The sequence below is a fragment of the Dongia sp. agr-C8 genome, assembly GCF_054658695.1.
On the sequence record NZ_BAAGHZ010000001.1, the window covers coordinates 1,406,505 to 1,518,641 of the forward strand.

The 112,137-nt window shown below is 65.5% G+C and carries 105 protein-coding genes, 4 tRNA genes and 1 riboswitch (2 of these 110 running past the window's edge); of the genes, 66 read left to right on the forward strand and 43 right to left on the reverse strand.

The annotated features are described in order from the left end of the window. The 4 genes from ACYQ4T_RS06460 to ACYQ4T_RS06475 all read left to right on the forward strand — a co-directional run. Positions 1-381, forward strand: the 3' end of a protein-coding gene (locus ACYQ4T_RS06460) for a sensor domain-containing diguanylate cyclase (protein ID WP_459851602.1). It extends 1,209 nt beyond the left edge of the window; only the last 381 of its 1,590 coding nucleotides appear in the window; its start codon lies beyond the left edge, outside the window; it ends in the stop codon at positions 379-381. A gap of 223 nt (positions 382-604) precedes the next feature. Next, entirely contained in the window at positions 605-1,987 is a 1,383-nt protein-coding gene (locus ACYQ4T_RS06465; protein WP_459851605.1) for a class II 3-deoxy-7-phosphoheptulonate synthase, read from the forward strand. Continuing rightward, the gene (locus ACYQ4T_RS06470; RefSeq protein ID WP_459851608.1) at positions 1,959-3,131 is read left to right on the forward strand and encodes a nicotinate phosphoribosyltransferase; all 1,173 of its coding nucleotides are present in this window, start codon (positions 1,959-1,961) and stop codon (positions 3,129-3,131) included. Before ACYQ4T_RS06465 ends, ACYQ4T_RS06470 begins: the two co-directional genes overlap by 29 nt. After that, a complete protein-coding gene (locus ACYQ4T_RS06475) occupies positions 3,118-3,438 on the forward strand; it encodes an antibiotic biosynthesis monooxygenase family protein (RefSeq protein ID WP_459851610.1) in 321 nt (106 codons plus the stop codon). The genes ACYQ4T_RS06470 and ACYQ4T_RS06475 overlap by 14 nt, the downstream gene beginning before the upstream one ends. A 4-nt stretch (positions 3,439-3,442) precedes the next feature. Here the strand turns inward: ACYQ4T_RS06475 and ACYQ4T_RS06480 are convergent, their stop codons facing one another. Then, on the reverse strand, positions 3,443-3,757 hold the full coding sequence (locus tag ACYQ4T_RS06480) for a hypothetical protein (RefSeq protein WP_459851612.1): 315 nt from the start codon (positions 3,755-3,757) through the stop codon (positions 3,443-3,445). A gap of 169 nt (positions 3,758-3,926) precedes the next feature. Between ACYQ4T_RS06480 and ACYQ4T_RS06485 the strand changes: the two genes are divergently transcribed. The 3 genes from ACYQ4T_RS06485 (at position 3,927) to cysS (ending at position 8,530) form a co-directional block, all read left to right on the forward strand. Continuing rightward, positions 3,927-5,594, forward strand: a complete 1,668-nt coding sequence (locus tag ACYQ4T_RS06485) for an NAD+ synthase (protein ID WP_459851614.1) — start codon at positions 3,927-3,929, stop codon at positions 5,592-5,594. Between the two features lie 18 nt (positions 5,595-5,612). Further along, the gene (gltX, locus tag ACYQ4T_RS06490; protein WP_459851616.1) at positions 5,613-6,953 is read left to right on the forward strand and encodes a glutamate--tRNA ligase; all 1,341 of its coding nucleotides are present in this window, start codon (positions 5,613-5,615) and stop codon (positions 6,951-6,953) included. A 203-nt stretch (positions 6,954-7,156) separates the two neighbouring features. After that, the gene (cysS, locus tag ACYQ4T_RS06495; protein ID WP_459851619.1) at positions 7,157-8,530 is read left to right on the forward strand and encodes a cysteine--tRNA ligase; all 1,374 of its coding nucleotides are present in this window, start codon (positions 7,157-7,159) and stop codon (positions 8,528-8,530) included. Positions 8,531-8,774: 244 nt separating this feature from the next. Here the strand turns inward: cysS and ACYQ4T_RS06500 are convergent, their stop codons facing one another. Beyond that, positions 8,775-9,491 carry a FadR/GntR family transcriptional regulator gene (locus ACYQ4T_RS06500; protein ID WP_459851621.1) on the reverse strand — a complete coding sequence of 239 codons (717 nt, stop codon included), beginning with the start codon at positions 9,489-9,491 and terminating at the stop codon, positions 8,775-8,777. Positions 9,492-9,665: 174 nt separating this feature from the next. Between ACYQ4T_RS06500 and ACYQ4T_RS06505 the strand changes: the two genes are divergently transcribed. From ACYQ4T_RS06505 to ACYQ4T_RS06530, 6 genes are all read left to right on the forward strand, one after another. Further along, entirely contained in the window at positions 9,666-10,664 is a 999-nt protein-coding gene (locus ACYQ4T_RS06505; RefSeq protein WP_459851624.1) for an ABC transporter substrate-binding protein, read from the forward strand. Between the two features lie 18 nt (positions 10,665-10,682). Further along, complete coding sequence (locus ACYQ4T_RS06510) at positions 10,683-11,504, forward strand: ABC transporter permease (protein WP_459851626.1); 822 nt, start codon at positions 10,683-10,685, stop codon at positions 11,502-11,504. A gap of 2 nt (positions 11,505-11,506) precedes the next feature. Further along, the gene (locus ACYQ4T_RS06515) at positions 11,507-12,319 is read left to right on the forward strand and encodes an ABC transporter ATP-binding protein (RefSeq protein WP_459851629.1); all 813 of its coding nucleotides are present in this window, start codon (positions 11,507-11,509) and stop codon (positions 12,317-12,319) included. A 4-nt stretch (positions 12,320-12,323) separates the two neighbouring features. Next, positions 12,324-13,079, forward strand: coding sequence for an ABC transporter permease (locus tag ACYQ4T_RS06520; RefSeq protein ID WP_459851632.1), 756 nt, complete (start codon positions 12,324-12,326; stop codon positions 13,077-13,079). Then, complete coding sequence (locus tag ACYQ4T_RS06525) at positions 13,076-13,783, forward strand: fumarylacetoacetate hydrolase family protein (protein WP_459851634.1); 708 nt, start codon at positions 13,076-13,078, stop codon at positions 13,781-13,783. Before ACYQ4T_RS06520 ends, ACYQ4T_RS06525 begins: the two co-directional genes overlap by 4 nt. A 62-nt stretch (positions 13,784-13,845) precedes the next feature. Beyond that, complete coding sequence (locus ACYQ4T_RS06530; protein ID WP_459851637.1) at positions 13,846-14,157, forward strand: thiol-disulfide oxidoreductase DCC family protein; 312 nt, start codon at positions 13,846-13,848, stop codon at positions 14,155-14,157. Between the two features lie 3 nt (positions 14,158-14,160). On the opposite strand, the gene ACYQ4T_RS06535 is transcribed toward ACYQ4T_RS06530, so the two are convergent. Both ACYQ4T_RS06535 and ACYQ4T_RS06540 read right to left on the reverse strand, forming a co-directional pair. Next, complete coding sequence (locus ACYQ4T_RS06535) at positions 14,161-15,261, reverse strand: FAD-dependent oxidoreductase (protein ID WP_459851640.1); 1,101 nt, start codon at positions 15,259-15,261, stop codon at positions 14,161-14,163. Between the two features lie 2 nt (positions 15,262-15,263). Beyond that, positions 15,264-15,893: a LysE family translocator gene (locus ACYQ4T_RS06540; RefSeq protein ID WP_459851643.1), complete on the reverse strand. Its 630-nt coding sequence runs from the start codon at positions 15,891-15,893 to the stop codon at positions 15,264-15,266. 83 nt (positions 15,894-15,976) lie between these two features. Between ACYQ4T_RS06540 and cimA the strand changes: the two genes are divergently transcribed. From cimA to ACYQ4T_RS06560, 4 genes are all read left to right on the forward strand, one after another. Continuing rightward, positions 15,977-17,581 carry a citramalate synthase gene (cimA, locus tag ACYQ4T_RS06545; RefSeq protein ID WP_459851646.1) on the forward strand — a complete coding sequence of 535 codons (1,605 nt, stop codon included), beginning with the start codon at positions 15,977-15,979 and terminating at the stop codon, positions 17,579-17,581. Further along, complete coding sequence (locus ACYQ4T_RS06550; protein WP_459851648.1) at positions 17,578-18,327, forward strand: RNA methyltransferase; 750 nt, start codon at positions 17,578-17,580, stop codon at positions 18,325-18,327. The genes cimA and ACYQ4T_RS06550 overlap by 4 nt, the downstream gene beginning before the upstream one ends. A 160-nt stretch (positions 18,328-18,487) precedes the next feature. Continuing rightward, positions 18,488-19,108 carry a 30S ribosomal protein S4 gene (gene rpsD, locus ACYQ4T_RS06555; protein ID WP_459851650.1) on the forward strand — a complete coding sequence of 207 codons (621 nt, stop codon included), beginning with the start codon at positions 18,488-18,490 and terminating at the stop codon, positions 19,106-19,108. Between the two features lie 76 nt (positions 19,109-19,184). Further along, entirely contained in the window at positions 19,185-19,988 is an 804-nt protein-coding gene (locus tag ACYQ4T_RS06560) for an NAD-dependent epimerase/dehydratase family protein (RefSeq protein WP_459851652.1), read from the forward strand. A 3-nt stretch (positions 19,989-19,991) separates the two neighbouring features. On the opposite strand, the gene ACYQ4T_RS06565 is transcribed toward ACYQ4T_RS06560, so the two are convergent. After that, positions 19,992-20,456 (reverse strand): DUF2231 domain-containing protein, encoded by a 465-nt coding sequence (locus ACYQ4T_RS06565; protein WP_459851654.1) that lies wholly within the window; start codon positions 20,454-20,456, stop codon positions 19,992-19,994. 129 nt (positions 20,457-20,585) lie between these two features. Between ACYQ4T_RS06565 and ACYQ4T_RS06570 the strand changes: the two genes are divergently transcribed. Further along, the gene (locus ACYQ4T_RS06570) at positions 20,586-21,566 is read left to right on the forward strand and encodes an NAD-dependent epimerase/dehydratase family protein (RefSeq protein WP_459851656.1); all 981 of its coding nucleotides are present in this window, start codon (positions 20,586-20,588) and stop codon (positions 21,564-21,566) included. A gap of 110 nt (positions 21,567-21,676) precedes the next feature. On the opposite strand, the gene ACYQ4T_RS06575 is transcribed toward ACYQ4T_RS06570, so the two are convergent. Next, a complete protein-coding gene (locus ACYQ4T_RS06575; RefSeq protein ID WP_459851658.1) occupies positions 21,677-22,705 on the reverse strand; it encodes an adenosine deaminase in 1,029 nt (342 codons plus the stop codon). A gap of 946 nt (positions 22,706-23,651) precedes the next feature. Here ACYQ4T_RS06575 and ACYQ4T_RS06580 point away from each other — a divergent pair. After that, positions 23,652-24,038: a hypothetical protein gene (locus ACYQ4T_RS06580; protein WP_459851660.1), complete on the forward strand. Its 387-nt coding sequence runs from the start codon at positions 23,652-23,654 to the stop codon at positions 24,036-24,038. Between the two features lie 4 nt (positions 24,039-24,042). Here ACYQ4T_RS06580 and ACYQ4T_RS06585 read toward each other — a convergent pair whose 3' ends face one another. The 4 genes from ACYQ4T_RS06585 to ACYQ4T_RS06600 all read right to left on the reverse strand — a co-directional run bounded on the left by ACYQ4T_RS06585 (position 24,043) and on the right by ACYQ4T_RS06600 (position 28,337). Further along, positions 24,043-25,716: an acyl-CoA dehydrogenase family protein gene (locus tag ACYQ4T_RS06585; protein WP_459851662.1), complete on the reverse strand. Its 1,674-nt coding sequence runs from the start codon at positions 25,714-25,716 to the stop codon at positions 24,043-24,045. Positions 25,717-25,742: 26 nt separating this feature from the next. Then, positions 25,743-27,023: a crotonyl-CoA carboxylase/reductase gene (gene ccrA / locus ACYQ4T_RS06590; protein WP_459852050.1), complete on the reverse strand. Its 1,281-nt coding sequence runs from the start codon at positions 27,021-27,023 to the stop codon at positions 25,743-25,745. Positions 27,024-27,488: 465 nt separating this feature from the next. After that, the gene (locus ACYQ4T_RS06595; protein ID WP_459851664.1) at positions 27,489-27,701 is read right to left on the reverse strand and encodes a YMGG-like glycine zipper-containing protein; all 213 of its coding nucleotides are present in this window, start codon (positions 27,699-27,701) and stop codon (positions 27,489-27,491) included. Between the two features lie 300 nt (positions 27,702-28,001). Continuing rightward, complete coding sequence (locus ACYQ4T_RS06600; RefSeq protein WP_459851666.1) at positions 28,002-28,337, reverse strand: hypothetical protein; 336 nt, start codon at positions 28,335-28,337, stop codon at positions 28,002-28,004. A 242-nt stretch (positions 28,338-28,579) separates the two neighbouring features. Further along, positions 28,580-28,656, forward strand: a riboswitch (SAM riboswitch). 54 nt (positions 28,657-28,710) lie between these two features. Here ACYQ4T_RS06600 and metZ point away from each other — a divergent pair. Further along, complete coding sequence (gene metZ, locus ACYQ4T_RS06605; RefSeq protein ID WP_459851668.1) at positions 28,711-29,907, forward strand: O-succinylhomoserine sulfhydrylase; 1,197 nt, start codon at positions 28,711-28,713, stop codon at positions 29,905-29,907. A 92-nt stretch (positions 29,908-29,999) separates the two neighbouring features. On the opposite strand, the gene ACYQ4T_RS06610 is transcribed toward metZ, so the two are convergent. Beyond that, the gene (locus ACYQ4T_RS06610) at positions 30,000-30,395 is read right to left on the reverse strand and encodes a nuclear transport factor 2 family protein (RefSeq protein ID WP_459851670.1); all 396 of its coding nucleotides are present in this window, start codon (positions 30,393-30,395) and stop codon (positions 30,000-30,002) included. A 141-nt stretch (positions 30,396-30,536) separates the two neighbouring features. Here ACYQ4T_RS06610 and ACYQ4T_RS06615 point away from each other — a divergent pair, with 141 nt between their 5' ends. The 3 genes from ACYQ4T_RS06615 (at position 30,537) to ACYQ4T_RS06625 (ending at position 35,099) form a co-directional block, all read left to right on the forward strand. Continuing rightward, positions 30,537-32,522, forward strand: coding sequence for a methylmalonyl-CoA mutase family protein (locus ACYQ4T_RS06615; RefSeq protein WP_459851673.1), 1,986 nt, complete (start codon positions 30,537-30,539; stop codon positions 32,520-32,522). Next, a complete protein-coding gene (gene bluB / locus ACYQ4T_RS06620) occupies positions 32,522-33,196 on the forward strand; it encodes a 5,6-dimethylbenzimidazole synthase (RefSeq protein WP_459851676.1) in 675 nt (224 codons plus the stop codon). Before ACYQ4T_RS06615 ends, bluB begins: the two co-directional genes overlap by 1 nt. 172 nt (positions 33,197-33,368) lie before the next feature. After that, complete coding sequence (locus ACYQ4T_RS06625; protein ID WP_459851679.1) at positions 33,369-35,099, forward strand: sensor histidine kinase; 1,731 nt, start codon at positions 33,369-33,371, stop codon at positions 35,097-35,099. 5 nt (positions 35,100-35,104) lie between these two features. Here ACYQ4T_RS06625 and aroC read toward each other — a convergent pair whose 3' ends face one another. The 3 genes from aroC to ACYQ4T_RS06640 form a co-directional block, all read right to left on the reverse strand. Continuing rightward, on the reverse strand, positions 35,105-36,190 hold the full coding sequence (gene aroC / locus ACYQ4T_RS06630; RefSeq protein ID WP_459851682.1) for a chorismate synthase: 1,086 nt from the start codon (positions 36,188-36,190) through the stop codon (positions 35,105-35,107). Between the two features lie 10 nt (positions 36,191-36,200). Beyond that, a complete protein-coding gene (gene fabI, locus ACYQ4T_RS06635) occupies positions 36,201-37,046 on the reverse strand; it encodes an enoyl-ACP reductase FabI (protein ID WP_459851684.1) in 846 nt (281 codons plus the stop codon). Positions 37,047-37,337: 291 nt separating this feature from the next. Further along, entirely contained in the window at positions 37,338-38,294 is a 957-nt protein-coding gene (locus ACYQ4T_RS06640) for a DnaJ C-terminal domain-containing protein (RefSeq protein WP_459851687.1), read from the reverse strand. A gap of 179 nt (positions 38,295-38,473) precedes the next feature. Here ACYQ4T_RS06640 and pdxH point away from each other — a divergent pair, with 179 nt between their 5' ends. The 3 genes from pdxH to ACYQ4T_RS06655 are packed head-to-tail and all read left to right on the forward strand — an operon-like array spanning position 38,474 to position 40,765. Then, positions 38,474-39,109, forward strand: a complete 636-nt coding sequence (gene pdxH, locus ACYQ4T_RS06645; RefSeq protein WP_459851689.1) for a pyridoxamine 5'-phosphate oxidase — start codon at positions 38,474-38,476, stop codon at positions 39,107-39,109. Continuing rightward, entirely contained in the window at positions 39,109-40,011 is a 903-nt protein-coding gene (locus ACYQ4T_RS06650) for a cation diffusion facilitator family transporter (protein WP_459851691.1), read from the forward strand. Before pdxH ends, ACYQ4T_RS06650 begins: the two co-directional genes overlap by 1 nt. Positions 40,012-40,021: 10 nt before the next feature. Further along, a complete protein-coding gene (locus tag ACYQ4T_RS06655; RefSeq protein ID WP_459851693.1) occupies positions 40,022-40,765 on the forward strand; it encodes an SDR family NAD(P)-dependent oxidoreductase in 744 nt (247 codons plus the stop codon). A 77-nt stretch (positions 40,766-40,842) separates the two neighbouring features. On the opposite strand, the gene ACYQ4T_RS06660 is transcribed toward ACYQ4T_RS06655, so the two are convergent. The 4 genes from ACYQ4T_RS06660 to ACYQ4T_RS06675 are packed head-to-tail and all read right to left on the reverse strand — an operon-like array spanning position 40,843 to position 45,247. Then, complete coding sequence (locus ACYQ4T_RS06660) at positions 40,843-41,385, reverse strand: hypothetical protein (protein WP_459851696.1); 543 nt, start codon at positions 41,383-41,385, stop codon at positions 40,843-40,845. Positions 41,386-41,388: 3 nt separating this feature from the next. Next, a complete protein-coding gene (locus ACYQ4T_RS06665) occupies positions 41,389-42,591 on the reverse strand; it encodes an MFS transporter (RefSeq protein WP_459851698.1) in 1,203 nt (400 codons plus the stop codon). A 35-nt stretch (positions 42,592-42,626) separates the two neighbouring features. Then, complete coding sequence (gene hemA, locus ACYQ4T_RS06670) at positions 42,627-43,877, reverse strand: 5-aminolevulinate synthase (protein ID WP_459851700.1); 1,251 nt, start codon at positions 43,875-43,877, stop codon at positions 42,627-42,629. Continuing rightward, complete coding sequence (locus ACYQ4T_RS06675) at positions 43,847-45,247, reverse strand: aspartate aminotransferase family protein (protein ID WP_459851702.1); 1,401 nt, start codon at positions 45,245-45,247, stop codon at positions 43,847-43,849. The genes hemA and ACYQ4T_RS06675 overlap by 31 nt, the downstream gene beginning before the upstream one ends. A 162-nt stretch (positions 45,248-45,409) precedes the next feature. On the opposite strand from ACYQ4T_RS06675, the gene dapB reads away from it, so the two are divergent. Continuing rightward, positions 45,410-46,213 carry a 4-hydroxy-tetrahydrodipicolinate reductase gene (gene dapB / locus ACYQ4T_RS06680; RefSeq protein WP_459851704.1) on the forward strand — a complete coding sequence of 268 codons (804 nt, stop codon included), beginning with the start codon at positions 45,410-45,412 and terminating at the stop codon, positions 46,211-46,213. A gap of 3 nt (positions 46,214-46,216) precedes the next feature. On the opposite strand, the gene ACYQ4T_RS06685 is transcribed toward dapB, so the two are convergent. The 3 genes from ACYQ4T_RS06685 to ACYQ4T_RS06695 all read right to left on the reverse strand — a co-directional run bounded on the left by ACYQ4T_RS06685 (position 46,217) and on the right by ACYQ4T_RS06695 (position 48,933). After that, a complete protein-coding gene (locus tag ACYQ4T_RS06685) occupies positions 46,217-46,837 on the reverse strand; it encodes a hypothetical protein (RefSeq protein WP_459851707.1) in 621 nt (206 codons plus the stop codon). 153 nt (positions 46,838-46,990) lie between these two features. Continuing rightward, complete coding sequence (locus tag ACYQ4T_RS06690) at positions 46,991-48,250, reverse strand: aminotransferase class V-fold PLP-dependent enzyme (protein ID WP_459851709.1); 1,260 nt, start codon at positions 48,248-48,250, stop codon at positions 46,991-46,993. Beyond that, the gene (locus ACYQ4T_RS06695; protein ID WP_459851712.1) at positions 48,247-48,933 is read right to left on the reverse strand and encodes an orotate phosphoribosyltransferase; all 687 of its coding nucleotides are present in this window, start codon (positions 48,931-48,933) and stop codon (positions 48,247-48,249) included. The genes ACYQ4T_RS06690 and ACYQ4T_RS06695 overlap by 4 nt, the downstream gene beginning before the upstream one ends. 253 nt (positions 48,934-49,186) lie before the next feature. Between ACYQ4T_RS06695 and ACYQ4T_RS06700 the strand changes: the two genes are divergently transcribed. The 3 genes from ACYQ4T_RS06700 (at position 49,187) to ACYQ4T_RS06710 (ending at position 52,106) form a co-directional block, all read left to right on the forward strand. Next, the gene (locus ACYQ4T_RS06700) at positions 49,187-50,389 is read left to right on the forward strand and encodes a patatin-like phospholipase family protein (RefSeq protein ID WP_459851714.1); all 1,203 of its coding nucleotides are present in this window, start codon (positions 49,187-49,189) and stop codon (positions 50,387-50,389) included. Positions 50,390-50,506: 117 nt separating this feature from the next. Continuing rightward, positions 50,507-50,887 (forward strand): Mpo1-like protein, encoded by a 381-nt coding sequence (locus tag ACYQ4T_RS06705; RefSeq protein WP_459851716.1) that lies wholly within the window; start codon positions 50,507-50,509, stop codon positions 50,885-50,887. Between the two features lie 88 nt (positions 50,888-50,975). Beyond that, positions 50,976-52,106, forward strand: a complete 1,131-nt coding sequence (locus tag ACYQ4T_RS06710) for a hypothetical protein (protein ID WP_459851719.1) — start codon at positions 50,976-50,978, stop codon at positions 52,104-52,106. Here the strand turns inward: ACYQ4T_RS06710 and ACYQ4T_RS06715 are convergent. Then, complete coding sequence (locus ACYQ4T_RS06715; RefSeq protein ID WP_459851721.1) at positions 52,099-52,506, reverse strand: PaaI family thioesterase; 408 nt, start codon at positions 52,504-52,506, stop codon at positions 52,099-52,101. The genes ACYQ4T_RS06710 and ACYQ4T_RS06715 overlap by 8 nt on opposite strands. A 174-nt stretch (positions 52,507-52,680) precedes the next feature. Between ACYQ4T_RS06715 and ACYQ4T_RS06720 the strand changes: the two genes are divergently transcribed. The 4 genes from ACYQ4T_RS06720 (at position 52,681) to ACYQ4T_RS06735 (ending at position 68,656) form a co-directional block, all read left to right on the forward strand. Then, the gene (locus ACYQ4T_RS06720; RefSeq protein ID WP_459851723.1) at positions 52,681-53,313 is read left to right on the forward strand and encodes a glutathione S-transferase N-terminal domain-containing protein; all 633 of its coding nucleotides are present in this window, start codon (positions 52,681-52,683) and stop codon (positions 53,311-53,313) included. Further along, positions 53,313-54,041 (forward strand): glutathione S-transferase N-terminal domain-containing protein, encoded by a 729-nt coding sequence (locus ACYQ4T_RS06725; protein WP_459851725.1) that lies wholly within the window; start codon positions 53,313-53,315, stop codon positions 54,039-54,041. The genes ACYQ4T_RS06720 and ACYQ4T_RS06725 overlap by 1 nt, the downstream gene beginning before the upstream one ends. Before the next feature lie 349 nt (positions 54,042-54,390). Further along, positions 54,391-54,484 (forward strand) — tRNA-Ser (locus ACYQ4T_RS06730). A gap of 711 nt (positions 54,485-55,195) precedes the next feature. Next, positions 55,196-68,656: a M10 family metallopeptidase C-terminal domain-containing protein gene (locus ACYQ4T_RS06735; protein WP_459851727.1), complete on the forward strand. Its 13,461-nt coding sequence runs from the start codon at positions 55,196-55,198 to the stop codon at positions 68,654-68,656. Between the two features lie 31 nt (positions 68,657-68,687). Here ACYQ4T_RS06735 and ACYQ4T_RS06740 read toward each other — a convergent pair whose 3' ends face one another. Beyond that, positions 68,688-69,743, reverse strand: coding sequence for a TIGR03032 family protein (locus ACYQ4T_RS06740; RefSeq protein WP_459851730.1), 1,056 nt, complete (start codon positions 69,741-69,743; stop codon positions 68,688-68,690). Positions 69,744-69,829: 86 nt separating this feature from the next. Next, positions 69,830-70,192 (reverse strand): Mpo1-like protein, encoded by a 363-nt coding sequence (locus ACYQ4T_RS06745; protein ID WP_459851732.1) that lies wholly within the window; start codon positions 70,190-70,192, stop codon positions 69,830-69,832. Positions 70,193-70,384: 192 nt separating this feature from the next. On the opposite strand from ACYQ4T_RS06745, the gene ACYQ4T_RS06750 reads away from it, so the two are divergent. Next, on the forward strand, positions 70,385-70,708 hold the full coding sequence (locus tag ACYQ4T_RS06750; RefSeq protein ID WP_459851735.1) for a hypothetical protein: 324 nt from the start codon (positions 70,385-70,387) through the stop codon (positions 70,706-70,708). 10 nt (positions 70,709-70,718) lie between these two features. Beyond that, entirely contained in the window at positions 70,719-70,892 is a 174-nt protein-coding gene (locus tag ACYQ4T_RS06755) for a hypothetical protein (protein WP_459851737.1), read from the forward strand. A 12-nt stretch (positions 70,893-70,904) separates the two neighbouring features. Here the strand turns inward: ACYQ4T_RS06755 and ACYQ4T_RS06760 are convergent, their stop codons facing one another. Further along, positions 70,905-71,717 (reverse strand): phosphodiesterase, encoded by an 813-nt coding sequence (locus ACYQ4T_RS06760; RefSeq protein WP_459851740.1) that lies wholly within the window; start codon positions 71,715-71,717, stop codon positions 70,905-70,907. A 112-nt stretch (positions 71,718-71,829) separates the two neighbouring features. Here ACYQ4T_RS06760 and ACYQ4T_RS06765 point away from each other — a divergent pair, with 112 nt between their 5' ends. The 3 genes from ACYQ4T_RS06765 to ACYQ4T_RS06775 are packed head-to-tail and all read left to right on the forward strand — an operon-like array spanning position 71,830 to position 73,996. Beyond that, a complete protein-coding gene (locus ACYQ4T_RS06765; protein ID WP_459851742.1) occupies positions 71,830-72,414 on the forward strand; it encodes a sigma-70 family RNA polymerase sigma factor in 585 nt (194 codons plus the stop codon). A 1-nt stretch (position 72,415) separates the two neighbouring features. Continuing rightward, on the forward strand, positions 72,416-73,051 hold the full coding sequence (locus ACYQ4T_RS06770; protein WP_459851744.1) for an NrsF family protein: 636 nt from the start codon (positions 72,416-72,418) through the stop codon (positions 73,049-73,051). Between the two features lie 33 nt (positions 73,052-73,084). Next, positions 73,085-73,996 carry a sugar kinase gene (locus ACYQ4T_RS06775; protein ID WP_459851746.1) on the forward strand — a complete coding sequence of 304 codons (912 nt, stop codon included), beginning with the start codon at positions 73,085-73,087 and terminating at the stop codon, positions 73,994-73,996. A 4-nt stretch (positions 73,997-74,000) separates the two neighbouring features. On the opposite strand, the gene ACYQ4T_RS06780 is transcribed toward ACYQ4T_RS06775, so the two are convergent. Continuing rightward, on the reverse strand, positions 74,001-74,144 hold the full coding sequence (locus ACYQ4T_RS06780) for a hypothetical protein (RefSeq protein WP_459851748.1): 144 nt from the start codon (positions 74,142-74,144) through the stop codon (positions 74,001-74,003). 234 nt (positions 74,145-74,378) lie between these two features. On the opposite strand from ACYQ4T_RS06780, the gene ACYQ4T_RS06785 reads away from it, so the two are divergent. After that, positions 74,379-74,807 carry a CBS domain-containing protein gene (locus ACYQ4T_RS06785; RefSeq protein WP_459851750.1) on the forward strand — a complete coding sequence of 143 codons (429 nt, stop codon included), beginning with the start codon at positions 74,379-74,381 and terminating at the stop codon, positions 74,805-74,807. Here ACYQ4T_RS06785 and ACYQ4T_RS06790 read toward each other — a convergent pair. Next, positions 74,804-76,318 (reverse strand): PAS domain-containing sensor histidine kinase, encoded by a 1,515-nt coding sequence (locus tag ACYQ4T_RS06790; protein ID WP_459851753.1) that lies wholly within the window; start codon positions 76,316-76,318, stop codon positions 74,804-74,806. The genes ACYQ4T_RS06785 and ACYQ4T_RS06790 overlap by 4 nt on opposite strands. Before the next feature lie 242 nt (positions 76,319-76,560). Here ACYQ4T_RS06790 and ACYQ4T_RS06795 point away from each other — a divergent pair, with 242 nt between their 5' ends. Continuing rightward, positions 76,561-77,472 carry a transglycosylase SLT domain-containing protein gene (locus ACYQ4T_RS06795; protein WP_459851755.1) on the forward strand — a complete coding sequence of 304 codons (912 nt, stop codon included), beginning with the start codon at positions 76,561-76,563 and terminating at the stop codon, positions 77,470-77,472. 61 nt (positions 77,473-77,533) lie between these two features. On the opposite strand, the gene ACYQ4T_RS06800 is transcribed toward ACYQ4T_RS06795, so the two are convergent. From ACYQ4T_RS06800 to ACYQ4T_RS06815, 4 genes are all read right to left on the reverse strand, one after another. Then, positions 77,534-77,797 carry a hypothetical protein gene (locus tag ACYQ4T_RS06800; protein ID WP_459851758.1) on the reverse strand — a complete coding sequence of 88 codons (264 nt, stop codon included), beginning with the start codon at positions 77,795-77,797 and terminating at the stop codon, positions 77,534-77,536. Positions 77,798-77,867: 70 nt separating this feature from the next. Then, complete coding sequence (locus ACYQ4T_RS06805) at positions 77,868-78,299, reverse strand: CoA-binding protein (protein ID WP_459851762.1); 432 nt, start codon at positions 78,297-78,299, stop codon at positions 77,868-77,870. A gap of 1 nt (position 78,300) precedes the next feature. Beyond that, positions 78,301-79,104, reverse strand: a complete 804-nt coding sequence (locus tag ACYQ4T_RS06810; protein WP_459851765.1) for an enoyl-CoA hydratase — start codon at positions 79,102-79,104, stop codon at positions 78,301-78,303. Continuing rightward, complete coding sequence (locus tag ACYQ4T_RS06815; RefSeq protein ID WP_459851768.1) at positions 79,101-79,946, reverse strand: alpha/beta hydrolase; 846 nt, start codon at positions 79,944-79,946, stop codon at positions 79,101-79,103. The genes ACYQ4T_RS06810 and ACYQ4T_RS06815 overlap by 4 nt, the downstream gene beginning before the upstream one ends. Before the next feature lie 228 nt (positions 79,947-80,174). Between ACYQ4T_RS06815 and rplM the strand changes: the two genes are divergently transcribed. The 3 genes from rplM (at position 80,175) to ACYQ4T_RS06830 (ending at position 81,849) form a co-directional block, all read left to right on the forward strand. Continuing rightward, positions 80,175-80,648 (forward strand): 50S ribosomal protein L13, encoded by a 474-nt coding sequence (rplM, locus tag ACYQ4T_RS06820; RefSeq protein WP_459851770.1) that lies wholly within the window; start codon positions 80,175-80,177, stop codon positions 80,646-80,648. A gap of 5 nt (positions 80,649-80,653) precedes the next feature. Continuing rightward, on the forward strand, positions 80,654-81,157 hold the full coding sequence (rpsI, locus tag ACYQ4T_RS06825) for a 30S ribosomal protein S9 (protein WP_459851772.1): 504 nt from the start codon (positions 80,654-80,656) through the stop codon (positions 81,155-81,157). Positions 81,158-81,261: 104 nt separating this feature from the next. Then, positions 81,262-81,849 carry a DUF2585 family protein gene (locus tag ACYQ4T_RS06830; RefSeq protein WP_459851775.1) on the forward strand — a complete coding sequence of 196 codons (588 nt, stop codon included), beginning with the start codon at positions 81,262-81,264 and terminating at the stop codon, positions 81,847-81,849. On the opposite strand, the gene ACYQ4T_RS06835 is transcribed toward ACYQ4T_RS06830, so the two are convergent. After that, positions 81,837-82,745, reverse strand: a complete 909-nt coding sequence (locus ACYQ4T_RS06835; protein WP_459851778.1) for a sulfotransferase — start codon at positions 82,743-82,745, stop codon at positions 81,837-81,839. The two genes, ACYQ4T_RS06830 and ACYQ4T_RS06835, sit on opposite strands and share 13 nt — an antisense overlap. A gap of 210 nt (positions 82,746-82,955) precedes the next feature. Here ACYQ4T_RS06835 and ACYQ4T_RS06840 point away from each other — a divergent pair, with 210 nt between their 5' ends. From ACYQ4T_RS06840 to ACYQ4T_RS06855, 4 genes are read left to right on the forward strand one after another with little or no spacing between them, the layout of a single operon-like run. Further along, positions 82,956-84,275, forward strand: a complete 1,320-nt coding sequence (locus tag ACYQ4T_RS06840) for a flavin monoamine oxidase family protein (RefSeq protein ID WP_459851780.1) — start codon at positions 82,956-82,958, stop codon at positions 84,273-84,275. A 57-nt stretch (positions 84,276-84,332) separates the two neighbouring features. Continuing rightward, complete coding sequence (argC, locus tag ACYQ4T_RS06845; protein WP_459851784.1) at positions 84,333-85,262, forward strand: N-acetyl-gamma-glutamyl-phosphate reductase; 930 nt, start codon at positions 84,333-84,335, stop codon at positions 85,260-85,262. An 11-nt stretch (positions 85,263-85,273) separates the two neighbouring features. Next, entirely contained in the window at positions 85,274-85,804 is a 531-nt protein-coding gene (locus tag ACYQ4T_RS06850; protein WP_459852052.1) for a gamma carbonic anhydrase family protein, read from the forward strand. Between the two features lie 59 nt (positions 85,805-85,863). Further along, the gene (locus ACYQ4T_RS06855; RefSeq protein ID WP_459851786.1) at positions 85,864-86,304 is read left to right on the forward strand and encodes an N-acetyltransferase family protein; all 441 of its coding nucleotides are present in this window, start codon (positions 85,864-85,866) and stop codon (positions 86,302-86,304) included. A 50-nt stretch (positions 86,305-86,354) separates the two neighbouring features. Here the strand turns inward: ACYQ4T_RS06855 and ACYQ4T_RS06860 are convergent, their stop codons facing one another. The 6 genes from ACYQ4T_RS06860 to ACYQ4T_RS06885 all read right to left on the reverse strand — a co-directional run bounded on the left by ACYQ4T_RS06860 (position 86,355) and on the right by ACYQ4T_RS06885 (position 93,185). Then, on the reverse strand, positions 86,355-88,025 hold the full coding sequence (locus tag ACYQ4T_RS06860) for a methyl-accepting chemotaxis protein (RefSeq protein WP_459851789.1): 1,671 nt from the start codon (positions 88,023-88,025) through the stop codon (positions 86,355-86,357). A gap of 187 nt (positions 88,026-88,212) precedes the next feature. Further along, positions 88,213-89,622, reverse strand: a complete 1,410-nt coding sequence (gene glnA / locus ACYQ4T_RS06865; RefSeq protein WP_459851791.1) for a type I glutamate--ammonia ligase — start codon at positions 89,620-89,622, stop codon at positions 88,213-88,215. Positions 89,623-89,770: 148 nt separating this feature from the next. Continuing rightward, complete coding sequence (locus ACYQ4T_RS06870) at positions 89,771-90,109, reverse strand: P-II family nitrogen regulator (RefSeq protein WP_028096232.1); 339 nt, start codon at positions 90,107-90,109, stop codon at positions 89,771-89,773. Between the two features lie 141 nt (positions 90,110-90,250). Beyond that, a complete protein-coding gene (locus ACYQ4T_RS06875; RefSeq protein ID WP_459851794.1) occupies positions 90,251-90,751 on the reverse strand; it encodes an isoprenylcysteine carboxyl methyltransferase family protein in 501 nt (166 codons plus the stop codon). Beyond that, on the reverse strand, positions 90,748-91,833 hold the full coding sequence (locus tag ACYQ4T_RS06880; protein WP_459851796.1) for a type III polyketide synthase: 1,086 nt from the start codon (positions 91,831-91,833) through the stop codon (positions 90,748-90,750). Before ACYQ4T_RS06880 ends, ACYQ4T_RS06875 begins: the two co-directional genes overlap by 4 nt. Before the next feature lie 170 nt (positions 91,834-92,003). After that, positions 92,004-93,185, reverse strand: coding sequence for a pyridoxal phosphate-dependent aminotransferase (locus tag ACYQ4T_RS06885; protein WP_459851799.1), 1,182 nt, complete (start codon positions 93,183-93,185; stop codon positions 92,004-92,006). 246 nt (positions 93,186-93,431) lie between these two features. Between ACYQ4T_RS06885 and ACYQ4T_RS06890 the strand changes: the two genes are divergently transcribed. Both ACYQ4T_RS06890 and ACYQ4T_RS06895 read left to right on the forward strand, forming a co-directional pair. Next, positions 93,432-93,508: transfer RNA gene (locus ACYQ4T_RS06890), tRNA-His, on the forward strand. Between the two features lie 163 nt (positions 93,509-93,671). Continuing rightward, positions 93,672-94,076 carry a hypothetical protein gene (locus ACYQ4T_RS06895; RefSeq protein ID WP_459851802.1) on the forward strand — a complete coding sequence of 135 codons (405 nt, stop codon included), beginning with the start codon at positions 93,672-93,674 and terminating at the stop codon, positions 94,074-94,076. Between the two features lie 356 nt (positions 94,077-94,432). Here the strand turns inward: ACYQ4T_RS06895 and ACYQ4T_RS06900 are convergent, their stop codons facing one another. From ACYQ4T_RS06900 to mce, 3 genes are read right to left on the reverse strand one after another with little or no spacing between them, the layout of a single operon-like run. Next, on the reverse strand, positions 94,433-94,993 hold the full coding sequence (locus ACYQ4T_RS06900) for a DNA-3-methyladenine glycosylase I (RefSeq protein ID WP_459851805.1): 561 nt from the start codon (positions 94,991-94,993) through the stop codon (positions 94,433-94,435). Between the two features lie 21 nt (positions 94,994-95,014). Next, positions 95,015-95,263, reverse strand: a complete 249-nt coding sequence (locus ACYQ4T_RS06905) for a DUF1467 family protein (protein WP_459851808.1) — start codon at positions 95,261-95,263, stop codon at positions 95,015-95,017. 9 nt (positions 95,264-95,272) lie between these two features. Further along, on the reverse strand, positions 95,273-95,677 hold the full coding sequence (gene mce / locus ACYQ4T_RS06910; protein WP_459851811.1) for a methylmalonyl-CoA epimerase: 405 nt from the start codon (positions 95,675-95,677) through the stop codon (positions 95,273-95,275). Between the two features lie 122 nt (positions 95,678-95,799). Between mce and ACYQ4T_RS06915 the strand changes: the two genes are divergently transcribed. The 13 genes from ACYQ4T_RS06915 (at position 95,800) to ACYQ4T_RS06975 (ending at position 109,553) form a co-directional block, all read left to right on the forward strand. Beyond that, on the forward strand, positions 95,800-96,210 hold the full coding sequence (locus tag ACYQ4T_RS06915; protein ID WP_459851813.1) for a nuclear transport factor 2 family protein: 411 nt from the start codon (positions 95,800-95,802) through the stop codon (positions 96,208-96,210). 74 nt (positions 96,211-96,284) lie between these two features. Continuing rightward, on the forward strand, positions 96,285-97,913 hold the full coding sequence (locus ACYQ4T_RS06920; protein WP_459851816.1) for a tetratricopeptide repeat protein: 1,629 nt from the start codon (positions 96,285-96,287) through the stop codon (positions 97,911-97,913). A gap of 61 nt (positions 97,914-97,974) precedes the next feature. Next, a complete protein-coding gene (locus ACYQ4T_RS06925) occupies positions 97,975-98,742 on the forward strand; it encodes an HpcH/HpaI aldolase family protein (RefSeq protein WP_459851819.1) in 768 nt (255 codons plus the stop codon). Positions 98,743-98,757: 15 nt separating this feature from the next. Then, complete coding sequence (locus ACYQ4T_RS06930) at positions 98,758-100,290, forward strand: NAD(P)H-hydrate dehydratase (RefSeq protein ID WP_459851822.1); 1,533 nt, start codon at positions 98,758-98,760, stop codon at positions 100,288-100,290. 16 nt (positions 100,291-100,306) lie between these two features. After that, complete coding sequence (locus tag ACYQ4T_RS06935; protein WP_459851825.1) at positions 100,307-100,720, forward strand: N-acetyltransferase family protein; 414 nt, start codon at positions 100,307-100,309, stop codon at positions 100,718-100,720. Between the two features lie 182 nt (positions 100,721-100,902). After that, positions 100,903-100,987: transfer RNA gene (locus tag ACYQ4T_RS06940), tRNA-Leu, on the forward strand. 55 nt (positions 100,988-101,042) lie between these two features. Next, on the forward strand, positions 101,043-102,386 hold the full coding sequence (gene tig, locus ACYQ4T_RS06945) for a trigger factor (RefSeq protein WP_459851827.1): 1,344 nt from the start codon (positions 101,043-101,045) through the stop codon (positions 102,384-102,386). 112 nt (positions 102,387-102,498) lie between these two features. Then, the gene (gene clpP / locus ACYQ4T_RS06950; RefSeq protein WP_459852055.1) at positions 102,499-103,143 is read left to right on the forward strand and encodes an ATP-dependent Clp endopeptidase proteolytic subunit ClpP; all 645 of its coding nucleotides are present in this window, start codon (positions 102,499-102,501) and stop codon (positions 103,141-103,143) included. Between the two features lie 245 nt (positions 103,144-103,388). Beyond that, positions 103,389-104,654, forward strand: a complete 1,266-nt coding sequence (clpX, locus tag ACYQ4T_RS06955; RefSeq protein ID WP_395023004.1) for an ATP-dependent Clp protease ATP-binding subunit ClpX — start codon at positions 103,389-103,391, stop codon at positions 104,652-104,654. 342 nt (positions 104,655-104,996) lie between these two features. Beyond that, the gene (lon, locus tag ACYQ4T_RS06960) at positions 104,997-107,411 is read left to right on the forward strand and encodes an endopeptidase La (protein WP_459851831.1); all 2,415 of its coding nucleotides are present in this window, start codon (positions 104,997-104,999) and stop codon (positions 107,409-107,411) included. A gap of 175 nt (positions 107,412-107,586) precedes the next feature. Beyond that, the gene (locus ACYQ4T_RS06965; protein ID WP_395023001.1) at positions 107,587-107,859 is read left to right on the forward strand and encodes an HU family DNA-binding protein; all 273 of its coding nucleotides are present in this window, start codon (positions 107,587-107,589) and stop codon (positions 107,857-107,859) included. A 76-nt stretch (positions 107,860-107,935) separates the two neighbouring features. Beyond that, on the forward strand, positions 107,936-108,841 hold the full coding sequence (locus ACYQ4T_RS06970) for a DMT family transporter (protein WP_459851833.1): 906 nt from the start codon (positions 107,936-107,938) through the stop codon (positions 108,839-108,841). Positions 108,842-108,851: 10 nt separating this feature from the next. Continuing rightward, entirely contained in the window at positions 108,852-109,553 is a 702-nt protein-coding gene (locus ACYQ4T_RS06975; RefSeq protein ID WP_459851835.1) for a ribonuclease activity regulator RraA, read from the forward strand. A 98-nt stretch (positions 109,554-109,651) separates the two neighbouring features. Here ACYQ4T_RS06975 and ACYQ4T_RS06980 read toward each other — a convergent pair. Further along, a tRNA-Val gene (locus ACYQ4T_RS06980) sits at positions 109,652-109,727 on the reverse strand. 57 nt (positions 109,728-109,784) lie between these two features. Between ACYQ4T_RS06980 and ACYQ4T_RS06985 the strand changes: the two genes are divergently transcribed. Further along, positions 109,785-110,696, forward strand: coding sequence for a DMT family transporter (locus tag ACYQ4T_RS06985; RefSeq protein WP_459851837.1), 912 nt, complete (start codon positions 109,785-109,787; stop codon positions 110,694-110,696). A gap of 348 nt (positions 110,697-111,044) precedes the next feature. Here ACYQ4T_RS06985 and ACYQ4T_RS06990 read toward each other — a convergent pair whose 3' ends face one another. Then, positions 111,045-111,473, reverse strand: coding sequence for a MarR family winged helix-turn-helix transcriptional regulator (locus ACYQ4T_RS06990; protein ID WP_459851839.1), 429 nt, complete (start codon positions 111,471-111,473; stop codon positions 111,045-111,047). A 121-nt stretch (positions 111,474-111,594) separates the two neighbouring features. Here ACYQ4T_RS06990 and ACYQ4T_RS06995 point away from each other — a divergent pair, with 121 nt between their 5' ends. Beyond that, the gene (locus ACYQ4T_RS06995; protein ID WP_459851841.1) at positions 111,595-112,023 is read left to right on the forward strand and encodes a DoxX family protein; all 429 of its coding nucleotides are present in this window, start codon (positions 111,595-111,597) and stop codon (positions 112,021-112,023) included. A gap of 4 nt (positions 112,024-112,027) precedes the next feature. Further along, on the forward strand, positions 112,028-112,137 hold the start of the coding sequence (locus tag ACYQ4T_RS07000; protein WP_459851843.1) for a glutathione S-transferase family protein. 565 nt of this gene lie beyond the right edge of the window; only the first 110 of its 675 coding nucleotides appear in the window; its start codon is at positions 112,028-112,030; its stop codon lies off the right edge, out of view.

Consider the following 112,137-nt stretch of genomic DNA (forward strand, 5'->3'; position numbering starts at 1 on the left):
ATCAACGACAGCTTCTCGCACATGGTCGGCGACCAGGTGCTGCGCGAGGTCGGCGGCCTGATCCTCTCCGCGATCCGCGGCGACGACCTCGCCGTGCGTTACGGCGGCGAGGAGTTTGCCCTCCTGCTGAAGGGCGCTTCGACCGCGCCCGGCCATGACGTGTGCAGCCGGCTGCGCCAGGCCATCGCCGGCTGGGGCTGGGAGGGCGTCGCTGCGGGCCTCGCCGTCACCGCCAGCATCGGCCTGGCTGCCAGCGTCGAAGCGGCCGGGCCGCAGGCGCTGCTCCAACTCGCCGACCGGCGGCTCTACGCCGCCAAGGCCGGCGGCCGGAACCGGGTGATCTCTTCCGGCAGCCGCGAGCTGGACACCTCCGCCGGATAACGCGCCTCGATCCCGCCGAAGGCGGAAAAATATATTTATATTTCAAATGGTTACATTTGGACCGCCTCCTTCCGTCCGGGGAGCGCCTGCCGTTAACCGCGAAGCACCCAAGCGCCTGCTGCATTTGCGCCTTCGGGGCTAACCGTCGTATATCCACAACCCAATGGTTTCCGTGCCAATGGTTGGTGCCGGACCACAGGTCGAAGCGAGCAGGGGTAGAGAGATGGCGGCGAAATGGGCGCCGGATAGCTGGCGGACGAAGCCGATCAGCCAGATGCCGGAATACCCGGATCAGGCGAAGCTGCATGCGGTCGAGGACAAGCTCCGGGGTTACCCGCCGCTGGTCTTCGCCGGCGAGGCGCGGCGCCTGACGGAAGCCTTGGGCCAGGTTGCGGAGGGCAAGGCCTTCCTGCTGCAGGGCGGCGACTGCGCCGAGAGCTTCGCCGAGTTCTCCGCCAACAACATCCGCGACACTTTCCGCGTCCTGCTGCAGATGGCGGTGGTGCTCACCTTCGGTGCGGCGCTGCCCGTCGTGAAGGTCGGCCGCATGGCCGGCCAGTTCGCCAAGCCGCGCTCGGCCGCGACCGAAGTGATCGACGGCGTCGAGCTGCCGAGCTACCGCGGCGACATCATCAACGGCATCGACTTCACCAAGGAAGCGCGCACGCCGGATCCGGAACGCCTGGTGCAGAGCTACAACCAGTCTGCAGCCACGCTCAACCTGCTGCGCGCCTTCGCGCAGGGCGGTTTCGCGGACCTGCACAAGGTGCATCGCTGGAACCTGGACTTCGTCGCCGACAGCCCGCTCGGCCATCGCTACAAGGAGATGGCGGACCGCTTGAGCGAGACGCTCGATTTCATGGCCGCCTGCGGCATGACCTCGGAAAACGCGCCGCAGATCCGCGAGACCGAGTTCTTCACCAGCCACGAGGCGCTGCTGCTGCATTACGAGCAGGCGCTGACGCGCACCGACAGCCTCACCGGCAAGTGGTACGGCTGCTCGGCGCATATGCTCTGGATCGGCGACCGCACGCGGCAGCTTGACTCCGCCCATGTCGAATACATGCGCGGCATTCAGAATCCGATCGGCCTCAAATGCGGCCCGACCTCGGATCCGGATGAGCTCGTGCGCCTGATCGAGATCCTGAACCCGCAGAACGTGCCCGGCCGTCTCACCCTCATCGCCCGCATGGGCCATGACAAGGTCGAGGCCAAGCTGCCGCCGCTGGTCCGCGCGGTGCAGCGCTCGGGCGCCAAGGTGGTCTGGTCCTGCGACCCGATGCACGGCAACACCATCAAGTCCTCGACCGGCTACAAGACCCGGCCGTTCGACCGCATCCTCACCGAGGTGAAGACCTTCTTCGCGGTGCATCGCGCGGAAGGCTCCTATGGCGGCGGCGTCCATTTCGAGATGACCGGCCAGGACGTCACCGAATGCATCGGCGGCGCCAAGGCGGTCACCGAGGAGGCCCTGGCCGATCGCTACCACACCCATTGCGACCCGCGTCTCAATGCCACCCAGGCCCTCGAGCTGGCCTTCCTGATTGCCGAGCAGTTGAAAGCGGAGCGTGTTGGCCATGGACAGCGGATCGCCGCAGCCTCCTAAAGGACCGGCCGCCGGACCTTCGGAAAATTCTATTGCCGACTGGACGGATCACTACTTCCTGAAGACCAAGGCGACGGTGGCGCGCTTCGGCGATTCCACCGTCACCTATGCCGTCTTCATGCGCCGACCGGTGGTCTCGGCGCCGCGCCTGGCCTTTGACTGGCTGCAGTCGATCGCCAAGGAGCGCAATACCGAGTTCAAGGTCGATCTCATCTACCCGGAAGGGAAGTGGGTCGGTGCCGGCGAGCCGATCATGTACATCACCGGCTCGCTGGTGCATCTCTCGGACCTCGAGACCATCCTGCTGATGAAGCTGGGGCCGGCCTGCGTCGCCGCCTTCAACGCCTTCACCATGTGCGCCGATCTCCCTGCCGTCGCCTTCCTGGCGATGGACGCGCGCCACTGCGCCGGCCTGGAGATGGCGGAGATCATGGCCTATGCCGCCTCGGTCGGCTCGGCGCGGGCGAAGCGCAAGGTCGGCGCCAAGGGCTTCATCGGCAACGCCACCGAGGCGACCGCGCATTACTTCGGCCAGGAACACGCGCTCGGCACCATGCCGCATGCGCTGATCGGCTATGCCGGCTCGACCCTGCGCGCCGCCGAGATGTTCCACGAGACCTTCCCCGACCAGCCGATGACCGTGCTGGTCGACTACTTCGGCCGCGAGGTGACGGACTCCCTCACCGTGGCGCGCCGCTTCCCCACGCTCGCCGCCGAGGGCAAGCTCTCGGTCCGCCTCGACACCCCGGGCAGTCGCTTCGTCGAAGGCCTGGATCCGACCGCGTCCTACGCGGTGCTGGAGCGGCACGTGCCGCGCGTGCTGCGCGGCTATCGCTCCGAGCAGGAGCTGCGCCACCTGGTCGGCGCCGGCGTCTCGGCTTCCGCCATGTGGCACATGCGCGATGCCTTGAACCGCGAAGGCTTCCAGCGGGTGAAGATCGTCGCTTCCTCGGGCTTCGATCCGGCAAAATGCAAGGTGATGGCGGAGTCGCTGGCGCCGATGGACGTGATCGGCACCGGCTCCTTCCTGCCGTCGCGCTGGACCGAGACCTACGCCACCGCCGACATCATCGAATATGACGGCGTGAAACGCGTGAAGATCGGCCGCGAGTTCCTGTTCCGGAAGTCCGATGGCGATCGCTAGGGTCTGGAGCTGCCGCGCCGATCCCCGGGATCCCGACGCCTATCCCCGGCATTTCAAGGACAAGGTGCTGCCGGAGCTGGACGCCATCCCCGGCTTCCTCGGCGCCATGCTGATGCGCCGCGAGGTGGAGGGTGCGATCGAATACACCGTGCTGACTCGCTGGGTCTCCATGGACGTGATCCGCCGTTTCACCGGCCGCGACCTCCACGCCGCCGTGGTCGATCCCAACGTCGCGGCGAAGCTGATCGACTACGACAAGACCGTCACGCATTCCGAGATCATGGAAAAGTTCTGGTCGACGCGGTGAGGCGTCACTCGGCCGGCGCGGTCGCGAACGGGACCTCGCTCCAGACATAGCCCATCTCGTTGCTGTTGGGCTTGCGCGAGTATTCCAGCAGCCAGGTCTTGCCGGTCTTGGTATCGACCAGCATGTTGACCTTGGTGCGGCCATGGACCAGGTCGCGGTCCGGCTGGTCCAGGACCATGAGGATATAGCGGTTGCCGGCCGGCTCGATCACCGGCGTCGGCACCAGCTCGTCGGCATAGTTCTGGGCGAAAGCGGGGCCGGCGAGGCCGGTGCAGAACAGGGCAGCGAGGCCCGCAGACTTCAAAATACCCGTCACCATCTTCCTCCGAAACCGCCCCAAATGAATTGTCTCACCGCGCATCCAGGCCGGACAAGTATCAATTCCCGTGCCAAATACCCGTTAATCATGGCTGATCTGCCGGTTGGCCGCATTGAAACCCCCGGTTCCGGCCGGTAAGGTCGCTGGTCACACTCGAATCCTGGCAAAAATGACCGACACGCTGCGCATTTCCCTGGCCCAGTTCAACCCGACCGTCGGTGACGTCGCGGGCAATGCCGATCTGGTTCGCAAGGCCCGTAAACAGGCCGCCGCGGACCGGGCCGACCTCGTGATGCTGAGCGAGCTCTTCCTCTGCGGCTACCCGCCGGAGGACCTGGTGCTCAAACCCGCCTTCCAGCAGGCCTGCCGTGCCGCCGCCGAGCAGTTGGCGGTCGAGACCGCCGATGGTGGGCCGGCGGTGCTGCTCGGCCTGCCCTGGGTCGACGAGGGCAAGCTCTACAACGCGGTCGCGCTGCTGGACGGGGGCAAGGTCGCGGCGACCCGGTTCAAGGCCGATCTCCCGAACTACGGCGTCTTCGACGAGAAGCGCGTCTTCTCGGCCGGCGGCAACCAGAGCCCGATCAATTTCCGGGACGTGCGGCTGGGCCTGCCCATCTGCGAGGACATCTGGGGCTCGGAGGTGGTCGAATGCCTGGCGGAATCCGGCAGCGACATCCTGCTGGTGCCGAATGGCAGCCCCTATGAGCATGACAAGCTCGACGTCCGCACCAATCTGGTGAAGCGCCGGATCGAGGAGAACGGCCGCCCGATCGTCTATCTGAACCAGGTCGGCGGCCAGGACGAGGTCGTGTTCGACGGCGCCAGCTTCGTGATGAACGGCGACCAGCAGGTCCCCGTGCAGATGCCGGCTTTCGCGGAATCGCAGACGCTGACGGTCTGGAAGCGCAAGGGCAATAACGGCTGGGTCTGCGAGGCGGGCCTGATGGCGCCGCAGCCCTCGGTTATCGAAAGCGTCTACCAGGCGATGATGCTGGGCCTGCGCGACTATGTGAACAAGAACCGCTTCCCCGGCATCCTGCTCGGCCTCTCCGGCGGCATTGATTCCGCGATCTCAGCGGCGGTGGCGGTCGATGCCCTGGGCGCCGATCGGGTGCGCGCCTTCATGCTGCCGTCGCCCTATACCAGCGACGACAGCATCGAAGACGCGCAGAAATGCGCCGACCTCCTGGGCATTGTGCACGACACGATTCCGATCGAGCCGGCGATGCATGCCTTCGACACCATGACTCGCGACGTCTTCGCCGGCCGCGGTCACGACGTGACCGAGGAGAATATCCAGAGCCGCATCCGCGGCGTCACCTTGATGGCGATCTCCAACAAGCTGGGATCCATGCTGCTCACCACCGGCAACAAGTCGGAGATGTCGGTCGGGTATGCGACACTCTACGGCGACATGTGCGGCGGCTACTCGGTCCTGAAGGACATCTACAAGACCATGGTCTACAAGCTCTGCGACTGGCGGAACGCGCAGAAGCCGGCGAACGCGCTCGGCCCGAGCGGCGCCGTGATGCCGGAACGCGTCATCACCAAGGCGCCGACCGCCGAGCTCAGGCCGAACCAGACAGACCAGGACTCGCTGCCGCCCTACGATATCCTGGACGGCATCCTGGAATGCCTGATCGAGCACGAGATGACCGTCGACGAGATCGTGGCCAAGGGCTTCGAACGCGCGACCGTGCTCAGGGTCTGGCGCATGCTGGACCTCGCCGAGTACAAGCGGCGCCAAGCGCCGCCGGGGGTGAAGATCACCAGCCGGGCCTTTGGCCGCGATCGGCGCTACCCGATCACCAACGGCTTCAAAGCACCGAAACAGTGATGGATCGGTGATGGCCCTATGTCGATCCGTGTACGCTTCGCTCCAAGCCCGACCGGGCGGCTCCATGTCGGAAACATCTACGTCGCGCTGAACAACTGGCTGTTCGCGAAGAAGGCGGGCGGCCAGTTCCTGCTGCGGCTCGACGACACCGACCGCGAGCGCTCGACGCTCGCCTTCGCCGCGATCATCGAGGACGACCTCAAATGGCTCGGCCTCAAATGGGATGAGTTCGCACGCCAGTCCGACCGCATCGACACCTACGAGGCGGCGGCTACCAAGCTGAAGGCCGCCGGCCGCCTCTATCCCTGCTACGAGACGGCGGAGGAACTGGCGCTGCGCCGCAAGGTCCAGCTCTCTCAGGGCAAGCCGCCGGTTTATGACCGAGCCGCATTGAACCTCACCGATGCCGACCGCGCGAAGCTGGAAGCAGACGGTCGACGCCCGCATTGGCGTTTCAAGCTGGAATCCCGCAACGTCACCTGGAACGACCTGGTGCGCGGCGCCCAGCATATCGACGAGAGCAGCCAGTCCGACCCGATCCTGATCCGCGAGGACGGCACCTTCCTCTACACCTTGCCTTCGGTGGTGGATGACGTGGAGCTGAAGGTCAGCCACGTGATCCGCGGCAACGACCATGTCACCAACACCGCGACCCAGATCCAGATCTACGAGGCGCTGGGCGCCGCGGTGCCGACCTTCGCGCATCTGCCCTTGCTGGTCGATGCCGGCGGGGAGGGGCTGTCGAAGCGCCTCGGCTCGCTCTCGATCATGCAGATGCGCGAGGACGGCCTGGAGCCGATGGCGATCAACGCCTATCTGGCGCGGATCGGCACCGGGCATGCGGTGGAGCCGGTTCGCGCGCTCGACGCGCTGGTGACTGAGCACGATCTCTCGAAGTTCGGCAAGACTTCGCCGCGCTTCGATCCCGAGGAGCTGAGGCACCTCAACGCCCGCCTGCTGCACGCCATGAGCTTCGACGAGGTCAAGCCGCAGCTGGCCGCGCTCAACTTCGGTGGGGTCGATCCGGCGCTCTGGGATGCGGCGAAGGGAAACCTGGAAAAGATCGCCGACATCGCGCTCTGGCAGCAGATCTGCCGCTCGGAGATTGCGCCGGTGGTGGCGGATAGCGGCTTCGCGTCGAAAGCCGCCGAGCTGCTTCCCAGCGAGCCCTGGGACGCCGAAACCTGGAAGACCTGGACCCAGACCGTGCAGAAGAGCACCGGCAAGAAGGGTAAGGAGCTTTTCATGCCGCTGCGCCTGGCGCTCACGGGCTTGGATCACGGCCCGGAGCTGAAGGTATTGCTGCCCCTGATCGGCCGCGACCGCGCGCTCAGGCGGCTACGGGGGGAGCGGGCGTGATGGTCTCAATGCTGCATTATTCTCCGCCGTCATCCCCGGACTTGGTCCGGGGATCCACGCCTTTCTATCCTGCGGTACCCAAGGCGTGGATCCCGGCGCCCCCGTCCGCGAATGCGGACATTCGTCCGCGGGTCGCCGGGATGACGAGTTGTTGTTGTGGCTGCAACTGAGCACCCACGGCAACACTAGCAACGGAACCTCTTATGACCATCCACCTCCACAACACCCTGACCCGCGAGAAGCAGGTCTTCGAGCCGATCGACCCGAAGAACGTCCGCATGTATGTCTGTGGCCCGACGGTCTACGACTATGCGCATATCGGCAATGCGCGCCCCGTGGTGGTGTTCGACGTGCTGGCACGGCTGCTGCGGCACACCTACGGCCAGGATCACGTCACCTATGTCCGCAACATCACGGACATCGAGGACAAGATCATGGAAGCCGCGAAGCAGAACGGCGAGACCATCGAGCAGGTCACCAAGCGCACCACCCAGTGGTACCACGACGACATGCGTGCGCTCGGCGCCCTGCCGCCGGACCAGGAGCCGCGCGCGACCGAGTATGTCGGCCAGATGATCGCGATGATCGCGACGCTGGAGAAAAAAGGCCACGCCTATGCGGCGGAGGGCCACGTTCTCTTCAACGTGCCGTCGATGGAGGAATACGGCAGGCTCTCCAAGCGCAGCCTCGATGACCTGATCGCCGGCGCGCGGGTGGAAGTCGCGCCCTACAAGAAGCACCCGGCGGATTTCGTGCTGTGGAAGCCGAGCAGTGCCGACCAGCCGGGCTGGGATTCGCCCTGGGGCCGCGGCCGGCCGGGCTGGCATATCGAATGCTCGGCGATGTCGGGCGAGATCCTCGGCGAAGTCTTCGACATCCACGGCGGCGGGCTCGACCTCATCTTCCCGCATCATGAGAACGAGATCGCGCAGAGCCGCTGCGCCCATGGCACCCAGGTCATGGCACGCTACTGGCTGCACAACGGCTTCGTGCAGGTGAACGGCACCAAGATGTCGAAGTCCCTCGGCAACTACTTCACCGTGCATGAGCTGCTGGAGGAGGGTCATCGCGGCGAGGCAATCCGCTTCGCGCTGCTGTCGGCACATTACCGCCAGCCGATCGACATCACCCGCGACGGCCTCAAGGAGGCGAAGACGGCGCTGGACCGTCTCTACACGGCGCTGCAACGCGCCGAGGTCGATGCGACGCCGCAAGCGAACGACCACATCCTCGCGGCTTTGGCGGACGATCTCAACACGCCGCTCGCCATCTCCGAGATGCACGATCTCGCCTCGAAACTGAACAAGGCTGAGAGACCGGAAGAGAAGAAGGCCATGAAATCCGCCTTGCTGGGTGCCGGCGTCTTGCTCGGCCTGCTGCAGCAGGATCCGGCGGCCTGGTTCCAGGCCAGCGGTGGCGGGCTGGACGCGGCGGAGATCGAACGCTTGATCGAGGCGCGAAAAGCGGCGCGCAAAGCCAAGGACTTCGCCGGGGCGGATCGGATCCGCAAGCAGCTCGGCGATGCCGGCATCATCCTCGAGGACGGGCCGGCGGGCACGACCTGGAAGCGGGCATAGCCCCGGCGGTTTTCTGCGGCCGAGACTCCATTTGCGCCCATGGAACAAAAGGAGTACTATTGTCTCTTGGCATCGTCATCGGCCAAAGCCTCGCCCGCGCGCTTGCATGGACAGTGCATGTACGAAATGAGGCATAGCCGGCCCGGCTGAAGACGTTTTTCTAGAATTTCCAGGGCGTTGGCCCACTATGCGGCGCCGAGGTCGGGTCGGGGGTAAAGACTGGGCGGGCCATCCGGCTGCTGCGCTAGGCGTCGGCCGGCACGCCGTGCTCCAGGCCTTCGCCGGGCGTCGCGGCCGGCGGACGCAGCAGGTTGCGCTCCACGCTTTCGAGGTGGCGGCGCATCGCCGCGGCGGCGCGGTCGAGATCGCGGTCGGCGATCGCGCTGACGATCGCCTCGTGCTCGGCGAAGGAGTGGTGATCCGGCGCCGGCTTCACCTTGTTGACCCGGAGCCGGCCCCAGACCAGCGCGCGACGCACGGCGTTCAGGGTGTCGAGCAAAGCGAGGAGCAGGGCGTTCTGTGTGGACTCCGCGATCACGCGGTGCAGGCGGTTGTCCCAGGCTTCGTATTGCCGCCAGGTCTGCGCGGCGCGGCATTTCTGCAGGCAGAGCCGCATCTCGGCGACATGCTCCGAGGTGGCGTTGAGGGCCGCCATGCGCGCGACCTCCGGCTCCAGCAGCAGCCGTGTGCGCATCGCCTCCGCGGGGTTGGTGCGCTTGGTGATCGCGGCAACGTCGGCATGGCTGTCGATCGGCCGGCTGCCGATGAAAGTGCCCTTGCCGACATGGCGCCAGATCTGGTTCTCGGCCTCGAGCACCGCCAGCGCCTTGCGCAAGTCGGCGCGGCCGACGCCGAGGGCCTGCGCCAGCTCGCGCTCGGCCGGCAGGCGGCTGTCCACGGGGAGCTCGATATTGGCGAGATAGGCGCGCAGCCGCGCCAGCGCTTCGTCGGATCCGATCATCTCCATCCTCAACCAATCGAGTAATTGGTTGTCGAAATATCCACGAATATCCCAGGAAATTCAAGTCTATCTGCGATGCACGCTTGCGCCATTTGGAAACCAATATAAGAATGGTCGACACCAAGCCAGAGCCACAAGGCTCATCGCAGCAACGGCAAGTGGGAGGAGGAGAAGATGCAAATCAGGGATATCACCCGGGTGCTCGGCGCGGCCTTGGTCGCGGCGTCGCTCGCCTTCGGCGCAGCGGCGGCACCCGCATCTGCGGAGGGCAAGATCCGGATCGCCTTCGGCGACATCGCCACGGTGGAGACGCTGAACTTCCTGATCGCCATCGAGCGCGCCAAGGAGCGCGGCGTCGATGTCGAGGTAACCTTCCTGAAGTCGGAGGACGTCGCCTCGCAGGCGGTGGTCGGCGGCCAGTCCGATATCGGCGTCGGCACGCCTTACGCGCTCATTCAGAAGGTGAAGGCGCCGATCCGGCTGTTCTACCAGATGAGCAACCTGCGCTTCTTCCCGGTGGTCAACACCGAGTTCTACAAGAGCTGGAAGGATCTCGACGGCCAGGAGATCGCCGTGCATGCCCGCGGCTCCGGCACCGAGGCCATCATGAAGCTGATGGCGCAGAAGAACGGCATCACCTACAGCAACATCTCCTACGTGCCGGGCTCGGAAGTGCGCGCCGGCGCCCTGCTCCAGGGCAACGTCAAGGCCTCGATCGTCGATTCCACCAACAAGAAGCTGCTGGACTCCAAGGCACCGGGAAAATTTGCGGTGCTGCCGATGGAAGGCGTCAACGCCACCGATGAGGCGCTCTATGCCAACACCGAGTTCCTGAAGGCGCAGGCGCCGGCGGTGGAGATCCTGGTCGAGGAATTGCTGAAGACCTGGCGCGAGATCAACGCCAATCCCGCGGTCGTCGCCGATCTGCGGAAGAAGTATAATCTGCTGCCCGACCTGCCGGCGGATCTCGAGGGCGAGGTCGTGCCGTATTATGAGGAGTCGGTGGCGAACAAGGCCTTCCCGGCAGACGGCGGCAGCGAGGCGGCGGTGAAGGACGACTTCGCCTTCTACAGCCTCGCTGGCCAGATCGAAGGCGATCCATCCGGCCTCAAGGTCGAGGACTTCTGGACCTTCGAGCCGCTGAAGAAGGCCTCGGCCAAGGTCGGCCAGTAAGCCGACAGCGGAAGAGCAATGATGGACGTCAGGGTCGAAGACATCGTCGCCGCGCAGATTGCCGCGGAGCCCGGTGAAAAGCGGCGCAGCCGCCGCCAGCTGTTGTGGTGGCGGCTGGCGTCCATCGCTTTGTTCTGCGGCGCCTGGGAAGCGGCGGGGCGGGTGCCGATCAATCTCGCCTTTCCGACCTTTTCCGATACCGTGCTCGTCTTCGGCCGCATGGTCGTCGACGGATCGATCTTCAAGGCCTATTTCCTCACGCTGCAGCCGCTGGTGATCGGCGTAGTCCTCTCGGCGGTGATCGGCGTCTCGGCCGGCGTCGCCATGGGCCTCAGGAAGAGCGTCGAATGGGCGGCGGCGCCCGTCTTCATCGTGTTGCAGGCCGCACCGGTCGCCGCCTTGATCCCGATGGTCACCTTCATCTACGGCATCGGCATGACCGCGAAGGTGATCTCGGTCTGCCTGCTGGCGCTGCCGGTGATCGTGCTGAACTCCTACAAGGCGGTCGCCAACGTCAACCCGTCGCTGGTCGCGATGTGCCGCTCCTTCCTCGGCAGCCGGATGCAGCAGATCGTGAAGATCATCCTGCCGGACGCCAGCCCGGTGATCTTCGCCGGATTGCGGCTCGGCATCTCCGCCGGCTTCATCGGCATCATTCTCGCCGAGCTGCTGATCACCCCGACCGGGATCGGCGACCTCATCACCTATCACCGCGCGGTGGCGAACTACGCCGAGATGTATGCCGTGATCGCCTCGATCATCATCTTCTCCGCCGCCACCCTCAGTCTGTTGCAATGGGCCGAACGGACCATGTTCCGGCCGGAAAAGAGCAGGGCATAGAAATGGTTGCCGCCAAACGCGTCGTCTCGATCCACCCCGCGGCCCAGGATGCCCAGGCCCCCGGCATCATCGCGGTCCGCGGCATCAACAAGGTCTATCCCGGCGGCGTGCATGCGCTCAAAGACATCGATCTCGACTTTCCGTCGGGTGCGTTGACCACGCTGCTCGGCCCCAGCGGCTGCGGCAAGACCACGCTCCTGAAGATCATCGCCGGCCTTCTGGCGCCGACCGCGGGCGAGATCCTGGTCAAGGGCGAGAAGGTCACCGGCCCCGGACCGGAGCGCGCCTTCGTGTTCCAGGATTTCGCGCTGATGCCCTGGGCGACGGTGCTGCGCAATGTCGCCTTCGGCCTCGAGCTCCGTGGCGTGCCGTTGAAGCAGCGCAACGAGATTGCGCGCACGCATATCGCCGAGGTCGGACTTTCGGGCTTCGAGGAGAAATATCCGCACGAGCTTTCCGGCGGCATGCGCCAGCGAGTCGGCCTGGCGCGGGCGCTGGCGGTCGAGGCCGACGTGCTGCTGCTGGACGAGCCCTTCTCCGCAGTGGACGAGCAAACCCGACGCAAGTTCCAGGAGGACCTGCTGCGGCTGCGCGAGGTCGAGAAGAAGACCTTCATCTTCGTCACCCACAGCATCGAGGAGGCGGTCTATCTCTCCGACCGCATCGTGCTGCTGTCGCGCCGACCCGGACGCATCGAGCAGGTGATCGCGCCCAGGATCGACCGTTCCGGCACGCCCGACGAGATCCGCCGCGACCGCGCCTATCTCGATACGGTCGAGGAGATCTGGCAGGGCCTGCGGCAGTTCGTGGATTGATGCCATGAACCTGTTCGGCTACCGCCTGCCGATGATGTCTTCGCTGCTGCTCTGGATCGCGGTCTGGGAGATCGTCGGCCGCACCGAGGCCGTGCTGCTGTTCCCGCCGTTCAGCGGCGTGGTGATGAGCCTCGGCGAGCTGGTCTATTCGCCGAAGTTCTGGACGGCGACCTGGACCACCTTGCGCGCCTTCAGCATCGGCATGGTGCTGGCGATCCTGGTCGGCGTGGCACTCGGCATCCTGATGGGACGGGTGAAGGCGGCCGAGAACCTGCTCGGCATGTGGGTCAATGTCTTCGTCAGCGCGCCGCTCTCGGCCCTGGTGCCGGTGCTGATGATCCTGTTCGGCATGGGCGAGACCACGATCGTGGTCAGCGTCTTCCTGTTCGCGGTCTGGATCATTGTGCTCGACACCCAGGCCGGCGTGAAGAGCGTCGCGCCCTCGCTGATCGAGATGAGCCGCAGCTTCGGCGCGAAGCCGCCGGCGCTCTATTCCAAGATCATCTTCTGGGCGGCCTTGCCCGAGATCCTGGCGGGAATCCGGCTGGGTTTCATCCGGGGCGTTAAGGGCGTCGTGATCGGCCAGCTGCTGGTCTCTATCATCGGCTATGGCGAGCTGTTCGAGCTCTATTCGCGCAACTTCCTGATGGAGGAGTTCTGGGCGCTGACCCTGGTCCTGTTCGCCTTCGCCCTGATCGTCGCCGAGCTGATCGGCGTGCTTGAGAAACGCATCGAATTTTACGCGGGAGTGAGACAATGAATATTCAGACGACCGACGCGCGCTATGTCTTCGCGCCGTCTCCGGTGCCGGCGCTGCCGATCAAGGGCAGCGACAAGCTGTTTCCCGTGCACCGGATCTATTGCGTCGGCCGGAACTATGCCGAGCATGCGATCGAGATGGGCCATGATCCGAACCGCGAGGCGCCGTTCTTCTTCCAGAAAAACCCGGACACCCTGGTGATGAATGACGGCGTGTTTCCCTATCCGGATGCCTCGAAGGACGTGCACCACGAGCTGGAGATGGTGGTGGCGCTGAAATCCGGCGGCAAGGACATCCCGGTGGACAAGGCGCTCGACCATGTCTTCGGCTATGCGGTCGGGCTCGACATGACCCGCCGCGACCTGCAAGGCGAGGCGAAGAAGGCGGGGCGGCCCTGGGAAGTCGGCAAGGCCTTCGAGGCCGCCGCACCCTGCTCCGAGCTGGTGGCGGCCTCCGAGATCGGCCATCCGGCGAGGGGCGCCGTCACGCTCAAGGTCAACGGCGCGTTGAAGCAGCAGGGCGATCTCAACCAGCTGATCTGGAAAGTGCCGGAGATGATCGCCTATCTCTCCGGCCTGTTCGAGCTGAAGGCCGGCGACCTCATCTATTCCGGCACCCCAGCCGGCGTCGGCCCGGTCAAGAAGGGCGACAAGCTCGTGGGCGCGGTCGAGGGCATCGGCGAGCTGCGGATCACGGTCGGGTAGGAACCCGAAGCCGTTCCGGCGTATTGATCACCGCGAGGGTGAGAGGTGAGTCGGAGCGGTCGATGCTCAAGCGTGAAGACCAGGACCGCGCGGAACGGCGGCTCGAGCGGCTGATCGCGAAACTGCCGCCGCGCATGATGGGCTTCGTCCATTGGCTGCGCGATCCCCAGCGGTTCTGGCTGCGGGTGCCGCTGGGCATCCTGTTCGTGCTCGCCGCCTTCGCGTGGTTTCTTCCGGTCCTCGGGCTATGGATGGCGCCGCTCGGTATCGTCCTGCTCGCACAGGACTTCGCCCCGTTGCGGCGCCTGGTTTATCGCCTGATCAACTGGACCGCCCGACGCCGCCCGCATTGGTTCGGCGAGCAGGCGGCCTGAGCCCTAGTCGTAGCCACCGAGCAGCTTCGCGGTCGCTTCCAGATCCGCTTCGCCGAGCACAACTTGCGCCAGCTTCTCGCCGTTCAGCGCGGCGAACTTGTAGCCGTGGCCGGAGCAGCCGCTGAACAGGATCAGGCGCTCGCGGCGCTGCAGCTGGAAGCGGTCGTCGGGGGCGTTCGTGTAGAAGCAGGTCTTCATGTAGAGCCTGCGGTAATCCGCGACATCGGGGAGCGAATAGCGGAAGAAGGCGCGGATCGCCTGATCCTCATTCTCGTCGAGCGCGACGTCGCGGTCGGGATCGCCGCGGCGGCGGTGGTCGGGCCCGCAGATCTTCATGTCGCTGCCCTCGACCGGCGGCAGGATGTAGCAGCCGCTCTCGCCGCCGAGATCGACGATGACCGGCGTCTCGGCCCAGGCCGCCGTCCATTTGGCGGGCGGCGCGACGTAGAGCACGGCCTGGCGATAGGTCACGAGCGACGCGGCGAAGTCGGGAAAGAGCTTCGAGGCCCAGGCACCGCCGGAGAAGATCACGCGGTCGCCGAGGAAGACGGCGCCGCTCTCGGTCTCGACGCGGCCGACCGCGGGGTCGACCCTGACCACTTTCTCGCGCGGCACCAGGCTGACGCCGCTCTGCCGGAGCGCGAGCGCCAGATCGGTGGCGATGCGGTCGGGGAACAGAGCGCCGCCGCGATCGGTGAAGATGCCGGTGGCGCGGTCGGGAAACTGGAACTGCGGCAGGCGCCGGCGGAGCTCGGCCACATCCCAGAGATGATAGGGAATGCCGAGCCGGTCGAGCCCTGCGCGGCCGCGGTCGCTCCAGTCGCCGGGATCGTTGGAGACCGCGAGCACGCCGGTCTCGGCGAGATGCTTGCGGCCCAAGCGCTCCCACAGCCGGTCCCAGGCCGCGAAGGCATGGTCCACCAGCCGGGCATAGGCATCCGACCCGGGATACATGTGGCGGATGATGCGGTGCTGGTCGAAGGAGGCGGCGCGCGGGTGCGGGATCTCGCCTTGCTCGATCAGGGTGACGTTGCAGCCTTTTTCGGAGAGCCGGAGCGCCGCGACCATGCCGGCGGCGCCGGCACCGATGACGACAACCTGCAAGATCAGCGCCGCTCGGCGAAGGCCAGGCGCAAGGCCAGGCCGACGAAGACCAGGGCGGTGAAGCGGTTGAGCCAGCGTGCGAAGCGTTCGGAGCCGCGCAGCATCGAGGCGGCGGCACCCGCCGAGACCGCGACGATGCAGTTCACCGTGGTGCCGCCGATGTTGAAGATGAGGCCGAGCACCAGGATTTGGACCGCCACCGAGCCGCGCGCGGGATCGACGAATTGCGGCAGGAAGGCGAGGATGAACAGCGCGACCTTCGGATTGAGCAAGTTGGTGAGCGCGCCCTCGGCGAAGACCCGGCCGGTGCTCACCGGCGGCAGATTCTTCAGGGCCACGGCCTTGGCACTGGCGCGGATCGCCTTCCAGGCGAGGTAGAGGAGATAGAGCGCCCCGCCGATCTTGATCGCGACGAAGGCGGCCTCGGACTGGGCGACCAGCGCCGCCACACCGAAGGCGGCCAGCAGGCTGTGGGCGAAGGAGCCCGCGGCCACCCCGAAGCTGGCGGCGATGCCGGCCGACCGGCCCTGGGTCGCCGAGCGGGCGATCACGTAAGTCATGTCGGCGCCGGGCGTCAGGTTGAGCGCCAGGGCGGCGGCCAGGAAGGGCAGAAGGTTCGCGAAATCAGGCATTTGGCGCTTATCTTGGGAGGTTAGCTTGACCCCCAAGGTTCCATATGCTGAAAACCGGGTCAATCTCGATGGCGACCTGAAACATGTCCGACGACAAGCGCGTCTATCTGTTCGACACGACCCTGCGCGACGGGGCGCAGACCCAGGGCGTCGACTTCAATGTCGGCGACAAGCAGGCTCTGGCGGCGGCGCTCGACCGGCTGGGCGTGGATTATGTCGAGGGCGGCTGGCCCGGCGCCAACCCGACCGACGACGCCTTCTTCGGCAACGCGCCGCGCTTCAAGCGCGCCAAGTTCGTGGCCTTCGGCATGACCCGCCGCCCTGGCCGCAGCGCCGCCAACGATCCCGGCCTCGCCGCGCTCTTGAACGCCAAGACCCATGCGGTCTGCATGGTGGGGAAATCCTGGGACTTCCATGTCGATGTGGCGCTGGCGATCCCGCGCGCCGAGAACGTCGCCATGATCGCGGAGAGCGTGGCGCATGCGAAGGAGCGGGTGGCGGAAGTCATGTTCGACGCCGAGCATTTCTTCGACGGCTACAAGAACAACCCGGCCTATGCGCTGGAATGCGCCGAGGCGGCCTTCAAGGCGGGTGCGCGCTGGATCGTGCTCTGCGACACCAACGGCGGCACCTTGCCGCATGAGATCGAGCGCATCGTCGGTGAAGTGACAGCGAAGATTCCCGGCAGCCATCTCGGCATCCATTGCCACAACGACACCGAGAACGCGGTTGCCAACTCGCTGGCGGCGGTCAGGGCCGGCGTGCGCCAGGTGCAGGGCACCTTGAACGGCCTCGGCGAGCGCTGCGGCAATGCCAATCTCGTCTCGCTGATCCCGTCCCTGATGCTGAAGACCGAGTTCAAGACCGGACTCGACGACGACGACCTGAAGCAGATCACGCATCTCTCGCGTCTGCTGGACGAGCGCCTCAACCGCGCGCCTTCGCGCAGCGCCGCCTATGTCGGCGAATCCGCTTTCGCGCACAAGGGCGGGCTGCATGTCTCCGCGGTCGAGAAGGACCCAAGGACCTACGAGCATATCGAGCCCGGCGTGGTCGGAAACCGCCGTCACATCGTCGTCTCCGACCAATCGGGCCGGGCCAATATCCTGGCGCGCTTCCGCGAGATCGGGCTGGAGATCAACCCGGATGATCCCAAGGTCGCGGCGCTGGTCGAGACGGTGAAGCTCCGCGAATACGACGGCTATGCCTATGACGGCGCGGAGGCCAGCTTCGAGCTGCTGGCGCGGCGCGGGCTCGGCACGGTGCCGGATTACTTTAAGCTGGCGCGGTTCCGGGTGATGGACGAGCGGCGCTGGAACGTGCGCGGCGAGCTCGTCACCGAATCCGAGGCGACCGTGACCCTCGACGTCCATGGCGAAGACATGATGACGGTCGCGACCGGCAATGGCCCGGTGAACGCCCTCGACACCGCCTTGCGCAAGGCACTGACGCCGCTCTATCCCGGCCTCTCCGATATGCGCCTGGTGGACTTCAAGGTCCGCATCCTGACGCCGCAGGCCGGCACCGAGGCGGTCACCCGCGTGATGATCGAGAGCGCCGATGCCAGCGGTGAGCGCTGGAGCACGGTCGGCGTCTCCACCAACATCATCGACGCCTCCTACGAGGCGCTGAACGACGCCTTGACCTGGAAGCTGCTGAAGCTGGCGCAAGCCTCCGCCGCGCAATGACCGAACGGGGCATCCCGCCGGCGGTGATCCTGGTGGAGCCGCAGCTGGCCGAGAATATCGGCACCGCCGCGCGCGCCATGCTGAATTGCGGCCTCACCGATCTCCGCCTGGTCAACCCGCGCGATCCCTTCCCGAGCGAGCGGGCGACAGCCGCTTCGGTCGGCGCCTTGGACATCATGCCGCCGGTCCGCATCTTCGAGAGCACCGCTGCCGCGGTCGCCGACCTGCAGATGGTCTATGCGACCACCGCGCGGGAGCGGAAGATGGTGAAGCCGATCCTCACGCCGCGCGCGGTGGGCCAGAAGGCGGTCGAAGCGGGGCGGGCCGGGCGCAGGGTCGGCATCCTGTTCGGCAAGGAGCGCACCGGGCTCGAGAAGGACGACGTCGCCCTGGCCGATGCGGTCGTCACCGTGCCGCTGAACCCCGAGTTCACCTCGCTCAACCTCGCCCAGGCGGTGCTGCTGATCGGCTACGAGTGGTATCAGGCGGGGGACGCGACGCCGGCGCGGGTGCTGGAGACCCATGGCGCGGAACCCGCGACCAAGGAGGAGCTCTACGGCTTCTTTGCCCATTTCGAGAAGGCGCTGGACGAATGCGGCTTCCTCCGGAACGAGGAGGCGCGGCCGAACATGATCCGGAACCTGCGCAACATGTGGGGCCGGGCCGAGCTCACCGAGCAGGAAATCCGGACCCTCCATGGCGTGGTCAAGGAACTGACCACGCTCCGGGAGAAAAAGCGGCCTTAGATCAGCGGCTTAGCCTGCTTGACTTGGGGTTTTTGGTCGCTATGATCCGCCCGCTCCCGCGCCGGATAGGTCCAAAGCCGATCCAGCCGCCGCGTAACAGCGGGCCGGACAGCCGGGACATGAACAACATCGTAACCAAGCGAGAAAGAAGGATTTCCGCATGTCCGATAAGCGTGGCGAAGCCAAGCACAAAATCGACCGCCGGCTTGGCGTCAATCTCTGGGGCCGCGCCAAGAGCCCCGTCAACAACAACCGCGATTACGGCCCGGGCCAGCACGGCCAGCGCCGCAAGAAGCCGACTGACTTCGGCATCCAGCTGATGGCGAAGCAGAAGCTGAAGGGCTATTACGGCTCGATCGGCGAGCGCCAGTTCCGCGGCCTCTACCAGGAAGCCTCGCGCCGTCGCGGTGACACCTCCGAGAACCTGGTCGGCCTGCTCGAGCGCCGCCTGGAGACCGTGGTCTACCGCGCCAAGTTCGTGCCGACCGTGTTCGCCGCCCGCCAGTTCGTCAACCACGGCCATGTGAAGGTCAACGGCAAGCGCGTCAACATCGGCTCCTACCAGGTGAAGGAAGGCGATGTGGTCGAGGTCCGCGAGCGCAGCCGCGATATGGCGCTGGTGCTGACCGCCGTGCAGTCCAACGAGCGCGACGTGCCGCAGTATATCGAAGCCGACCACAAGAAGATGTCCGCGAAGTTCGTGCGCACCCCGCAGCTCGCCGACATCCCGTATCCGGTGGCGATGGAGCCGCACCTGGTCGTCGAATTTTATTCGCGCTGATCCGGCCCTGGATCATCGCTTCGAGACGCGAAGGCCGGCACCGTATGCCGGCCTTTTGCTTTAGGCGAGGAACCGCATGACCCAGCACCATCGCATCCTGATCACCGGCGCCGCGGGCAATCTCGGGCGAGTCCTCCGCGAGCGTCTGCGCGGCAGCTTTCCCGTCCTGCGCCTCTCCGACCGCGACGAGATGGCGCCGGCGGAAGCGGGCGAGGAGGTGGTGCGCTGCGACCTCGGCGATGCCGATGCGACGGCGCGGCTCTGCGAAGGCGTCGATGCGATCCTGCATTTCGGCGGGCGGTCGCTGGAGGGGAGCTGGCCCGAGGTGATCGGCCCCAACATCCTGGGCGCGATCAATCTCTGGGAGGGCGCGCGGCTGGCTGGGGTCGAGCGCATCGTCTTCGCGAGCTCGAACCATGTGGTCGGGCTCTATCGCCGCAGCGAGACGCTCGACCATCACGTTACGCCGCGCCCCGACGGCCGCTACGGCCTCTCCAAGGCCTTCGGCGAGGACCTGGCCGCGCTCTATGCCTATAAGCACGGGATCAAGGCCTTCTGCATGCGGATCGGTTCCTGCTTCGCCAAGCCCAGCAACCAGCGCATGCTCTCGACCTGGCTGTCCTTCCCGGATTTCGAGCGGCTGGTGCGGGTGGGCCTCACCGCCGACTATCTCTTCGAGATCGTCTACGGCCAGTCGCGCAACAGCCGTGCCTTCTGGGACAACGGCAACGCCACTCGGCTGGGCTATGACCCACAGGACAATGCCGAGGTCTTCGCCGCCGCGGTCGAAGGCAAGGTCAGCGGCAACCCGCTGAGCGACCTGCTCCAGGGCGGTGATTTCGTGCCGCCGGATTTCTCCGGCGACCTCGAAAAGCTCTGACCTTCAGCCCGCCGCGTGGGCGACGTTGACGCCGAGGTCATAGACCAGCTGGCCGCCGTAATAGGCCGTGGTGGTGACCAGTGCCGCACCGGCGACCTCGACCAGCGAGACCAGAAGTGCGCCGGCGCCCGTCAGGCGCAGGTCGCGCCACCAGAGGCCGAGGCGGATGACGGCCCAGATCGCGAAAGCCACCGCGGTGGCCTCGCCGAGGGCCTCGTGCATTTCGGCGATGTCGCTGTGGAAGCCGCCGGACTCGGCAAACTCCAGCGCGGCGTCGCCCATGAAGTAAGAACCGATCGCGAAGGCGCCGGCCGCCAGCGCCAGGCCGAGCGACAGATTGGCCAACCCCCCGCGTCCCGTGATGATCCGGCCCCGCGCCGCGGCGACGAGATCGACCACCGCCAGGGTGATGAAGAAGACGATGGGGAAATGGACGAGAATGGGATGGATGTGCTGGATCGAAAGCATTCTGAATCTCCGCAATGTGAACCGGCTATTCCATGTCAGGTTGGCCTGACATAAAGCTGACGGTTGTCAGAAACGACAATCAGTTGCATCCTGGGTTGACGGGGACAAAAAGCGAAAACAGGGAAGACCATGCTCATTCTGGTGACCGGTGCGACCGGCAAGGTTGGACGGACTTTCATCGATGCCTTGCGCGCCGACCCGAAGTGGAAGGCGGCGAAGATCCGGGCGCTCTGCCACAACCGTGCGCTGCCTGAAGACGAGCGGCTCTCGGTGATCAAGGGCTCGATCGCCGACCGCGCCATCGCAGAAGCGGCGATGCGCGACGTGACCCATGTCGTGCATCTCGCGACCTGCAAGGAGACGCCGGAGGACGTGGTGGACGTCGCCGTGGGCGGCCTGTTCTGGCTGCTGGAGGCCTTCCGCCAGAGCCGGACCGCGCAGCGCTTCATGCTGATCGGCGGCGACGCTGCGATCGGGCATTTCTTCTACAAGCATCCCGGGCCGATCACCGAGGCCGTGCCGCACATGGCTTATCCCGGCTGCTACGCCCTCTCCAAGGTGCTGGAGGAGGTGATGCTGCAGCAATACATCATCCAATACGGGATCGACGGCTGCACCTTGCGCGCGCCCTGGATCATGGAGAAGGACGATTTCAAATACACGCTCTCCTTCGGCGACGACGTGTTCGGCGGTCCGGTCTGGAAGGACCTGGTGCCGGCGGCGGATGCGAAGCGCTATGCCGAGACCGGCACGGTGCCGCTGCTGCTCGACGCCGACGGCAAGCCGTTGAAGCGCAACTTCGTGCATGTGACCGATCTGGTGGCGGCGATGGTCGCGGCGCTCGACCATCCGCGGGCGAAGCAGCAGCTGTTCAACATCTGCATGGACGAGCCGGTGGACTACGGCGCGGTCGCCCAGCACCTGCAGAAGACCCGCGGCCTGCCGTCGGTGGAGATCCCGAGCCAGTACCAGTCGAACTGGATGGACAATGCCAAGGCCAAGGACTTCCTCGGCTGGCGGCCGCAGGTCGATCTGGCGAAGCTGATCGACGGCGCCTACGACTACAAGCGCAGCGCGGATGATCCGCGCAAGGTCTGGTATCCGGGGTGATACTTCCTTTCAAGAGATCGCCGGGTCAGGCCCGGCGATGACGAACTCTTCAATTCGTCATGCGCGGACTTGTCCGCGCATCTGGTGCCACTTGGCGAGAGATCGCCGGGTCAAGCCCGGCGATGACGGTCTAAGTGAGCGTCGATCCGCGCCAGATACCCAGACTTCTCTTCGTCGGTGAGGAACGCGCCGCGGAAGCTGTTGGCGGCGATGTCGGCGAGTTCGGCGCGGGTGAGGTTCAGCGCCTCTGCCGTCTGGAGGTAGTTTTCCTGGAGATAGCCGCCGAAATAGGCGGGGTCGTCGGAATTGATCGTCACCTTGACGCCGGCTTCATAGAGCCGGCGCAGCGGGTGCTCGGCCAGGGTCTTCACCGTGCAGAGCCGGACGTTGGAGAGCGGGCAGACGGTGAGGGTGGTGCCTTCCTCGGCCAACCGCCGGATCAGCGCGTCGTCGTCGATCGCGCGGATGCCGTGATCGATGCGCTCGACCTTCAGCACGTCGAGGGCGTCGCGGACGAAGGCGGCGGGACCTTCCTCGCCGGCATGGGCGACGAGGCGCAAGCCCTTGTCCCTCGCGGCGGCGAAGAGGCGTTCGAAATCGGCCGGCGGGAAGCCGACCTCGGAGGAATCGAGGCCGAGGCCGGCGATCTTGTCCAGGAATGGCTCGGCTTGGGCCAGCATCTTGAGGCCGGGTTCCTCGCCGAGATGGCGCAGACAGCAGATGATGATCTTGGATCGGATGCCGTGCCGCTTCTCGGCCGTCGCCATGCCGTCGAGCACGCCGCCCAGGGCCTCGCCGAACGGGACGCCGCGGTCGGTATGGGTCTGGGGGTCGAAGAAGATCTCGGCATAGACCCCGCCGTCGGCAGCAAGGCGGTCGAAATAGGCCTCGGTCAGGGCGGCGAAGTCTTCACGGTGGAGGAGGACGCCGGCCGCCATGTAGTAGAGGTCGAGAAAGCTCTGCAGGTTGTCGAAGTTGTAGGCTGCGACCACCTCTTCGACGCTGCGATAGGGCAGCTTCACGCCGTTCTTGGCCGCGAGGCGGAACATCAGCTCGGGCTCGAGGCTGCCTTCGATATGGAGATGCAGCTCGGCCTTGGGCAGGCCACGGATGAAAGTGCTGAGGGCGCTGTGGGTCATGGAGGCGGGATAACACGACCGCGGCCCGCAGTCCAAGCGCGGCGCCGGACGCTTTTTCGGTGTTGGTCCAACGCAGACGGGGTCCGCTGATGCCGCCGCTCGAAAACAGGCTAAGTCACTGTCGATGAAAATATTTCTCATTCAGACGCGGGAGGCGGATGCTGCATTCCGTCTGCGTCAGGTCTGCGTTGTGGCTCTGTCTGGGTCGGTCTGCGTTGCTGGTTCTGTCTGCGTCGGGTCTGCGATGCAGTGCAGCAAAGGGAGCATGTCATTCGAGCCGTGCGACGCGAAGCAGCCTTCCTGCGTCCCGCAGTCGCCGGATTCCGTACATGCACTGTACATGCAAGGGCGCGCGTTCATTGACGGTCCGCATGGGCGCCGAATAGCCATGCAATCTTCGACGATGAACACGACGCGCCATGCAAGATCGACATGAAGACTGTTTTCTGTGCGGGTCGGGTGCGGGTGGCGCAGGCATATCGCCGGCGTCCGTGGTGCATTCACGATTTCAAACAGCGTCTGCCCTCGCACTGAGGAGGTCGGAGGCAGGCGAGGATTATAGCATGACCGTGCCCAATTCTCTACTGCGTCGGCAATCCACGTTATGATGCTGAATTCGGGAGTATGCAGGAGCGGAAGCGGAAGCGAGGTGACGAATTTGTTCGGGCTTCTCTATAGCTCGTCATCCTCCGCGAAGGCGGAGGATCCACGAGTTTCTGTCGCGCGCTTGATGCAAACTCGTGGATGGTCCGCCTTCGCGGACCATGACGATCCCTGAGAAGGATCGTCAGTTGCGTCCGCTGAGCAAACCCCGGGCGACGACCTGGGCCCGGCGGCGCCTTCGAAGGTCTCGAGAGTTTGCGCGTAGCAGTGGACGGGCGGCGACCATCACCGGATAATACAGCGTCGAGCTACGATCCTGCAGCGGACGATAGGGTTGGAGTGCATGGACAAACCGGTACCAGAATTTGTGATTCGGCTTGCGAGTGTGTCTATTGGTCGACCCGAGCTAGAAAGCGCGCTCGGGTTCGGTCTTGATAGGTTTGAGCCAACCCGAGAAGAACCTGGACACTATGCTCAGGTAAGTATGAGCGAGACTGCGGACCAATGGTCCGAAGTGGTTACTTTTCTTGAACAAGTCGGGCCCAAAATCGCAAGTCTCATCAGCCTGAATCTGATCGGTTCAGCCAGCATGGACTTTGAGGTCTTCATTCCGATTGAGGACGCCGCCAATTTCATGGTGCACGTTCCAGCGGAAGTTGCTTCGCTCGCCGGTCAGAATCGGCTCGCTGTCGAGCTGTCCATCTATCCATTGTTTCGAAGAAGAGGCTGACAGATCAGTTCCGCCCGCTCAGCAGTCCGCGGGCGACGACCTGGGCCTGGATCTCGGCGGCGCCTTCGAAGATGTTGAGGATGCGCGCGTCGCAGAGGACGCGGCTGATCGGGTATTCCTGGGCGTAGCCGTTGCCGCCGTGGATCTGCAGGGCGTTGTCGGCGTTGGACCAGGCGGTGCGCGCGGCCAGCAGCTTGGCCATGCCGGCGGGGATGTCGCAGCGGCGGTCGCTGTCCTTCTCGCGGGCGGCGAAATAGGAGAGCTGGCGGGCGATCATGGTCTCGACTGCCATCCAGGCCAATTTGCCGGAGATGCGCGGGAAGGCGTAGATCGGCTTGCCGAACTGGATGCGCTCCTTGGCGTATTTGAGGCCGAGCTCCATGGCGCATTGCGCGACGCCGACCGCACGGGCCGCGGTCTGAATGCGGGCGCTCTCGAAGGTCGCCATCAATTGCTTGAAGCCTTCGCCCTCGGCGCCGCCTAGCAGGTTCTCGGCCTTCACTTCGAAGCCGTCGAAGGAGAGTTCGTATTCCTTCATGCCGCGATAGCCGAGGACCGGGATCTCGCCGCCCTTCATGCCCTTGGCGGGGAAGGGATCGGTTTCAGTGCCGCGCGGCTTCTCGGCGATGAACATCGAGAGGCCGCGATAGTCGGTCGAGTTGGGATCGGTGCGCGCCAGCAGGGTCATCACGTCGCTGCGCGAGGCATGGGTGATCCAGGTCTTGTTCCCGGTCACCTTGTAGACGTCACCGTCCTTCGCGGCGCGGGTGCGCAAGCTGCCGAGATCGGAGCCGGTGTTGGGCTCGGTGAAGACCGCGGTCGGCAGGATCTCGCCTGAAGCGAGCTTCGGCAGCCAATGCTGTTTCTGCGCCTCGGTGCCGCCGAGGCGGATCAGCTCGGCCGCGATCTCCGAGCGGGTGCCCAAGGAGCCGAGGCCGATATAGCCGCGCGACAGCTCCTCGGTGACCACGCACATCGCGAGCTTGCCGAGCCCGGCGCCGCCGAAATCCTCCGGCACCGTCAGGCCGAACACGCCCATCTCGGCGAGCTGCTCGATCACGGCGATCGGGATCAATTCGTCTTTCAGATGCCATCGATGCGCATCCTCGCGATGCGCTTCGGCGAAGGCGTGGAACTGGTCGCGGACAATGGTGAGCGCCTCGTCGTCGAGCGCCGCTTCGCCGAAATTTCCGTCGGCGATCCGCGCGGCGAGGGCGGCACGGGCTTCCGCGGAGTTGCCGATCGAGATCAGGTCCGGGATCGCCTCCAGCGGATGCAGGTCGTTGCCCGTGAGGCCGAGGTCGGCGGGACGCACGATCTCGCCTTGGCTCATCGGGAAGCCGCCGCCGATCTGGGCGAGATACTCGCCGAAGCCGATCTGCAGGATCAGCGCCTCGGTCTCACCGAAGCGGGTTGTCTCGTTGAGGCGCTCGGCCCAGGAGAGCAGCTGCGCCAAGGCCGTCGCGTAGGTGGCGAGCCAGGCAAAGCCATGGGCGGCGAACTGCGCGCGGTCGAAGGCGGCGCTGTCGATCTTGCCGCCGGAGGTGACGCGCGCGGCGACGGTGCGGCGCGCGGTCTCGACGATGGTCTCGGCGGCGTTGAGGCCGACGTGACACCGTTCAAGCAAATTCGGCAGCAAGGGTGTGGCTGCCGCGCTATCGGCAGCCTTAACAGCCATTTGCGCCGACATCACTCTTTCCCCACTTAGTCTTCTTGGCAGTCTTCTATGGTGCGCCGGCCGGGCCGCTTGGCCTGGACCAGCACCGCCATGTTGCCGGGCTTGTGCTGGTTCTTCCACATCTTCATGTGGGCGAGCGGGATGTCCTCCCAGGAGAAGACCTCGGACATGCAGGGATCGATGCGGCGCTCGACCACCAGGTGGTTGGCCTGGCTGGCCTGCAAGAGGTTGGCGAAATGGCTTCCTTGGATGCGCTTCTGGCGCATCCAGACGAAGCGCGCGTCAAAGGTGATGTTGTAGCCGGTGGTGCCGGCGCAGAACACGACCATGCCGCCGCGCTTCACCACGAAGCAGGAGACCGGGAAGGTCGCTTCGCCGGGATGCTCGAAGACGAAATCGACGTCGATGCCCTTGCCGGTGATGTCCCAGATCGCCTTGCCGAAGGCGCGGCACTTCTTCATGTACTCGGCATAGGTCGCGGCGTCGTCGACATCGGGGAGCTGGCCCCAGCAGTCGAAGTCGTTGCGGTTGATGACGCCCTTGGCGCCGAGCTGCATGACGAAGTCGCGCTTCGATTCGTCGGAGATGACGCCGATCGCATTGGCGCCGGCGGTGGAGATGAGCTGCACCGCCATCGAGCCGAGGCCGCCCGAGGCGCCCCAGACCAGCACGTTGTGACCGGGCCGCAGGATATGCGGGCGATGGCCGAACAGCATGCGATAGGCGGTCGCCAGCGTCAGGGTGTAGCAGGCGCTTTCCTCCCAGGTGAGGTGCTTGGGGCGCTCCATGAGCTGGCGGCCCTGCACCCGGCAGAACTGGGCGAAGGATCCGTCCGGGGTCTCGTAGCCCCAGATGCGCTGCGAGGGCGAGAACATCGGGTCGCCGCCGTTGCACTCCTCGTCGTCGCCGTCGTCCTGGTTGCAATGGACCACGACCTCGTCGCCGACCTTCCAGCGCTTCACGCGAGAGCCGATGGCCCAGACGATGCCGGCGGCGTCGGATCCGGCGATGTGATACTCGGCCTTGTGCACGTCGAAGGGGGAGATCGGCTTGCCCAAGCCCGCCCAGACGCCGTTGTAGTTGACGCCGGCGGCCATCACCATGACCAGGACCTCGTCAGCCTCGAGCTTCGGCGTCTCGACCACCTCGACCTGGAACGACTTGTCGGGCGGACCATGGCGCTCGCGACGGATCGCCCAGGCGTACATCTTCGCAGGCACGTGCCCCAGCGGCGGGATCTCGCCGAGCTCGTAGAGCTCCTTCGGCGGGGGACCTTTCGGCGCTTCGCCCGCGGTCTTCTTGGTCATCGGAATGACGACGGCATTGTCACTCATTGAAGCCTGCTCCCATGGCCCAGAGACGCTCAAAATTAATTCGCAGGTGCGAAATCCGTTGCATCCTGCCTTCGCATTTGCAGAAGGGTCAAGTCCGAATCTTTACGAAACTGTCTCAAGCGCAGAGATAAATGTTCAAATGATGCGCGATCGATCGAAGGGATGAAATTAAATATTGCCCGCAAAGTGCGCGCCGCACCATGGACGACCCGGCCCAGTTCGGGCTCCGGCTTGACCCAAAAGAAAAGCGCCCGGCTTTCGCCGGGCGCCAGTCGAGGCATAAGCCTCAGCCACGAAGCCCAGGTCCGTGGGTGGGGAGACCGGGCCAGAGTTGGGCTTCGTCGGGCGCTTTTGCGGTTCCAGTCGGGGGTCCGAAACCGCAGCGCTTTTGATTATTCCATTCTCAACTGCTTCGCGTTCATCCTTCGCGGTGGATCCTCAATCGTCGCCGCAGCAGAGCGCGCCTGTGGCTGCACCCGCTGCACCGCCGATCAGCGCGCCGGCAACCGGTGCGCCGGTCAGCAGACCGATACCTGCGCCGCCCGCTGCGCCGATGGCGCCGCCGCTGACGGCTCGCTGTTCCCGGTTCGACATGCCTGAGCAGCCGGCCAGGAAGGCCACGAGTAGAACGCTCGCGATAACGCGCTTCATGGATAAGACTCCTTCTCACATTCCATGACCCGCGAGAGGTTCCCCCGTAGGGCGATTTCGCAGTGGAAAGGCCCTTCGGTCATCTCGCCTCAGTAAACGACCAAACGCGGCAAAAGTTCGCGGCCGGTGCTGCAAATTCGGAGCGAATTATCCGAGTCGTTTTTTCTGAGTTGAATTTCAGGCACTTAAGAGTGCGGATTCACGGCAGTGTGAATCCGCTCACGGCAGCCTGTGCCACAAACAAAAGCGCCCCGACCGCTGGAGCCGGGGCGCGTGTTGCCGCTCACGCAGAGCGCGGCGTCAGAGGCGGAACTGCAGGCTGATCGCCGGCTGCGGTTGCGGGACGACATAGACCGGCGGCGGCGGCGCGTAGTAGACGCGCGGCGGCGCTTCGTAATACACCGCCGGCGGCGGCGCGTAATAGACCCGCGGCGGCGGCGCATAATAATAGCCGTTGCGCACCACCACCGGACCCGGGCCCCAGCCGTGGCCGTGCTTCTTCCAATGCTTGCCGTGGTTCCAGCCGTTGCCGTTCCAGTCGTCGTCGGCCTGTGCGGTCGAGATGCCGGCCGCCATCAAAGCCAGACCGCCCGCGAGCGCGGCGGCGATCGTCTTCGATCCTTTCAAGCGCAACATGATTTCTCTCCACTCCTGTCGGGGGCGGTTCCTGCCCTGCGCAGGCCGCGATCCTCGTGACGGTGATCGGAATCGCGGTTCGTCCCCCTGCATACAACGCGCGAGCCTAATGAACCCAGCAGCCCGCCGCGGTCACTTCGCTGTGAAGGAGAGCCGCTAAGCCACTGGAGATTGCGGCAGAATCGTGGCGGGCCTGGCCGACGGGCGATCGATTTGACATTCCCGCGCAGGCGTGGATACTCGCAGCGCTTCGTGGCGATTTGAGCTCGGCTTGCGGCCACGTTAAACATGCAGCTAAAAGGGTCTGGGACACGCATTTTGCACCTCGACCTTGCCGGTCGGGGTGTTTTTGTGTCCGGAGGTTTTTGATTCCATGACGAGCAAACGCGAGATCAAGTCGCACTGGCGCAGCGCGACGCGGCTGGTGCATGCGGGCCAGTCCCGCTCGGGGTTCAAGGAAACCGCCGAGCCGGTCTATTTCACGTCCGGCTATATCTACGAGAGCGCGGAGGAGGCGGAAGCCGCCTTCAACAATTCGCAGCCGCGCTTCGTCTATTCGCGCTTCGGCAATCCGACCGTCGCCATGTTCGAGGAACGGATGGCGGATCTCGAAGGCGCCGAAGCCGCGCGCGGCACCGCGAGCGGCATGGCCGCGGTCTTCGCGGCACTCGCCTGCCAGGTGAAAGCGGGCGATCGCATCGTCTCGTCGGACGCCTTGTTCGGGTCCTGCCAGTTCATCCTGGCCGAGATCCTGCCGAAATGGGGCGTCGAATGCGTCTTCGTCGACGGGCGCGACAACGATGCCTGGAAGCAGGCGCTCGGCAAGCCGACCAAGGCGGTGTTCCTCGAGACGCCGAGCAACCCGAGCCTGCGGCTGGTCGATCTCGAGACAGTCAGCCAGCTCGCGCATGCGGCGGGCGCCACGGTGGTGGTCGATAACGTCTTCGCGACGCCGCTGCTGCAGCAACCTTTGAAGCTCGGCGCCGATGTCGTCGTCTATTCCGCGACCAAGCATATCGACGGCCAGGGGCGCACCCTGGGTGGCGTCATCCTGGGCACGCAGAAGTTCATCACCGAGATCCTGCAGCCTTTCCTGCGTCATACCGGCCCCAGCCTGAGCCCGATGAACGCCTGGGTGCTGCTGAAGGGCCTGGAGACGCTGGAGCTGCGGGTCACGCGTCAGGCCGCCAGCGCCGAGGCCATCGCGCGCAAGCTCGCCGGCCATCCCAAGCTCTCGCAGGTGCTCTACCCGACGCTGGAAGGCTTCCCGCAGCGCGCGCTGGCGCAGAAGCAGATGAACGGCGGCGGCACCATGGTCGGCTTCAGCCTGAAGGGCGGCAAGGCGGCGGCCTTCAAGTTCCTGAACGCGCTCGACCTGGTGCTCATTTCCAACAATCTCGGCGACGCTAAATCGCTGGCGACGCATCCGATGACCACGACCCACCAACGCCTCACCGCCGAGCAGCGCGCCGCGCAGGGCATCGACGATGGGCTGATCCGTGTCTCGGTCGGCCTCGAGGATGCGCAGGACTTGATCGAGGACCTGGAGCAGGCGCTCAGCGCGGTTTGACTTCAGTCGTCATGCCCGGGCTTGTCCCGGGCATCTGGTGCAGGTCGGCGCCAGATTGCCGGGTCGAGCCCGGCAATGACGGCGAGTTGAGATCACCGCGCCGCGGCCGAGGCTTCGGTGTCGTAGATCCCGAGGAAGCGGGTGATCTTGCCGTGCTGCACGGTGAAAACGTGCACCCATTCGCTCTCGAACACCTTGCCGGAGGAGCGCGCGGCGCAGCGTTCCCAGCCGAGCACGGTGACATGCGCACCGCCGGGGATGAACTCGCGCGGCTCGAAGGCCTGGATGTCGTCGGCGGCCGCGACGTCGGCGAACCACTGGGCGACCTGCGGCTTGGTGAAGCGGCCGGTATAGGCGAGGCGCTGCGGGCCGATGAAGCGCCAGTCGACGGCGTCGCTCAGCAGATCGACGACGGCGGCGATATCGCCGCGGCCGAAGGCATGATAGGCGGCGCGGACCACGTCCACGCCGGCATCGCTCAACAGCATGACTTCCTCCCCGTCGGGTTGTGCTGATCCTCCTTCGCCGCCGCTGCGACTTTGGATGCAGAGCAGGGGGCTTGCCGGAGCCCGGCCGGCCGGGGCAATATTGCACTGCACAATGATAAGAAGCCGTTTTGGGAGTAGGCGATGAGTGGCGAAAAGCGCGAGCAACCCTGGCTGTTCCGGACCTATTCCGGGCACAGCTCGGCCGCGGCCTCGAACGCGCTCTATCGCACCAATCTCGCGCGCGGCCAGACCGGGCTTTCGATCGCCTTCGACCTGCCGACCCAGACCGGCTACGACGCCGACCATGCGCTGGCCAAGGGCGAGGTCGGCAAGGTCGGCGTGCCGGTCTCGCATCTCGGCGACATGCTGACCCTGTTCGACGGCTTGCCGCTCGGCGAGATGAACACCTCGATGACCATCAACGCGACGGCGCCCTGGCTGTTCGCGCTCTATATCGCGGCGGCGGAGAAGCAAGGCGTCGCGCGGGCCAAGCTGCAGGGCACGGTGCAGAACGACATCATCAAGGAATATCTCTCGCGCGGCACTTATATCTTCCCGCCGAAGCCGTCGCTGAAGCTCATCACCGACGTCATCAGCTTCGCCTATCGCGAAGTGCCGAAGTGGAATCCGACCAACGTCTGCTCCTACCATTTGCAGGAAGCGGGGGCGACGCCGGTCCAGGAGCTGGCCTATGCATTGGCCACCGCGGTCTGCGTGCTTGACGGCGTGAAGCAGTCGGGCCAGGTGCCGGCGGCGGATCTGCCGCAGGTGGTCGGGCGCATCAGCTTCTTCGTCAACGCGGGCCTCAAGTTCATCACCGAGATGTGCAAGATGCGCGCCTTCGCGGAGCTCTGGGACGAGATCGCGCAGGAGCGCTACGGCGTCGCGGACCCGAAACTCAGGCGCTTCCGTTACGGCGTGCAGGTGAACAGCCTGGGGCTGACCGAGCAGCAGCCGGAGAACAACGTCTATCGCATCCTCTTAGAGATGCTGGCGGTCACCTTGAGCAAGAATGCGCGGGCGCGCGCGGTGCAGCTGCCGGCCTGGAACGAGGCGCTGGGATTGCCGCGGCCCTGGGACCAGCAATGGTCGCTGCGGCTGCAGCAGATCGTCGCCTTCGAGACCGATCTCCTGGAGTTCGACGACATCTTCGACGGCTCGCGCGCGATCACCGAGAAGGTGGAGGCGCTGAAGCGCGACGCCCGCGAGGAGCTGGCGCGGATCGACGCCATGGGCGGCGCAGTGGCCGCGATCGACAGCAGCTATATGAAGCAGCGCCTGGTGGAATCAAATGCGCGGCGGCTGGCGGCGATCGAGAGCGGCGAGCAGGTCGTGGTCGGCGTCAACAAGTTCACCGAGAGCGCGCCTTCGCCGCTCACCGCCGGCAGCGACGGCGGATTCATGAAAGTTGATGAGGCGGCCGAGAGCGAGCAGATCGCGCGGCTCAAGGCCTGGCGCGAGGGACGCGATGCCGCGGCGGTCGCAGCGGCGCTGCAGCGGCTGGAAGGCGATGCGCGATCCGGCGCCAATATCATGGAAGCCTCGATCGCTTGCGCCCATGCCGGCGTCACCACCGGCGAATGGGGCGCCGCCTTGCGCAAGGTGTTCGGCGAATACCGCGCGCCGACCGGCGTCGCGCGCGCCAGCGTCGAGATCGCGCGCAGCGATATCGGCAAGGTGCGCGGGCGTGTGGATGCGGTCTCGAAGCGGCTCGGCCGCCGGATCAAGATCCTGGTCGGCAAGCCCGGTCTCGACGGGCATTCCAACGGCGCCGAGCAGATCGCGGTCCGGGCGCGCGATGCCGGGATGGAAGTCGTCTATGAAGGCATCCGCCTCACCCCGGCGGAGATCGTCAACGCGGCGCTGGAGGAGGGCGTGCATGTGATCGGCCTCTCCATTCTTTCCGGCTCGCACGTCGCGCTGGTCGATGACGTGATGGCGCGGCTGAAGAAGGTCGGCCTCTCCGAGATCCCGGTCGTGGTCGGCGGCATCATTCCGCCCGAGGACGCGCAGCGGCTGCTGGCCGCCGGCGTCGCGCGGGTCTATACGCCGAAGGACTACGACCTCAACACGATCATGGGCGAGATCGTCGACCTCGTAGAAGCTCGCCGCCCCGAAGCCGCCTGATGTCCACACTTCCGCTCTATCGCCCGGCGCCGACGCCGCGGCATCGCGGCTTCGGCCATCCGTTCCAGGCGGAGCTCGCCGAGCTGCTGGCCTGGCGCCGCGACGTGCGGCATTTTCGGACCGACCCGATCCCCGAAGCCGTGGTCGATCGGCTGCTCGATCTCGCCTGCCTCGCGCCTTCGGTCGGCAATTCGCAGCCCTGGCGCTTCGTCGACGTCGCCTCGGCGGAGCGGCGCGCGGCGATCATCGCCAATTATCAGGCGGCGAATGCGGAGGCGCTCGGCGGCTATCGCGGCGAGCGCGCCGCGCTCTACGCCTCGCTGAAACTCTCCGGCCTGCAGGAAGCGCCGGTCCATCTCGCCGTCTTCTGCGATGAGACGACCGGGCAGGGGCTGGGCCTCGGGCGCAAGACCATGCCGGAGACCTTGCGCTATTCGGCGGTCATTGCGGTGCACACTTTGTGGCTGGCGGCGCGGGCGCGCGGGCTCGGCCTCGGCTGGGTCTCGATCCTTGATCCGCTGGCCGCGACCAAAAGTCTCGATGTTCCAGAGACCTGGTCCTTCGTCGCCTATCTCTGCCTCGGCTGGCCGATCGAGGACCAGGCCGAGCCGGAGTTGCAGCAGCGCGGCTGGCAGCCGCGCGAGGCCGCCTGCCGCCAGGTGCTGGCGCGCTGATCCGGCGCAAGCGGCGCTCTGGTCCGCATTTTCCCTTTAATCGCATAGTATTGTATGAATTTGCTGAGTGCCGCGCTTAGCGGTGCGTTAAAGTTTTGGTGATCGACTGCAATCCTGAAACCGGGGTGAGAGAGGGCTTCCCCAAAGGATGTCGGGCGCGCTGAACAGGGTGATGGAGCAAATCGGACCGGCGCTCGCCGTGCTCGGCCTGGGCACGGTCGCGCTGCTGTGCGGGATTGTGATCATCCTCATCGCCCGCAATGCCCGGCTGCGGGCCGCGGCCGATGAGGAGCGCGAACTCGCGCGCTTCCGCCAGCTGGCCGACGCGACCTTCAGCGGCGTCTTCGTCTATCGCGACAACGTCATTCTCGACGTCAACGTCGCGCTCTGCCGCTTCATGGGCTGCGAGCCCCAGGATCTCATCGGCCATTCGGTCTCCGGCTTCGTGGCGCCCTACGACCGCGAGCGCCTGGCGATGCGCATCCAGTCCGGCCAGTTCGAGAACGAGGAGTACGACGTCATCATCAAGTCCGGCGAGCGCCGCACTGTCGAGGTGATCACCCGCATGGTCGACTATCGCGGCGGCACGGCGCGCGTGACCGCGCTCCGCGACATCACCGACCGCAAGCGCGACGAGCTGTTTCGCGCCGAGGAGCGCCGCATCCTGACCGGCATCGCCGAGGACCAGCCGCTGAGCGACACGGTGGCGCAGGTCTGCAGCCTGGCCGAGGCGGCGATGCCGGAGGCGATCTGCTCGGTGCTGCTGGTGACTCCGGAGAACACCATGCGCACCGTCGCGGGACCGAAGCTGCCGCCGGAATACAGCGCCGCGATCGACGGCGCCATCATCGGGCCGAAGGCGGGATCCTGCGGCACCGCCGCCTATCGCGGCGAACGGGTGGTGGTCGAGGACATCGAGACCGATCCGCTCTGGGAAGACTACAAGCAGATCGCGCTGAAGCACGGCCTGCGCGCCTGCTGGTCGGTGCCGCTGATCGCCAAGAACGGGCGGGTGCTGGGCACCTTCGCCACCTACCACACGCGGCCCTATAAGCCGCTGCAGAGCGATTTCGAGGTGATCAACCGGTTGGCCTCGTATACCGCGATCGCGATCCATCGCAGCCAGCTCAATGCCGACCTGATCGCGGCGCGCGACCATGCCGAGGCGGCGAGTCAGGCGAAGTCGCAGTTCCTCGCCAACATGAGTCATGAATTGCGGACGCCGCTCAACGCGATCCTCGGCTTCAGCGAGATCATCTCGAGCCAGTCGTTCGGCCCCGACGCACAGCAGCGCTATGCCGAGTATGCCAGCGACATCCATGAGAGCGGCTCGTACCTGCTGCTGCTGATCAACGATATCCTGGACGTGGCACGGGTCGAGGCCGGCAAGGTGCGGATCAACCGCGAGCACTGCGCCGTGGCCAGGGCGGTCGAGGAGCAGCTTCGCGTAGCGCGCCGCGCCTATCCGGATTGCGCCCGGATCATGGTGCAGATCGGCGCCGACTGCCCCGACCTGCTGGTCGATCGGCGGGCCTTCGGCCAGATTCTGCTCAACGTGGTCGGCAATGCCTGCAAGTTCACGCCGCCGGAGGGCCAGATCACCATCTCCTGCGACTGGCAGGTCGCCGGCCTGCGGCTGACCGTCACCGACACCGGCCCCGGCATCCCGGCCAACATGATCGAAGAAATGGGCAAGCCGTTCCGCCAGGTCGAGAACGCCTACAGCCGCCGCCATTCCGGGACCGGCCTCGGCCTCTACATTTCGCGTTCGCTGATGCGCCTGCACGGCGGCGCGCTCGAGATCGCCAGCACGCTCGGCAAGGGCACGGCCGTTACCCTCAACTTCCCGGAGGATTGCGTGCTGCGGGCGCTGGACCTGCCGGCCCGCGCCGCGGGCGAGTAGCTAGTCTAGAGCCCGACCTGCCCGCGGTGTCGGAGCAGGTGATCCGCCAGCACCACCGCCATCATCGCTTCGCCGACCGGCACGGCGCGGATGCCGACGCAGGGGTCGTGGCGGCCGGTGGTGGAGGTTTCGACCTCGTCGCCGGCGACAGTGACGCTCTTGCGCGGGGTATTGATCGAGCTGGTCGGCTTCACCGCGAAACGCAGGACGATGTCCTGCCCGGTCGAGAGGCCGCCCAGGATGCCGCCCGCCTTGTTGGAGAGGAACGCGACTTTGCCGTTCTCCATGCGCATCTCGTCGGCGTTCTCTTCGCCGGTGAGTTCGGCTGCCGCGAAGCCGGCGCCGATCTCGACGCCCTTGACCGCGTTGATGCTCATCATCGCCGCGGCGAGATCGGCGTCGAGCTTGCCGTAGAGTGGGGCGCCGAGGCCGACCGGCACGTTGCGGGCGACCACCTCGATGACGGCGCCGGTGGAAGAGCCGGCCTTGCGGGTGGCGTCGAGATGGTCTTCCCAGGTCGCGACGATGGCGGCATCCGGTGACCAGAACGGGTTGCGCTCGGTCTCGGCCCAATCCCAGCGGTCGCGGTCGATCTTATGCGGGCCGATCTGCACCAGCGCGCCCTGGATCTCCACCGGCTTCGGCAAGATGTGGTTCAGGACTTCGCGGGCGACGGCGCCGGCGGCGACCCGGCTCGCGGTCTCGCGGGCCGAGGAGCGGCCGCCGCCGCGATAGTCCCGCACCCCGTATTTGGCCCAGTAGGTGTAGTCGGCATGGCCGGGACGGAACTGGTCCTTGATCTTCGAATAGTCCTTGCTGCGCTGGTCCTCGTTCTGGATCAGCAGCGAGATCGGCGTGCCGGTGCTCCGGTCCTCGAACACGCCGGAGAGGATCTGGACGGCGTCGGGCTCGCGACGCTGGGTCACGAAGCGCGACTGGCCGGGCTTGCGGCGGTCGAGCCAGTGCTGGATCCGCTCGGCCTTCAAGGTGATGCCGGGCGGCGTCCCGTCGACCACGCAGCCGATCGCCGGCCCATGGCTCTCGCCCCAGGTCGTGAAGCGAAACAGATGACCGAAGCTGTTGTGCGACATGGAAGCTGCTTCAGTCGCCGTTGCGGCCGCTGAAGTTCTTCAGCATCTCCGCGAGCTCGCCGGCGGAATCCGTGCGCATCATGCCGACCGTGTTGTAGCCGCCATCGACATGGTGCATCTCGCCGGTGACGCCCCGCGCGAGATCGCTGAGCAGATAGAGCCCGGCTCCACCCACGTCATCGATGGTGACATTGCGCTTCAGCGGCGCATTGAGCTCGTTCCAGCGCAGGATGTGCCGGAAGTCGCCGATGCCGGAAGCCGCCAGGGTCTTGATCGGGCCGGCCGAGATCGCATTGACACGGATGTTATCCGGGCCGAGATCGGCCGCGAGATAGCGCACCGAGGCTTCCAGCGCCGCCTTGGCGACGCCCATCACGTTGTAATGCGGCATCACCTTCTCGGCGCCGAAGTAGGAGAGGGTAAGGAGACTGCCGCCCTTCGACATCAGCGCTCGCGCCCGCTGGCAGACCGCGGTGAAGGAAAAGCAGGAGATGTCCATGGTCAGCGCGAAATTCCTGCGCGACGTATCGACGTAGAGCCCCTTCAATTCGTCCTTGTCGGAGAAGGCGATGGCATGGACCACGAAATCGAGGCTGCCCCAGCTCGACTTGATCGCCTCGAAGGTCTTGTCGATGCTGGCGTCGTCGGTGACGTCGCAGGGCAGTAGGATCTTCGCGCCGACCGATTGCGCGAGCGGGCGCACGCGCTTTTCCAGCGCTTCGCCCTGGAAGGTGAAGGCGAGCTCCGCGCCCTGGTCGGCGGCGGCCTTGGCAATGCCCCAGGCAATCGACCGGTCGTTGGCGACGCCCATGATCAGGCCGCGCTTGCCGGTCATCAGCCCACGGTTTTCCGTCATTTCTGGAACCTTGATGCGAGAGAGGAATCAGCGAGTTTATCGCCGCATCCTACACCATTAACGGTTCCGGTCAATTGAGCGGGGGGTGTTTCGGATGGCCGAGAGTGGCTGTTTTTCAATGGGTTATGGCCCGCAGCTTCATCGCTGCGCGTCACCCAAGGCTTGGCCGTGGGGGCGACGAGTTTCTATACTTGGGCTCGGTACCGGCTGCTCGAAACTCGTGGATGCCCGAGGCGAAGCCCCGGATCAAGTCCGGGGATTGGCGGGACGGCAGCGCGTGCGAAGCGAGCCTTAGCTTTTCGAGAACTTGTCCCGCACGTCCTGGTCGGCGGCGGCGGATTTGGCCCAGCGTTCGACCGCCTGCTCGAGCTCCGAGTCCATCTGGCGGGGCAGGACGACGACGAAGCGCACGTATTGGTCGCCGCGATGGCCCTTGGCGTCGACGACCCCCTTGCCCTTCAGGCGGAGTTGGGTCCCGGTGTTGCTGCCCTTCGGCACCTTCAGCGACACGTTGCCGTCGATGGTCGGGACGGTGATCTGGCCGCCCAGCACCGCCTCGCCGAGGGAGATCGGGCATTCGAGAAGAATGTCGCTGCCCTCGCGCTCGAAAAAGGCATGCGGCTTCACGGCGATCTCGACATAGGCGTCGCCGTTCGGCGCGCCGCCCTGGCCGGGGAGGCCCTGGCTCTTCAGCCGCAGGCTCTGGCCGTCCACCGTCCCGGGCGGGATGGTGATGTCGAGGGTCTTGCCGTCGCTCAAGGTCAGCCGCTTCTTGGCGCCGCGCGCGGCTTCCAGGAAGGCGACCTCGGCCTTGTAGGTGACATCGGCGCCGCGCATCTTCATGCCGGCACGCTGGCCCCCACCACCACTGGCGCGCTGGCCGAAATTGAAGAAGTCCCGGAACAGGTCCTCGGCGAAGGAATCGTCGACTCCGACATCGGCCGCGCGCGGTCCGCGCCGGGCGCCCGCACCCGCGCCGGTAGCACCGCCCCAGCCGCGCCCGCCCGCGCCGCCCCAGCCGCGCGGGTTGCCGTTCTCGTCGATCTCGCCGGCGTCGAACTTGCGCCGTTTCTCGGCGTCGCTCAGCAGGTCGTAGGCGGCGGTGGCCTCCTTGAACTGGGTCTCGACCTTCTTGTTGCCGGGGTTGACGTCGGGGTGCAGCTTCTTCGCCAGCTTGCGATAAGCCTTCTTGATCTCGTCCGCCGATGCGCCCTGGGAAACGCCGAGAATCTTGTACGGGTCAGCCATAAACTTCAGTCTCCTCCGCGCCCAAAGGTAAGGTCTACCCCATATCCCTACAAGGGGGAGGGTGGCCGGGCCTCCGAGGTTCTGGATGTTGTGTGCGGCCTAATCGCCGCTATTGTTGCCACGAAGTCGAAGGCAATATCCGCCCCAGAGAACGACCCCAGGGCAGTACCGAGTGAGCCATGACCAGCACCGAGACCGAGTCCACCGCCAGCATCCATTCCTGGGACGAGCCGTTCCGCCAGTTCGAAGCCTGGTTTGCCGAGGCCGAGAAGTCCGAGCCCAACGACCCCAACGGCATGGCCCTGGCGACCGTCGGCGCCGACGGCATGCCCTCGGTACGGATGGTGCTTCTGAAGGGCTACGACGAGCAGGGCTTCGTCTTCTACACCAATTATGAGAGCCGCAAGGGCAGGCAGATCCTGGGCGCGATGAAAGCCGCCCTGCTGTTCCATTGGAAGTCGCTCCGGCGCCAGGTCCGGGTCGAAGGCGAGGTCGAGAGCGTGACCGACGCCGAGGCGGACGCGTATTTCCAGAGCCGGCCGAAGGCGAGCCAGATCGGCGCCTGGGCCTCGCAGCAGTCACGGCCCTTGAAGGGACGCTTCGAGCTTGAAGCCCGGGTCGCGCAGTTCACCGCCAAATATGCGATCGGCCAGGTGCCGCGCCCGCCCTACTGGTCGGGCTTCCGGATCAAGCCGCGGCTGATCGAGTTCTGGGAGGACCGGCCGTTCCGACTGCACGACCGAACGGTCTATCATCGCAATGCCGCCGGGCCGGGGTCGGCGGGCGGCTGGACCACCGAGAAGCTGTTTCCGTAATGGCTGTTTCCGAAAAATCCGCATCCCTGATGCGCGCCGCCGGGGTGGCCTCGGTCAGCGTCGCGACCTTGCTGATCGCGATCAAGCTCTATGCCTTCATCGCGACCAATTCGGTCAGCATGCTCTCCTCGCTGTTCGATTCCGCGCTGGATCTCGGCGCGTCCCTGGTCAATCTCTTCGCCATCCGCACGGCGGTGACGCCGGCCGACGCCGAGCACCGTTTCGGCCACGGCAAGGCGGAGCCGCTGGCCGGCCTGGTGCAGGTCGCCTTCATCCTGGGGTCCTCGCTGCTGCTGCTGTTCGAGGTCGGAAAGCACTTCTTCTATCGCGAGGCGGTCGAGCAGGAAGGCGTCGGCATCGTGGTGATGGTGGTCTCGATCGGCCTCACGTTGGTGCTGATCCTGTTCCAGCGGCACGTGATCCGGCAGACCGAATCCATGGCGGTCCATGCGGATTCGGCCCATTACTTCACCGATTTCCTCGCCAACCTCGCGGTCATCGTGTCGCTGCTGCTGACCAGCCTGTTCGGCTGGTGGTGGATCGATCCGCTGTTCGGCCTGCTGGTCGCGCTGTTCATCGCTTTCTCCGCGCTCTCGATCGGGCGCGCCGCCCTCGACATGCTGATGGACCGCGAGATGGACGACCAGGACCGGGACCGCATCAAGCTGATCATCCGGTCCAATCCCGAGGTGATCGACCTGCATGAGCTGCGCACCCGGGTCGCCGGGCAGGATCGCTTCATCCAGTTTCACCTGGACCTGAAGCCAGATATCACCCTGAAGGACGCGCATCGGATTTCCGATGCCGTCGAGGCCAGCCTGCTCGAGGCATTCCCCGGCGCTGAAATCATCGTCCACCAGGACCCGCTGGGCGCGGACCGCGTCATTCGGCGGTTCGGATAGCAGGGGACCTATGAGCAGTTCATCCCGCAAGACCGTGGTCCTGACCGGCGCCAGCCGCGGCATCGGCCATGCCACCGTGCAGCGCTTCAGCGCCGAGGGCTGGAGCATCATCACCTGCTCGCGCGAGGCGATCCCGGAAGAGTGCAAGGCCGATCCCAACTGGACCCATCACATCACCGCCGATCTCGCGAACACCGCCGACACCGAGCATTTCATCGAGGAGGCGCTGAAAGTCCTGGGCGACCAGCCGGTCCACGCCCTGGTGAACAACGCCGCGATCAGCCCGAAGACCGCGTTCAAGGAGCGGCTCGGCTGTCTGAACGGCGACGTCGATGCCTGGCGCGAGGTGTTCGAATTGAACTTCTTCGCACCGCTGATCCTGGCCCGCGGCTTCGCCAAGCCGCTGCACAAGGGCAAGGGGACGATCGTCAACATCACCTCGATCGCCGGCCATGCGATCCACCCCTTCGCCGGTTCCGCCTATTCAACCTCGAAGGCGGCACTGTCGGCGCTGACCCGCGAGCTCGCCGTGGAGTTCGCGAACCTCGGCGTGCGGGTCAATGCCGTGGCGCCCGGCGAGATCGAGACCGCGATGGTCGGTCCCGAATACGAGGCGCTCATCCCACGGATTCCGATGGGCCGCATGGGCACGGTGGACGAGGTGGCGGGCGTGGTCTACCAGCTCTGCGGCTCGGATTTCTCCTACGTCACCGGGACCGAGATCTTTCTCACCGGCGGCCAGCATCTGTTCTAGCGAACACCCAACTGGCGGTCATGCCAAGGCCAAGACTTGGGATAACGAGCGAGTGTAAGGGCGACTGCGAGGAGAGCCTAGCTTGCCTGCGCCGCCAGCCGCTTGAACCAGTCCCTGCGGCCTTCGATTTCCGCGATCTCGTGATCCAGCCAGTCGACCAGCAACCCACCGCCTTCGGCATGGTGGGCGCGCAAATCCAGGAGGCGAGTCAATTCGCGCTCACAGGCTTCTTCCAGGGCTTCGGCCTGGAGGCGCTGCTCTTCCGGTGAAAGCGTCTCGAAGAAGTGCAGCTTCAGGGCGATGATCAACTTGTTGACCTCGCCCATGGGGCCGCGGAGGTTCGCGGTCATCAGACGGCGCAATTCGGCGCGGCCGGATTCGGTCAGCAGCATGACCTGCTGGTCATGCGGTGCTTTCGGGTTCTGCGCCTCTATCAGGCCTTCGACCTTGAACAGCTCCAGCGACGGCCCGAGCAATTCCAAGGACGGGCCGACGATGCGCTGGGCGAAATGCCGGATCTCGCGGGCGAGATCGGCATAGGCGCGCGGTCCCCTGGCCAGCAGGCCCAGGGCCGCGAGACGCACCGCTTCGGACGGGACCAGGCTGTTATCCTTGTACATGGCCTATTGTACCGTGCCGCCGCGCGCGGTGTCCAATGACGCTCCGGTGCGGCCCAACACCCGCGGCGCCGCCAGAGCCACGATCAGCATGGCCGCGGCGAGGGCGAGCAGCGCCAGGCGCAGGCTGAAGGTCTCGGCAAAGACGCCGATCAGCGGCGGGCTCAGCAGGAATCCGGCATAGCCGCAGGTCGCCGCCATCGCGACGCCGATCGCGGGATGATCGGGCACCGCGCGGCCGCCGGCGCTGAACATGACCGGGATGATGTTGGCGATGCCGATTCCGGCCAGGGCGTAGCCGAGGATCGCGGTCTCGACCGCCGGCAAGGCGAGGGGGATGGCGAGGCCGACCACCGCAATCGCCGCGCCGAAGGCGACCACCTTGGCGGCGCCGAGAGCATGCACGATCCGGTCGCCGACGAAGCGGCCGATCATCATGGTGACGGCGAAGCTGCCGTAACCCCAGGCGGCGACGGCCGTGGTCGTTCCGGTCTCCGTCACCAGATAGACACCGGCCCAGTCGGCGATCGCACCCTCGGCGAACATGGTGAGGAAGGCAAGGCTGCCGACCAGAAGTGCTGCGCGGCTGGGGAGCGCGAAGCCGACCGGGGCCTCGCGCGGTCCGGTGTCCGGCACCTGCAAGCTGCCGGCAAAGCCGATCACCAGCAAGGCGCCCCAAAGCCCGGCGCAGCTCATCGTCGCCATGGGGCCGAAGCCGGCGGCGAGGATGGCGCTGCCGGCACCGGCGCCGACCAGGCAGCCGAGACTGAAGGCGGCGTGGAAGGAAGACATGATCGGCCGGCCATGGAGTTTCTCCACGACCGCGCCATGGCCGTTCATGGCGACGTCCATGGCGCCGTTGCAGGCGCCGAACAGCAGGATCGCGAGGCTGAGAGTCACCAGATTCGGCATGAAGGCGGGGATCGGCACCACGACCACGAAAGCGAGACCGGTCAGCAGCGCGACGCGGGCCGAGCCGAAGCGGGCCGCGATATGCCCGGTCATGGTCATGGTGAGTATGGCGCCGATCGCGAAGGCCAAGAGCACCATGCTGAGCTGGAAGTCGGAGAGGCCATAGATCAGCTTGATCGGCGCGATGGTCGCCGCCCAGAGGCCGATGCCGCTGCCGTTGGCGAGGAACAGCGCGGTCACGGCGAGGCGCGGGCGCAGGGCGGATCCCGGCTTCGTCGGCTGAAATGTGGCAGTCATCGAAGCCTGCTTGCGAGACTGGATCGGTATCCGGGTTAAGCGGCGACCGGCAGGCTGAGTTCCCGCCAGACGCTGGAGAGCGCCGCGATCAGCTGCGCGACCTCCGCCTCGCCGTGCAGCGGCGTCGGGGTCAGGCGCAGCCGCTCGGTGCCCTTCGGCACGGTCGGGTAGTTGATCGGCTGCACATAGATGCCGTGCTGCTCCAAGAGGATCGCGGCGACGCGCTTGCAGGCCTTGGGGTCGCCGACGCGGACCGGGACGATGTGGCTCTCGCTTGCCATGACGGGGAGTCCGGCGGCCGCGAGCCGTTTCTTCAGGTCGGCGGCGATCGCTTGGTGCCGCGCGCGGAGATCGCTGGCGCCGCGGATCACCTTGAGGCTGGCGCGGGCGCCGGCCGCGACGGCGGGCGGCAAGGCGGTGGTGAAGATGAAGCCCGGCGCAAAGCTGCGCACGAAATCCACCAGCGGCGCCGAGCCGGTGATATAGCCGCCGATCAGGCCGAAAGCCTTGCCGAGCGTGCCTTCGATCACGTGGAAGCGGTGTGCGAGGCCCTCGCGCTCGGCGATGCCGGCGCCGGTCGCGCCGTAGAGGCCGACCGCATGCACCTCGTCGAGATAGGCGAGGGCGTTGAATTCCTCGCAGACGTCGAGCAGGTCCTTCAAGGGCGCGATGTCGCCGTCCATGGAATAGACGGATTCGAAAGCGACGATCTTCGGCCGGTTGGGATCGCAGGCGGCGAGCAGCTGGCGGAGATGCACCGCGTCGTTGTGGCGGAACACCTGGTATTCGCAGCGGCTGTTGCGGATGCCGGCGATCATCGAGGCGTGGTTCAGCGTGTCGGAGAAGACGATCGCCTCCGGCATGTGCTTGGCGAGCGTGCCGAGCGCCGCCTCGTTGGAGATATAGCCGGAGGTGAAGACCAGGCCGGCTTCCTTGCCGTGGAAGGCGGCGAGCTCGCGCTCGAGCTGCACGATCTCGTGGCTGGTGCCGGAGATGTTGCGGGTGCCGCCGGCCCCCGCACCGGATTTCGAAATCGAGGCATGCATCGCCTCGGCGAGCGCCGGGTGCTGGCCGATGCCGAGATAGTCGTTGCTGCACCAGACGGTGACTTCGCGCGCGGCGGCGTCCGGCGTCGCGCGATAGAGGGCGCGCGGGAAGCGGCCGGCGATCCGCTCCAGGTCGGCGAAGCTGCGGTAGCGACCTTCGGTCTTCAGGTCGTCCAGGCGTTCCCGGAAAAAGGAATCGAAATTGCGCATCACGCCGCGACTGCCTGGCTCTTCAACCATTCCTGCGTTTCCGCCAGGGCCTTGCGGAAGCGCTTGAACATCTCGCGGATCTGGCCCTCGGTGCAGATCAGCGGCGGGCAGAAGCAGATCGAATCCGCCACCGGCCGCAGGATCACGCCGTGATCATGGGCGATCCGGATCAGGTTCGGCCCGACCGCGAGCGACGGATCGAAGCCTTCCCGCGTCTTCTTGTCCTTCACGAGCTCAAGCGCGCCGATCAAACCGATGCCGCGCACCTCTCCGACCAAAGGATGGTCGGCGAAGCTCCGGAGCTCCTCCAGGAAGGCCGGGGCGATCGCGCGGACATGGTCCAGGATCTTGCGTTCCTCGTAGATCTTCTGGGTCTCGAGCGCCACCGCCGCGGCGATCGGATGGCCGGAATAGGTGATGCCATGCGCGAAGGAGCCGTGCTTGCCGGAGTTGTCGCGCAGGCCCTCGTAGACCCGCTGGCTGATCAGCACCGCGGCGATCGGCATCTGCGCCGCCGAGAGCTGCTTGGCCATGGTCATGATGTCGGGCTTCATGCCGTAGGTCTGGCTGCCCCATTGGTTGCCGGTACGCATGAAGCCGCAGATCACCTCGTCGGCGACCAGCAGGATGTCGTGCTTCTTCAGCACCTTCTGGATCTTCTCCCAATAGGTCTTCGGCGGGGTCAGGACGCCGCCGGCACCCATCACCGGCTCGGCGAACATCGCGGCGATGGTGTCCGGGCCTTCGCGCTGGATCAGCGCTTCCAGGCTGTCGGCCATGCGGGTCGCGAAATCCTCCTCGCTCTCGCCGGGCTTGCCGAAGCGGTAGTAGTGCGGGCAATCGGTGTGCAGGATGTTGGCGATCGGCAGGTCGAAATCCTTGTGCACCAGCGGCAGCCCGGTCAGCGAGCCGGAGCCGACGGTGACGCCGTGATAGCCCTTCACCCGGGCAATCAGCTTCTTCTTCCGCGGGCGGCCGAGCGCGTTGTTCAAATACCAGATCATCTTGATCGCGGTGTCGTTGGCCTCGGAGCCCGAGTTGCAGAAATAGGCCTTCGACATCGGGGCCGCCTGCGAGGCGAGTCCTACCAGTTTCTCGGCAAGCTCGACGGTGACCGCCGGCGCCTTCTGGGTGAAGGTGTGGTAATAGGGCAGGTTCTCCATCTGCCGGACCGCGGCGTCGATGATCCGCTGCTCCTTGCCGAAGCCCAAGGCCGCGCACCAGAGGCCGGACAGGCCGTCCAGGTATTCCTTGTCGTTCTCGTCGTAGACGAAGGGGCCGTCGCCGCGGACCACGACGAAGCCGCCTTCCTTCTCGTTCTTCACGGCGTTGGTGTAGCCGTGGAGATGGTATTGGGAATCGCGGGCGGCAAACGAGTTCGGCTTCGGGCTCGAAGTCATGACGGCAGGATCCTTATCGCACGGCTGGCGCGGGGCGATCTCGGTGCCTGAACTGCCTAGCCTTCATGGAGTCCCGGTAATATCCTATCCGGAATGACCTAAGTCAAAGGCGCGATTGTGGCCAGACAATTGGTCGCAAAATCTTGAGTTTAAGGGGAAATCATGGCGTTGCGAATCTGCATCGGCGGGGCGACCGGCTGGACCGGCTCGGCTTTGATCAACGGCGTCCGCGCGGCGGCCGACCTGGAGCTTTCCGGCGCGGTGGCGCGCAAAGCGGCCGGGCAGGAGGTCGGCGGGGTGAAGGTCGCTGCCTCGGTCGCCGACGCGCTCTCGGCCAACAACACCGATGTCTACATCGACTACACTCATCCTTCCTCGGTGAAGGCGAATGTGCTGACCGCGCTCGACATGGGGGTCGCGGTGGTGATCGGCACTTCCGGCATGAGCCCGGGGGACTACCGCGACATCGCGGCGAAGGCCGACAAGCAGGGCCTCGGCGTGGTGGCGAGCGGCAACTTCTCGCTGACCGCGGCGCTGCTGACGCGCTTCTCGCTGCTGGCGGCCGAGCAGGTGGCGGATTACGAGATCCTCGATTACGCGAAATCGACCAAGCCCGACGTGCCCTCCGGCACCGCGCAGGAGCTGGCCGAGCGGCTCGGCCGGATTCGCCCGAGCGTGCCCGGCGTGCCGGTGGACAAGATCATCGGGCCGAAGGAGGCGCGCGGCGCCGATGTCGGCGGCGGGCGGGTGCATTCGATCCGGCTGCCGAGCTACGTGCTGGCGGTCGAGACCATCTTCGGCGCCAACGGCGAACGGCTGCAGATCCGGCACGAGGCCGGCACTTCGGCCGAGCCCTATGTCGGCGGCACCCTGCTCGCGGCGCGACGGGTGGGCGCCATGAAGGGCCTGGTGCGCGGGCTCGACAACCTGCTGTTCGGCCCGCTGGCTTCGGAGAAGAAGGGCTGACGCCTAGCCGACGCTGACGGTGATGCCATTGCGCACGGCGAGGGTCGCGGTGCGCTGCCCGGCCTGGTCGAGGCGCAGGTAGAGCGTATGGGTGCCGTCGCTGTCGCCGGCGGCCCAGCGGCCGCTCTGGTCGTCGGAAAGGTCGAGCACGTCGCCGGGGCTGCCTTCGACGAAGAACACGGCCGCGGCGGCGGTCTGCGCCAGAACCGTGCCGCCGGTGATGTGGATGGTTTCCGGATCGCCGGCGAGACCGGAAGACGGAGCGGCGGCCATGGTGTCGTCGCGGGTCTGGATGGTGAGCTCGGCATGCTGCACGCCTTCGGGCGTGTCGAATTCCAGCTCGATCGCGACGCGGCCCCAGGGATCGACCACGGCGTCCACCGGCACACGCAGATAGCGACCGCTCGGGATGCCGTCCGGGTGGCGCCGCTCGATGGTGACGGATTCGACCTTGCCGTCGAGCCGATGGTCGTCGGTGCCCTTGAAGGACCAGCTCTCCGGATGGCGCACCAGCAGGAAGCGGACATCCGTTCCGTCCGACAGGTCGTCGATGCTGGCGGCAACGGCGATTGCGGATGACTTCAAGACGGGACGGAACCGTTCGGCTGGCTTGCGCCGGCGCATGATGTTTTCCTCATTCGATGTCGAGCAAGCTCAACATGGCATGAGTTTCCGGTCGCGTCTTCGCCCCGCGGCAATATTGCCGCGGGTGACCGAGATCAAACCACCATCATGGTGTATCCAGACGCACGTAGTGTATTTTAGGCAAATGCGGCGTCAGCCAAGGACCTGATCCAAGCCCTTGATCAGGCGGTCGATATCCTCGGCGCTGTTGTAATGCGCGATGCCGACGCGAACCACGCCGTCCTCCGGTTTCAGCCCCAGTGCCGTGATGCAGCGCCGCGCCCAGAAGTCGCCGTTGCCGATCGCGATCTTGTGCCGGTGCAGCTTCGCCGCGATCTCGGTCGAGGAGCGGCCGGGAATCCAGAAGCCGATCACCGGGGCGAGGCGGCCATCGCGCGTCGGCACGCGGCCGAGGATGCGGACGTCCTTCCGGCTCTTGAGGAAATCCTCGACCCGGGCGGCGAGCGCGGCTTCATGCGCGCCGATCACGTCGTAGACGCGGGCGACGCGGGTGTGAAAGGCATTCTCCGGCTGCTTGAAATGCGCGCGATAGAGGGCGTCGAAGTAGTCGGCGGTGCCGACCGTGCCCGCGGCATGCTCGTGGTTGGGACCGCCGGGCAGGAACTTGTAGGTGATGCTCTCGTCGCCGATGAAGAAGTGGTTCTGCGCCACCGCCTTCTCCAGCAGCGCGCGCTTGCCGTAGAGCACGCTCTGGTGCGGGCCGCAGACCTTGTAGAGGCTGAAGACGTAGAAATCGACGTCGAGCGCCTTCACGTCGATGGAGAAATGCGGCGCATAGGCCGTGCCGTCGATGAAGGCCAGCGCACCCGCGGCGTGGATCTGCTTCACGATCGTCGGCAGGTCGTGGACGATCGAGCAGACGTTGGAGCAATGCGTCATCGCGACCAGCCGGGTGCGGTCGGAGAGGAGCTTCGACAATCCGTCGGGAACCAGGGCGCCGGTCTCGCGGTCAACCGGCCATTCCTTGATGACCAGGCCGAGTGATTCCAGGCGGCGCCAGGCGCCGACATTGGCCTCGTGGTCCTGCTCGGTGACGATGATCTCGTCGCCGGGCTTGAAGGAGGGCGCCAAAGCCTGCGCCATCATGAAGACGTTCATCGTGGTCGAGGGGCCGAGGAAGATCTCGTTCACCTCGGCATTGATGAAGTCGGCCATCGCCTGCAGGCCGCGCTTGATCCGGTCGGTGGCGCGGACCGAAGAGTCGAATTCCCAGTTCGGCTGCACCTGGCTGTCGGACATGTATTCGACGGTGCGGTCGATCACCTGTTTCGGCACATAGGAGCCGCCGGCATTCTCCAGGAACACCCAGCCGTCTTTCAGCGGCGGGAATTGCGCGCGCACGAAATCGATGTCGAGTGCGGGCACGGCCGCAGGCTTCACCGTGTGATTCAAGATGCGACCGCCTTGCCGCCATGGGCCAGGGACCAAGCTTCGGGGTCCTCCAGGAAGGCGACCACGCTGGCCCGCGCCTTGGCGTCGAGCCGCCCGGTCTCGGTCGCGACGTCGAGCACGTCGCGCCAGGTGGCGAGGCCGTGCAGCTTCACGCCGCGTTCGGCCAAGGTCGCGGTCGATTGCGGGAAGGTGCCGTAGTGGAAGATGACCAGCGCATGCTCGACCTTGCCCTCGGCCTGCTTCACCGCATCGACGAAGGTGGCGAGCGAGCCGCCGGCGGTGCAGAGGTCTTCCATGACCAGGCAGCGCGCGCCGACCGGCATGCTGCCTTCGATCTGCGCGTTACGACCAAAGCCTTTGGGTTTCTTGCGCACGTACAGCATCGGCAGGCTGAGGCGATCGGAGAGCCAGGCGGCGTAGGGGATGCCGGCGGTCTCGCCGCCGGCCACGGCGTCCAGGCTCTCGAAGCCGATCTCGCGCTCGACCAGCTCGGCGGCGAGCTCGATCACTTTCCGGCGCGCTCGTGGGAAGGAGATGATCTTCCGGCAGTCGATATAGACCGGGCTGGCCCGGCCGGAGGTCAGGGTGAAAGGCTGGTCGGGGCGAAGATGCACCGCTTCGATTTCGAGCAGGATTCGGGCGACAACCGGGCCCGATGGGCCGGCCGAGACGGGCAGCGCCATGGCTTCAAGACTCCGCAACAGGTGAGTGACGGGGCCGGAGTATGGCCGGAGGCCCTGGTTGCAGCAAGCCGCGGCCGGGCGCAGCATCAATGAAAATTAACCAATCAGGCTTAGGATTTGCTAGATTTCGGGCCGGGTCTGGCCGGCCTTCCCGTCGACTCGGGAATGCGCGGGCCGGACCTGGGGACCAATCCTCACAGGATGCCGGATGTTGCCTTGCGCGGGCACGCAGGATCGGGACGGGGAGTGATCGATGGCGGTGCAGCCGTTCTCGATCGCCAAGCGCGTCCTGTTCGGCCGCAATCCGGCGCAACCCGGCAACGCCGTCGGCCCGGCGCCGCATGACAACGGGCCGCAGCCGGCACAGCGCCGTCCGCTGCGCATCCTGGCGATCGACGGTGGCGGTATCCGCGGCATCCTGCCGGCCATGGTGCTCTCGGACCTCGAACGCCGCACCAACCGCCCGATCATCGATCTTTTCGACCTGATCGTCGGCACCTCGACCGGCGGGCTGGTCGCCCTGGCGCTGGCCTGTCCCAACGCCGAGGGCAAGCCGCGCCATACCGCCCGCGACATCGTCCGGCTCTACGAGGTCGAGGGCAAGCGCGTCTTCTCCCGCTCGGTCTGGCACAAGATCCGGTCGGTCGGCGCGCTGGCGGAAGGCAAGTATCCCTCCGCCGGCATCGAGGGTGTGTTGCAGGACTATTTTGGTGAAGCCCGGCTGAAGGATGCGTTGGCCGATGTCGTGGTACCGGCTTATGAGATCGAGCGGCGCATTCCCTTCTTCTTCAAGACCGCCAACGCCAAGGCGAAGTCCTATTACGACTACCCGATGAAGAAGGTGATCCGCGCGGCGACCGCGGCGCCGACCTATTTCGAGCCCATGCAGGTCCAGATCGACGGACCGAATGACTATTACGCCTTGGTCGATGGGGCGCTCTATGCCTACAACCCGGGCATGTGTGCCTACGTGGAGGCCCTGCACCGCTATCCGGGCAATGACGGCGTCATCATGGTTTCCTTGGGAACCGGGAAGCTCACCAGGCGGTTGCCTTATGATGAAGTGAAGGATTGGGGCGCAGCCCGCTGGGCGCAGCCGGCCTTCGCGCTGATGTGCGACGGCATTTGTGACGTCGTTGACCATCAATTGCAGCAATTGCTGCCTGAGACAGAAGACGGGTTGCGCCAGTATTATCGCTTCCAGGCGCGACTCGATGTCGGCAACGACGACATGGACGATGCCAGCAACACCAATATCCGCGTGCTGAAGCTGCTGGCGGAGGACATGCTGCAGGCCAATCGCGCGGTACTGCGGAGTCTCGCGGACAAGCTTCTCATGTCTGCGCCGGAGCGGCCCGACGCCCCGCCACCCGACACGGCGGCCGATGCGCCGCCCCCCGCCATGACGCCGCAAATGGCGAAGCAGATGGCCGCGGCGGCCGGCGAGACCGAGTGAGCATCATATTTTCCGGCGCGACAGGCGCGCCGGCCCTTTCCGTCAGGCGACCGTCACCTATCTGTGTTAGATCGGCAGTGTAGTACGAGCGTGGGCAACCAAGCGTGGGGACGCAAAATGCCAACCGACAAGCGCGGCTTTCAGATTTCATATTCTGATTTCTGGCGTCTCTACCTCGATGCCCATCGCAGCCCGGCGACCCGCGGCATGCACTACGCGGCGACCCTGGTCGGCGCCGCCAGCACCCTAGCGGCCGCGATCCTGGGCGAGCTCCTGCTGGCCCCGCTCGGCATCATGATCGCCGTGGGCATGGCGGTGGGATCGCATCGCTTCATCGAACACAACCGCCCGCTGATCCGGATCAATCCGCTCTACGGCGCGATCTGCGATCTTCGCATGATGTGGCTGGCGATCACCGGCGGGCTGCCGCGGGAATACGCCCGGCTCGGCCTGGGCGCCGCGGCGCCGCGGGAGTCCGCTTCCGTCCTGAAGGCTTGACCGTCCTGAAGGCCTGATCGACCGGCCCTTGGCGATCCCGCCCCCGGCTTGATAGCATCCCCGCTATCGGCAGTGGGTGGAGGTGGCCATGCGGGGGTTGATGGCTGCGCTGGGTGCCGTACTGGTTTGCGGTGCTGCTGCGCTGGCCGGATTTGAGCCGGCTGAAGCCAAGGAGACCGAGGAGTTCAACATCGGTCAATGGACCGGGTTCTCCTATACCAATGACGACACCGGGCAGTTCACGGATTGCACGGTCTGGGCGTTCAACCGCAACAACGTCCAGCTCGGCGTCAGCGTCAAGAAGGACTGGAGCCTCGAGCTCTGGCTGAACAGCAAGTCCTGGAATCTGCCCGCCAACCAGTCCTATGCGATCAGCTACTGGATCGATCGCAACCGGCAATACACGGGCCGGGCGGAGACCAGTTCCGACAAGTACGTGGTCATTGCCGCGGAGTACGACCAGGATGTCTTCAACGAGCTGCAGAACGGCAGCCAGGTCACCTTCCGTGCCCAGAACGAGGACTACATCTTCGACCTCAGCCAGTCGCGCGCGGCGCTCAACCGCCTGCTGAATTGCGTCGACCAGTATTCCAAGCAGGCCTCGGCCAATCCGTTCGGCGGAGGCGAAGCTCAACAGGGTGGCGGCGGCCAGGGCGCGCAGCCCTTCGGTGACAGCCAGGGGCAGCCGAACGATAGCCAGCAGCAGGAAGCAAGCAGCGGCGATCAGGGCAGCGTGCGGCTTAAGGAGCTGACGCTTACCACCGACGACGTTCGCCGGTTCCTGGTCGATGTCACCGGCGCCAAGCCGTCGATGGTCAGCGCGGAATCGAAAACCAGCAAATTGGGCAATCCCTACTACGCGTTCTCGACGCCGATCGGCGCCGGACAATTCTGGCAGGAGCATCTCGGCAACGACACGTTGCGCGGCGTAGCGGACTTCTACATGAACGCCTACAAGGAAGAATGCGAATCCGACTTCAACCAGACGGTTCAGGATCCGGTCCAAGGCGACCGGGGCGCGATGATCGTTGCATCGGCGACTTGCTCAAACTCGCCTTACCAGAACGGCGGCGCCGAGGTCCTTTCTTACATCCTGACTGTGACCAGCGGCGACGTGATCTCGACCTACGTCACCTATGTCGGCGGCAATGCCGCCAAGGCGAAGACCGACAGCCTGGGCAGGCTGATCGCCCGGCGCCAGGAATCCGACATCAAGTAGAGCGGCCGGTTCCGAGATATTTGAACGTGCCTTCGGCGCGGGCGATGGTCTTGCCGTCGCTGGTGACTTCGGCCTCGGCGAAGCCGATGGATTTGCCGCCGCCGATCCTTTTCCCCCGGGCGATCAGCGTGTCGCCGAGCCGCGCCTGGCCGATGAACATGACGTTGATCGAAAGCGTCACGACCGCGCGCGGCTGGTCCGGGTCGTCAACGAAGGCGGCCGCGAAACCCGCCGCGCTGTCGAGCAGGGTGGCCAGCACGCCGCCATGCGGGATCGAGGCGCGGTTCAAATGCTGCGGGCCGACCTTCAGCGTCATTTCCGCGGTGCCGACACCGCGCGCTGTCAGCTTGTAGCCGAGCAAATCCGCAAAGCCACTATGGGCTCTCCCGATCTCCGTCATGCAAAGAGTCTCCTAGAATGCCGGCCGCACGATGCCCGAGCCGCGCGGCCCATGTCATCAGCTTTCGTAGGGGGCAGCTTTCCTTTGGGGGGTAAGCGAGCCTTGAACCCTTGCAAGGGCGGGGGAAATCGAGAAGACTGCCTTTCCCGTCCCGTTCCCTTTCAGCATAGCGGCATGATCGAGCTTTATTCGTGGACCACACCGAACGGCCACAAGATCCACATCATGCTGGAGGAAACCGGCCTGCCGTATCGGGTGCACAAAATCAATCTCGGCGCCAAGGAGCAGACACGGCCTGAATTTCTGAAGATCAATCCGAACGGCAAGATCCCGGCGATCGTCGACACCGAGGGTCCCGATGGGAAGCCGCTGGCGGTCTTCGAATCCGCGGCGATCCTTGTGCATCTCGCGCAGAAGAGTGGAAAGTTCCTTCCCGTGGAGCCGCGTGCGCGCTACGCCACGCTGGAATGGCTGATGTTCCAGATCGCCAATATCGGGCCGATGTACGGCCAGGCCTTCCACTTCCGCAGCGTGGCGCCCGAGCGCGTCCCTTACGCGATCGACCGCTACACCAACGAAGTGGGTCGGCTGCTGGGCGTGATCGACCGGCGGCTCTCCGAGCATGCCTATCTTGCCGGCGGTGAATACACGATTGCCGACATCGCCTCCTGGCCCTGGGTGCGCAACAGCCACAGCTTCGGCTTCAACATGGAGAACTATCCGAACGTCCAGCGCTGGGTGAGCGCGATCGCCGAGCGCCCCGCCGTGCGGCGCGGGTTGAAGGCACTCGAGAAGGCGGCGGCGTGATGGCGACGGATTCGAGCAACATCGGGGCCGGGATCGCGGTCTACACCTGGCCGACGCCGAACGGGCAGAAGATCCATATCGCGCTCGAGGAGCTCGGCCTGCCTTACACGCCGATCCCGGTGGACATCGCCAAGGGCGACCAGTTCCAGCCCGAATTCCTGAAGATCAGCCCGAACAACAAGGTGCCCGCAATCGTCGATCCCGAGGGCCCCGGCGGCCAGCCGATTGCGCTGATGGAATCCGGCGCGATCCTGATCTACCTCGCCGAGAAGACCGGAAAGCTCTGGCCGAAATCCGCGCGCGACCAGTCGGTGGCGCTGCAATGGCTCTCGTTCCAGATGGCGAATATCGGGCCGATGCTGGGCCAGGTGGTGCATTTCCGGCATTACGCGGCGGAACCGGCGCCCTATGCGATCGAGCGCTTCACCAACGAGGCGAAGCGGCTCTACGGCGTTCTCGACATGCGCCTTGCCGAGGTCGAATACCTGACCGGCGGCGGTTACGGCATCAGCGACATCGCGATCTTCCCCTGGCTGCGCTACTGGGAGAAGCAGGGCGTGCAGCTCAGCGACTATCCCAGCCTGGAGCGCTGGTTCAACGCGATCGCCGCGCGGCCGGCGGTCGAACGCGGCGTCGCCGTTCTCGCAGAGCTTTCGCGCACCCCGAAGCAGCTCTCGCCGGAGGAGCGGGATGTGCTGTTCGGCGCCCGGCAATACGAGCGGCGCTGACTGGCCCGGCGCCGTTTTCGGAGCCCCCGCCCGGGAACGCCGGTGGGGGTCGGACATTGGTTTCCCATGGGCGATGATGCGCTGGTTCCCCCCGAAACGCAGCGCTCCAAGCCGTCGTCCATCGATCCGCGATCGGCCCCTCTGACATCACAAGGCCGATCCAGATCCAACTCGCCTCGTCGCCCCTCCGTCCTCGTCGGAGGGGCGACTGCGTCTGCGGCCCGGAAATGGGGCTTGGCGCGGGCGGGGCGGTTTTCGGAGCCGGTTTGACATTGGGCGGCCCGGCCGTTACTAAACCCCCGCGCATACGCCGTGGCGCAAGCTGCTCAATAACGGACGTCTCTTGTGCGGAGGGGTGGCCGAGCGGCTGAAGGCGGCGGTTTGCTAAACCGTTATAGGGCCCTAAAGCCCTATCGGGGGTTCGAATCCCCCTCCCTCCGCCACTTCATCCCAGAACAACCCGCGACGCTTGCCGAAACCGTCATTCTGCCTTCGATGGGCATCGAATCGCGCCGGCCATCACGCGGTGCGGACCGGCCGAGAAAGCGTCACGGTTTCGTGTCATCTTCAACCTGCGGTAACCATTGCGGCGGCGCCTGCCGGGCGGATCTTGCCGTTAGCGCAGCGCGCTGTGGGACTTCTGGCGGATTTTTGCCGAGCAGCTCACACGCTGATCCCCGATCGCATAAAATTCTCGGTAAATACGTTAAAATCATCTGGCATCCACCTTGCACATACCAGATGGTTGAGGCTCTGCTATTGGCATCAGTCGAGGCTCTGACCCCAACTGTTATTTGTAGTCGAAGTGTAAAATGAAGACGACAAATCCAGGGGGCGCGGCCGCGCCGCCTGAAGCCTCAGTGCCACCGCTCTCTCCCGATCTCGTCGGGACTGAGGCGGTTCCCGTAACGGCGCCCATCCCCCTTATTTCCGAGTCCACGGATGCCCTGAGCCTGCCGCCTGATCCGGTATCCGAAAGCGTGCCTCACGAAACTGTGCCCGGCGAGGGCGCGACGGTCGAACCGACGGTAGCGACACCTCAGGCCAGCCATATCTTCGCCCCCCAGCCGCAGCCGGTTTCGCCGTCCGACGCCGAGCCGCGTGAACGCCGTTCGGCTGCGACCATGGCGCCGGCCGATGAGGATGATGACATATTGAGCTTCAGGTCCGGCGATCTCGACGTGCCGGTCGCGCCGCGCATCCACGCCTTCGGGACTTCCGCCGTGGCGGATCTCCATGAGTCCGTCGCGAGCGATCCCGTCCCCTCGAATCTGGACCGTGCCGACGCCATGCATCAAGCGCTCTCCGAGGCGATCGGCGGGCGTTACGCGATGCTCGATACCGGGCTGGCATCGATCGCGGTCACCGGGGAGGCGAGGGCCTCGGGTGGCGCAGCGACGGCCGACGGCAAATTCGTGGCGATCGATGCGACGGCCAAGGACGGCGACGGCGCGGCCTTGCTGAAGCAACTCGAAGCGCTCGGCCTGCAGCAAGGCGCCAGCTTCGGCGCCATGGCCGGCGGACTGATCCCGGTCGAACGGGTCGGCGAACTCGCCGGCATCGCCGATCTGGCTTTCGCGAGCCAGGCGATCATCATGTCCCATGTCGGCAACGCCACGACCCAGGGCGATCATGCCATGCTGGCCGACCTGGCGCGCGGCACCTATGGGCTGGACGGAACCGGCATCAAGGTCGGCGTCATCTCCGACAGCTTCAACTTCAAGGGCGCGATGGCGAGCGATATCGCCACCAACGACCTGCCGGCCAACACCACGGTGCTCAGCGACTACCTGCAGTCGGGCGCGTCCGACGAAGGCCGCGCCATGGCGCAGCTGGTCCATGACGTGGCGCCGGGGGCGTCGATCGCCTTTGCCACCGCCTATTCCTCGCAGGCGGCCTTCGCCAACGCGATCGTCAGCCTGGCGAACAACGGGGCGAAGGTCATTGTCGATGACGTGCTCTATTTCGCCGAGCCCGCCTACCAGGACGGCATCATCGCGCAAGCCGTCAATCAGGTGAAAGCGCAGGGCGTCGCCTATTTCTCCTCGGCGGCGAATGACGGGCATCTCGGCTTCGAATCCGCCTTCATCAACAGCGGCATCACCCAGACCGTGGTGGGCCGCACCGAGACTTTCGCGCAGCTGTCGACCACGGCGGGAATGCAGCAGTTCCTGACCGTGACCATTCCCGCCGGTCGCGGCGCCTATTTCATCCTCGACTGGGCACAGCCCTCGAGCAGCGTCAGCCCCGGCAAGGGCGCGACCAGCGATCTCGACCTGTTCGTCTACAATTCGGCCGGGACCGCGCTGTCCGCGATCGACCTCGCCGGCAACGAGCCGCCTTATGCGATTGCCAACAATATCGGCGGCAATCCCAAGGAGGTGATGGTCTTCTACAACGACCAGTCGACGGCGCAGACGGTCAATCTTGCGGTCGGCCTGCACAGCGGGACGCCGCCCGCCGCTTTCAAGCTGATGGTGTTGGACAACGGCGCCGGCTTCACCATGGGCAAGTCGACGGTCAACACCAACGACGGCACCGTCTATGGTCACGCCGCGGCCGAGGGCGCGATTGCGGTCGGCGCCGCCTATTGGGGCTCGACGCCGGTCTACGGCGTGACGCCGCCGGTGATCGAAGGCTACTCGTCGGCCGGGCCGACCAGGATCTACTACGACACGGCCGGCAACCTGTTCGCGACGCCGCAAGTGCGGCTGACGCCGTCGATCACGGCCCCGGATGGCGGCGCCACGACAGTCAGCGGATTCTCCAGCTTCTACGGGACCTCGGCGGCGGCGCCGCATGCGGCGGCGGTCGCCGCCTTGATGCTGCAGGCCAAGTCCGGCCTGACCGGCGAGGACATCCGCAACCTGCTGATGAACTCCGCCACCGACATGGACAACCCGGCGACGGCCGGGTTCGACAAGGGCTATGACGCCGGGACCGGCGCCGGCCTGATCCAGGCCAATCTCGCGCTGGGCTATGCGGTCACCGGCATCATCACCGCCGACGCCGCCCACCCGGTGATGCTCGGAACCCATTTCGCGGATGTCATGCGAACCGGCGCTGCCACCGACACGCTGACCGGCGGCGACGGCGCCGACGTGTTCGAGTTCGCCGCCGGCACGCTGGGCAACAGCACCGGCACGCGCGACTTCATCACCGATTTCAAGATTGGAACCGACAAGCTCGATTTCTCGGAGATCGATGCCAACATGCTGGTCGCCGGCATGGACGTCGGCTTCCGGTTTCTCGCCGACGCCGCCTTCGACGGCAAGGCCGGCGTGCTGCACACGGTTTACGACGCGGGACGCGACCGCACGATCGTCGAGGGCGACACGAACGGCGACAAGAATGCGGACTTCGGCGTCGAGCTCGCGGGGAAGCAGGCGCTCGGCTTGAATGATTTCAGCAGCGACAGCTTGTTGACATCGGTGGTGCTGAGCGGCGACGGCGGCGACAACACGCTGAACGGCAGCTTGGGAGACGACCAGCTCTCCGGCCTGGGCGGCAACGATACGCTGAACGGAAACAGCGGCGACGACATCCTCGATGGTGGGCTGGATGTCGACACCATGACCGGCGGCAAGGGCAACGACACCTACTATGTCGACAACACCGGCGACCAGGTGATCGAGACCTCGACGCCGGCCTATACGCCGCCGTCGGGCTTCGCGATCAAGGGCGTCGGCGATGTCGACGGTGACGGCCAGTCGGACGTGCTGCTCTATAACAGCACGACCAACGCCGCGCAGGTACAGATCCTCAAGGACGGCGTGGCGCAGACGCCGATCGCGCTGCCGTCCTGGGGCGGCTGGACGGTGGCGGGCTTCGCCGACTTGAACGGCGACAACAAGAAAGACGTGCTCTACACCGCGGGCACCACCCAGTACGGGATCTACATCAACGGGACCTCGGTGACCTGGGCCCCGGTCTCCGGCAAGACTGCGGATCCGATCGGGACCTTGTCCGGCGGCAACGAGGGCACGGACACGGTCATCTCGACCATAAGCTACTCGCTGGGGACAGGGCTCGAGAACCTGACATTGGACGGGGCGAACCCGATCAACGGCACCGGCAATGCGGTCGCCAACAAGATCATCGGCAACAGCGCCGCCAACGTGATCACCGGTGGCGCGGATGTCGACACGCTGACCGGCGGCCTCGGCGCGGATACCTTCGTCTTCGGCAAGGGCGACACGGGTGCCACGCAGGCGACGCGCGACCTCGTCACCGACTTCCAGGTCGGGACCGACAAAATCGACATCGCGGCGCTGGACCAGTTCCGCTTCCTCGGCACGAATGCCTTCGACGGCGACAAGGACGCGCTGCACACGGTCTCGTTGGGCGGCAACACGATCCTGGAAGGCGACATCAACGGCGACAAGGCCGCCGACTTCCAGATCGAGCTCAGTGGAGCCAAAACGCTCACCCAGGGCGACTTCACCGCCACCAGCCTGCTGCTGCCGCTCAACCTCACCGGTAGCGACGGCAAGGACGACACCCTGACCGGCGGCCGACTGGATGACGTGCTGTCGGGCATGGGCGGCAACGACACGCTCGCTGGCGGTGACGGCAACGATGAACTGAACGGCGGCACCGGCGCCGACAAGATGTCCGGCGGCAAGGGCGACGACAAATACTACGTCGATGACGCCGGCGACGTCGTGTCGGAGACCTCGACGCCGGCCTACACGCCGCCGGCCGGCTTCACGATCAAGGGCACGGCGGATCTGGATGGCGACGGCCAGACCGACGTGCTGCTGTGGAATCAGGCGGCGAACCAGGTCCAGGTGCAGCTGATCAAGGACGGGGTGGGCCAGACACCGATTTCCTTGCCGGCCTGGAGCGGCTGGTCGGTCATGGGCCTCGGCGACTTCAACAACGACGGCAAGAAGGACGCGCTCTACCAGAGCGGCGCCACGCAATACGCGATCTACTTCAACCTCAACGGCACCGCGACCTGGGCCTCCGTTTCCGGCAAGACCGCCGATGCGGTCGGCACGCTGTCCGGCGGCAACGAGGGAACCGACACGGTTTTCTCGTCGGTCAGCCACACGCTCGGCAGCGGGATCGAGAACCTGACCCTGTCGGGCGGTGCTGCGATCAACGGCACCGGCAACGCCGATGCCAACACCATGATCGGCAATACCGCGGCGAACGTGTTGACCGGCGGCAAGGGTGTGGACACGCTGACCGGCGATCTGGGTGCGGACACCTTCCTGTTCGGGAGCGGCGATACCGGCGCGACGCAGGCGACGCGGGACATCATCACCGACTTCCAGGTCGGCACCGACAAGATCGATATCGCGGCGCTGGACCAGTTCCGCTTCCTGGGGACGGCGGCCTTCGACGGCGACAAGGACGCGCTGCACACGGTCGCGTCGGGTGGCAACACGATCCTGGAAGGCGACATCAACGGCGACAAGGTGGCGGACTTCCAGATCGAGCTCACCGGCAGCAAGACGCTCTCGACGGCGGACTTCTCCGCCGCGAGCCTGCTGCTGCCGCTCAATCTGACCGGCAGCGGCACGCTGACCGGCGGTCGGCTGGACGATGTCCTGACCGGCCTCGGCACCGACGATGTGCTGAACGGGCTCGAGGGCAACGACACGCTGGATGGCGGCGCCGGCGCCGACAAGATGTCGGGCGGCAAGGGCAACGACACCTATAAGGTCGACAATGCCGGCGACCAGGTGATCGAGGACTCGACCCCGGCCTATACGCCGCCCTCGGGCTTCACGATCAAGGGCGTCGGCGACGTTGATGGCGACGGGCAGAGCGATGTCCTGCTCTATAACAGCACGACCAACGCCGCGCAGGTGCAGATCATCAAGGACGGCGTGGCGCAGACGCCGATCGCGCTGCCGTCCTGGGGTGGCTGGACGGTGGCCGGCTTCGCCGACTTGAACGGCGACAACAAGAAGGACGTGCTCTACACCGCGGGCACCACCCAGTACGGGATCTACATCAACGGCAGCTCGGTGACCTGGGCCCCGGTCTCGGGCAAGACCGCGGATGCGGTCGGCACGCTCTCGGGCGGCAACGCAGGGACGGACACGGTCGTCTCGACCATCAGCTATACGCTCGGCACCGGCATCGAGAACCTGACCCTCTCGGGCGGTGCTGCGATCAACGGCACCGGCAACGCCGATGCCAACACCATGATCGGCAATACCGCGGCCAACATCCTGACCGGCGGCAAGGGCGCGGACACGCTGACCGGCGATCTGGGTGCGGACACCTTCCTGTTCGGGAGCGGCGATACCGGCGCGACCCTGGCGACCCGGGACCTCGTCACCGACTTCGCGGTCGGGACCGACAAGATCGACATCGCGGCGTTGGACCAGTTCCGCTTCCTGGGGACGGCGGCCTTCGACGGCGACAAGGATGCGCTGCACACGGTCTCGTCGGGCGGCAACACGATCCTGGAAGGCGACATCAACGGCGACAAGGTGGCGGACTTCCAGATCGAGCTCACCGGCAGCAAGACGCTCTCGACGGCGGACTTCGCCGCCGCGAGCCTGCTGCTGCCGCTTAATCTCACCGGCAGCGGCACGCTGACCGGGGGTCGGCTGGACGACGTCCTGACCGGCCTCGGCACCGACGACACGCTGAACGGCCTCGAGGGCAACGACACGCTGGATGGCGGGGCCGGGGCCGACAAGATGTCGGGCGGCAAGGGCAACGACACCTATAAGGTCGACAACGCCGGCGACCAGGTGATCGAGGACTCGACCCCGGCTTACACGCCGCCGTCGGGCTTCGCGATCAAGGGCGTGGGCGATGTCGACGGTGACGGCCAGTCGGACGTGCTGCTCTATAACAGCACGACCAATGCCGCCCAGGTGCAGATCCTCAAGGACGGCGTGGCGCAGACGCCGATCGCGCTGCCGTCCTGGGGCGGCTGGACCGTGGCCGGCTTCGCCGACTTGAACGGCGACAACAAGAAAGATGTGCTCTACACCGCGGGCACCACCCAGTACGGGATCTACATCAACGGCAGCTCGGTGACCTGGGCCCCGGTCAGCGGCAAGACCGCGGATGCGGTCGGCACGCTCTCTGGCGGCAACGCAGGGACGGACACGGTCGTCTCGACCATCAGCTATACGCTCGGCAGCGGGATCGAGAACCTGACCCTCTCGGGCGGTGCTGCGATCAACGGCACCGGCAACGCCGATGCCAACACCATGATCGGCAATACCGCGGCCAACATCCTGACAGGCGGCAAGGGCGCGGATACGCTGACCGGCGATCTGGGTGCGGACACCTTCCTGTTCGGGAGCGGCGATACCGGCGCGACGCAGGCGACCCGGGACCTCGTCACCGACTTCGCGGTCGGGACCGACAAGCTCGACATTGCGGCCTTGGACCAGTTCCGCTTCCTGGGGACGGCGGCCTTCGACGGCGACAAGGATGCGCTGCACACGGTCGCGTCGGGCGGCAACACGATCCTGGAAGGCGACATCAACGGCGACAAGGTGGCGGACTTCCAGATCGAGCTCACCGGCAGCAAGACGCTCTCGACGGCGGACTTCTCAGCCGCGAGCCTGCTGCTGCCGCTCAATCTGACCGGCAGCGGCACGCTGACCGGCGGTCGGCTGGACGACATCCTGACCGGCCTCGGCACCGACGATGTGCTGAACGGCCTCGAGGGCAACGACACGCTGGATGGCGGGGCCGGGGCCGACAAGATGTCGGGCGGCAAGGGCAACGACACCTACTATGTCGACAACACCGGCGACGTCGTGTCGGAGACCTCGACGCCGGCCTACACGCCGCCGGCCGGCTTCGCGATCAAGGGCACGTCGGATCTCGACGGCGACGGCCAGACCGACGTGCTGCTGTGGAACCAGGCGGCGAACCAGGTCCAGGTCCAGCTGATCAAGGACGGGGTGGGCCAGACGCCGATCTCCTTGCCGGCCTGGGGCGGCTGGTCGGTCATGGGCCTCGGCGACTTCAACAACGACGGCAAGAAGGACGCGCTCTACCAGAGCGGCGCCACGCAATACGCGATCTACTTCAACCTCAACGGCACGGCGACCTGGGCCGCGGTCTCGGGCAAGACGGCCGACGCCGTCGGGGCGCTCTCGGGTGGCAACGAGGGTGACGACACGGTCGTCTCGACCATCAGCTACACGCTCGGCACCGGGCTCGAGAAGCTGACGCTGACCGGCGGGAACGCGATCAACGGCACCGGCAACGCCGATGCCAACACCATCCTCGGCAATACCGCGGCGAACGTGTTGACCGGCGGCAAGGGTGTGGACACGCTGACCGGCGATCTCGGCGCGGATACCTTCCTGTTCGGGAGCGGCGATACCGGCGCGACGCAGGCGACGCGGGACATCATCACCGACTTCCAGGTCGGGACCGACAAGCTCGACATTGCGGCCTTGGATCAGTTCCGCTTCCTGGGGACGGCGGCCTTCGACGGCGACAAGGACGGGCTGCACACGGTCTCGTCGGGCGGCAACACGATCCTGGAAGGCGACATCAACGGCGACAAGGTGGCGGACTTCCAGATCGAGCTCAGTGGAGCCAAGACCCTGACCACGGCGGACTTCTCAGCCGCGAGCCTGCTGCTGCCGCTCAATCTGACCGGCAGCGGCACGCTGACCGGCGGTCGGCTGGACGATGTCCTGACCGGCCTCGGCACCGACGATACGTTGAACGGGCTCGAGGGCAACGACACGCTGGATGGCGGCGCCGGCGCCGACAAGATGTCGGGCGGCAAGGGCAACGACACCTATAAGGTCGACAACGCCGGCGACCAGGTGATCGAGGACTCGACCCCGGCTTACACGCCGCCGTCGGGCTTCGCGATCAAGGGCGTCGGCGACGTCGACGGTGACGGGCAGTCGGACGTCCTGCTGTGGAACAGCGCGACGAACGACGCCCAGGTGCAGATCATCAAGGACGGCGTGGCGCAGACGCCGATCGCGCTGCCGTCCTGGGGTGGCTGGACGGTCGCCGGCTTCGCGGATCTCAACGGCGACAACAAGAAGGACGTGCTCTACACCGCGGGCACCACCCAGTACGGGATCTACCTCAACGGCAGCTCGGTGACCTGGGCTCCGGTCTCGGGCAAGACCGCGGATGCGATCGGCACGCTCTCGGGCGGCAATGCGGGGACGGACACGGTCGTCTCGACCATCAGCTATACGCTCGGCAGCGGCATCGAGAACCTGACCCTCTCGGGCGGTGCTGCGATCAACGGCACCGGCAATGCCGATGCGAACACGATCCTCGGCAATACCGCGGCGAACGTGTTGACCGGCGGCAAGGGTGTGGACACGCTGACCGGCGATCTCGGCGCGGATACCTTCGTATTCGGGGTCGGCGACACGGGCGCGACCCAGGCGACGCGGGACGTCGTCACCGATTTCCAGGTCGGGACCGACAAGATCGACATCGCGGCGTTGGACCAGTTCCGCTTCCTCGGCGCCGCGGCCTTCGATGGCCTGGCAGATGCTCTCCATGTGATTGCTTCGGGCGGCAACACGATCCTGGAAGGCGACATCAACGGCGACAAGGTCGCCGACTTCCAGATCGAACTCACCGGCAGCAAGTCACTCGGTCTTGGTGACTTCGCGGGCGCGAGTCTCCTGCTGCCGCTGACCCTGACCGGCGATGGCAACCCCAACACCTTGAACGGCGGTCGGTTGGATGACGTCCTGTCGGGCCAAGGTGGCAATGATACGCTCGTCGGCAATGACGGCAACGACACCTTGGATGGCGGAACCGAAGCCGACCAGATGTCGGGCGGCAATGGCGACGACAAGTACTACGTGGACAACGCGGGCGACGCCGTCAACGAGCTGGGAACGAGCGCCGCGGGTGTGGACACCGTGCTCGCTGCGATTGATTACAAGCTCGGCGCCAATGTCGAGAATCTGACGCTGATCGGTTCGGGAAACATCAGCGGCGCCGGCAATTCCACAGCCAATATCATCGCCGGAAATGCCGGCAACAACACCATAGCCGGTGGTGGCGGCGTCGATTCTCTTTCCGGCGGAAGTGGAGTTGACACATTTGTATTCGCGGGTGGCGATACCGGTTCCGCGCTGGGCGCCCGAGATCAGGTACTCGACTTTGCGGTGGGCGTCGACAAGCTGGATCTGGTCGCCCTCGGCACCTTCAAGTTTGCAGGCAACAATGCCTCCTTCGTCGGTTTCGGGAACGAACTGCACTACTGGTATGACCCAACGCGCGATGTAACCCTGGTGGAGGGCGACATCAACGCGGACCTCAAAGCGGACTTTGGGATCGAGCTCCAGGGCAACATCGCGCTGAAGGTCGCCGATTTCACATCGGGTAGTCTCATCACCCCGCTGAATCTGACAGGTGACGGCAACAACAATTCCCTCACGGGCGCCTCCACAGACGACACCCTGTCAGGCCTCGGTGGCAACGACACGCTGCGGGGCAATGCCGGCGACGACATGCTGGACGGGGGAACCGGCAGCGACACGGCCGTATTCGCCGGCAAGTTCACGGACTACCAACTCGTCTACAGCCTCGGCGGCGCTTATGTGGCTGACCTCAGCTCAGCCGACGGCTATGACGGGACCGACTTTCTCAAGCAGATCGAGCAGATCCAGTTCTCCGACAAGACGATCAACCTGGGGTCTGAAGTCACGATCAAGGGTGCCACCGCCGGTGACAACACCGGCTGGTCGGTGGCTGGTCTCGGCGATATCAACAAGGACGGCTATGACGATTTTGCGATCGGTGCCCCAGGTTCGGATATCAAAGGCGCCAATGCCGGGGCGGCCTATGTCCTTTTCGGCAGTGCGCAGGGGGTCCCCGCCGAGCTTGACCTCGGCACATTAAACGCAAGCAGCGGATTCCGGATCCTCGGCGCCGCAGGTGGCGACGCTGCCGGCTACAGCGTGCAGGCCGCCGGCGATGTCAACGGTGATGGCTTTGCCGATATCGTTCTCGGCGCGGCCTATGCCGACGCGCATGGAACCGATTCCGGCGCGGCCTATGTCATCTTCGGAAAGTCCGGCGGGTTCGGTGCCACGATCGACCTTTCCACGCTGAACGGCAGCGATGGCTTCAGACTGAGTGGTGTTGCATCGGGCGACCTCGCAGGGGGCTCGGTCCAGGGAGCCGGCGACATCAACGGCGACGGCTTTGCGGATCTAATCATCGGAGCCGACGGTTCGGACATTAAGGGTGCCAGCTCCGGCGCGGCCTATGTCGTGTTCGGTCATGGCGGTGCATTCACCGCGGACTTCGACCTTGCGACGGTCGACGGCTGGAACGGTTTCGTGCTCTACGGTGGCAAGCCGGGCGATCACGTCGGCTGGTCGGTTTCCTCCGCCGGCGACTTTAACCATGACGGCATGGATGACCTGCTGATCGGCTCGCTGGTCGACCCGACAACCAATGTATTTGGTGCTTCAGCTTTTGTCTGGTACGGACACAACGGCGCATTCTATCCATTCAATCTCGATCAGACGTCAAGCAACTACGGATTTATAATAGAGAGCGCCAATGGAAACGAGACAGAGTTTTTCACCGGATTCTCGGTATCGGGGGCCGGCGACGTCAACGGCGACGGGGCCGATGACATCATCGTGAGTTCGCCCTATGCCGGCGCCAATGGAACTGGAGCAGCTTACGTTATCTTCAATGGGCCTGGCGCCTATGGTTCGTACCTGAACGGTCTTAACGGCACCAACGGTTTCAAGATCTCCGGCATCGCCAGCGGAGACCAAGCCGGCTGGGACGTGTCCGCTGCGGGTGACGTCAACGGAGATGGCTACGCTGACGTCATCATCGGCGCGCCTCAAGCGGGAGGTGACGGTGGCGGCACCGCCTACGTCCTGTTCGGGCATGGAACGGCATTTTCTGCCACCATCGACCTCGACAATCTGAGTGCGGACGAAGGGTTCTGGATCTATGGAGATTCAGCCGGCGATACGGCCGGAGTCTCGGTCTCTGCGGCGGGGGATCTGAACGGCGACGGCTATGACGATCTGCTCGTCGGCGCGCCCAACGCCGGGCCGAATGGCGCTTTATCCGGCGCGGTCGAAGTCATATACGGCAGCGATCTTCTGGGGACACGCCCGGTGATGGGCAGTATCGGCAATAATGTCATAACAGGGACCGGCGCAAAGGATGTGATCTTCGGCTTGGCCGGCGACGACAAGCTGAGCGGTGGCATCGGAAACGACGAGATTGATGGTGGGTTGGGGAATGACACGATCAACGGCGGCGCTGGTATCGACAAGCTAACGGGAGGAGACGGCAGCGACACTTTCGTGTTCGCGAAAGGAGAAACCGGCGACAAGATTATGGACTTTGTGCCCGGGGTGGACAAACTCGACCTGTCGGCGCTCGGTACGTTCCATTTCGTCGGTCCGGTCAAGAGCGAGCGACCTTTGTTCGACGGCACGCCCAACGCCTTGCAGGTGGCTTACGCAACAACCAACAGCGCGACAATGATACAAGGTGATCTCGACGGAGATCGTGTTGCTGACTTTGAGATCACCATCGACCGCTGGATGACGGTTGGTCTCGATGACTTCACGGCGGGGAGCGTCGTACAGACTGGGCCGCGGGTATCGCATATCCAGGACAATGTCCGCGATCATATCGGAACCGATCGCACCGGCGGCTCAGTCTCCTCCGCTGACGTCAATCATGACGGCTTCTCGGATCTGATCATCGGTGCCCATGAGGCCGACGGAAACATGGGTCTGGTAGGTTATGTTTTCGTTGTCTACGGTGGCGCTCAAGGACTGCCTTCGAATTTCGACCTTTCCAAGCTCGACGGGACCAATGGTTTCACGGTTGTCGGCGCCAACCAATCCGATGGCGCCGGGTTCAGCGTGGACACCGGTGGCGATTTCAACGGCGACGGGATCGAGGACATCCTTGTCGGAGCACCTGGCCTCCAGAACTTCTACAACGTGTTCGCGCCGGATCCCGATCACGCCTATATCATCTTCGGCAGCACTTCGGGAATGCCGGCCCTGGACAAGCTGGCCGATCTGACCCCGTCAGAGGGCATCACCTTCCACGGCACGGGGATGGTCGGTTACGGAGTGTCTTCAGTGGGCGACCTGAACGGCGACGGTTTCGATGACGTGATCATCGACGCTCCGAAAACCGGCAACGCCTATGTTGTATTCGGCGCGACCAACATCAATTCGATGATGGAGCTGTCGGGTCTGAACGGTACGAATGGCTTCAAGATCCAGTCTTCTCCGACGCCCTTCGCGGGGCGCGCGGTGTCCGGTGCCGGCGATGTCAACGGTGACGGTTACGATGACGTTCTGGTAAGAGGCGCCGGCGGTCACTCTACCTATGTTGTTTTCGGTCATACCGGAAGCTTTGCGAACGTAAATGTCCCGTCGGCTATGGACGGCATCGTCGGGTTCACCGTGACGAGTCCCAATGACACGATCAATCAGTCGGCTGCTTCGGTTTCATCTGCAGGCGACCTGAACGGCGATGGGTTCGACGATTTTGTGATCGGTGACGCCCTCGCCTATGCGAAGGGAACCGCCGGTTTCGACAAATTGAAAAGCCGGGGTGCGGCCTATGTGGTCTTCGGGCATGGTGGCGCTTTTAGCCCGAGCATCGATATCAGTCAGCTCGACGGTCAGAACGGCTTCAGAATCGTGGGACCGCAAGATGTGGGTTGGGCCGGACGGTCAGTATCATCTGCCGGCGATGTGAACGGGGATGGATTTGCGGACTTGATCATCGGCGCGCCGAGCCAGGAGCTGCATACAAGCTATAACGGCTACAAATACGAAGCTGCAGCCTACGTCATCTTCGGTGGTGCATCAGGCTTCGGGTCAGTCATCGACTTGGCGTCGCTTAGCAGCACACAAGGTTTTAAGATTCCCGGTGCACTCGACGGGTTCTTTCCGAGCGGGAACGATCAGGCGGGTCGATCGGTCTCGAGTGCCGGCGATGTCGACGGCGATGGTTTCGACGACATCATCGTTGGCGCGCCCAAGAACGATCTAGGTAGTATTGGTGCCTGGAACTGGAGCTACGGCGGCGCTTACATTGTCTTCGGAGAAAATTCCAACATTTCAAAGATGGGCACGACCGGTGATGATACATTGAATGGAACGGCTGCCGCCGAGACCATCGTCGGCGCCCAGGGAAATGACACGCTGAACGGGGGTGGTGGCGCGGATAGCATCCGTGGTGGTTCGGGCGACGATCAGATTAATGTCAGCAATCATGCCTTCTTCCGTGTCGATGGCGGCTCCGGCAGCGACATCCTCCACCTCGACTTCGCCGGCGCGATCGACTTCGGCGACCTCGACGGCAATGCCGCCACCTCCGACCGCGGCAAGATCAGCGGGATCGAGACCATTGACGTCGATAACGGCCAGAGCAACGCCCTGTCGCTGCACCTCGCCGACGTGCTCGACATCGACGCCAACAACAGCAATGTCGGCGGCGTGGCGACGCTGGACAACGTGCTGAAGATCGACGGCAATGCCGGCGATACGCTGCAGCTCTTTACGGCCGACGGGTGGAGCGCTGCCGACAAAGGAACACTGGCGGGTTATGCGATCTATACCCACGACAGCGTCCGGATCGCGATCGATACCGACGTCGTGGTGAGCACGGTCTAGGCCAAGCCGCCAACAGGCGGACGGAGAGGGCTCATTCCTCGATCGTGAGGACGCGGCGGATCTCGTCGGTCTTCAGGCCGAGCGCCATCGGGCGGCGAATCTCCGGCAGCGCGACCACATCGTAGAGCTCGTGCACGATGCCTTCGATCTTCAGCCAGTGCACGGTCGCCCCGGACTTCAGGTCGATCACCATCAAGGCGCATTGCGGCCCGGAACCGCGTCTTGCCAGCGCGTCGTCCAGCGGCAGGCCGGCGAAGGTCTTGTTCTCGCGCGGCTGGGACAGGCCGACGATGGCGAACCGGTCGTGGAAGGTGAGGCCACGCAGATAGCCGGGACAGAAGGCGACCGGCTCGAACCGGCCGGTGCCGGGATCGACGAAGCCGAAATTGCCGGTGCCGGAATCGAGCAGCCAGAGCTTGCCCTGATGCAGCCGCGGCGAATGCGGCATGGAAAGGCCGCGGGCGACGATCCGGTCCGCGGCGACGTCGATCACGATCCCGCCGCCGACGCGCTTCTCGCGCCAGCCGTCGGCGACATCGGTCTCGCCGATCGCGGTCACGTAGCGCGGTTTCCCGTTTTCCATGGCCAGGCCGTTCAGATGGCAGCGGTCCTCCGGCAGCAGCCGGCTGATGAAGCCGGGGCGCCAGAGCGGCCGGAAGCTCTTGGTCTCGGAAGGCTGGGCCAGGCAGGAGAACAGTGTGTTGATGAAGACCGGTCGGCCGGCTGCATCGACCGAGATGTCATGGGCGTCGATGTCCCCGGTGGTGTAGGCGAGCTGCGGCACGTAAAGCCGGTCGTAGCCCTGGTAGATCTCGCTGGCCTGCAGCGCATTCTCGAACCGCCAGATCTGGTAGAGCGAGGTCATCCAGATCGTCTGGCCGTCGCTCCAGAGGCCCATCGAACGGTTGAACGTGCGCTCGAAGATCGAGAGACGCCCGCTCGGCTGCAACCCGATGAAGAACAGCTTTCCCGCCTGGTAGGTCGAGAAGCAGAGCGAGAGCCGGTTCTCCGCCAGCCATTCGGGAAACTGCCGCGAGGGCAGGAACTCGAGCGGCGGCGTGCCGGATTCCGTGGCGGTCTCGGACATCTTGCATCCCCGGTGACACTACCGAGGGTATAGGATGGGGGCGCTGCGGTGTCGAGGGCTGGGCCCGACGCCGGAGAGGGATCCGGTCAGGCCGCCGGGAACGACGCCGTGCTGCGCGCCGGCATCGCCCGCGATGCGCGGGTCCGACCAGCCCTGTCGAGCTCGCGCTGCAGCCCGCCGGTGACGGCGAGCCAGAACATGCGCAGATCGGCAACGGCGCCCCAGACCGGGTTGACCCGGATCATCGACCGGTTCTTCTCGATGAAGGCATGGGCGCCGATCGCGATTCCATAGGCGATGCCGATCCCGAGCAGGAATGCCGGCTGCAAAGTGAGCGCCGCGGTCAGCGCGGCGCCGACGCCTACGACCGTGGCGGCATAATGCACGGCGCGGGTGGTGGGATGGCTGTGGGCTTGCAGATAGAGCGGCCAGAACTCGCGAAAGGTCATGATGCCATCCGGCTTGAGGTCTTTAGGCTTCGTGGGCAGGCAATCGCGCATGAGATTGATCGCCGCCGAGAGTAACGCGGGCGGTGTCGACTGGTTCCGCGCGCCCGCTGGCGGCCGTGCCGCGGATCAAACCGGGCGTTCTCGGGTTGTTGGTTTAAATCCGAATTCTCGCGGGCATCGAGGAGAGAGCACATGCGCCTCAGCAATCACCGCCGCAGCTTCGCGCTGGCTGCGGCCGTCGCCGGCATCATGACCATGCCCGGGACCGCGACGGCGCAAAGCAAGATCTATCCGCCGGACACCGATTGCGCGAACCAGCCGACCATCGCCGAGCGACTGCTTTGCGGTCGGCAGGAGTTCCGCCGGCAGCATGGTCTTTCGGTCGAGCAGCCGGACGCGGCCACGCCGGACGAGCCGGGGCCGTTTCCCGACCAGCCGTTGCCGCCGGCCGAGCTGAGGCCGGCGCCGGGTCAGTCCGGGAAAATGCCGCCGAATACGGCAAGCCCGAATCACTGAGAGGTGCAGAATGGATGAATTCACTCACCGCCAACTGATGCAGCTCTCCGCAACCAGCCGGGTCGCCACGGCGGATGCCTCGGATTTCCCCGCCGATCCCACCGGCCCGGATCGCCCGCTGCCCTTGAGCGATATGCTCGAAATGGGTTTGGAGGCGCTGCTCAGTCAGTTCCGGCGGCGATAGCCGGCAGCGATCTCAGCCCTCATCCGTCTCGAACGGATGCGGTCCGGCGAACTCTCCGACATAGACCTGGTGCGTGACCAGCCGGCCTTCGGGGCGCCAGTGGTGGATCAGGAAGGCGGGTGGCTCGAAGTTGAAGGTGGCCGGTCCGTCCGGCCGGAGATCGAGCGTCACCTGGTGGGCGACGCTGGGCGCCACCTGCGCCAGGCTGCCGCCGAAACGGACCGTGATCGGGCGGTGCGCATGGCCGCACAGGATCCGCTCGACCTGAGGGTGGCGGCGGATCACCGCCTCAAAGGCATCGGGATTGCGCAAGCTGACTTCGTCCATATGCGCGATCCCGGTCAGGAAGGGCGGGTGGTGCAAGGCCACCAATGCCGGCCGGTCCGGCGCGGCCGCCAGGGCGCGGTCGAGAAAGGCCAGTCGCTCGGCACAGAGCTCGCCATGGCCCTGCTCCGGCACGGTCGAATCCAGCATCACCAGGCGGACCGGAAGTTGCTCGATCACGTAATGCACGAACGTCGGATCGGCGGCGACGCCGGGAAGATGGCCGAGCCGCGCCTTGATGCCCTCGCGCCGGTCGTGGTTGCCGGGGATGAGATAGACCGGCAGGTCGAGATGGCGCCGGATCAGGTCGGCGAGGATGTCGTATTCGGCGTCGGAGCCGCGATCGGTGAGATCGCCGGTCAGCAGCACGATGTCCGGCCTGGGTTCCAGCGCCGCGACCGCCTGGAAGGCGCGCTCGACGAAGGGGTTGGTGTCGACCACCCCATAGGCCAGCACGCCATGCGGCTGGACGTGGAGATCGCTGAGCTGGGCTATGAGCATGTCATTACGCCATGAAATCCCGGAGTCGGCGGCTAGATTGGCCGGCGGGCCGCGGCTGAGGCAACAGGAATCGCCCCATGGCATTCCACGCGGAAGATGCTAGCGTCCGGCGGTGAACGACGCACAGAAAGCTGAAACATTGCCGCCCGGCCGGTCGTCCGAGGAGGACTGGTCGGTGCTGATGGCCGAGGCGCAGCGGGGCGATGCGGCGCGCTATCGCCGGCTGCTGCAGTCGATCACGCCCTATCTTCGGGCGCTCGCCCACCGCATGGGGCTCAACGGCCCCGATCTCGAGGACGCGGTGCAGGACGTGCTGCTGACCCTCCATTCGATCCGCCACACCTATGACCCGGCCCGGCCGTTCGCGCCCTGGCTGACCGCTGTCGCCCGGCACCGGCTGCTCGACCGGCTGCGGCGGAAGGTGCGGCAAACCGGCCGGGAGACCGAATTGACCGAGGCGCATGAAACCTTTGCCGCGGTCGAGACGAATCACCCTGAACTGGCCGGCGAGGCGGCGCGGCTGCAGGCGGCGATCGCCAGCCTGCCCGAAGGCCAGCGTCGGGCGGTCGAGATGCTGAAATTGAAGGAAATGTCCTTGAAGGAGGCAGCCCAAGCCACCGGGCAATCGGAAACCGCGCTGAAGGTCTCGGTCCATCGCGCGATCAAGCGGCTGCGCGGCCTGCTGGGAGGAACCTGACATGGCCGCAACCGAGCAGCTGATCGCGACCCTCGCCGAAGGGCTCCAGCCGGTGCAGCCGCTGCGGAAGCCCTGGCTGCGCGCGGCCTCGTGGAGCGCCTTCGCGACGCTGGTGATCGCCGCGATCGCGGCGATCGGTGGCTCGCGGGCGGATCTTGCCCATGCCGTGACCGAGGCCAGCTTCCTCTTCCCGCTGGCCGGCAGCTGGCTGACCGGCGTCACCGCCGCGGCCGCCGCTTTCCATGTCAGCCTGCCGGACCGCTCGCGGCGCTGGCTCTGGCTGCCGGTGGTGCCGGTGCTGCTCTGGGGCACCGGTTTCGCCGTCACCTGCTTCGTCAACTGGGGCGATCTTGCCGGCAGCCTCGAACTCCTGCCGGAGAGCGCCTGCCTGCTGACCATCGTGCTGACTTCGGCCGGCCTCGTCGCGGTGCTGCTGCCGATGCTGCGCCGGGTGAAGACCCTGCGGCCGGGGCTGACCGCCTGGCTGGGCTGCCTCGCGGTGGCCGGCTTTGCCGATACCGCGCATCTCCTGGTTCACACCGAGCAGGATTCGCTGCTGGCCTTGACCGTCAACCTGGTGCCGGCCGTCGTGCTGGTCGTGTTCGGCGGGCTGGCGGGACGCCGCGCCGTCGCCTAAAAGGGGCGACCAACCAACTGCGGACGATTCCCCGTGCCTGATCTCATCTGCCTCGGCGAAGCCATGGTCGAGTTCAACCAGCAATCGGAGGGCGACCTCTACAAGGCCGGCTTCGGCGGCGATACCTCCAACACCGCCATCGCTGCCGCGCGCCAGGGCGCCAAGTCCGGCTATATCACCGCGCTGGGCAGCGATCGGTTCGGCGACCTGCTGATGCAGCTCTGGGCCCGCGAGGAGGTGGATGCCACCGCGGTGAGGCGCGATGACCAGGCGCCGACGGGAATCTACTTCGTCACCCACAGCGATGCCGGCCATCAGTTCCACTATTACCGGGCCGGCTCGGCCGCCAGCCGCATGACGCCAGCCGATCTGCCGGTCGACTATCTGCGCGGCGGCAAAGTCCTGCACGTCTCGGCGATCAGCCAGGCGATCTCGGAGACCGCCTGCGCAACCGTGTTCGCGGCGATGGACACGGCGCGGCAGGCGGGGCTGGAAGTCTGCTTCGACACCAACCTGCGCCTGAAGCTCTGGTCGCTGGAGCGGGCCCGCGCGGCGATCGACGGCGCCATCCGCCGCGCCGACATCCTCCGTCCGGCACTCGACGATGCCCGCACCCTGACCGGAATCGAGGATGCCGACGCCATCCTCGACCATTTCCTCACGCTGGGGCCGCAGCTCGTGGTGATGACCATGGGCAAGGAGGGCGTCATCCTCGCGACCAGGAAGGCGCGGCATCGGCTGCTGCCGCACAAAGTCGATGCGGTCGATGCGACCGGGGCGGGGGACACCTTCAACGGCTCCTTCCTCGCCCGGCTCATTGCCGGAGACGCACCGCTCGATGCCGCGCGCTACGCCAATGCCGCCGCGGCGCTCTCGACCACCGGCTACGGCGCGGTGGCGCCGATCCCGGGGCCGGCCGAGGTCTACAAGTTCCTGAGGGCGTAGCCGCTCAGAGTTGCAGCAGCGCGCGCATGGCGCTGCGCAGCACGTCGAGCATGGCGTCGCGGTCGAGGTTGGGGTTGCGGACGGTGCGGATCGACAAGCCGTCGAACAGCGCACCGATGACTTCGACCTCGGCGCAGGACCTGATCACGGTCCGGCTTTCGCGGGTCACCAACCTGGTGACGCTCTACAAGGTGCTGGGCGGCGGATGGCGCAGGCGGCTCCCGCTGCACCCTCACCTTTGTTGCAGCGCGAAACCAGCGGCGATGACGGGCGATCCGGGCTGGCCTGGGTTCATCTCAACCCCATGAAGGGCTTGCCATCGCCCGAAGCCGGTCCCAAATTGAACTTGGCAGGAGTGCAACAGCCGCGGAGGGAACGCGCGATGAATGTCGCAGCCATTCTCCAGGGGAAGCCCGAACGCCTGATCGGGTTGCCCGAAAGCAAGTCGCTGGCCGACGCCGCGAGACTTCTCACCGAGGAAAAGATCGGCGCCCTGGTCGTCCGCAGTGCCGGCGGCGAGATGATCGGCATCCTCTCCGAACGCGACATCGTCCGCGCGGTCGCGCGGGACGGCGCCGGCGTGCTGGAGAAGTCGGTCTCCACCATCATGACCCGCGACGTCATCTGCTGTGCGCCGCAGGATTCGGTGGCCGAAGTCATGGGGATGATGACCGAGCGCCGCTTCCGCCATCTTCCGGTGAGGAGCAACGGCAAGCTGATCGGCATGGTCTCGATCGGCGACGTCGTGAAGGCACGCGTGGAAGAGGCGGAAGGCGAAGCCGCGCAGCTCCGAGAGTATATCGCCTCCTAGACGGTCGCCGTCAGCGGTATCAGCCGCGAAGCGGGCAGGATGACGCGGACCGTGGTGCCGCGCTGTGGCTTCGAGGAGACCTCGATCCGGCCCTGATGCAGTTCGATCAGGTTCTTGCAGATCGAGAGGCCGAGCCCGGCGCCTTCCTGCTGCGGATGGGCGCTGCGGTTGACCTGGACGAAGGGCTCGAACACCCGCTCCAGGTCCTTCTCGCTGATGCCGATGCCGGTATCGGCCACCGAGATCACCAGGTTGCCGGAGGGCTCGACGCCGGCCGCGACCGTCACCGTGCCGCCGGCCGGCGTGAACTTGACCGCGTTGGTGGCGAGATTGAGCAGCACCTGGGTGATGCGACGTTCGTCGGCATTGAGCGCCGGCAGGCGCTCCGGGACATCGAGCCTCAGCTTCAAGCCGGCGCGGTTGGCTCGCTCCCCGATCATGTGAACGCAATGGGTGCAGAGTGCGTTGACGTCGATCGGCCCCTCGACCAACTGCACCGTGCCGGAATCGATCTTGGAATAGTCCAGGATCTCGCTGATCAGCCCGTAGAGATGCTGCGCGCTCAGAAGAATATCGGTGGAGTATTCCGCGACCTTGGCATGCTCCGGGTCGTTCCAGCGGTCGCGCAGGATCTGCGCGAAGCCCATGATCGCGTTCAACGGCGTGCGCAGCTCGTGGCTCATGTTGGCCAGGAACTCCGACTTCGCACGGTTTGACGCCTCGGCCGCACGCCGCGCCACCATCAGCTGGCGCTCGAAGTTCTTGCGCTGGGTGATCTCCTGGACGGTGCCCTCGTAGTAGAGCGCCTTTCCGGTCTCGTCCCTCACCAGGCGCGCATTCTCCTGCACCCAGATCCGCTCACGGCTCTTGTGGCGGTAGACTTCGGATTCGAAGTTCCGCACCTCGCCGTCGCGCGCCATGGCGTCGACGAACTCCTGGCGCCGTTCGGGGCGGACGTACCATTCCTTGGCGATGTCCTTGACCGAGAGGATCAGTTCCTCCGGCGAGGCGTAGCCATTGATCTCGGCAAGCGCCCGATTGGCGACGATCATCCGCCCGTCCAGCGAGCTGATGTAGACGCCCTCGAGCGCGTTGTCGATGATGCTGCGATAGCGCGCCTCGGCCTCGCGAAAGGCACGTTGCGATTCCACCAGATCGGTCACGTCGACCATGGTGCCGAGGATCGAGATGGTGCCGCCAGGTTCCTGGGCGAGGGTGGTGGAATCCGAGACCCAGAAGCGGCTGCCGTCGCGCCGCTTCATCTCGGTGACATGGGAAGCCACCCGGCCTGAGCGCTTCAATTCGGCGATATGCCAGTCCCGGTCGCTCTTGCGGACGTAGAATTTCTCGTTGTCGGACCCGGTGGCGGCAATGAACTCGGCCGGCGTCTCATACCCGAACATGCGGGCCATGGCCGAATTGGCCTGCACCACGCCGCCTTCGATCAACGTCTGGTAAACGCCGATATCGGACTGCTCGAAGATCGTCCGGTATATGTTCCCGTGGTCCAACGCTATCCCCTCGCTGCGCGGGCGAAATATTCTTAACCGGAACAACGGGGTTTAGGAAGCGCTGGCCCGACTGCCCCCGGACAACCCTGGCACGGGCCTTGCGATAACAGGCCTGGAAGCCTGTGGAGGCACCTGAACATGCGGTTTTCGACCCCTTATGCGACGGGAATGTCCGTGAACCCGGCAAGTCTTGCCGAGTGGAACGCCGTTTCACGCCGCGAAACAACGCGGGAGACCCGGAAATGACACCGGCCCTGTTCGCCAGCCAGCCGATTCGTGCCGGTGGATCGACCATCCAGCCGGACGTGCTTGCCAGCATCCAGAAGGCGAGCGCCAATACCGGCGTGGACTTCTCCTACCTGATGGCCCAGGCCTCGCGGGAGAGCAGCTTCGACCCCAGCGCCAAGGCCTCGACCAGCAGCGCCACCGGCCTCTACCAGTTCGTCGAGCAGACCTGGCTCGGCACCTTCAAGGAACATGCCGCGGAATACGGCTACGGCGATCTCGCCGACAAGATCACCAAGCGCTCCGACGGCCGATTCACGGTGGCGGATGCCGCGACCCGCAAGCAGATCCTCGACTTGCGCAAGGACCCGACCCTGAACGCCGCCCTGGCTGCCGAACTGGCCTCGGACAACAAGACCAAGATGGAAGCTGCCCTGGACCGCCCGGCGACGGCGACCGATCTCCATCTGGCGCATTTCCTAGGCCTCTCGGGTGCGCTCCGCTTCATCCGCAAGATGGACAGCGATCCCTCGGCCACCGGTGCCGCGATGTTCCCCCGCGCCGCCGCCGCGAATGCCAATGTCTTCTATGACGAGAACGGCAATGCCCGGACCGTGGCCGAAATCTACAACCGCATGAACACCAGCATCAGCAGCGACCAGCAGACCTTCGCCTCGCTCGCCACCACGCCGGCCGGCGGCACGTCGATGGCCAGCACCACCGCGGTCGCATCCGCCACGGACACGCCGCTGCAGGGCTTCAGCAACCCGGGCAGCATCCTTTCGCCGCTGCTCCTGGTGACGATCGCGGCATTGCCGCTGGCCAATGAGCAGGAGAAGGATGCCGCCAACGCGGCGAGCCATGGCGGCTCCCGTCACGGCGCGATCCGACCGACGGTCAACCCGATGGCGGCTTTGGGATTGGGCTAGGGCGCTGCTCGCGCACTGGATCTTCCCACCGCGCTAAGGCGCGGACACTCAGGCTGCAAAGCTACTCGCCGCGGCCCTCGAGCATCTTCCTTCCGGCCTCGGTCAGCTTGCAGACCAGCCAGTCGGGCTTCAGCGGGTTGGTGAACCAGGGCTCGGCCCAGCCGTGGTCGATGCAGAAGCGCACGGTGCGGGAGCTGACCTTCTGGCCCCATTCGTCGAACAAGGGGAGCTTGCCGCCGGGCTGCTTCAGCCCGCGCGCGAGCCAGGCGATCTCGACCGCATGGGGATGGTCGTTGCTTGCCGCGATCGTCAGTCCCCGTGCCATTTTCGCCCCCGTCGTTGATCCTGCGACGATACAGAAGTTTCTTTCAAAAGAAAAGACTTAAGCGACGTTCTTACGAAAGAAGTCGAGGTATCTCGATGGCCGGGCAGCGGTTCATCACGACCTTCAACCCGGCCGCTCTTGCAGTCTGCGCCGCCGTTTCATTGACGACGCCCAATTGCATCCAGATTGTTTTCGCACCAATCGCGATCGCTTCCAAGGCCGGCGCGGCCGCCGCGACGGAATTTCGGAAGATATCCACCATATCCACAGCGCCGGTCTCGCCTTGGGGGATCTCGCTCAAGGAGCGGTAGACCTTTTCGCCGTTCAGCAGCTGGCCTTCGAGCCCGGGATTGATCGGAATGACGCGATAGCCGCGGCGCTGCAGATAGCGCATGACACCATGGCTCGGCCGATCCGGCTTCGGGCTGGCGCCGACCAGGGCGATCACCTTGGTTTCCCGCAGGATGCCGCGCAGGAAGTCGTCGCTGTAATCCTCGCTCACCTCAGCAGCCCTTCCATTCCGGCTTGCGCTTGGCGAGGAAGGCGTCGATCCCTTCCTGGGCATCCAGCGCCATCATGTTTTCGGTCATCACCTGGCTGGCATAGTCGTAGGCCGCGGCGAGGCCGAGCTCGGCTTGGGCATAGAAGGCCTGCTTGCCGATCTTCAAGGTGAGCGGCGACTTCGCGATGATCTCGACCGCAAGGTCGGTCGCTTCCTCCATCACCTGCGGCGTCGGCGCCAGGCGGTTGACCAGCCCGAGCCTGAGTGCCGTCGGCGCGTCGATCGGCTCGCCGGTCAGCAGCATCTCCATCGCCTGCTTGCGCGGCACGGCACGGGAGAGCGCCACCATCGGCGTCGAACAGAACAGGCCGATATTGACCCCCGGGGTCGCGAAATGGCTTTCCTCGGCGGCGACCGCGAGATCGCAGGTGGCGACCAGCTGGCAGCCCGCAGCCGTAGCAATGCCGTGGACCGCGGCAATCACCGGCTGGGGCAGGGCGACGATCCGCTGCATCATCGCCGAGCAGAGCGCGAAGGTCTTTTCATAATGCGCCCGGCTGCGGTCGGCACGCAGCTCCTTGAGGTCATGGCCGGCGCAGAAGCAGGTTCCGGCCCCGGTGATCACCACCACGCGGACCCCCGCATCCGCCTTGATGCGGTCGAGCTCGGCGATGATCGCCTCCATCAAGCCGATCGACAATGCATTGCGCTGCGCCGGCCGATTGAGTGTCAGGGTTGCGACGCCGTTGCTGTCGGCGCGGAGCAGCGGATCGTTCGACGCCGCACCCACGTTTCCCGGGGTCATGATCCCAACACCCGCCGCATGGCGCGGAACAGCATGCCCTCGGGCTCGGCGATGGCGCGCGAGATCGAGAAGTGGTGATGGCCCGGCAGTACCATGTATTCGCTCTCCATCCCGGCTTCGAGCAGATGGCGATGGTACCGCGCCGACTGGTCGATCCATAGCGGCGGTTCGTCGCCGCCCACCGCGACCACCACCGGCGCCTTCACCTTGGGCTTCAGGCGCAGCGGGCTCAGGCGCTCGATGTCGGCGGGCGACAGCGCCACGTCCTCGCGCACCTGGATATGCGGAATGGGGGCGAGGTCGTAGATACCGGTCACCAGCACCGCGCCCTGGATGAAGCCGCCTTGGGCGCCGTCGTTCCAGCCCCGGCAGAGCATCATCGCGGCGAGATGCGCACCCGCCGAATTGCCGGCGACCACCAGCCGGTCGGGATCGCCATTGATGCCGCGCGCCTGGCCGCGGATCCAGCTGACCGCCTGCGCGCATTGCTCGACCACGCTCGCCAGCGCCACGGATGGGCAGAGGTCGTAATCGACCATCGCGACCGCGGCACCGGCATCGAGCAGGGGTTCGGCGATGAAGCCGAAGTGATCCTTGGACAGCGCCCGCCAATAGCCGCCATGGATGAAGACGAAGACCGGGCTGTTGGGCGCCTTGGCCGGGAAGAGGTCGATCAGTTGCAGCGGACCCGGCCCGTAGCGCTCGTTGCGTCGGTGCGGCAGCCGCTCGCGTATGGAAGCGCTCAGCGCATGGTCCTCGGCCAGCCAGGTTTCGTGGTCCGGCACGGCCAGCCGCGGCATGAAATGCTGCGCGAACTCCGCCTCCGTCAGTGCTCCGTACATGCATACTCCCCCGATTTTGAAGGCGATCTTCTCGACGGCAGGGGCAAAAGTCCATGATTCCGGGCAATTATTTGCCGGTATTATGATACCGCATGTGTAACTTATTGATTTTTTTGAATTAAGCTTCGGCTTCAATCGCGGCGCTGGTTGACATGCCGAAACGGCACCTCTATACACCGCCGCGATCCGCGGAGAGGGCTCCGCCGACCAACTGTATTCGAGTGAACCATGCGCCTTACAGAGCAAACCTCTTCGTCGAAGCCGTCGGAGGTCGCGAAGAAGTGGATCCTGATCGACGCCGAGGGCGTCGTTCTCGGCCGCCTCGCGTCCATCGTCGCCAACCGGCTGCGCGGCAAGCACAAGCCGACCTATACCCCGCATATCGATGACGGCGACAACGTCATCATCATCAACGCCGCCAAGGTGAAGCTGACCGGCAACAAGGCCGAGAACGAGAAGTTCTACTGGCATACCGGCCATCCGGGCGGCATCAAGGAGCGCACCTGGGGCAAGATCCTCGGCTCCGCGCATCCGGAGCGCCTGCTCGAGAAGGCGGTGGAGCGTATGGTCCCGCGCGGCCCGCTCGGCCGCCGGCAGATGAAGAACTTGAAGGTCTATGCGGGTACCGAGCATCCGCACGAGGCGCAGCAGCCGGAAACGCTGGACGTCGCCGCGATGAATCCGAAGAACAAGCGGGGTTGATCCAGATGGCTAACGAACCGACTCGTCTCACCGACCTGAAGGACCTCGGCGGCGCCCGCGCCGGCGTGGTCGCCGGCAAGGCGCTGGAAGCCGCCCCGCGCTATGAGCGCAAGGTCGACGCCCAGGGCCGTTCCTATGCCACGGGCAAGCGCAAGGACGCGATCGCCCGCGTCTGGATCAAGCCGGGCAAGGGCGTCATCACCATCAACGGCAAGGACAGCACGCAGTATTTCGCGCGTCCGGTGCTGCGGATGATCATCAACCAGCCGTTCGGCATCGTGAACCGCGCCGGCCAGTTCGATGTGATCTGCACCGTGGTCGGCGGCGGCCTCTCCGGCCAGGCCGGTGCCGTGCGTCACGGCATCTCGAAGGCGCTGACCTACTACGAGCCGGATCTCCGTCCGGCCCTGAAGAAGGAAGGCTTCCTGACCCGCGACAGCCGTACCGTCGAGCGCAAGAAGTACGGCCGCGCCAAGGCGCGCCGCAGCTTCCAGTTCTCGAAGCGCTAATTCTCCTCTCCTCTGGAGACCGAAAGGGCCGCAGTTCGCTGCGGCCCTTTTTGCTTTTGGGCCCGCGATGGCTCCTTGGGCGCGACTCAGCTAGGCTGGCCTGCATGAACCGCATCAACCGCTGGGTCTGGGGCATTCCGGCACTGCTGGTCCTGCAGATCGTGATCCTGCTCGCCATGGGACGGCCGCCGATCTGCACCTGCGGCACGATCCGGCTCTGGGAGAACAGCCCGCTTTCGCCGGAGACCTCGCAGCAGCTGTTCGACTGGTACACCTTCTCGCACATCGTCCATGGGTTTCTGTTCTACGGCGCGATCCGGCTGATCTTCCGCCGGCGCCTGAGCGTCTGGCAGGCGCTGCTGATCGCCATGGGCCTCGAGATCGGCTGGGAGATCCTGGAGAACACGCCCTGGGTGATCGAAGCCTATCGGCAGCAGGCCTTGGCCCAGGGCTATGTCGGCGACAGCACGCTCAACTCGGTGATGGACACCTTCTCGATGATGGCCGGCTTCGCCGTGGCGCGCCGCGTGCCGGTCTGGGTCAGCGTCGCCCTGGTGCTGATCCTGGAACTCGCGGCCGCCTATGCCATCCACGACAATCTGACGCTGAACGTCCTCAACTTCATCTACCCGATCGACGCCATCACCGAATGGCAGTCCGAGATCCAGCCGGCGCCCTCTCAGACCGAATAGAGATGGGTGAGCTGGAAGGTCTCCAGCAGACGCCTCGCGCTCGCCCGCTGACGGTCGGTTATCTTGTTGCGCCAGGATTCCCCCGGGTTCCCGCCGCTCAAGATCGCGCTGTGCTTGGCGGTCATCGCCGAGGGGCGCTTCATCAGCGCCTTGCTCTCTTCGCTGATCCGCCAGCCGAAGTAGTCGGCGAGCCTGGCGAACCCGGCTTCCGGGTCGGCGCAGATGTCTTCATACCGCGCGATATAGACCGGATTGCCGGGGGCAGGGGCGGGCGACGCCGTGTCACGGCGCGAGAAGTATCTCATCGGCACATAATTCTCGGCGCACCACAGGATGAGGTTCTTGTCGAACTCGTCCTCGGCGCGCTCCATCTCGGCGACGAAGGGCGAGAGATAGTCGTCAACCAATTCCTCCTGCTGGAGGAAGGTGTCGAGGCTGGTCTGCCAGCCGAGCGCCATGCGCGACAGCGCCACCGCGCAGGGATGCCGCGTGACGATGGCGATCGGGATCTCGGGGAAGGTCTTGTGCATCCAGGGCAGCAACAGTTGGATGCGAATGTCCTTGATCAGGCGGCCGCGCGGAAACACCTCGCCATTCAGCCGGTCGATCCAGTGGGAGTGCACCCGGCCGGAGAGAATGAGACTGGCGGGGTCGACATAGGTCGACCGTTGATCGTCCGGCCGCACATACTGCCGCCAATGCCAGTCGTGGATGACGCGGGTTTCTCTGCAGTGGAAGGGCTCGAACATCAGGCGGTAGTGCGAGATCGACCCCAGGACCTGGCCGACCCAGGTGGTACCGCTGCGGCCGCTGCCGCTGATGATCGCCGCTTTCGCGAGGTCGTGCCGGTCGAAGAAAAGCTTGTGCGGCACCTTGCCCAGGAGCTTGTCGAACATCGAAATTGTCCCGCCTGACGTAAGATATCCTTGTCAGCAATGAGCAAGACAGGTGAGCGGTTCATGACATCAATTAAGCGCAGCGCGCCTAGACCGCCGATTCGGAGGAGAGGCGACTTCGCGACCGCTCCGGCCGAAGCCCAGCGGGCAATTTATCGGCGGGATCGGCACACGCGGATGAGCATACCGGGATAGTCAGGCGGGGAATCCATGCGGGACGTGATCATCATCGGCGCCGGGCTGGCCGGAGCTACTGCGGCGCTGGAGCTCGCGAAGCGCAACTTGCGGGTGACCGTCGCCGAGGCGCGCGACCGTATCGGTGGCCGCGGCTACCTGCGCGCCTTTGCCGGCGGCGATATTGCGCTCGATTTCGGTGGCGCCTGGATAACGCCCTGGCAGCAGCGCATCCGCCGGCTCTGCGCCGAACATGGCGTGATGTTGCGGCCGCGGGAGCCCTTCACCGAGCGCCGCTGGTTCCGCGATGGCACGCTGCATCGCGACGGCGCTACCGCGAGCGGGGACCGCGCCGCCCATGAGCGCGCGATCGCCCGCATTGCCGCCGATGCCATCCTGCTGAAGAAAGGCGAGACCGAGGACGAGCAGGGCCGGGACCTCATCGCGATCTCCTTCGCCGATTACCTCGACCGCCTCGCAGCCCCGCAAGCGACCCGCGATCTCCTGGGCGCCTGGTGGACCGTCTCCGGCAATGGCGACAAGCATCGCGTGCCGGCCTCCGAGTTACTGGCGAGCTCGGCCTATTCGGGTGGATTGACCGAGGGCATGGCCGATGTCTGGGTCGAGACGCTGGTCGGCGGGGTCACCGCGCTCACCGCCCGGATGATCGCCGCCTCGCAGGCCGAACTGGCGTTGCAGGCGCCGGTGCGCGCCGTCGCCGTGTCGGAGAAGGCGGTTACCGTGACGACCGAAGACGGCCGTACTTTCACCGCCCGCGCGGCGCTGCTCGCCACCGGTCTCAACCCGCTGCGCGACATCGACTTCGACCCGCCGCTGGCCGCCGAGAAGAGCGCGGCGGCCCGGACCGGTCATCTCGGCCGCGCCGTCAAAGTCTGGGCCAAGGTCAAGGGCGTGCCGGTCGGTGTGCTGGCGACCGGCGGCGGCACCGGGCTCGAATGGATGTTCGCCGAGCGCGCCACCGAGGACGGCGCGACCCTGCTGGTCGGCTTCGGCGTCGCCGGCAATGAATGGGCGCCGGATCTGCCGCGTGACCTCGAAGCCGCGCTCGCGCGGTTCTTCCCGGAGGCCGCATTGATCGCCTGGGACTGGCACGACTGGAACGCCGATGCCTATTCCCGCGGCGCCTGGGTGGCGGCGACCGTGGGCGCGCCGGAAGCGGTCGCCGCCAAGACCTGGGCCCGCCAAGGCCCGCTCGCCTTCGCCAGCGCCGACTTCGCCCCCGACCAGGCCGGCTGGTTCGAGGGCGCCGTCGCATCCGGCGAGGCGGCCGCCGCCGAGATCGTCGATTTCCTGGCCCGAGCTGACGCAGAGCCGCCGCGCGGAACCGTCGCTTGATCCGTCCCTCCGTCTCCATTAGCTAGGACGGGCAGGTTTTCGGCAGGAAGGCTCCAGATGGCGGCGACAGCGCGGGTATTCATCGACGGTGAAGCGGGCACGACGGGTCTCGGCATCCGCGAGCGCCTGCTGACGCAGCCCGGGATCGAGCTCCGGAGCCTGACCGGCGAGAAGCGCAAGGACCCCAGCGCCCGCCGCGAGATCATGGGCGAGGTCGATCTGGTGGTGCTCTGCCTGCCGGATGCCGCGGCCAAGGAATCCGTGGCCCTGGCAGAAGGCCTCGGCAACGCCGCGCCCCGCATCCTCGATGCCAGCACCGCCTATCGCGTGGCGCCGGACTGGGTCTATGGCTTCGCCGAGATGGACCGCGGCCAGGCCAAGCGCATCGCCGAGGCCAAGCACGTCTCCAATCCCGGCTGCTATCCGACCGGCGGCATCGCGCTCATTCGCCCACTGGTCGAGGCGGGGCTGATGCCGGCCGACTACCCCGTGACCGTCAACGCGGTCAGCGGCTATTCCGGCGGCGGGCGGCAGATGATCGAGGCGCATGAGGCGACCGGCGGTCCGTCCTTCGAGCTCTATGGCCTTGGCTTCGAGCACAAGCACGTGCCTGAGCTGCAGCGGTATTCCAGGCTCTCCCGCCGGCCGATCTTCATCCCCTCGGTCGGGCATTTCCGCCAGGGCATGCTGGTCTCGGTGCCGCTGCATCTCGACACGCTGCCCGGCAAGCCCAAGGCCGCCGATCTCGAAGCCGCCCTCGAACGCCATTTCGAAGGCGCCGAGCTGGTGAAGGTGGTGAAGACCGCCCCGACCGATCGTCTTGAAGCCGAGCCCTTGAACGACACCGACAAGATGGAGCTGCGGGTCTACAGCAACCAGAGCCTCGGCCAGGCGCTGCTGGTGGCCCGGCTCGACAATCTTGGCAAGGGCGCCTCGGGCGCGGCCGTGCAGAACATCCGCCTGATGCTCGGTCTGGACAAGGCATGAAGCCGCTCGCCATGCCCGCCTTGATCAAGCCCTTCGAAGGCATCATGCCGAAGATCGCGCCCGATGCCTTCATCGCCGAGACCGCCGTCGTCATCGGCGATGTCGAGATCGGCGCCGGGTCCAGCATCTGGTATGGCTGCGTGCTGCGCGGCGACAGCAACAGCATCAGGATCGGCGCCCGCACCAACATCCAGGACGGCACCGTCATCCACGTGAACCACGAGCGGGAAGGGGCTACGGGCACCAAGACGACGATCGGCGACGACATCACCGTCGGCCACATGGCGCTGCTGCATGCCTGCACGCTCGAGGATGGCGCCTTCGTCGGCATGAAGGCCTGCGTCATGGACGGCGTGGTGGTGGAGGGCGGCGGCATGGTCGCCGCCGGCGCGCTGGTGACGCCCGGCAAACGGGTCAAACGCGGCGAGCTCTGGGCCGGCAGCCCGGCCAAGCTGATGCGCCTGCTCAGCGAGAAGGAACTCGCCTACTTCGCCTATTCGGCGGAGCACTACGCCGAGCTCGCGCAGAGCTATCGGCGATGAGATTCGCCGGGATCGCAATTCGGCCTGCGATCCCGAGCGATGCAGTCGAGCTCAGCCGGATGTCCCGGGAATTCGTCGACGAGCTCGACGCCATGCCGGTGGCGGACGCCATGCCGGAGATTCCAGAGCCGGACGACATCGTTTTCTCGCCCGAGATCCTGGCGCGCGACATTTTCTGCGCCGAGCCGCTGGCGCATGTCCTGGTGGCGGAGCAGGGCGGCGCGGCGGTCGGCTATCTCATGTACCACTTCGGCTACTGGCCGGCCGATGCCGCACCCTCGCTCCATGTCGTCGACCTCTTCGTGCGCCGGATTGCGCGCCAGGCCGGCATAGGCCAGGCGTTGATGACCGAGGCTGCCGCGGTGATCCGACGACGCGGCGGGCAGCGCCTGCTCTGGACGGTCTGGGACCAGAACCATGCGGCGATGGCGTTCTACCAGCGCCTCGGCGCGCGCTTCTTCACGGAGGAGCGGCTGATGACCTGGAAGGTGCCGCGCTGAGGAGGGGCGAGATGCGCGGGCAAGCCCGCGCATGACGATTCAGTTGAGACTCAGACCGCCTTCACATTCGCGAGGAAGCGCTCCACGCCCGCGCGCAGCGACTGCGACTGCGTGCTGAGCGCGCCGGTCACTTCGGTGAGGCGGGCGGCGGCGTTGCGCGATTCGCCCGCCGCGCCGACCACGGTGTTGATGCTTTCGGTCACCTCGCGGGTGCCGCCGGAAGCCTGATCGACGCTCTTCACGATCTCCTGGGTGGCAGCACCCTGCTGCTCGACGGCGGTCGCGACCGAGCTGGTGATCTGGTTGATCTGCTCGATGATGGCGGCGACGCTCTGGATCGCCGAGACCGAGCGCTGGGTCTCGTTCTGGATCGCGCCGACATGGCTCGCGATTTCCTCGGTTGCCTTGGCGGTCTGGCTGGCCAGGTTCTTCACTTCCGAAGCCACCACCGCGAAGCCCTTGCCGGCCTCGCCGGCGCGCGCCGCTTCGATCGTGGCGTTGAGCGCCAGCAGGTTGGTCTGGCCGGCGATCGCGTTGATCAGCTGCACGATGGCGCCGACCTTCTCGGCGGCGATCGCCAGGCCTTTGATCTGCTCGTTGGTCTGGCGCGCCTGGTTGGCCGCCTCGCCGGCGATCTGGTTCGACTCCGCGACCTGGCGCGTGATCTCGTTGATGGTGTTGGAAAGCTCGCCGGTCGCGTTGGCGACCGAGCCGACGCTGCTGGCGGTCTGGGCGGAAGCCTCGTTGGCATGGCCCGCCTCGCCCGCGGTCTCCTCGGCGCTCTTCGCCATCGAGCCGACCGCGTGCTGCATGGTCTGCAGCGACTGCGCGACGTCGCTCAGGTTCTTCGACATCTCGGCGTCGAAGTCGCGGCAGAGGTGCTCCAGCGCTTCGGCGCGGCGGCGCTGCGCTTCGTGCGCCTCGCCTTGCTCGCCGGAGAGCTGCTGAGCGCGGAGCGAATTCTCCTTCAGGACTCCGAGCGCGCCGGCCATGGCGCCGATCTCGTCCTTGCGGTCGCGGCCGGGAATCTCGGCCGAGAGGTCGCCCGCGGCGAGGCTGGCCATGGCGGCGGTCATCGCCTTGACCGGCCGGACCACGGAGCGCGCGGTCAAGGTCAGAACGGCGATCACCGCGATCACCGAGAGAGTGATGATGACGGCCAGGAGGATGAAGACTGTCCGGGTCTTGCTGTTGACCTCAGCCTGGATCGTGTTGGCGCTCTCCTGGATGGCATCGCCGGTGGCGCCCATCTTTTCTTCCAGCGTCTCGAACGTCTTGATGAAGTCGTCGAACCCGCGCTGGGCGGCATAGTTGTCGGTGAAGGCGGTGTCGACCATCTTCTTCGCGGCCTCGATATAGGGCGGCAGCACCGGGCCGAGGTCGTCGAGCGACTTGCGCGCTTCGAGAGGAAGGTCGAGTTCTTTGTTGGCCTCGACATGCTCCTCGAAATTCCTGATGTGGTCCGCGGTGTCGGCGGCGATACCCGGCTGAGCGTCCTTGTTTCCGGTCTTGCCCTCACGCAACGCGTAGAGCACGTCGGCGCGCAGCGCGTCGTGCATCATGTCCGCTTCCATATGATTGCGGACCGCGGTGGAGACGATGTTGATCTGCTCGCTGCCCTGGACGGCTTCACGGGTGCCCCAGACCCCCAGAATGCTGACCGCGGCCAGCGCGATGATGGCGATGACGCCGGCAATCAGGAAACGCTTACCAATGGTCACCGCCCGACTCCCCCTCTGGGTTTATGGGCCTAGGTTCTATCGCGGGAGAGGTTAACCATTCGATAAAGCAGAATATTTGAATTGCTCTAAAGCAAGCTGGCCGGGCTTGGCCCCGGCCCAGGGGCGTCGGCCCAAACAGAACGGCCGGGCTTTCGCCCGGCCGTGAGTTTCCGGAAGAGGGTCCGGCTTAGGAAGAGTAGTACATCTTGAACTCGATCGGATGCGGGGTGTGCTCGAGGGCGTAAACCTCTTCCCACTTCAGTTCGAGATAGGCGCTGATGAAGTCCTCGGTGAAGACGTCGCCCTTCAAGAGGAAGTTCTTGTCGGCTTCCAGCGACTGCAGCGCCTCGCGCAATGAGCCGCAGACGGTCGGGACGTTCTTCAACTCCTCGGGCGGCAGGTCGTAGAGGTTCTTGTCCATCGGGTCGCCCGGATGGATCTTGTTCTGGATGCCGTCGAGGCCCGCCATCACCATCGCCGCGAAGGCGAGGTAAGGGTTGGCGAGCGGATCCGGGAAGCGCACCTCGACGCGCTTGCCCTTCGGGCTCGCGACATAGGGGATGCGGCAGGAGGCCGAGCGGTTGCGCGAGGAGTAGGCGAGCAACACCGGCGCCTCGAAGCCCGGGATCAGGCGCTTGTAGGAGTTGGTGGTCGGGTTGGTGAAGGCATTGAGCGCCTTCGCATGCTTGATGATGCCGCCGATGTAGTAGAGGCACATCTCCGAGAGATCGGCATAGCCGTTGCCCGCGAACAGCGGCTTGCCGTCCTTCCAGATCGACTGGTGGACGTGCATGCCAGAGCCATTGTCGCCCTTGACCGGCTTCGGCATGAAGGTCGCCGTCTTGCCGTAGTTGTGGGCGACGTTCTTCACCACGTACTTGTACTTCTGCATCGCGTCGGCGCAGTTCACCAGCGTGCCGAACTTGACGCCGAGCTCATGCTGCGACGGCGCCACCTCGTGGTGATGCTTCTCGACTTCGACGCCCATGGCGGCGAGCGTGGTCAGCATCTCGCCGCGGAGGTCCTGGGCGGAGTCGAGCGGGGCGACCGGGAAATAGCCGCCCTTGATCTTCATGTGGTGGCCGTGGTTGCCCTCTTCGAACTTCTTGCCGGTGACATACGGCGCCTCTTCCGAGGTGAACTCGACGAAGGTGCTGTTCATGGTGACGTCGTAGCGGATGTCGTCGAACACGAAGAACTCGGCTTCCGGGCCGACATAGATCGTGTCGCCCACGCCGGAGCTCTTCACGTAGGCTTCCGCCTTCTTGGCGATCGAGCGCGGGTCGCGGCCGTAATTCTGGCCGGTCAGCGGCTCCAGGATGTCGCAGTTGATGACCAGCGTGGTCTGCGCCGCGAAGGGATCCATGATCGCGGTGGCGCAGTCGGGCTTCAGCACCATGTCGCTCTCGTTGATCGCCTTCCAACCGGCGATCGACGAGCCGTCGAACATGACACCCTCGGTCAGCATGTCTTCGTCGACCGTGCTGACATGCTGCGACAGGTGATGCCAAAGGCCGAGCGGGTCGGTGAAGCGGAAATCGACGTACTTGACGTCCTGGGCTTTGATCAGCTCCAGGGTTTTCTTGACGCTGGACATGGTCTCTCTTCCGATCGTTTGTTGTTGGTTTCTGGATCGCTCTCCCCCAGCGATCCCCAGGGTATCCCCCAAAAGGGGGTCACTCAGTGCGCGGACGCATAGACCTTTCGGTTGCCATGCGCCACTTAGAAATCAGAGCGATTGGTCTCTAGATCGCATCCGGCCCGCGCTCGCCGGTGCGGATGCGGATGGCTTCCTCGACGTTGATGACGAAGATCTTGCCGTCGCCGATGCGACCGGTCGCGGCCGCCTGGCGGATCGCCTCGATCGCGCGCTCGACCAGATGGTCTTCGAGCACGACCTCGAGCTTCATCTTCGGCAGGAAATCGACGACATACTCGGCGCCGCGATAGAGCTCGGTATGGCCCTTCTGCCGGCCGAAGCCCTTGGCCTCGGTGACGGTGATGCCCTGGATCCCGACTTCGTGGAGCGCGTCCTTCACTTCGTCGAGCTTGAACGGCTTGATGATGGCTTCGATCTTTTTCATGCGTTCTCCAGGCCTTTCCCTGCCATAGGTTCCTCGCCCAATCAGCAAAGCCCGTGCCAGCAGCTAAGCGGCTGGGAACGCAATATTAATTTGTAGGTGCGCTGCGATAATGCCGGTTTATTGGGCGTGTCTGCGCAATAATTAGGCAGACTTCCGTCGCGGCGCCAAGCTGCCTTCTTCGATCCGGATCCGCCAGTAGAGGGCGGCGGCATTCAACGCCGAGAAGACCAAGGCCAGTGTCCACGACCCGAGCGCCAGCGGCAACAGCGCCATCTCGAAGGCCACCACCCAGTAATTCGGGTGGCGCAGGAACCGATACGGCCCGCGTCGCACGACCGGTGCGGAGGGCGGCACGATGATGCGTGTGGTCCAGTAGCGACCCAGCGTCGTCATCACCCAGACACGCGCGATCTCCACCGCCCCGTAACCGGCGACGGCCGGTGCCCAGAGCGTGGCCTGGCCGGAAAGCGTGAAGGTCCAGAGCGCGGCGAGCCATGACGTGTGCAGCAGCACGAGCAGGGGATAGTGACCGGCGCCGATCTCGACGGCGCCCTCGGCCAGCAGGCGCCGCGTGTTGCGGCGCGCGATCACCAGTTCGATGAGACGCTGCAGCGTGACGAAGATGAGCAGCGCGACGCTCATGCTTCGAGGATCTGGAAGCCGGCGGTGAAGCCCGGCCCGAGTGCCGTCATCAATTGCCTTCCGGCGAGCCCGCGGCGCAGCATGCGTTGCAGCACGAAGAGCACCGTCACCGCTGACATGTTGCCGTGCTCGCGCAGGACGTCGCGCGCTTCCTGCATCGCCCCGGCCTCGAGATCGAAGGCCTCCTCCAGCGCATCGAGCACCTTCACGCCGCCGGGATGGCAGACGAAGCCGGCGATGTCGCGGCGGGTGAGGTCGAAGCGCGAGAGGAACTCATCGGCCACCGGCCGGAGATCGTCGCGCACCAGGCTCGGGATGTCGCGGGAGAACAGCACGCCGAGGCCGTCGTCCTCGACATGCCAGCCCATGACGTCGAGCGAGTCTGGCCAGGTATGCGAACCGGACGGGCCGAAGCGCAGGCCATTCGAGCCCGGGCGCCCGATCACCATGGCCGACGCGCCGTCGCCGAACAGCGCCGCGGCGACGATATTGCTCTTCGAGAGATCGCCCTGGCGGAAGGTGAGGGCGCAGAGCTCGACTGCGAGGAACAGCACATCGCCCCCATGGTCGTCATGGTCGAGGCCGCGCGCCAGCGCCACCGCATGACCGAGGCCGAGCACGCCGCCGGCGCAGCCGAGGCCGAAGATCGGCAGGCGCAAGATGTGCGGCGGCAGGCCGAGGCGATTGAGCAGCAGGGCATCGAGGCTCGGCGTCGCGATGCCGGTGGTCGAGGCGACCACGACGGCGGCGATGTCCTTCGGCGTCCGGCCGGCTTCGGCGAGTGCCTTCTCAGCGGCCTCGGTCAGCAGCTCGACGGCATTGTCGAGATAGAGCTGGTTGCGCTCCCGCCAGCCATGGGGCTGGAGATACCAGTCGATCGGCACGCAGGAATAGCGCGTGCCAATGCCCGCATTGTCGAAAACCGGCATCAAGCGATCGATCTCGGATCTTTGACGGTCGAACAGACGCGGTGCGATCGCAGCGACCTCGCCCTGATGCAGCCGATGCTTCGGCACGGCCGTCGCTACGGACAGCAGGGTCGGCGGATCGTTCTCGAGAACGCGGAGGGCGGCAGAGCGCATGTCGGGGGAACCTGGCGAGCGTGGCGGGTTCCATCTCAGCTAATCGCTGCATTGCAGCGACCGCCAATCACGAAAGCGGGAGGCGTCGATTCACTGTCGGAGAAAGGGTAACAAACAGAAACGCGCCCGACTGCGGTCGGGCGCGTTCTGTCAGCTTGATGTCGGATAGGTCAGGCGGCCTTGCGCTTGGCGAGGAAGCCGCCGATCCGCTTCATCGCCTCGGCGATGTTCTCGATCGAGTTGGCGTAGGAGATCCGCAGGTAGCCTTCGCCATAGGCGCCGAAGCTGGTGCCGGCGATCGAGGCGACGCCCGCCTCGTCGAGCAGCGCCACTTCCAGCGCCTTCGACTTGAAGCCGGTGCCCTTGATGTTCGGGAAGGCGTAGAACGCACCGAGCGGGGTGATACAGGACACGCCCGGGAGCTTGTTCAGTTCCGCCACCACGAACTTCCGGCGCTCGTCGAAGGCCTTCATCATCTTGTCGATCTCGCCGCGCGGGCCCTGCAACGCCGCGATGCCGGCCCACTGGGCCGCGGCGTTGACGCAGGAATGCACGTTGATGCAGAGACGCGTCGCATGCTCGATGAGCGACTTCGGCCAGACCGAATAGCCCATGCGCCAGCCGGTCATCGCGTAGGTCTTCGACCAGCCGTCGAGCACGATCAGGCGGTCGGCGATCTCCGGGTACTTCAACAGGCTGGTGTGGACGTTGCCGTCGTAGAGCATCTCGGAATAGATCTCGTCCGACATGATCGCGACGTCCGGATGCTTGGCGAGGCCGGCGACCAGCTTGTCGATCTCGGCCTTGACGCAGATGCCGCCGGTCGGGTTGGCCGGCGAGTTGATGATGATGAGCCGGGTCTTCGGCGTGATGCGCGAGAGCACGTCCTCGGCCTTGAAGCCGAAGCCGTTCTCTTCCAGCAGCGGCAGCGGGACGGGCGTGGCACCGGTGAACTTGATCGCACTCTCGTAGATCGGGAAGCCGGGATTCGGGTAGATGATCTCCGCGCCGGGCTCGCCGAACATGGCGATCGCGAAATACATCGTGACCTTGCCGCCGGGGACGATCAGCACGTTGGCCGGATCGACATTCACCCCGTGGCGCCGGTGGAGGTCGGCGGCGACCGCCTCGCGGACCTGCGGGATGCCGTTCGCGGGGGTGTAGCCGTGATGGCCGTCCTTGAGCGCCTTGATCGCGGCCTCGACGATATGGCCCGGGGTCTGGAAGTCGGGCTGGCCGATCGAGAGGCTGATGATGCTCTTGCCCTGGGCCTCCAGCGCCTTGGCGCGGGCCAGAACTTCGAAAGCGGATTCGGTGCCAAGGCGGCCCATGCCGCTCGCCAGGTGAAGCATGAAAGATCCCTCAGTAAGGGCCCCTCAACCGGGGCCGGGTCGGGCCGGGAGTTTAACGAAAGACCACACGGCCAGCGGGCCGAAGCCGACAGGAATTTGCATGCCGACGACAGCGCGGGACAAGGTGGAGAAGGGGGGATAGGCCCGGCGGCCCCCGGCCGAATCCGGGCGACTTGACGGTTCTGGCCCCCTCGGTTACATCCTCGCCGTTCTGACGGCCGGTCTTTGGCGGCCCGATGCGCGATGGCGGACGTAGCTCAGTTGGTTAGAGCGCCAGGTTGTGGTCCTGGATGTCGGGGGTTCGAGTCCCCTCGTTCGCCCCAGCGCCCTTCTCCTCTCTTTTCGCATTTTGCATCACTCCATTCGGCCTCGCACGGCTCGGCTTGCGATGCATTTGACGCAATTCACCATATTACGGCACTGTTATTCCAGGGCGTGATCTCGTATAACCCTGTCAGGGATGGGCAGTCGGTGGGAGAACGACTGATGCGTTTCTTGTTGATCGCTTCGGTGATCGTGCTGTCGGGATGCAGCACCGTCGAAGGCTGGTTCGGATCAAGCAGGCCGGATTCGAAGGCGCCCGCTGCGCAGGCCGCGGCACCCTCCGGCGCCAAGGTTACAATCACCAAGGCCACCTGGGCGGCCTTTGAAAACTATAAATATTGGCTGACGCCGATCGCCTGGCATAAGCCTATGGGCCAGGGCTACTTCGCCGTGGCGCAGGATGGGCGGAGCTGGGGCCTGACCGGCTGCCCGGTCAACGAATGCGTCGCCGGGATGCCGGTCAGCCAGGACGCGGTCGACATCTGCCAAACCCGGAGCGGGGGAGTTCCCTGCGCGGTGTTCGCCAAGGACGAGACGATCATCGTTCCCTACGAGGTCACCGACTGACCGCTGGTTACAGTAAATCCATAAGAGCCAATAATGTTGCCCTAAAACGGGAATAAGACGCGTGACACAATTCGGGGATGTGAGTACCGTCCCCTTCCCTCGGACATAACGAATCCGAGGCGAGCGAGCCGAGGAGCACAGTCCAAGTTCTGGGAGGGACAGCGCCGAAAGGCGGCAGCTCACAAAATACAGGGGACGCTACACTTCAAAGAGGCAGCCGCAAGGCCGCCTCTTTTTGATTCCGGCCAAATTCGTCATGCCTGGGCCAGGCCGACGAATGTCCGCATACGCGACGGGACCCGGGCATCTTCATCCGGCGGCCCGAGATCGCCGGGTCAAGCCCGGCGATGACGAGACTAGATGTACTTCATCCCCTTCTTCTCCGCCGTCATCCAGGCCGGCTTCAGCTTGGCGATCTTCTTGTGGACCGGGCAGTCGGGGGTATGGGCGCCGGGGAGATAGCCGATGCTCATCAGGAACTCGCCGACGATCTCGCCGCCGGTGAAGACGAAGGTCTTCTTGAAGAGCTTCATCCATTCCGGCTTGGTCAGCGGATGCTGCGCTTCGAGCCATGCGGCGAAGGAGCCGTGGCTCTTCTGCAGCGCCTGGATCCGCTTCGCGTTCTCGATCGCGGCGTTGACCTTGAGCTTGTTGCGGATGATGCCGGCATCGTTCAGCAGCCGCACGCGATCGCGCTCGCCGTAGCGTGCGACCTTGGCGATCTCGAAGTTGTGGTAGGCGTCGCGGAAGCCCTGCTGCTTCTTCAGCATGGTGAGCCAGGAAAGACCCGCCTGGTTGATCTCCAGGATCAGCCGCTCGAACAGCTCGTTGTCGTCGGCGATGGGATAGCCGTAATGCTCGGCGTGATAGGGCCCGTGCCATTCATGGCCCGGCGCGATCCTGCAATATCCGCTCATGAAATCCCCCGCGGTCCGCGACTACTTCGCGTGCTCGAGCATGGTGAGCGACAGCCCATAATGCCAGAACAGGAAGACGCCGATGCCCCAGAGCACGAAGGTGATCAAGGTCGTCGCGAGCAGCTTCTGCTTCAGATGCGTGACTGCCGGCGCGCCGTGATCGTGACCGGCCTCCGGGTTCTCGTTGCGCCGGACGCCCCAGGGCAGCACCGCGAACAGCACCACCCACCAGACGACCATGTAGATGAAGAAGGATCCGAGCCAATTCATTTTATTCGATTACGCCTGTTCGAGCTCGATGAGCGTGCCGAGGAAGTCCTTGGGATGCAGAAACAGCACCGGCTTGTCATGGGCGCCGATCTTGGGCTCGCCGTCGCCGAGCACGCGGGCGCCCGAAGCCTTCAACTGGTCGCGGGCGGCGAGGATATCGTCCACCTCATAGCAGACATGGTGGATCCCGCCCGCCGGATTGCGCGCCAGGAAGCCGGCGATCGGCGAATCCGCGCCCAGCGGCTGCAGCAGCTCGATCTTGGTGTTCGGCAGCTCGACGAAGACGACGGTGACGCCGTGCTTCGGCTGCGCGACCGGCGCCGAGACCTTGGCGCCGAGCGCGCCGCCATAGAGCCCCGCCGCCGCGGCGAGGTCGGGCACTGCAATCGCCACGTGATTGAGACGGCCGATCATCGATGGTATCCGGTCATAGCTAAGGGGCGGCCATGTTGCAGTGCACGTGCCCTGGGTGCAACCTCTCTTCGGTGGGAGGCGACGGCGCTGCCGCGTCACAACAGCGCGATGGGAAATGGGAAATGAGCGCCGATCTCGCGGCCTTGGAATTCGCCAACGACGCCTTCTATCAGGCCTTCGCCGCGGGCAGCCTGGAGGCGATGACCGCGGTCTGGGCCGACCAGCCCAATGTCTTCTGCGTTCATCCCGGCTGGCCGCCGCTCACCAGCCGCGTCGAGGTGCTGGCGAGCTGGCGCGAGATCCTCGGCAATGCCGGTCCGGTTCCCGTCAGCGCAGTCGCGCCGAAGCTGACGATCTTCGGCGATGTCGGGCTGGTCTGCTGCTACGAGCGATTCGGCAACCAGCACCTCGTCGCCAGCAACCTGTTCATCCGCGCCGGGAGCGGTTGGCGCATGATCCACCACCAGGCCGGTCCGTTAGCCCGCGTGCCGGACGAGGCCAAGGTCCCGGACGCGCCGGCACCCCGGCATTGAAGGGCGGCATTGAAACTGCATCCGCCGGACGGCGACGCATTGCGCCCATCGGTCCAGGGCGGCATATTGGCATCATGAATCGGATTTTTCCCTTGCGACTCAACATGAAGCTGGCCGCGCTGGCCTTGACGGGCATGCTCGCCGCCGGCACCGCGGCGATCGCCGACTACAATGCAGGGCTCCAGGCCTTCAACGCCGGCAACTACAAGGCGGCGATGAAGGAATGGAGCGCGCCGGCCCAGGCGGGCAACGCCCAGGCGCAGCATGGGCTCGGGCTGATCTACGAGACCGGTCGCGGCCTCGACAAGCCGGACATCAAGGAAGCGATCCGCTGGTATGAGGCTTCGGCCAAGCAGGACTACGCGCCGGCGCTGAACAACCTGGCGATGCTCTATGCCAGCGGCCGCGGCGTCGCCAAGGACCAGAAGAAGGCGATCGAGCTCTGGAAGCAGGCGGCGGAGAAGAACAACACCACCGCCGAGTTCAATCTCGGGATCCAATACATGCTGGGCGAGGGCCTGGCGAAGAGCAACGAAGAGGGCGCCCGCTGGATCGCCAAGGCGGCCGAGGGCGGCCTGCCTTACGCCCAGGCTTACATGGGGCAGCTCTACTACCAGGGCGTCGGCGTCCAGAAAGACGAGAAGGCCGCGCGCGACTGGCTGGAGCGCGCCGCCGCCAATGGCAGCAGCGACGCCAAGCGCTATCTGCAGCAGATGGACGCGTCCAAGTCGCAAGCGGCCGCGAGCGAGCCGGCGAAGACCGAGCCCGCGAAGACCGAGCCTGCGAAAATAGAAACGCCGAAGATCGAGCCGGAAAAGAAAGAAGCGGAAAAGACCGAGCCGCCGAAGGTCGAGGCGCCCGCCGCGACAGAGCCGGCGAAAGTCGAGACCGCCGCCAAGGCCGAGACGCCGGGATCGGATTCGGCGAAAACGGAAACCGCCTCGACGACCAAGCCGGTGGATGAACATGCCGCGGCTGCGCCAGTCGCCGAAGCCGAAGCGGGGGCATCCGCGGCGTCCCACGGCACGACCGGAAGCAGCATTCTCGACAGCGAGCCGCAGACCGAGCCTGAACACGTGGACACGCCGCCGCCGCCCGCGAGCAGCGCGGCGACCTCGGTGCCGAAAGCCGAGGACCACGCCGCCGAAACGCCGAAGCCCGACGAACCCGCCGCGACCGATGCCCCGGCCGAACCGAAGCCGGCGGAGGCCGACACCAAGGTCGCCGAAGCCACGGTACCCGCCGAACCCGCCACCGCACCGGCCGAAGCGACGGCCGACACGCATGCGGAAACGCCGCCGCCGGCGGAAGCAGGCCATGGTGACGCCACGCCCGCTCCCGCGGAGCCTGCGGATCCGGCGCCGGCAGCCGCCCACGACGATGCTGCCGCCGCGCTCGAGGAACATCTGCCGACCGCGGATTCGCTCACCGCGGGCAAGCAGATCTTTCACATCTGGCTCGGCCAGGACTGGGGCCAGGATCAGGCGGCGCGCAAGGCCTTCGACGGCGATGGCGGCGCGAAGACGAAGTTTGCGCCGCTGCTGGACAGCTACGCCCTGGAAGTCCGGCAGTTCGCCAGCGGCACCAACACGGCCTATCGCGTCTATATCGGGCCGGTCGAAAGCTTGCAGAAGGCGCAGGAGCTTTGCGCCAAGATTAAGGAACGCGACGGCGGACAGAAGTGCCGGCCGGTAATTAACTGAGCAGCCGGCGCCAAGCCGCGCCTTCCTGCCTGATTGAACCCGAAATATGAGGAGACCAAACGTGACCGCGCGCAGCATCAAGGAGCGCCTGAAGGCCGGTGAGAAGGTCCTGGCCGGCTGGGTCTACGGCCTGACCCCGGTGACCGCCGAGATCATGGCGATCGCCGGCTATTCGGCGCTGCTGATCGACCAGGAGCACGGCCCGACCGAACTGCAGATGATCCACAGCCAGACGGTCGCGGCGGAATCGCGCGGCGCGCAGGTGATGGTGCGGGTGCCCTCGCACGATCCCAACCACGCCAAGCGCCTGCTCGACATGGGCATCTCGACTCTCATGTTCCCGATGGTGGATTCCGTCGCCGATGCCGAGGCGGTGGTCGCGGCCTGCTATTACCCGCCGCGCGGCCGTCGCGGCCTGGCGACCGGCGGCATCCGCGCCTCCGGCTATGGCCACGACACCAAGGGCTATTTCGACAGCATTCCGGTCCGCCAGATGGTGATGGCGCAGATCGAGACCCTGGGCGGCCTCGACGCGGTCGAGAAGATCGCCGCGGTCGATGGCGTCGATATGCTGTTCGTCGGGCCGAACGACCTGTCGACCTCGCTCGGCCATCTCGGGCAGGGCGATCACCCGACCGTGCGCAAGGCGATCGACCGCATCATCGCGGCGGCCAAGGCCAAGGGGAAATGGCTGGGCACCGTGCCGACCAAGGAGCGTGACGCGAAGGCTTTGTTCGCGCTCGGCTTCGACCTGGTGATCTCGGGCTCCGACGTGGCGCTGCTGCGCGAGGCGGTCGCCAACCACGTCAAGGCGCAGAGTCCTTCCTAGTGGCCCGGGGCTGAGATGAAGCTGTGCTGGCATCGACACGGCCGCTCGGCCGAGGAGATGGCCGGCCTTCGGGTCGTGACCGCCGCCGAGATGCGCGCGGCGGAAGCCGCGCTGTTCGCCCGCGGCACGCCGAGCTTCGACGTGATGGCGGCGGCCGGCCGCGCCGTGGTCGAGGCGATCCGCCTGCGATGGCCGACGCCGTTCAAGCGGGCGTTGATTCTCGCCGGTCCCGGCAACAACGGCGGCGACGGCTTCATCGTCGCCCACGAGCTCAAAGCGCTCGGCTGGGAGGTCCATGTCGCCGCGATGCAGGGGCGCGAGCTTTATAGCGGTGATGCGGCGCGCGCCGCTGCGCTCTGGGATCGGCCGATCGCGAAACTCGAGCCCGGCGCCCTGGCGAAGCTGGACGAGGGCGACTGCGTCGTCATCGATGCGATCTTCGGCATCGGCCTCGCGCGACCGGTGGCGGACGCGGTGAAGGCGGTGATCCACGGGCTGCACGGCCGGCCCTGCCCGGTGGTCGCGGTCGATGTGCCCAGCGGAATCAACGCCGATACCGGCGAGGTCCTGGGTGCCGCACCCCGTGCCGCGCTGACCGTGACCTTCGGCTGGCCGAAGCGCGGCCACCTGTTGCTTCCGGGCCGGGAATGGGCGCGCGATCTGGTGGTGGCGGATATCGGCTGCCACGACGAGGACCTGCCCGATCTCGCGCATGTTCCGCGGGTGAACGGCACCGCGCTCTGGCGCAGCCATCTGCCGCTGCCCTCGGCGGCGGATCACAAATACACCCGCGGCCACGCGCTGGTGGTCGGCGGCGCCACGATGCCGGGGGCGACGCGGCTTGCGTCGCGCGCGGCCCGGCGGGTCGGCGCCGGCATGCTGACCGTCGCCGCGCCAAAGGAGGCGCATCCCTATTATCTGATCGACCAGCCGGGCCTGATCGTCCGCGCGGCTGCCGATGCCGCGGCGCTGCAAGCCCTGCTCGAAGACCGGCGTTTCACTTCCGTGCTGGTCGGATCCGGACTGCCGGCCGATGACGCCACGGCCGGCGCGGTCAAGACCGCGGCGGCCTCCGGCCGTGCGCTGGTGATCGACGGCGGCGGCCTGACCGCGTTCGCCGGCGGCATCGATGCGCTGGTCGAGGTCGGTCGGGCGGACATCGTGCTGACGCCGCATGAAGGCGAGTTCGCGCGCCTCTTCCCGGAATTGAAAGGCGACAAGCTCACCCGCGCGCGCGCGGCGGCCCGCCGCGCGCGCTGCATCGTGGTGATGAAGGGCGCCGACACGGTGATCGCCGCGCCGGATGGAAGGGCGGCGATCAATGCCGATGCGCCGGCTTGGCTGGCGACCGCCGGTTCGGGCGATGTGCTGGCCGGGCTGATCCTCGGGTTGCTGGGGCAGGGGATGCCGGCCTTCGAGGCGGCGGCTGCCGGGGTGTCGCTGCATGGCATGGCGGGGGCGGCCTTCGGGCCGGGGCTGATCGCCGAGGACCTGCCGGAGCTGATTCCGGAAGTCCTCAGGCGGCTGAGCGAGGTGGATCCTGAATGAGCTTTCGCCCGACCTGGTGATCCGGCCGGCCGTACCGGAGGATCATCCCGCCTGCGCCGCGGTCTTCCTCGCGGCCTATCGGCAGGCCTTTCCGCTCCACCCGCCCGAGTATTACGTGCCCGAGCGCTATTTCGAGAGCATCACCGGCGAGGAGCAATGGGTCGCGGTCCAAGCCGGGAAAATAATTGCTGTATTATCAATATACTGGCCGGAAAACTTCATCCACAGCCTGTACGTCGAGCCCGGGGCCCAGAACCGCGGGATTGGCCGGCGCCTGCTGGAGGCGGTGGTGGCCCGGGCCAAGGGCATCTGCGAGTTGAAATGCGACAAGGTCAACAAGCGGGCGGTCGCCTTCTATAAGCACCTCGGCTGGCGCGAGGTGGGCGAGGGGACGGCGGAGACCGGGCCCTGGGTAAGGCTGCGGAAATAGTGCGATTTCCGGACCTTGAGCCCCAGGCCGAATTTGCTTGTAAGGGTGGGTTTCGTGGGATAAACCCGCGCCCTGATTTCACCGGATTTTCCCCTGGGATTCCTGGGGGTCGGAAGGCGCTTCTGAGCGGCCGGATCGTGGCCCCTGAACCGGTTCGCCGAACCCCTCGGGAGTAACTTCGGGCGGGCGTGGCGGAACTGGTAGACGCGCGGGATTTAGGTTCCCGTGACGCAAGTCGTGGGGGTTCAAGTCCCTCCGCCCGCACCAAAATCCGGCTCGGCGCAGTCTTTGGATCAATCAGCAGAGCAGAGTTGGACGGATCATGCAGGTTACCGAAACCAATACCAGCGGCCTGAAACGCGAATACAAGGTCGTGGTGCCCGCGGGCGACCTCAAGTCGAAGGTCGATGGCAAGCTCGTCGAGCTCGGCCAGAAGGTCCAGCTTCCCGGCTTTCGCCCCGGCAAGGTGCCGATGACGGAGCTGAAGCGCCGCTACCAGAAGAACGTGCTGGGCGAGGTGATCAACGAGGCCGTCAACGAGGGCTCGCACAAGCTGATGCACGAGAACAACCTGCGCCCGGCGGGTCAGCCCAAGGTCGAGATCACCAAGTTCGAGGAGAATTCCGACCTCGAGTTCAGCGTGGCGATGGAAGTCATCCCGGAAATCAAGCCGATGGACTTCAAGACCGTGAAGCTCGAGCGGGTGAAGGTCGAGGTTCCGGACAAGGAAGTCGATGACCGCCTGGAGATGCTGGCCAAGCGGCAGGGCAGCTCCGAGGTTGCGGCCGACGATCATGCCGCCCAGAAGGGCGACATCGCCGTCATCAACTTCGTCGGCAAGGTCGATGGGGTCGCCTTCGACGGCGGCAGCGCCGAGGGCCATTACCTGGAATTGGGCTCGGGCCAGTTCATCCCGGGCTTCGAGGACCAGCTGATCGGCATCAAGAAGGGCGAAGCCCGCGTCGTGAAGGTGACCTTCCCGGCCGAGTATGCCAACAGCGATCTCGCCGGCAAGGCGGCCGAGTTCGACGTGACCGCGACCGAGATCCGCGCCCCGAAGCCGGCGGCGCTCGACGACGAACTGGCCAAGTCGCTGGGTCTCCAGGATCTCGCCGACCTCAAGAAGCAGACCAAGGAGCGGATGGAGGGCGAATACGGCCAGGTCGCCCGCGCCCGGGTGAAGCGCAAGCTCCTGGACGTCCTCGCCGACAACCACGAGTTCACCCTGCCGGAAGGCCTGGTGGATATTGAATTCCAGGCGATCTGGCGCCAGATCGAAGAGGATATGAAGAACGACCGCCTCGACGACGAGGACAAGGGCAAGGGCGAGGAGCAGCTCAAGCAGGAGTACCGCGACATCGCGGTCCGCCGCGTGAAGCTCGGCCTCTTGCTCTCGGAAGTCGGTCGCCTAAATAACATCGAGGTCGCCCAGGAAGACCTGACCCGGGCGCTGATCGCCGAGGCGCGCCGCTATCCCGGACATGAGAAGAAGGTGTTCGAGTATTACCAGAGCTCGCCGGAGGCTCTGAACCAGCTGCGTGCGCCGCTCTATGAGGAGAAGGTCGTGGACTTCATCCTGGAGCAGGCGAACATCACCGATCGCGCGGTGACCCCGGAGCAGTTCGCCAAGGAAGGCGAAGAGGAACTGGCGGCGCTGAAGAAGTAGGTGCCTGGCCCTCTTGCTGCGTACACGCAAGGGATATCGGGCGCTAAGATTGGAGCAGGGCCGAGTCGGCTTATATGAGTCGAACGGCGCAATGGAGTAGAGCAGCACCATGATCAGAGACCGCGACCCGATCGAAACCTACAACAACATGCTGGTGCCGATGGTGGTCGAGCAGACCAACCGCGGCGAGCGCGCCTATGACATCTATTCGCGCCTCTTGAAGGAGCGCATCATCTTCGTGGTCGGCCCGGTCAACGACAACATGGCCAGCCTGGTCTGCGCCCAGCTGCTGTTCCTCGAGTCCGAGAATCCGAAGAAGGAAATCTCGCTCTATATCAACTCCCCGGGCGGCGTGGTGACCTCGGGCCTCGCCATGTACGACACCATGCAGTATATCCGCCCCGAGATCGCGACCGTCTGCGTCGGCCTCGCGGCCTCGGCCGGCTCGCTGCTGCTGACCGCCGGCCGGAAGGGCAAGCGCTACAGCCTGCCCAACTCCAACATCATGATTCACCAGCCTTCCGGTGGCTTCTCGGGCCAGGCGGCGGATATCGAGATCCACGCCCGGGAAATCCTGAAGACCCGCGACCGGCTGAACAAGATCTACGTGAAGCATACCGGGCAGGACCTCTCGAAGATCGAGAACGCCATGGACCGCGACCGCTTCATGACTCCGGAAGAGGCGAAGGATTTCGGCCTGATCGACGAGGTCGTGTCCGAGCGTCCGCGCACCGGGGACGACGACAAGAGTTCCTGAGGGGTTCGCCCGAGGATTGAGGGGTATTGAACGGGCTCGGAACCCGCCTTGGAACCCGCTCGCCCTTAAGCTTTTCTCAGGAATATCGGGCTAGGTTATGCTCGTCGTGGAAGGCACGTTGCACTCCTGCCGCAGCGTGCCGCCCGGTGTGCGAAAAGGCCAGAAACTCGTTGTGTGACCGGGAATTAACGGTTTAACATGATTGTCGCGCAGCGAATCCCAGGCGCGACGCAGATAGGTCGGCGATGAACAAGTCCACCAACGGCGACTCCAAGAATACCCTCTATTGCTCCTTTTGCGGCAAGAGCCAGCATGAGGTCCGTAAGCTCATCGCCGGACCGACGGTTTTCATCTGCGACGAATGCGTCGAGCTCTGCATGGACATCATCCGTGAAGAGCACAAGACCACCCTGGTCAAGTCGCGCGACGGCGTGCCCAGCCCCCGGGACATCTGCAAGGTGCTCGACGACTACGTGATCGGCCAGGACCACGCGAAGAAGGTCCTCTCGGTCGCGGTGCACAACCACTACAAGCGCCTCTCCCACGCCGGGAAGCAGAACGACGTCGAGCTCTCGAAGTCGAACATCCTGCTGGTCGGCCCGACCGGTTGCGGCAAGACGCTGCTGGCGCAGACGCTGGCGCGCATCATCGACGTGCCGTTCACCATGGCCGATGCGACCACGCTGACCGAAGCCGGCTATGTCGGCGAGGACGTCGAGAACATCATCCTGAAGCTGCTGCAATCGGCGGACTACAACGTCGAGCGTGCGCAGCGCGGCATCGTCTACATCGACGAGGTCGACAAGATCAGCCGCAAGTCCGACAACCCGTCGATCACCCGCGATGTGTCGGGCGAGGGCGTGCAGCAGGCCCTGCTGAAGATCATGGAAGGCACCATCGCCTCGGTGCCGCCGCAGGGTGGCCGCAAGCATCCGCAGCAGGAGTTCCTGCAGGTCGACACCACCAACATCCTGTTCATCTGCGGCGGCGCTTTCGCCGGCCTGGAGAAGATCATCGCGCAGCGCGGACGCAGCGGCTCGGCGATCGGCTTCGGCGCCGATGTGCGCGGACCCGATGAGCGCGGCGCGGGCGAGATCCTGCGCGAGGTGGAGCCGGAAGACCTGCTGAAGTTCGGCCTGATCCCCGAGTTCGTCGGCCGTCTGCCGGTGGTGGCGACCTTGACCGACCTCGACGAGCCGGCCCTGATCAAGATCCTGACCGAGCCCAAGAACGCGCTGGTGAAGCAGTATCAGCGTCTCTTCGAGATGGAAGACGTCCGCCTCGAGTTCGCCGACGACGCTCTTTCCGCCATCGCCCGCAAGGCGATCGCGCGCAAGACCGGCGCCCGTGGGCTGCGCTCGATCATGGAAGGCATTCTGCTCGAGCCGATGTTCGAGCTGCCCGGCCTCGACGGAGTCGAGGCCATGGTCATCAGCCGCGAGGTGGTGGAGGGGAACGCGCGCCCGCTCTACATCTACACCGATCGGGCCGGCGGTGCGGCCGGCGCATAGCCGGCCATTCACCGACCTAAACGGCTCGTTTCGCTGAACTATTCTTTCGCGACTCGTGGACTGAAAAGTGCATGTCATGACCCAGATCATGGCAGCGATTGCCGCGTCCCTTGATAAAGACCGCGACGTGACCAAATAAGTTAACGAGTTGGACTGGCGGGCTGCGGCGCTCGAACCGCGGATGTCCTTTCGGCAAAGCCTATCAATCACTTATCCACAGCCGAATCCGAGGCGAGAGCGAAAAAAGCCCCGAACCGCGTCGCGGTGCCAGGGTCAATGATTGCAGTGTGGCAGCGGCCGGGACTAGTCTGGCCAAAGCCCTGGAGAACCTGAAGAATCATCATGGAAAACAATCCCGGTCCATCATCCCAGAACTATCCGGTGTTGCCGCTACGGGACATCGTGGTCTTCCCGCACATGATCGTGCCGCTCTTCGTGGGGCGCGAGAAGTCGGTGAAGGCGCTGGAAGACGTGATGAAGGATGACAAGCAGATCCTGCTGGTCACCCAGAAGAACGCCGCCCAGGATGATCCCAGCCCGGCCGACATCTATTCCGTCGGCACGGTCGGCACCGTGTTGCAACTGCTGAAGCTGCCCGACGGCACCGTGAAGGTGCTGGTCGAGGGCGGCTATCGAGCGCGGATCAAGAAGTTCGCCGAGAACGACCAGTTCTTCGTGGCGGAAGCCGCGGCCTTGACCGATGCCGCCGATCCGGCCGGCAAGGAAGTCGAGGCCTTGGCGCGCTCGGTGGTCTCGCAGTTCGAGCAGTATATCAAGCTGAACAAGAAGGTGCCGCCCGAGGTGCTGGTCTCGATCAACCAGATCGAGGACCCGTCGAAGCTCGCCGACACCGTCGCCTCGCATCTCTCGCTGAAGATCGCGGAGAAGCAGGAGCTCTTGGAGATCGGTTCGGTCTCCGAGCGGCTGGAGAAGATCTATGCCTTCATGGAAGGCGAGATCGGCGTGCTCCAGGTCGAGAAGCGGATCCGCAGCCGTGTGAAGCGGCAGATGGAGAAGACCCAGCGCGAGTACTACCTGAATGAGCAGATGAAGGCCATTCAGAAGGAACTCGGCGAGGGCGAGGACGGCCGCGACGAGATCGCGGAGATCGAAGAGCGGGTGAAGAAGACCAAGCTCTCGAAGGAAGCGCGCGAGAAGGCCCAGGCGGAAGTGAAGAAGCTCCGCACCATGAGCCCGATGTCGGCGGAAGCCACCGTCGTGCGCAACTACCTCGACTGGATCCTGTCGATTCCGTGGTCGAAGCCGACCAAGGTCAAGCGCGACATCCGCCTCGCGGAGAAGGTGCTCAACGAAGACCACTATGGTCTGGAGAAGGTCAAGGAACGCATCCTTGAATATCTCGCCGTGCAGCAACGCCAGAAGCGGATCAAAGGCCCGATCCTGTGCCTGGTCGGCCCCCCGGGCGTCGGCAAGACCTCGCTCGGCAAGTCGATCGCGCGTGCCACCGGCCGTAACTTCGTGCGCATCAGCCTCGGCGGCGTGCGTGACGAGGCCGAGGTGCGCGGTCATCGCCGGACCTATATCGGCTCGATGCCGGGCAAGGTCATCCAGGCGATGAAGAAGGCGAAGTCCTCGAACCCGCTGTTCCTCCTCGACGAGGTGGACAAGCTGGGCCAGGACTGGCGCGGCGATCCGTCGTCGGCATTGCTCGAGGTCCTCGACCCCGAGCAGAACTCGACCTTCGCCGACCACTATCTCGAGGTCGACTACGACCTGTCGGATGTCATGTTCATCACGACCGCCAACTCGCTGCGGATGCCGCAGCCGTTGCTGGATCGCATGGAGATCATCCGCATCCCCGGCTATACCGAGGATGAGAAGGTGGAAATCGCCAAGCGCCACTTGATCCCGAAGCAGGTCAAGGACCACGGCCTGAAGAAGGAAGAATGGGCGCTGTCGGATGACGCGATCCGCGACCTCGTGCGTTACTACACGCGCGAGGCCGGTGTGCGTAACCTGGAACGCGAGATCGCCAACCTGGCGCGGAAGTCGATCAAAGAGATTCTGATGAAGAATCTCGATAAGGTGACGATCACCCGCAAGAACCTCGGCAAGTATGCCGGGATCAAGAAGTTCCGTTACGGCGAGGCCGAGCTGACCGACATGGTCGGCGTCGTGACCGGCTTGGCTTGGACGGAAGTGGGTGGTGAGATCCTGACGATCGAAGCGGTGACGGTGCCCGGCAAGGGCCGTGTGACCGCGACCGGCAAGCTCGGCGATGTCATGAAGGAATCCGTGCAAGCGGCCGAATCCTTCGTGAAGTCGCGGTCGGTGGAATTCGGCATCAAGCCGACGGTCTTCAACCGTCGTGACATCCACGTGCACGTGCCCGAGGGTGCCACGCCGAAAGATGGACCTTCCGCCGGCGTCGCCATGGTCACAACGATCGTCTCGGTGCTGACCGGCATTCCGGTGCGCCGGGACGTCGCGATGACCGGCGAGGTCACCTTGCGTGGCCGCGTTCTGCCGATCGGCGGGTTGAAGGAGAAGCTCCTGGCCGCACTCCGGGCCGGCATCAAGACCGTGCTCATTCCATCTGAGAATGAGAAGGACTTGGCCGACATTCCGGACAACGTGAAGAAGGGCCTCGAGATCATCCCGGTCGAGAGCGTCGATCAGGTGCTGAAGACGGCGCTCACCAAGCCGTTGACACCGGTCGAATGGATCGAGCCGGCGGAGATCGAGACGCCGGCTTCCAAGGACGGCGAGGACGAGCGCGGTGTGGTGACGCACTGACCCGCGCTAGGTCAAAAGTCGTGTAAGCTGCGGAAAACCCCGGGGATTTATCCCCGGGGTTTTTTGCGGTTATGATTGACGCCCGTCATTTCTGCACTAGAATCCGCGCCGATTTCGCCCTGGCGCTCCCAGCCGGGCATTCACCCAGAAGAATGAAGAGAGAAGGGGGTCCCCCGTGAACAAGAACGACCTGATCGCCGAAGTGGCGGACGATACCGGATTGTCGAAGACCGATGCGGCGAAGGCGGTCGATGCAGTTTTCGATTCCATCACCCGCGCGCTGAAGAAGAACCAGGAAATCCGCCTGGTCGGCTTCGGCACCTTCCATGTCGCCAAGCGCGCGGCCTCGAAGGGCCGCAACCCGCGCACCGGCGAGGAGATCGAGATCCCGGCTTCCAAGCAGCCGAAGTTCAAGGCCGGCAAGGGCCTCAAGGACGCGGTCAACTAAGCTCGGTCGATCGACCGATCACTGGCCGGCCGCCCGGGAAACCGCGGCGGCCGGTTCGCTTTTGGAAGCTCAGCGCATGTCACTCGGACGCTTGGCGCCCGTCGCCTTCATCCTGCTGTGGTCGAGCGGCTGGGTCGCCGCCGAGTTCGGCGCGATGGTCTCGGGCCCGCTGACCTTCCTGGTCATCCGCTTCGCCGTCGCGATCCTGTTCTTCGTGGCGATCGCGCTGCTCTCCGGCGCGCGCTGGCCCAGGAGCCGGGCCGCGCTCGGCCATACCCTGTTCTCCGGTGTGCTGCTGCATGGCGGCTATCTCGGGCCGGTCTGGTGGGCGATCGGGCAGGGCGTGCCGGCGGGGATCTCCGGCATCATCGCCGGGTTGCAGCCGCTGCTGACCGCGCTGGCGGCGCCCTATGTTCTCGGCGAACGCTTGAGCCGCCTGCAGCGGATCGGCCTGATGCTCGGCTTTCTCGGCGTGTCGCTGGCGGTGGCGCCGAAGCTGGCGCATGCCGGTTCCGGCGGCATCGCCTGGTTCCCGGTCTTCGTCAACGTCCTCGGCATGGTGTCGGTGACGGCCGGCACGATCTACCAGAAGCGCTATCTGCAGAAGGTCGATATCCGCGTCGCCGCGACCCTGCAATATGTCGCGGCGCTCTTCGTCATCCTGCCCTTCGCCTTCCTGCTGGAGACGTTCCATGTCGAGTTCGGCTGGCAGTTCGTCGCCGTGCTCGCCTGGTCGGTGCTGGGGACCTCGGTGGCGGCGATCCTGCTGCTGCTCTATCTGCTGAGCCATGGCCAAGTCTCGCGCGTGGCCGCGCTGGTCTATCTCGTGCCGCCGCTGGCAGCCCTGCAGGCTTTCCTGTTCCTGGGCGAGGAACTGACCGCGCTCACCATCGCCGGCACCGCGATCGTGGTGGTCGGTGTCTATCTGGCGAATTATAAAGGCAGGGAACCCGCCGCCGCGCCTTCGCCGGCGGCGGAATAGGGGAGTTCGCATGTCCAACGACAACCGGATCGTCGAGGTCCTGTCCAAGGTCACGACCGCGACCATCACCACCATCCTGCTGAAGAAGGGCCTGAGGAATGTCTGGCTGCGCGGCGTTGCCCCGCTCAAGGCCGATCAGCCGCGCAAAGTGGGTCGTGCCTTCACGCTCCGCTTCGTGCCGATGCGCGAGGACCTGGCGACGCCGGAATCCTGGTCGGCGCCAATCTCGACCCGGGTCGGGATCGAGCATATGCCGGAAGGCTGCATCGCCGTGGTCGACGGTAACGGCGTCACCCATGCCGGCATCTTCGGTGACATCCTCTGCGCCCGGATGAAACAGCGCGGCGTCGCCGCCCTGGTCACCGACGGCGCGGTGCGCGACGTCGCCGGCGTGCGCGAGACCGGGCTCGCGGTCTGGAGCCAGGGCATTGCCTCGCCGCCTTCGGTCACCGGCCTCACCTTTGTCAACTGGCAGGAGCCGATCGGCTGCGGCGGGGTCGCCGTCTTCCCGAACGACATCATGGTCGCCGACGGCGACGGCGTGGTGGTGATCCCGGCGGCGCTGGTCGATCACGTGCTGGAACTCGCACCCGAGCAGGAGCAGCTCGAAGCCTGGATCATGCAGGAAGTGGAGAAGGGGACCCCGCTCCCCGGCCTCTACCCCGCCAACGCGGAGACCAAGGCCAGGTACGAGGCCTCGAAGAAGAAGTAGGTTCCCTGGAGGCAGATGCGCGGGTCAAGCCCGCGCACGACGGTTTTAAACTACCGTCATCGCCGGGCTTGACCCGGCGATCTCGTGCCGCGTGAGGCTGGTGGGCGATGAGGGACTCGAACCCCCGACATCTTCCGTGTAAAGGAAGCGCTCTACCAACTGAGCTAATCGCCCGGCATCACCCGTTTAGTTGAAATCGCGCCCTTCCGCCAGTCCCGACCCAGCCCCCACATGTCCGCCAATCCTGTCTTCGCCCGCCACAGCCTCGGCATCCTGCTCTATCTGGTTGGGGTGGCGTTCTTCGCCCTGAACGACGCGCTGGGCAAGTATCTGGTGGGCGACTACAGCGTGGCGCAGCTGCTGTTCGTGCGCGGCATCGGCGCCGTGGCGGTGCTGGTGCCGGTGATGCTGACAATGCGCGTGAGCTTTCGGCTGACCGGCCCCTGGTGGCTGCACGCCACCCGCATCCTGCTGCAGACAATGGACAGCTACTGCTTCTATTTCGCGACTTGGCATCTGCCGCTGGTCGATGTCATGACCTTCTACATGTCGGCGCCGATCATCGTCACGGCGATCTCCGGCCTGTTCCTCGGCGAGCGGGTCGGACCCTATCGCTGGAGCGCGGTCATCGTCGGCTTCGTCGGCGTGGTGATCGCGCTGGCCCCGGGCAGCGAGGAGGTCTCGGGCGACGCGCTGCTCGGCTCGGTCATCGCCCTGATCGGTGCGGCGAGCTTCGCCGTCTCTCTGGCCATGACGCGACAGCTCCGCGACAACAATCCCTTCGTCCTCGTGGTCTCGCAGTTCCTGGTCGGCGGCCTCGTCGGCGCGATCCTCCTCCCCCTGGGCTGGGTCTCGCCCGGCGCCATGGATTTCGGCCTCATGCTGGTGCTCGGCATCGTCGCGGCAGGGTGCTTCCTGCTGATTGCGCGGGCGGTGGCCCTGGCGCCGGCCTCGCTGCTGGCACCCTTCCAGTACAGCGCGATCTTCTGGGCGGCGCTGTTCGGCTGGATCTGGTGGCAGCATGAGCCGACCCCGCGCATCATCCTCGGCAACGCGATCCTGATCGCCAGCGGACTCTTCGTCTTCTACCGCGAGCGCCGCCTCGCCGTGCATGTCAGCGACAAGGTCGAGCAGATCCCCTGAGTTGCGCGCTTGACGGCCGCCGGAGCCTTGCAGTGATAGAACAAACCAAGTACAATTTCCTGTTCGGATCCAGGCCCAAGGCAAGCGCACTGCCTCCGCGCCACCCGGACGGGGCACGGACGGGTTCACGCAGACGAGGCGCCCTCACGCAGACAGGACGCAGACAAGATGCGGAATCCCGGCCCACGCAGACGGACCGCGTCAACCCGGACAGGACCCGGACAAGATACGGATCTGGCGCACGCGGACGGACACAGACAGCAGGAGATTCATCGATTGCAAACAACGCTTTATCGGTCGGCACCGGGTCGGAACGCGGGCGCGTCCGTCCGGGTCGGCGGGGTCCGCTTAACCGATCAGCTTGGCGAGCAGCCGGGCCAGCTCGACGGCTTCCGCGGGGCGCAGCTTCTCGCCGACATGCCGGGTGATGGCCGGGCCATAGACCTTCCAGATCCGCTTCTGCTGGGCGCGGCCCTCGGCGGTGACGGCGATCAGCTGGCCGCGCCCGTCTTCGGGATGCGGCAGGCGCTCGACCAGGCCGGCCTTTTCCATCCGGTCGATCAGGCGCGAGGCGTTGTACTGGGCGAGCAGGGTGCGGCGCTCGAGCTCCAGCGGCCGCAGCCGGCCGCCCTCGGCGCGCCCCAGCTCCAGCAGGACGTCGTACCAGGCGAGCGGGGGCAGGTCGGCCGCCTTCAGTTCGGCTTCGATCGCGTCGCGCAAGGTCTGCCCGGCCCGCACCAGGCGCGCCCAGGCGGTCACGGCTTCTTCGGAAGGCATTGATTTCGTGTCGAGTTTCACCAGGCCACGCCTAGCATAAAGATGCATATGCATCAACCTTGACAACATGCATGCAGATGCATTTATATGGATGCAGTTGCATCTATATAGGAGAACGATCATGGAATCGCAACGTCAGGCGCAGGGCATCGCATTGCTGCGGGTTGCCCTCGGGGTCATGTTCCTCGCCCACAGCATCGTGCTGAAGCTGCTGACCTATGGCCTGGACGGCACGGCGCAGTTCTTCGTCGGCGTCGGCCTTCCCGGCTGGCTGGCCTATGCGACCTTCTTGGCGGAGGCGTTGGGCGGGCTGCTTCTGGTGCTCGGGATCTGGACGCGGCTGGTGGCGCTCGCGCTGACCTTGCCGCTGATTGGCGCCATCGTCTGGGTTCACGGCGGCAACGGCTGGGTGTTCACCGCGCCTAATGGCGGCTGGGAGTATCCCGCATATCTTATCGTGCTCTGCGTCGCGCAAGCTCTGCTCGGTAGCGGCGCCTGTGCGGTCCGCGTCGGCGCCATGACGGCGACGCCGTCGCCGAAGGGTGCGTGACATCATGACCAGCCTCACTTTGGTCAGCCATCAGCTCTGCCCCTATGTGCAGCGCGCGGCGATTGCGCTGGCGGAGAAGGGCGTCGCATACGAGCGCGCCTATGTAGATCTCGC

Coding starts and splice junctions, on each gene's coding strand:
- ACYQ4T_RS06465 (WP_459851605.1), top strand. CDS start 605: ATGGCGGCGAAATGGGCGCCGGATAGCTGGCGGACGAAGCCGATCAGC.
- ACYQ4T_RS06470 (WP_459851608.1), top strand. CDS start 1,959: ATGGACAGCGGATCGCCGCAGCCTCCTAAAGGACCGGCCGCCGGACCT.
- ACYQ4T_RS06475 (WP_459851610.1), top strand. CDS start 3,118: ATGGCGATCGCTAGGGTCTGGAGCTGCCGCGCCGATCCCCGGGATCCC.
- ACYQ4T_RS06480 (WP_459851612.1), bottom strand. CDS start 3,757: ATGGTGACGGGTATTTTGAAGTCTGCGGGCCTCGCTGCCCTGTTCTGC.
- ACYQ4T_RS06485 (WP_459851614.1), top strand. CDS start 3,927: ATGACCGACACGCTGCGCATTTCCCTGGCCCAGTTCAACCCGACCGTC.
- gltX (WP_459851616.1), top strand. CDS start 5,613: ATGTCGATCCGTGTACGCTTCGCTCCAAGCCCGACCGGGCGGCTCCAT.
- cysS (WP_459851619.1), top strand. CDS start 7,157: ATGACCATCCACCTCCACAACACCCTGACCCGCGAGAAGCAGGTCTTC.
- ACYQ4T_RS06500 (WP_459851621.1), bottom strand. CDS start 9,491: ATGATCGGATCCGACGAAGCGCTGGCGCGGCTGCGCGCCTATCTCGCC.
- ACYQ4T_RS06505 (WP_459851624.1), top strand. CDS start 9,666: ATGCAAATCAGGGATATCACCCGGGTGCTCGGCGCGGCCTTGGTCGCG.
- ACYQ4T_RS06510 (WP_459851626.1), top strand. CDS start 10,683: ATGATGGACGTCAGGGTCGAAGACATCGTCGCCGCGCAGATTGCCGCG.
- ACYQ4T_RS06515 (WP_459851629.1), top strand. CDS start 11,507: ATGGTTGCCGCCAAACGCGTCGTCTCGATCCACCCCGCGGCCCAGGAT.
- ACYQ4T_RS06520 (WP_459851632.1), top strand. CDS start 12,324: ATGAACCTGTTCGGCTACCGCCTGCCGATGATGTCTTCGCTGCTGCTC.
- ACYQ4T_RS06525 (WP_459851634.1), top strand. CDS start 13,076: ATGAATATTCAGACGACCGACGCGCGCTATGTCTTCGCGCCGTCTCCG.
- ACYQ4T_RS06530 (WP_459851637.1), top strand. CDS start 13,846: ATGCTCAAGCGTGAAGACCAGGACCGCGCGGAACGGCGGCTCGAGCGG.
- ACYQ4T_RS06540 (WP_459851643.1), bottom strand. CDS start 15,893: ATGCCTGATTTCGCGAACCTTCTGCCCTTCCTGGCCGCCGCCCTGGCG.
- cimA (WP_459851646.1), top strand. CDS start 15,977: ATGTCCGACGACAAGCGCGTCTATCTGTTCGACACGACCCTGCGCGAC.
- ACYQ4T_RS06550 (WP_459851648.1), top strand. CDS start 17,578: ATGACCGAACGGGGCATCCCGCCGGCGGTGATCCTGGTGGAGCCGCAG.
- rpsD (WP_459851650.1), top strand. CDS start 18,488: ATGTCCGATAAGCGTGGCGAAGCCAAGCACAAAATCGACCGCCGGCTT.
- ACYQ4T_RS06560 (WP_459851652.1), top strand. CDS start 19,185: ATGACCCAGCACCATCGCATCCTGATCACCGGCGCCGCGGGCAATCTC.
- ACYQ4T_RS06565 (WP_459851654.1), bottom strand. CDS start 20,456: ATGCTTTCGATCCAGCACATCCATCCCATTCTCGTCCATTTCCCCATC.
- ACYQ4T_RS06570 (WP_459851656.1), top strand. CDS start 20,586: ATGCTCATTCTGGTGACCGGTGCGACCGGCAAGGTTGGACGGACTTTC.
- ACYQ4T_RS06575 (WP_459851658.1), bottom strand. CDS start 22,705: ATGACCCACAGCGCCCTCAGCACTTTCATCCGTGGCCTGCCCAAGGCC.
- ACYQ4T_RS06580 (WP_459851660.1), top strand. CDS start 23,652: ATGGACAAACCGGTACCAGAATTTGTGATTCGGCTTGCGAGTGTGTCT.
- ACYQ4T_RS06585 (WP_459851662.1), bottom strand. CDS start 25,716: ATGGCTGTTAAGGCTGCCGATAGCGCGGCAGCCACACCCTTGCTGCCG.
- ccrA (WP_459852050.1), bottom strand. CDS start 27,023: ATGACCAAGAAGACCGCGGGCGAAGCGCCGAAAGGTCCCCCGCCGAAG.
- ACYQ4T_RS06595 (WP_459851664.1), bottom strand. CDS start 27,701: ATGAAGCGCGTTATCGCGAGCGTTCTACTCGTGGCCTTCCTGGCCGGC.
- ACYQ4T_RS06600 (WP_459851666.1), bottom strand. CDS start 28,337: ATGTTGCGCTTGAAAGGATCGAAGACGATCGCCGCCGCGCTCGCGGGC.
- metZ (WP_459851668.1), top strand. CDS start 28,711: ATGACGAGCAAACGCGAGATCAAGTCGCACTGGCGCAGCGCGACGCGG.
- ACYQ4T_RS06610 (WP_459851670.1), bottom strand. CDS start 30,395: ATGCTGTTGAGCGATGCCGGCGTGGACGTGGTCCGCGCCGCCTATCAT.
- ACYQ4T_RS06615 (WP_459851673.1), top strand. CDS start 30,537: ATGAGTGGCGAAAAGCGCGAGCAACCCTGGCTGTTCCGGACCTATTCC.
- bluB (WP_459851676.1), top strand. CDS start 32,522: ATGTCCACACTTCCGCTCTATCGCCCGGCGCCGACGCCGCGGCATCGC.
- ACYQ4T_RS06625 (WP_459851679.1), top strand. CDS start 33,369: ATGGAGCAAATCGGACCGGCGCTCGCCGTGCTCGGCCTGGGCACGGTC.
- aroC (WP_459851682.1), bottom strand. CDS start 36,190: ATGTCGCACAACAGCTTCGGTCATCTGTTTCGCTTCACGACCTGGGGC.
- fabI (WP_459851684.1), bottom strand. CDS start 37,046: ATGACGGAAAACCGTGGGCTGATGACCGGCAAGCGCGGCCTGATCATG.
- ACYQ4T_RS06640 (WP_459851687.1), bottom strand. CDS start 38,294: ATGGCTGACCCGTACAAGATTCTCGGCGTTTCCCAGGGCGCATCGGCG.
- pdxH (WP_459851689.1), top strand. CDS start 38,474: ATGACCAGCACCGAGACCGAGTCCACCGCCAGCATCCATTCCTGGGAC.
- ACYQ4T_RS06650 (WP_459851691.1), top strand. CDS start 39,109: ATGGCTGTTTCCGAAAAATCCGCATCCCTGATGCGCGCCGCCGGGGTG.
- ACYQ4T_RS06655 (WP_459851693.1), top strand. CDS start 40,022: ATGAGCAGTTCATCCCGCAAGACCGTGGTCCTGACCGGCGCCAGCCGC.
- ACYQ4T_RS06660 (WP_459851696.1), bottom strand. CDS start 41,385: ATGTACAAGGATAACAGCCTGGTCCCGTCCGAAGCGGTGCGTCTCGCG.
- ACYQ4T_RS06665 (WP_459851698.1), bottom strand. CDS start 42,591: ATGACTGCCACATTTCAGCCGACGAAGCCGGGATCCGCCCTGCGCCCG.
- hemA (WP_459851700.1), bottom strand. CDS start 43,877: ATGGTTGAAGAGCCAGGCAGTCGCGGCGTGATGCGCAATTTCGATTCC.
- ACYQ4T_RS06675 (WP_459851702.1), bottom strand. CDS start 45,247: ATGACTTCGAGCCCGAAGCCGAACTCGTTTGCCGCCCGCGATTCCCAA.
- dapB (WP_459851704.1), top strand. CDS start 45,410: ATGGCGTTGCGAATCTGCATCGGCGGGGCGACCGGCTGGACCGGCTCG.
- ACYQ4T_RS06685 (WP_459851707.1), bottom strand. CDS start 46,837: ATGCGCCGGCGCAAGCCAGCCGAACGGTTCCGTCCCGTCTTGAAGTCA.
- ACYQ4T_RS06695 (WP_459851712.1), bottom strand. CDS start 48,933: ATGGCGCTGCCCGTCTCGGCCGGCCCATCGGGCCCGGTTGTCGCCCGA.
- ACYQ4T_RS06700 (WP_459851714.1), top strand. CDS start 49,187: ATGGCGGTGCAGCCGTTCTCGATCGCCAAGCGCGTCCTGTTCGGCCGC.
- ACYQ4T_RS06705 (WP_459851716.1), top strand. CDS start 50,507: ATGCCAACCGACAAGCGCGGCTTTCAGATTTCATATTCTGATTTCTGG.
- ACYQ4T_RS06710 (WP_459851719.1), top strand. CDS start 50,976: ATGCGGGGGTTGATGGCTGCGCTGGGTGCCGTACTGGTTTGCGGTGCT.
- ACYQ4T_RS06715 (WP_459851721.1), bottom strand. CDS start 52,506: ATGACGGAGATCGGGAGAGCCCATAGTGGCTTTGCGGATTTGCTCGGC.
- ACYQ4T_RS06720 (WP_459851723.1), top strand. CDS start 52,681: ATGATCGAGCTTTATTCGTGGACCACACCGAACGGCCACAAGATCCAC.
- ACYQ4T_RS06725 (WP_459851725.1), top strand. CDS start 53,313: ATGGCGACGGATTCGAGCAACATCGGGGCCGGGATCGCGGTCTACACC.
- ACYQ4T_RS06740 (WP_459851730.1), bottom strand. CDS start 69,743: ATGTCCGAGACCGCCACGGAATCCGGCACGCCGCCGCTCGAGTTCCTG.
- ACYQ4T_RS06745 (WP_459851732.1), bottom strand. CDS start 70,192: ATGACCTTTCGCGAGTTCTGGCCGCTCTATCTGCAAGCCCACAGCCAT.
- ACYQ4T_RS06750 (WP_459851735.1), top strand. CDS start 70,385: ATGCGCCTCAGCAATCACCGCCGCAGCTTCGCGCTGGCTGCGGCCGTC.
- ACYQ4T_RS06755 (WP_459851737.1), top strand. CDS start 70,719: ATGGATGAATTCACTCACCGCCAACTGATGCAGCTCTCCGCAACCAGC.
- ACYQ4T_RS06760 (WP_459851740.1), bottom strand. CDS start 71,717: ATGCTCATAGCCCAGCTCAGCGATCTCCACGTCCAGCCGCATGGCGTG.
- ACYQ4T_RS06770 (WP_459851744.1), top strand. CDS start 72,416: ATGGCCGCAACCGAGCAGCTGATCGCGACCCTCGCCGAAGGGCTCCAG.
- ACYQ4T_RS06785 (WP_459851750.1), top strand. CDS start 74,379: ATGAATGTCGCAGCCATTCTCCAGGGGAAGCCCGAACGCCTGATCGGG.
- ACYQ4T_RS06795 (WP_459851755.1), top strand. CDS start 76,561: ATGACACCGGCCCTGTTCGCCAGCCAGCCGATTCGTGCCGGTGGATCG.
- ACYQ4T_RS06800 (WP_459851758.1), bottom strand. CDS start 77,797: ATGGCACGGGGACTGACGATCGCGGCAAGCAACGACCATCCCCATGCG.
- ACYQ4T_RS06810 (WP_459851765.1), bottom strand. CDS start 79,104: ATGACCCCGGGAAACGTGGGTGCGGCGTCGAACGATCCGCTGCTCCGC.
- ACYQ4T_RS06815 (WP_459851768.1), bottom strand. CDS start 79,946: ATGTACGGAGCACTGACGGAGGCGGAGTTCGCGCAGCATTTCATGCCG.
- rplM (WP_459851770.1), top strand. CDS start 80,175: ATGCGCCTTACAGAGCAAACCTCTTCGTCGAAGCCGTCGGAGGTCGCG.
- rpsI (WP_459851772.1), top strand. CDS start 80,654: ATGGCTAACGAACCGACTCGTCTCACCGACCTGAAGGACCTCGGCGGC.
- ACYQ4T_RS06830 (WP_459851775.1), top strand. CDS start 81,262: ATGAACCGCATCAACCGCTGGGTCTGGGGCATTCCGGCACTGCTGGTC.
- ACYQ4T_RS06835 (WP_459851778.1), bottom strand. CDS start 82,745: ATGTTCGACAAGCTCCTGGGCAAGGTGCCGCACAAGCTTTTCTTCGAC.
- ACYQ4T_RS06840 (WP_459851780.1), top strand. CDS start 82,956: ATGCGGGACGTGATCATCATCGGCGCCGGGCTGGCCGGAGCTACTGCG.
- argC (WP_459851784.1), top strand. CDS start 84,333: ATGGCGGCGACAGCGCGGGTATTCATCGACGGTGAAGCGGGCACGACG.
- ACYQ4T_RS06850 (WP_459852052.1), top strand. CDS start 85,274: ATGCCCGCCTTGATCAAGCCCTTCGAAGGCATCATGCCGAAGATCGCG.
- ACYQ4T_RS06855 (WP_459851786.1), top strand. CDS start 85,864: ATGTCCCGGGAATTCGTCGACGAGCTCGACGCCATGCCGGTGGCGGAC.
- glnA (WP_459851791.1), bottom strand. CDS start 89,622: ATGTCCAGCGTCAAGAAAACCCTGGAGCTGATCAAAGCCCAGGACGTC.
- ACYQ4T_RS06870 (WP_028096232.1), bottom strand. CDS start 90,109: ATGAAAAAGATCGAAGCCATCATCAAGCCGTTCAAGCTCGACGAAGTG.
- ACYQ4T_RS06875 (WP_459851794.1), bottom strand. CDS start 90,751: ATGAGCGTCGCGCTGCTCATCTTCGTCACGCTGCAGCGTCTCATCGAA.
- ACYQ4T_RS06880 (WP_459851796.1), bottom strand. CDS start 91,833: ATGCGCTCTGCCGCCCTCCGCGTTCTCGAGAACGATCCGCCGACCCTG.
- ACYQ4T_RS06885 (WP_459851799.1), bottom strand. CDS start 93,185: ATGCTTCACCTGGCGAGCGGCATGGGCCGCCTTGGCACCGAATCCGCT.
- ACYQ4T_RS06895 (WP_459851802.1), top strand. CDS start 93,672: ATGCGTTTCTTGTTGATCGCTTCGGTGATCGTGCTGTCGGGATGCAGC.
- ACYQ4T_RS06900 (WP_459851805.1), bottom strand. CDS start 94,993: ATGAGCGGATATTGCAGGATCGCGCCGGGCCATGAATGGCACGGGCCC.
- ACYQ4T_RS06905 (WP_459851808.1), bottom strand. CDS start 95,263: ATGAATTGGCTCGGATCCTTCTTCATCTACATGGTCGTCTGGTGGGTG.
- mce (WP_459851811.1), bottom strand. CDS start 95,677: ATGATCGGCCGTCTCAATCACGTGGCGATTGCAGTGCCCGACCTCGCC.
- ACYQ4T_RS06915 (WP_459851813.1), top strand. CDS start 95,800: ATGAGCGCCGATCTCGCGGCCTTGGAATTCGCCAACGACGCCTTCTAT.
- ACYQ4T_RS06920 (WP_459851816.1), top strand. CDS start 96,285: ATGAATCGGATTTTTCCCTTGCGACTCAACATGAAGCTGGCCGCGCTG.
- ACYQ4T_RS06930 (WP_459851822.1), top strand. CDS start 98,758: ATGAAGCTGTGCTGGCATCGACACGGCCGCTCGGCCGAGGAGATGGCC.
- tig (WP_459851827.1), top strand. CDS start 101,043: ATGCAGGTTACCGAAACCAATACCAGCGGCCTGAAACGCGAATACAAG.
- clpX (WP_395023004.1), top strand. CDS start 103,389: ATGAACAAGTCCACCAACGGCGACTCCAAGAATACCCTCTATTGCTCC.
- lon (WP_459851831.1), top strand. CDS start 104,997: ATGGAAAACAATCCCGGTCCATCATCCCAGAACTATCCGGTGTTGCCG.
- ACYQ4T_RS06970 (WP_459851833.1), top strand. CDS start 107,936: ATGTCACTCGGACGCTTGGCGCCCGTCGCCTTCATCCTGCTGTGGTCG.
- ACYQ4T_RS06975 (WP_459851835.1), top strand. CDS start 108,852: ATGTCCAACGACAACCGGATCGTCGAGGTCCTGTCCAAGGTCACGACC.
- ACYQ4T_RS06985 (WP_459851837.1), top strand. CDS start 109,785: ATGTCCGCCAATCCTGTCTTCGCCCGCCACAGCCTCGGCATCCTGCTC.
- ACYQ4T_RS06990 (WP_459851839.1), bottom strand. CDS start 111,473: ATGCCTTCCGAAGAAGCCGTGACCGCCTGGGCGCGCCTGGTGCGGGCC.
- ACYQ4T_RS06995 (WP_459851841.1), top strand. CDS start 111,595: ATGGAATCGCAACGTCAGGCGCAGGGCATCGCATTGCTGCGGGTTGCC.